The following is a 115,343-nucleotide window of genomic DNA, read 5'->3' on the forward strand; positions in this document are numbered from 1 at the left end:
GTCGCCACCGACGCCGGGGGTGTCGCCTGCGTTGGGGGCGTCGTCGGCGGTCAGGCTGAGGTACAGGTCGGCGAAGGTGCTCAGCTGCACGATGCGCTCGGCATCGGTGGTGCGCAGCGCCAACAGGTAGGTGAGCGGAGTGCTCAGCGCTTGCCGGCCGACGGTCGCGTCGGGTGCGGCGGGATCGGTGGGCTGCACCGACGTGCCCTGCTGTGCGCTGACGTCGAGCACGAGCACGTTGGTGAGTGCGAGCTCGGTACGAGGGACCGGTGCTCCGTCGGCCACCAGGCCGGCGTCACCGTTGCTGCCGCCGCCGAAGACTCCGTAGACGTTCACGGTGTCGCCGGGGGCGATGTACCCGGCGCCGCCGTTGGTGTAGTCGATGGTCACGGCGACACCGTCGAAACCGTCGGGGATGGTGATGTTGCTGAGCGAGCGGGTCGCGAGTTGGGCCGACGTGATCACGTCGCCCTTCGAGACCCCGACGGCGAAGATCTGGTTGTCGAGGCCGGCGGCCGAGGTGAGCGCTCCGACCGGCTGGCTGCCGGCGGCGACCGTGTCGGTCTCGAGCAGGCCCTGTTCGATGACGTCGGTGCCGAGCGTGCCGGCGGGGATGTCCTCGGTTGCCACCAGCACACTGACGTCGGCGACGCCTGCCTGCCGGTTGCTGCTGCTCCCACCGTCGTCGTCGTTGAGGACGAGATAGGCGATCGCGCCGCCGACGATGAAGAAGGCAATGCCGAACAGGATGATGAGATTCGATCGTTGGCGCACTGGGTTCCTCCGTTTGGCGGCCCGCTGGTTGAAAACCCCTCGCCGCCGGCGGCCGCGAGGGTTCACGGAGACCGGTTGCGTAGAGCAAGTTAGCGGCCGAGTGTCGCGGTTGTAGGCGGTCGCTTCTGATGTTGGGAAGGCTGCAACGATTGTCGGTCCTGTCCCTTTTGAGGAACATAGCCCGGAGGTGTCATTTTCGGCCTGACGTCTGGACTAGTCCGTCCCGGCCTGTCGTCATCGCCCTGCGTGGCCGGCTCGCCGGTAGGTTCGTCCCGTGCTCAGCCTGGGTCTCACTGGTGGAATCGGATCGGGGAAGTCGACGGTGTCGGCGATCCTCGAGGAGTTCGGTGCGTCGGTCGTCGACGCCGACCGGATCGTGCGAGCGCTCCAGGAGCCCGGCGAGCCGGTGTTCGAGGCGATGGTCGCCGAGTTCGGTCCGTCGATCGTGGCGGCCGACGGGACCCTCGATCGCCAGGCGGTCGCCGACATCGTCTTCGGCGACGACGACGCGCTGAAGCGACTCAACGCCATCGTGCATCCGGCCGTCGGCGCAGCCATCGCCGACCGGCTCGTCGCACTCGCCGAGACCGACGACGTGGTGATCCTCGACATCCCGCTCCTCGTCGAGAGTGGTCGGGACGACATGGCCGCAGTGATCGTCGTCGACGTCGACCCGGACCTGGCCGTGGCCCGACTGGTCGAACACCGTGGCTTCTCCGAGGAGGACGCCCGTTCGCGCATGGCACGACAGGCGAGTCGCGAGGACCGCCTGGCGAAGGCCGACGTCGTCATCGACAACTCGGGCACGCTCGACAGCCTCCGCCGGCAGGTCGAGGCGCTCTGGACCCGGATCGAGGCCGGCGAGTTCAGCGCTGAGGAGTGATCGGCGCCGATGAGCAGCCCGGTTCTGTCGGAGGTGTCACAGCGCCTCGGTAGCGTCATCGCATGACGGAATTCCGCATGGTCGCCGACTACTCGCCGGCCGGAGATCAGCCGCAGGCGATCGCGCAGCTGACCGAGGGGATCCGTGCCGGAGAACGCCAGCAGACGCTGCTGGGCATCACCGGGTCGGGCAAGAGCGCGACCATCGCATGGACGATCGAGCAGATCCAACGGCCCACGCTGGTCATCGCTCCCAACAAGTCGTTGGCGGCGCAGCTCGCCAGTGAGTTCCGGGAGTTCTTCCCCGACAACAAGGTCGAGTACTTCGTCAGCTACTACGACTACTACCAACCCGAGGCGTACGTCCCGTCGAGCGACACGTACATCGAGAAGGACTCGTCGGTGAACGACGACATCGATCGCCTCCGGCACGCGTCGACCTCGGCGCTCCTCACCAGGCGAGACGTGATCGTCGTCGCCTCGGTGTCGTGCATCTACGGCCTCGGCTCGCCCGAGGACTACCGGGCCAACCTGCTCTACCTGAAGGTGGGGGAGGAGTACGACCAGCGCAGCGTGCTCCGCAAGCTGGTCGACATGCAGTACGACCGCAATGACGCCAACCTCGTCCGCGGCAACTTCCGCGTCCGCGGCGACACGCTCGAACTGCACCCGGCCTACGACGAGGACCCGGTCCGCATCACCTTCTTCGGTGACGAGATCGAGGAGATCACGGTCGTCGACTCGCTCACCGGCGAGAAGGTGGCCGAGCACGAGGACCTCGCTGTCTACCCGGCAACCCACTACGTGGCCGGCGAGGACCGACTGTCGAAGGCCGTCGTGCGCATCGAGGCCGAACTCCAGGACCGTCTGGAGCAGTTCGAGAAGGAGGGCAAGCTCCTCGAGGCCCAGCGCCTCCGCATGCGGACCCAGTACGACCTCGAGATGATGCAGGAGGTCGGGTACTGCAACGGCATCGAGAACTACTCGGCACCGATCGACGGCCGAGCCCCGGGCGAGACGCCCAACACGCTCCTCGACTTCTTCCCCGACGACTACCTCGTCGTGATCGACGAGTCGCACGTCGCCGTACCTCAGCTGCACGGCCAGTACGAGGGCGACCGCAGCCGCAAGGAGATCCTGATCGACCACGGGTTCCGGCTGCCGTCGGCGGCCGACAACCGACCGCTCCGCTTCGAGGAGTTCACCGAGCGCGTCAACCAGGTCGTCTACGTGTCGGCCACGCCGTCGCCCTACGAGCGTCGGGAGAGCTCGCGCATCGTCGAACAGGTCGTACGACCGACCGGCCTCGTCGATCCCGAGGTCATCGTCAAGCCCACGAAGGGCCAGATCGACGACATCATGGAGCAGATCGCCCTCCGCATCGAGCAGGACGAGCGGGTCCTGATCACGACGCTCACCAAGAAGATGTCCGAGGACCTCTCCGAGTACCTGCTGGAGCAGGGGGTGCGGTGTCGCTACCTGCACTCCAACATCGACACGATCGAGCGCATCGAGATCCTGCGGGCGTTGCGCCTGGGCGAGTTCGACGTCCTCGTCGGCATCAACCTGTTGCGCGAGGGGCTCGACCTCCCGGAGGTGTCGCTTGTCGCCATCCTCGACGCCGACAAGGAGGGCTTCCTCCGGTCGGAGACGTCGTTGATCCAGACGATGGGCCGTGCCGCCCGCAACGTCAACGGCCAGGTGATCATGTACGCCGACAAGGTGACCGACTCGATGCAGCGGGCCATCTCCGAGGTCCAGCGCCGGCGGCAGCTCCAGCTCGAGTACAACGAGGAGCACGGCATCGACCCGCAGACGATCCGCAAGGGCGTCACCGACATCCTCACGTTCCTGCGTGGTGGCGACGGGACTGCTCCCGTCCCCGACAAGGACAAGCGCAAGCGGACCGCGGCCGAGCGTCAGAAGATCAAGGAGCTGACCGAGCTCCCGCAGGAGGACGTCGAGCGGTTGATCATCGCCCTCGAGGAAGAGATGCACGAGGCGGCCGAGGAGTTGCGCTTCGAGTATGCCGCCCGGTTGCGAGACGAGATCAAGGACCTGAAGCGCGGGTCGGTCGACGCTCGCTGAGTTCGTCCTCCCCGGATCGGCCCCGACCGATCAGTAGCTTCGACTCGTGCCGGAGGTGCGACGTCCCGTCGCGTTCGTGATCCTGGGCCTGCTGTGCGGGCAGTTCCTCGTGCTCGGTCTGATCCAGGCCAGCCGCGACTCGGTCGCCGTCGACGAGGCCGTCGACCTGACCGCAGGCCTCGTCGCGGTTGCGGATCACGATGTCCGCATGGCCCCGGAGCACGCGTTGTTCCACAAGGTGCTGCCCGGCCTTCTCCCGGTGCTCGTCGCCGACCCGATCATCCCCCGCACCGCGGCGTACGAGGACGGCGACTGGTTCGACTACACCGACGACCTGATCAGGGCCAACGACGAAGCCGGGCGCCTCGATGATGTCGTCTTCTGGTTCCGCGTGGTGCCGTTGCTCCTCGGCGCGGCAACGGGTCTGCTCGTCTATGCGCTGGGGCGCGATTCGTGAACCGGACGGGGGGACTGGTCGCCGCGGGGCTGTGGTTGACCACGCCGTACGTCTTGGGGATGGCGCACCTCGGATCGCTGGACATCAGTTTCACCTTCTGGGTGGTGGCACTCGTGCTCGCCGTCGACCGGTGGCGAGCGACGCCAGACGACGGCCGAGTGCTCGCCGTGGCCGGCGTACTCGGGGCGGCGCTGCTCACCCGTCACACGGCGGTGGTCCTCGTTCCGGTGGTGTTCGTGCTCGTCGTGGTGCTGCATCGAGGACGAGACCGGCGGGTCGCACAGGTGGCGATGGTGCTGCTCGTGCCGCTGATCGTGGTGTGGATCGGGTACCGAGCGGTCGATCCGATCCCGGTCGACGGGGCGCCTCGAGCGAGGTTCGATGCGCTGATCTCGACGGCGTCTGCGGACAGCCCGGTCGCGGCTGCGGCGCTCGCCGTCCCGTTGCCGGTCGAGTGGCGGGCCGGATTCGCCTACCTGATGGAGACGTCGGACCAACGTCCTGCCTATCTGCTGGGCGAGTCGTGGTCGGGGGGCCGATGGTGGTTCTTCCCGAGCTCCGCGATCGTCAAGGTCCCGCTCGTGGTCCTCGCGATCCTCGGCGGAGCAGCAGCGCTGGCGCGACGATCGCGGCGAGACGCTCTTCGTGTACTGGTCACCGTCGGACCGCTGGCAGGAATGCTCGCGATGTTCCTCGCCGTGCAGCCCCTGGACCTCGGCCTCCGGCTCGCGCTCCCGGTGTTGGCTCCGCTCGCCGTCGTCGCTGCCGGTCTCGTCCATCTCCCTCGTCGTGGCGCGCTCGTCGTCCTGGGCGTATTGACGTTCTGCCAGGCGGCCGCCGTCGTCGCCGCACACCCCGACTCGTTGGCGTGGACACCTCCACCGTTCACCGACGGATACCGGGCGGTGAGCGACGGAACGATCGACATCGGCCAAGCCAACCGCACGGTTCGGAGCCGTCACCGGACGACGCCGTTCGTCGCTGCATCCTTGTCGGGACCGCGGGGGCTCGACGTCCTCCCGGGTGTACCCCGCGTCGAGGCGGCGGGTGCGCTCGTCGGCGACGTGGTCGTGTCGGCGACGGAGCTCACGGTCACGCATCGCGACGAGCTCTCGTGGCTTCGGGCCTACTGCCCGGTCGAGGTGATCGACTCGGCGGTCCTGCGGTACCGGTTCACCGATCCCGTCGACCGCAGCCCCGGACCGGACACGCCGGCCTCACCCTGCAGCGGCGAGGTCAGCGTCCGGCGCTGAGCGGTCGGCTCCGTCGGTCGGCCAGTACCTGCGGACGGCGGCGACGGCAACGCCGACGAGCCCCAGATGCAGGACCCATCCCAGTGGGCCGAACGCCATCGTGAACAACGTGGGATTGAGACCGAACCGATCGATGTTGCGGAGGTGTCCGACGATCAGCGTCTCGCCGGTGAGCACCAGCGGGAGGGTCACGACCACCAGGCCCATCGACACCATCCCGAGCGATATCAACGCCGTCCGGATCCTGGGGGTGAGCGCCGGAAGCATGCTGGCGACGGGCACCACGAGGAAGGGCATGGACGGGATCATGTAGCGAGGCCCGGCGGTCTCTCCGCCCCAGGGGTTGACCCAACCGGACTGCAGGAGGAAGAAGCCGGTCACCACGAGCGCCGGAACGGCGATGTCGCTCCGACGATGACGGACGGCTTGGACCAGTCCGATGGCTCCGACGATCACGATCGGGGTGAACATGAAGCCCTTCTCGGCGAAGAAGATCCGCAACATGTGGGCGGGGTTCGGAATGCCGAAGGAGTCGCGGATGCCGATGTCCTTGGCGCTGTATCCCGTACCGATCCGGTCGTACACGCGGAGGCTGTGGGCGACGACGAGCCCGACCGCGAGCAGGTGCGGGGCGATGAAGACTGCGGCGCGACGCCATCCATGGTGTGCGAGGACATACCAGGCGAGGACTGCGGCGACGCCGGCCATCGGATACTCGCTTGTGACCGCGACTGCGGACAGGACCGCAGCTCCGACGAGCGCTGGCGCAGTCATGACGCCCGGCCGCGAGAGCAGGTGCCATGCACCGAACCCGAGCGCGCCGACGAACACGTGGGCATACAGCGCGCTCGACATGGGCAGCAGCAGGGTGCCGAACGCGAGCGCGATGGCGGCCGTGGCCGCCAATCTCGCAGATTCTGTGCGCGCAGCATTGCGTCGCATGAGGACGAGCAGGGCGGCACCGGGAACGACGCTGAACACCAGCGACAGGCTCCAGGCGCCCAGGTTGCCCTCGCGCCGGAAGTCGGTGGCGGGGTCGGCGCCGAGCTCCTCCGCGATCGCGAGGACCGGCACGGCGAGTATTGGCTGTCCGGGGGCCTTGTCCGAGTAGACGTGGCCGTTCAGCCGCACCAGGTCGGTGCTGAGAAGTGGCTCGTAGTCGTCGACCTCGAACCTGGACTGTTCGGTGAGGGCCGCAGTGAACGCATACCGGCTCGACTCGTGTGCGGTGAGCCACGGCACGATCGGGCCGATGGCGACGAGGAGCAAGCACACGAGTGCGAGATCCAGGCGACGGTCCATGGATGCGAAAGGTACAACGGTCGCACGCCCCAAGCAGTGCCCGGGAAGCGCGTTGCCTTGTCGCAGTTGCTTGGTCGCGCATGGAACCCGATGCATCGCCGGCCGCCTTCTCCTGGGCGTGCGAAGCCCCTTCAGCATCCGGGATTCCGGCCGATATCCGCGGCAGACTCACAGAGGTCGCCGAGGTGGGAGGAACAATGGATCCGCTGCAACGCCTGGTGCGCCGTCCGTTGTCGGCGTTCCTGATCCTCGTCGGCGTCTACGCGCTGTGCAGCCTCTTGGTCAATCCCGGTGGCTATCTCGGCGCCGACACGGGCGCCAAGGTGTACACGCTCGAGGTGATGGAGCGGGAGAACTCGTGGAATCCGGACATCGGCTACTGGGCAGAGGATCTCGACCCGTCCGGTGAGCTCCATCCCGTGTACCAGACGCGTCTGCGTGACGACGGCAGTTGGGTGGCTGTCACGACGCTACCGATGCTCGAGTTGGCGTATCCCCTCTATCGAGTCGGCGGCTACCCAGCAACGTTGGCGATTCCCATCGTCGCCGGTGCGATGGCCGCAGTCGCCGCACGCTCCGTTGCTCGACGGGTCCGACCGACCACTGACGGATGGGCAACGTTCTGGGTGGTCGGACTGGCATCGCCGGTGCTCGTGTACTCGCTGGACCTCTGGGAGCATGGTGCTGGGCTCGCTGCGATGACGGGGGCGGTCGCCATCCTGCTCGGGACGCTCGACGAGCGGCCCTGGTGGACGGCAGCGTTCGCCGGCGCGCTGTTGGGTCTCGCGGCGGTCATGCGAAACGAGGCGTTCGTCTACACGCTCGTCGTAGTGGGGGTCGTCTGTGTCGAACACCTCCGTGCCCGGCGGAAGCTCCTGACGCCGATTCTGGTCGGGTCCGCGGTAGTCGTCGGTTTCGCGGTTCCGTGGGCGGCCAACGTCGTCCTGGAGTCCGGATTCGAAGGCCCCTCGCGTGGCAGCCGTGCGACCGGTCGGGTGTCGACCGTGGCGTCGACGCAATTGGTCGACGAACTCGGGCAGCGGGCGCGCGAGGGCATGCAGACGCTCGTCGGCTTGGTGTCGGGTGATCCGACCACCTCGGTGCTGCTCGGTGGAGCTGTCGTCGCTGCCGTCGTGGCCGCATGGAGAGCCGAACGAAGGGCGGATCGGACCTTTGCCCTCGTCTGCGTCGGTGCTGCGGGCGCGGTCTATCTGGCCGATGCCCTCGGCGGTCTGGGATTCGTTCCCGGACTCCTGGTGGCGTTCCCGATCGCAGTTGCGGGACTACTGGCGGATGTTCGGAATCCTCGGGAGAACGTCGTCGTTGTGATGGCGGTTGTCGCGCTCCCGATCGTCTATCTGTTCCAGTACCTCGACGCGGCCGGTCCGCAATGGGGCGGGAGGTATTCGCTCACGTCCGGCATCCTGCTCGGGGTCATCGGCATGGGTGCGCTGGCGTCTCGACACCCACTGGTTCCGCGTGCCCTGGTCGGTCTCTCGCTCGCGATCACCATGCTCGGTTTCGCCTGGCTGATCCAACGCTCGCACGGCGTCGATGAATTCTTCGGCGATCTCGAAGAGGTCGCAGAACCAGTTCTCATCGCTCGGCAAGGCTTCATCCTGCGCGAGGGCGGCGCTGCCGGAGTCGGGAAACCCTGGTTGAGCACCGACAGTGAGGCAGAGTTCTCGTCGGCCGTGGACCTTGCTCGTGAGAGCGGGGCCGATCGCTTCTCGGTGCTCGAGTGGAAAGGGGCGGCGCCACCCGAATCGGCCATCCCCGCCGATGCCACCGAAGTCGATCGATGGGCGCTCGACTTCGTGGGCACGCCGATCGGCATCGTGACCTATGAGTTCGAACCATGACAGCTTCGACGTCGCAGCGGAGGCGGCTCCTTCTCCTCGCTGCGGGGTGTCTCGGCGTGGTCCTCGTCCAGTTGCTGGTGATCCTTGCCGGTGACAGCCGCGTCTTCTCGGGTTCCGACGCCGGCGGGCGGGCAGCGGCAATCGGCGCTGCCGTGGGATCCTCGGGTTGCGATCACGACCTTGGTTACTGGGCCGAGGAATGGGATCCTGCCGGTGAAGCACATCCGATGTTCAACACGGTCGCGGTGGGGGAACGGTTCGTGCAGCCGACGGCGATGCCGTACGTGTGTGCCGCAGCCACCCTCGAGCGTGGGTTTGGCAGGCCAGCATCGCTTGTCGTGTCCATAGTCGGAGTGTTGCTTGCGGCGACCGGTGCATGGATGCTTGAACGGGAATCGGGCTCGTCAGGGTTGCTCTCGTTCGTCACCGTGGGAGTCGTGGGCCCGGTCGCGTTCTACGGATCGGATACGTGGGAGCACGCTCCGGCGGTCGGTTGTGCACTTTTTGGGACGGCGTTGATCCTTTCCCGTTCAGGGCGGCTGTCCGGGGCAGTTGCCGGTGTCCTGTGGGGGTTGGCGGTCTCCATGCGAGTGGAGACCGCGATCGTGGGGCTTGGTCTCGCCGCGGGCGTGCTTCTCGTCGTGGAGATGCGAAAGAGCGTCCTCGCTGACAGATGGCGAGTCGCCATTGCCGGAGTGGCTGCCGTGCTCGTGCTCGCAGTCGACCGCACGGCTCAGCAGCGGATCATCGGCAGTGACTACCGCGGCGGCCGTGCTTCGACCCAAGCAGGCAACATCCTCGGTGAGGTCGGCGATCGGACCCGCGACGCGGTGGTCACGACATTCGGCCTGTTGCCGACGGACAGCGACCTTGAATCGATCCTGCTCGGAGTGGTGTTCGTGCTCGCTCTACTGGTCGTCGGAGCGGCAATCACCGGCTCCGAGATCGAGACGCGTCTGGTGCACGGGTTCGCTCTCATTGCGGCGCTCATCGCGTGCCTTCGAATTCTCGATCCGGGCTTTGTTCCCGGCATGCTGGCTGCATCGCCGATCGCCGCGGTGGGGGTCTTCTCGTTGCGTTGGCGCAGCGGGCCGCCGGTCGGGCGGGTGCTTGCCATCGGGGCTGTCAGTTCGCTGCCGATCGTGTGGGCGCTGCAGTGGACGGGAAATCTCGGTCCGCAGTGGGGAGGGCGGTACGTGTTACTGAGCGGAGCGCTCTTGGCCACCTGCGGTGCGACCCTCGTTCGCTCGGGTCCGTCACGCCTCGGCCATGTAGTCGTCGCCCTCACTGTCGCGATCGGATCGATGGGGCTTCTGTGGCACTCACAGCGGACGCAGCTCATCGGGGTCGTGCTGGATGATCTGCTGACGACGCCGTGCGAGGAGGTGCTCGTCTCGACGTCGCCGTTCCTTCTCCGCGAAGGGGGTGCAATCGAGGAGTTCTCCAGTGGGGTCAGGGCAGATGGATGCAGGTTGCTCAGTTCCACGGTCGACGACGTCGCGTTCGCGCTGGGTGTTGCGGCTGATTCCGGAGCTCGCCGATCGACGGTCCTCCTGCCTCGGAGAATCGACGACCCCGCTCGAGTCTTGGGAGCGGTCACCGTGCTGTCCCGCTCCGAGGTCGATCTCCACGGGCTCCGGTACTCGGCGGTCGTCGTCGCCTTGTAGAGAAAACGAACAGGTGTTCCCTTCCACGTGTGGTGGGCGCCGCTAGCCTCGTCCCGTGGACAAGCTGGTCGTCTCCGGAGCGCGCGAACACAACCTCAAGGGCGTCGACCTCGAGCTGCCGCGCGACAAGCTCATCGTCTTCACCGGACTGTCGGGGTCGGGCAAGAGCTCGCTCGCGTTCGACACGATCTACGCCGAGGGCCAGCGCCGCTACGTCGAGTCGTTGTCGGCCTATGCCCGGCAGTTCCTCGGTCAGATGGACAAGCCCGACGTCGACTTCATCGAAGGCCTGTCGCCGGCCATCTCCATCGACCAGAAGTCGGCGAGTCGCAACCCTCGTTCGACCGTCGGCACCATCACCGAGGTCTACGACTACCTCCGCCTGCTGTTCGCCCGCATCGGCGTTCCACACTGTCCGGACGACGGCACGCCGGTGGCTCGCCAGACGCCGCAACAGATCGTCGACCGGATCATGGAGCTCGAGACCGGGACGCGATTCCAGGTCCTCGCTCCGGTGGTCCACGGCCGCAAGGGCACCTACGACACCCTCCTCGACGACCTCTACGGCCAGGGTTTCGCCCGAGCGATCGTCGACGGTGAGCTGATCGAGCTCGGTGACCACAGCGAGCTCGAGCTCGAGCGCTACGAGATGCACACCATCCAGGTGGTGGTCGACCGTCTCGTCGCCAAGGACAACATGGCCCGGCGGCTCACCGACTCGCTCGAGACCGCGCTCGCCCTGGCCGACGGCGTGGCCGAGATCCAGATCGTCCCCAAGGGCCGCGACGCGGAGCCGGAGGACACGCTCACCTTCAGCCAGCACTTCGCCTGTCCGACCTGTGGGATGTCGTTCCAGGACCTGGCGCCCCGCAACTTCTCGTTCAACTCGCCCTACGGCGCCTGCACCGCGTGCGACGGCCTCGGGACTCGCTACGAGGTCGACCCGCAGTTGGTCGTGCCCGACCCCGACCTTTCACTCGAAGAGGGCGCGATCGCCCCGTGGTCCGGTGGTCGGTCCACCTACTTCTCACGACTCGTCGAGTCGGTGGCCGAACACCTCGACATCGAGCCCGGTACCCCGTGGTCGAAGCTGACCAAGAAGCAGACCAACGCCCTGCTCCACGGCAAGGGCGTCTCGAAGGTCACGGTCACCTACACGAACCGCTACGGGCGGACCCGTACCTACAACGCCAACTTCGAGGGCGCGATCCCGTACCTCACGCGTCGCCACGGTGAGGCCGAGTCCGACTCGCAGCGCGAGCAGATCGAGGGGTACATGCGCGAGGTCGCGTGTCCCACGTGTGCCGGCAAGCGCCTCAACCCGATCTCGCTCGCCGTCCTGGTCGACGGTCACGACATCTCCGAGATCTGCGACCTCTCGATCGGCGAGGCCGCCAAGACGCTCGCCGGGCTCGAGTTGTCCGAGCGGGATCGCATCATCGCCGAACAGGTCGTCAAGGAGATCAACGCCCGGATGGGCTTCCTCCTCGACGTGGGCCTCGACTACCTGACGCTGTCCCGGTCCGCCGGAACGCTCGCCGGGGGAGAGGCGCAACGCATCCGCCTGGCCTCGCAGGTCGGTTCAGGCCTCGTCGGTGTGCTCTACGTGCTCGACGAGCCGTCGATCGGCCTGCACCAGCGCGACAACCGTCGCCTCATCGACACCCTGATCCGCATGCGCGACCTGGGGAACACGGTCATCGTCGTCGAGCACGACGAGGAGACCATCGCCGAGGCCGACCACGTGGTCGACATCGGACCCGGAGCCGGCGAACACGGCGGAGCGGTCGTCCACTCCGGCACCTACAAGCAGTTGCTGAAGAACAAGGAATCGGTCACCGGCCAATACCTGTCCGGCCGGAAGTCGATCCCCATCCCCGAGAAGCGGCGGACGCCCGGCGACCAACGCATCCGCGTGGTGGGTGCACGCGAGCACAACCTCCAGGACGTGTCGGTCGAGTTCCCGCTCGAGATGTTCACGTGCGTCACCGGTGTGTCGGGATCGGGCAAGTCGACGCTGGTCAACGAGATCCTGCTGCGGTCGTTGATGCAGCACGTCTACAAGTCGAAGCTGCCGCCGGGCCTGCACAAGCGCGTCGAGGGGATGGAGAGCCTCGACAAGGTCATCGCCATCGACCAGTCGCCGATCGGTCGGACGCCACGGTCGAACCCCGCCACCTACACCGGTGTCTGGGACCACGTCCGCAAGTTGTTCGCCCAGACCAACGAAGCCAAGGTCCGGGGCTACCTGCCCGGTCGGTTCAGCTTCAACGTGAAGGGCGGGCGCTGCGAGGCCTGCGCCGGCGACGGCACGATCAAGATCGAGATGCACTTCCTGCCCGACGTCTACGTGCCGTGCGAGATCTGCAAGGGCAAGCGGTACAACCGCGACACGCTCGACATCACGTTCAAGGGCAAGAACGTGTCCGAGATCCTCGACATGCCGTGCGAAGAGGCGTTGGAGTTCTTCGCCAACCAGCCCAACATCGCCCGCCACATGCAGACCATCTGCGATGTGGGTCTCGGTTACGTGCGCCTGGGGCAGTCCGCACCCACCCTCTCCGGTGGCGAGGCGCAGCGGGTGAAGCTGGCATCCGAGTTGGCCAAGCGGTCGACCGGCCACACCATCTACATCCTCGACGAACCCACCACCGGGCTCCACTTCGAGGACATCCGCAAGCTGCTGACGGTCCTGTCCCGCTTGGTCGACCAGGGCAACACCGTGCTGGTCATCGAGCACAACCTCGACGTCATCAAGACCGCCGACTGGATCATCGACCTCGGACCCGAGGGCGGGTCGGGGGGTGGCACCATCGTCGCCGAAGGCCCGCCCGAGCACATCGCCACCGTGTCGCAGAGCCACACCGGTCACTTCTTGGCCCCCATCCTGGGCGTGGATCGCTCCTGAGTCCTCAAGTCTCCTTCCGGTGCTGCCGTAACATCTGGGTGTGAGACGTCTGGCGCGCCCTTTGATGTACGCCGGAGTCCTCGGCATCGTCTTCGGGTTGAGCCAATGGCACGGCGACAACGTGGGCGGGTATGAGTTCGTCGACACCTCACGCTTCGGCTGGGCGACGGCATACGTCGGGATCTTGTGCCTTGCCGCCTACGGCCTCGGTCTTCCCGAAGTCCCGCGCACGATGCGGAGTCGGCTACCGACGTCGTTGCTCGCATCGGTCTCCGGTGCGTTGGGCATCTCCGGTGTCCAACTCTTCGTTGGCGACGCGCTTCTCCCGCGGTTCGTGGTGTTTGGCTCCGCCATGCTGTTGGTGCCTTGGTACTACGCCATGTCCACGCTCGCCGGGGCCGGGCGCCGAAATCTTGAAGCTCGCGACCGCATCGCGATCGTGGGTCCTGCTGAACTCGAGGCCGAGTTGACCACCGAGCTGGCCGGTGGTCCGGAGCGGCCCGCCACGGTGGTCGCATCGCTCTCCGTCGGCGAAGCGGCTGCGGTGGACGAGCATGTTCGTCCGCTGGTCGAAGCCGTGGTCGCGAGCGGAGCGTCGGTCCTCGTCCTGAGCTCGGATGCGCAGTCCGACGAGCGTGTCGTCGCGCAGGCGGCATCGCTCCACGAGAGCGGGGTGCGCGTACGCACACAGTCGTTGTTCTACGAGGAGTACCTGGGGAAGCTGCCCGTAGCCGACCTCGGGCGGGTGTCCCTGTTCTTCGACATCGGCGAGGTCCATCGGGACCGGTTCGGTCGCGTCAAGCGACTGGTCGACCTGGTCGCGGGCCTGATCGGCAGCATCGCTCTCTTCATCGCCATCCCCGCTGTTGCCATCGGAAATCTGTTCGGGAACCGAGGACCGCTTTTCTATCGGCAGACTCGTACTGGGCGGGCGGGCGTGCCCTTCACCATCTTGAAGTTCCGCACCATGAGCGATGACGCGTCGGTCCCGACGGACTGGACGTCCGAGGACGATCCCCGGATCACCACGTTCGGGCGGCTGCTCCGCGTGTCGCACCTCGACGAACTGCCGCAGGTCTGGAACATCTTGCGCGGCGACTTGAGCTTGGTCGGGCCCAGACCCGAACAACCTCGTTACGTCGAGGAGTTGGTCGAGAAGCTCCCGTTCTACGACTTGCGGCACATCGTGCGTCCCGGCCTCACCGGCTGGGCACAGGTGAAGTACGGGTACGCGGGCGATGAGCGGGACGCGCTCGAGAAGCTCCAGTACGACTTCCACTACCTGCGCCGGCAGTCGGTGTCCTTCGATCTGCGCATCGTGGGGCGTACCGTTCGGTCTGTTCTCGGCAACGAAGGGAAGGGACGTTGACCGACGCACCACTCGTGACAGTGTTGATCCCGGCGAGGAACGAGGAAGCGGACATCGAGCGCTGCCTCCGGGCCGTGCTGGCGCAGGACCACCCCCACGACCGTATGGAGATCGTGCTGGTAGACGGTGGGTCGACCGATGGGACGGCGACGGTCGCTCGCTCGATCCTCGAGTCGGGTGACATCGCTTGGAAGATCGTGGACAATCCGGCGGGGACGACGCCGAGCAATCTCAATGCCGGGCTGGCCGTGGCGTCTGGCGAGTACCTGTGTCGTGTCGACGCTCGAAGCATCATTCCCGTGGAATACGTCCGGTTGTGCGCTGAGGTGCTTGAGACTCGGCCTGACGTTGTGGTGACCGGTGGAGCCCAGGTCGCCGAACCTCGGTCTGATGCGGTGATCGACGTCGGCATCGCACGCGCCTTGAACAATCGTTTCGCGATGGGTGGGTCGCGCTACCGGTCCGGAGCTTCATCTGGGCCGACTGACACGGTGTACCTCGGCGCGTTCCGAACGTCGCTGCCACGCTCGATCGGGGGCTGGAACCCGTATTTCTCGACGAATCAGGACTACGAGCTCAACCGTCGTCTCGGTCGTGAGGGGATCGTGTGGTTCGATGCGCGTCTCGCTGTCGCGTACATCCCTCGGAGCTCCATCGCAGGTCTGTGGCGTCAGTATCACCGGTTTGGTCGGTGGAAGGTTCGGTATTGGCGGCGGACCGGTGATCGCCCTCAGCGGCGGCAACAACTCCTCATCGCTGCACTCCCGGCCACGGCTGCGGTGATCGGCTGTGTTCTCCGGATGTCTCGTGAACGAGACCGGAAGGCGTGGAGCCTCGGCCTGGCTGCCATCGCTGGCGCTGCTGCCATCGAGCACCGCGGATCTACTGTGCCCGAGGGAGGGCTGGCACCTCGAGCCGTGTCCGTGTGGTCGATGGCTGTGGTGGCCGTTGCATGGGGGTCCGGTGTCTGGCGGGAAGGCCTTGCCGGGAGTCGGCCATGAAGGCAACCGTCCTGCACCTATCAAGCGCACACCCGCCGTTCGACACGCGCATCTTCCACAAGGAATGTCGAACACTCGCCGAGGCCGGCTACGACGTCTCTCTCGCTGTGCCGGGTGACGAGGCAGGGCTGCACGATGGCGTCAGGCTCATTCCGGTCAAGAAGGCTTCGAACCGACGGCAGCGTGTGATCACGACGCAGCGACACCTGTGGCGGATCGCCATGGCATCGGATGCGGACATCCTTCACTTCCACGACCCAGACCTTCTTCCGCTTGGGTTGGCGCTGAGTCTCCGCGGTCGAACCGTGGTGTACGACTCTCATGAGGATGTGATCAAGCAACTCGCGGATCGTGACTGGATCCCGCAGGTGTTGCGTCGACCGGCGCAGCGGGTTGTAGGAGGGATCGAGCGGATGGTCGTCCGTCATCTGGCGGCGATCATCTCGGCTGAGCCTGGGGCCGCGGGTCGCTTCCCGAAGAACAAGACGGTCGTTGTACAGAACTTCCCTCTGCGTCGCGAGTTCGATGGGCTTGAAGGCAAGCAATATCGCGATCGCCCGCCAGCGGTGTTCTACGTCGGAGACATCACCCGAACCCGGGGTGCGCTGCAGATGGTCGACGCGATCGGTTTGCTTCCGGAGGAGTTGGGGGCCCGGTTCGTGCTCGCTGGCCGGATCAACGAGCCCGGGCTTCGGGCAGAGTTGGAAGAATCGCCTGGTTGGGAGCGAACGGAGTTCATGGGATTCATCGGCCGCGATGAGCTTCGACGCCATCTCGCAAACGCTCGCGTGGGCATCGTCGTCATGCAGCCCACGGTCCAGTACCGAGACGCGACACAGCCCGTCAAGCTGTTCGAGTATCTCGCTGCCGGATTGCCGGTGGTGGCGTCTGATTTCGAGGCTTGGAGGCCTTTCGTGCTCGGTCCGGGTGCAGGCGTCCTCGTGGACCCGACATCGCCAGCGGCGATCGCCGAGGCACTCGAGTTCGTGCTTCGGCACGCGGACGCCGCAGAGGCCATGGGTGCGCGCGGTCGCACTGCGGTGCTCGGACAGTGGATGTGGGCATCCCAGGGTGCCGAACTAACGCGGCTCTACGATTGCTTGCTCGAGCGTGGCACGTCACGTTGCGCTGCACCGCCGACCCAGGAAGTCACCGGTTGATGAGTCCCGCCGAGAGTGTCACGGTCGCCGACTCGGCGACGATCGAGAGCGGCGCCCGAATCGGTGCGGCGTCGCGCGTGTGGGATCTCGCAACGGTGCGGAGTGGTGCGGTCGTTGGTTCGGAGTGTGTGCTCGGCCGTGGTGCCTTCATCGACGTGGGTGTGGTGATCGGCGACCGGTGCAAGATTCAGAATCACGCGCTGCTGTACGCGCCTGCGGAACTCGCTGACGGTGTCTTCGTGGGCCCCTCGGTGATTCTCACCAATGATCGGTTCCCGAGGGCCGTGAACTCCGATGGAACTGTGAAAGGCGCGAGCGACTGGAGCCCCGAGGGTGTCCGGGTGGGCACCGGTGCGTCGATCGGTGCTGCGGCAGTGGTGCTCGCCGGTGTGCGGATCGGACCTTGGTCGATGATCGCCTCGAACAGCACCGTGACCCGAGACGTTGCGGCCTTCGCTCTCGTCGCCGGATCACCCGCGACTCGGATCGGCTGGATTGGGCGGGCAGGTCAACGACTGCAGAGGACCGATGCTGGACTCTGGGAGTGTCCTGTCGACGGTTCCGAGTACCGCGAACTCGACGGTACGTTGGAGGAGCGCGAATGAGTACCGTGCGGATTGCCAAACCGATGATCGGTGACGAGGAGCGAGCTGCGGTCGATCGCGTGCTCTCCAGCGGTTCGATCTCGCAGGGACCTGAGGTAGCTGCGTTCGAAGACGAGTTCGCCTCGCTTGTCGACGGTCGCCGCTGCGTAGCCGTGAACTCGGGTACGTCCGCGCTGCACATCGCGCTGCTGACGCTCGGAATCGGGCCTGGAGACGAGGTCATCGTACCTTCGTTCACCTTCGCGGCGACGGCGAATGCGGTCTGTCTTGCTGGGGCTCGACCGGTCTTCGTTGACATCGACCCAGCCACGTTCTGCGTCAGTCCCGCAGCGGTCGAAGCGGCCATCGGTCCACGAACTGCTGCGATCATGCCGGTGCATCTCTATGGCCATCCGGCCGACATGCACCGGATCGGCCGTCTCGCCGTTCGACACGGGCTGGCGTTGATCGAAGATGCCGCACAGGCTCACGCCGCGGAGTTCGACGGTCGGCCGGTGGGTTCGTTTGGTCACGCCGCAGTGTTCAGCTTCTATCCGACGAAGAACATGACGACCGGTGAAGGCGGCATGGTGGTGTTCCCAGATGCAGGCAGCGAGCGTCGTGCGCGACTGCTTCGCAGCCAGGGAATGGAGCGGATGTACGAGAACGAAATCGTCGGCTTCAATCTCAGGATGACCGACATGGCCGCGGCGATCGGAAGGGTCCAGTTGGGTCGTCTCGCAGCATTCACGGAGCGACGTGAAACCAATGCGGCGAAGCTGACCGCCGCGCTCGCTGACAGCGCCGCCGTGACACCACCTGCCCGGGATGACAGAGCGCGACATGTCTTCCACCAATACACGGTCCGATGTCGCGATCGCGAGGAGGTGCTTCGGCGATGCCGTGAAGCAAACATCGAGGCCCGGGTGTACTACCCGACGCCGACGCACCAGCTCCCATCGTTCGCTACCGACGACGACCTCCCGGAGACGATTCGGGCGGCGGATGAAGTCGTGTCGCTTCCGGTCGGGCCGCATGTGGAGGCTCGAGATCTCGACAGGATCATCGGAGCCCTCACATGACGCCGGTACGGATGGGTGTGGTCGGCCTGGGCATGATGGGCCGCCACCATGTCCGCCTGGCTCGTTCGACCGAGGGCGTGGACTTGGTCGGGGTTCACGATCCGTTGGGCGATCCACATGGAGTCGCGAACGATGTTCCCAACCACGAGTCGCTCGAGGGACTGATCGCTGCCGGAATCGATGCCGCCGTGGTGGCCACGCCGACGGACGACCACCTTCCAATCGGTCGACAACTCGCCGCGGCAGGCGTGCACATGCTCATCGAGAAGCCGCTCGCCACGGATGTTCGATCAGGGGAGGAGCTCCTCGCCTCCATCGAGGCGGCGGGTGTGATCGCAGCGGTTGGGCACGTCGAGCGTTTCAATCCGGCGATTCGAGCGTTGAAACGCAGGCTGACTGACTTCGAACTCGGTGATCTGTACTCCATATCGACCTCGCGACAAGGGCCCTTCCCAGACCGGATCCGTGATGTGGGAGTCATCAAGGATCTCGGAACTCACGACATCGATCTCACCATGTGGATCGCCGGCGAGCGCTTTGCCTCGGTGTCGGCACAAGTCGCGCATCGGGCGGGTCGGCCTCACGAGGACCTCGTCGTCGCAATCGGTCGGCTCGAGAGCGGGTTGGTCACGAACCACGAGGTGAATTGGTTGACCCCGACGAAGGAGCGCCGCATCGTCGTGACCGGCTCGAAGGGCCGGTACGTGGCGGACACGGTGACCTCTGACCTGTTCTTCTTCGAGAACGGCTCGGTCGCGACCGAGTGGGAGGCGATCTCTCGTTTCCGCGGCGTCGTCGAAGGCGACATGATTCGCTATGCCATCCCGAAGCCAGAGCCCCTCATGGTCGAACATGAGGGATTTCGTGACGCCGTCGTCGGTGAAGGCGGCGACATCGTGACCGCGGCTGAAGGGCTCGACGTCCTCCGGGTTGCCGACGCCATGTCTCGATCCGCGGCCAATGGCACGGTGGAGGTGCCGCGATGAGTGCGGTGTGTGTCGTCGGCCTGGGCAAGATCGGGCTCCCGCTCGCTTGTTCGATCGCCGCTGCCGGGCATCGAGTCCGCGGCGCTGACACCTCGCAGACCGTCGTGGACCAGGTCAACAACGCCGAAGAGCCGTTTCCCGGCGAGAGCGGCCTCGCTGATGCGCTCCGCCACGTGGTGGATGCTGGCACCCTCGTCGCCACGGTCGACACCACCAACGCCGTGGCTGAGAGCGAGGTTGTCGTCGTCGTTGTGCCGCTGATCGTGAACGAGTCGGCCGAACCGGACTTTGGGATCATGGATGCGGCAACTCGAGATGTGGCTGCCGGGCTGAAGCCAGGGACACTGGTGTCCTACGAGACCACGCTCCCCGTTGGGACCACTCGAAATCGGCTCGCACGAGCGCTGGCGTCCGGGTCAGGACTGACCCTGGGAGCCGATCTCTTCGTCGTTCACTCACCCGAGCGGGTGTTCAGCGGCCGGATCTTTGCCGATCTTCGGAGCTATCCGAAACTGGTGGGTGGCATCGATGGGCAGAGTTCGGCGCGCGGCGTCTCGTTCTACGAGTCGTTCCTGGAGTTCGACACTCGCGATGACCTGGCCGAACCCAACGGCGTTTGGGATCTCGGGACGGCCGAGGCAGCCGAGTTGGCCAAGCTTGCAGAGACGACGTACCGGGATCTCAACATTGCATACGCCAATGAACTGGCGATCGCATCGGAGGGGATCGGCGTCGACGTCAACGCCGTGATCGACGCGTGCAATAGCCAGCCATACTCCCACATCCACCGCCCGGGAATCTCCGTCGGAGGACACTGCATCCCCGTGTACCCGCACTTCCTGTTGAACAGCACGACTGGCATGTCACTTCCATCAGCGGCTCGAGCAGTGAACGACTCGATGCCCTCGATTGCTGCCGACCGCCTTGCCGCGGAGCTCGGCGGGCTCGAGGGACTGATCGTCGTCGTACTCGGGCTCGCGTACCGTGGCGAAGTGAAGGAGCATGCGTTCTCCGGCACATTTGCGCTCGTCAGCGCGCTCGAGACGCTCGGTGCGAGCGTGGCCGTACACGATGTCCTCTATGAACCGCGGGAGATCGAGTCTCTCGGCTTCTCGGTCTACCGGCGCGGCGAAGCTGCAGACGCCGCCGTGTTGCACACCGACCATGCGGAGTATCTCGAGTGGGAAAGCGCTGACATCCCGGGTGGCAAGGTCGTATACGACGGACGGAATGTGCTCGACGCTGATCGGTGGCCAGCGGTCCTCTCGCTTGGCCGATCGTGAGCCCAGTGCCTGCTCCTGTCGACGATTCGACCCAGGATTCGCGATCGACCCGGGACTGGTTCGTCACGGATGTGGCCACGGTCGCGTCCGGCGCTGCGGTGGCTCAGGTTGTGCTGTTGGTGGCGACGCCGGTGCTGTCTCGCCTCTACGAACCCGAGGCGTTCGGAACGATGGCGTCCTTCACTGGACTGGTGGTCATCGTCGCCACGCTCGCAACCGGTCGATACGAGATCGCCATTCCTCTGGCGAAGTCCCGTGTCGACGCAGCGAACCTTCTGGTGCTGGCCGCGACGATCACGATCGTGTTCTCCGCACTGTCACTGGCAGTCGTCGCCTTGTTTCGCGGACAGATCTCGACGGTGCTCAACACGCCTGACCTCGCCGACTGGCTGTGGCTGGCGCCGTTGGCGTTGCTCGCGACGGCGTGGGCGGAGATCGGAAAGTATTGGGTCACTCGAGAGCGGGCCTTCGGGACGCTCTCATTGAGCAACGTCGGTCGATCGGTCGTCGCATTGATGGTCCAACTGGCGGTCGGCATCCGAGCGACCGCGATCGCAGGAGGGCTCATCACCGGACAAGTCGTCGGCGCCGTTCTGGCGCCTGCAGTCTTGCTCCGAGGAGTCGGCGCAGGCGGCCTCCAGTCCATCTGGGCCGCCGCATCTCGTGCCGAGATGCGGCGACTCGCGAACGAGTACGCCGAACTACCGAGGCGCTCGTTCTCGGTCTTCTTGAATCGGCTATCGACTGTTGCGTTGCCGTTGGTGCTCGCGGCGCAGATCGATCCGGTCAGCGCCGGACTAGTCATGCTCAGCCAGCGGATCGTCGTGCTTCCCGTACAAGTGTTCGGCCAAGCGATCTGGCAGGTTGCGCATGCTCGGCTCGGACCCCTGGACGAACGTGATCGCCGCCGCTTTCTCCGAGCCGTCAACCAGTACAGCTGCGCGTTGTACGGCCTCCCGATGGTGGCCGTCGGCATGTTCGCCTACCTCTCGTCGTCGTTGTTCGGCCCCGAGTGGGGTGATCTCGAGCTCATCATCCCGATGGTCGCATTCATGACCTACATCAATGCCGTATCGAACTCCGTGAGCTATTGGGCTGTCTCGGGCATGTATCGCGAGGAATCTCGAACGAACATCCTTCTCGTCGTCGTGCGGCTCGGCTCCGTCGCGGCTGCAGGAGCATTCTTCGGACTTGTGGGTGTGGTCGGCGCGTACTGTGCCGCCTCCTCACTCTTGTACCTCGGGGTCTATGTGTTCTGGGGTCGACACTTGCGGATGCTCCGTTTGTTCCTTGCGCACCTGATCGCCGTTCCGGTTGTCTGCCTCGCGATGCTCACACCCGTGCGAGTTCTCGCAGGCGATCATCTGGTCGCCGCCGGAGTCGGCGCAACACTCGTTGGTGCGGCCTACCTCGCTCTTATGACGCGATCGATGTCACGCGACGATGGTCTGCGAGCGGGAGGAGAGATCAATGCGGATTGGTGACGTGAAGTCCGAGTTCGTGCCCGGTATCTCCAACGTCGTACGAGACGACATGTGCATCGCTTGTGGTGCCTGTGTCGCTGCCTGTCCTTCACAGGCCGTGATTCCGTCGTTCGACGACCGGCGCGGTGCTCACGAAGTGAGGATCGTGGATTCTGCGGCATGCGCGAGTTGCCCTGCGCCGTGCGACGACGTCTGTCCGAGTCTCGAAGTGGACTTGGTCGATCTGCTGCAGTCGAGAGTCGCCGTCCGGCGGTCCGGGCCAGTTTCCTCGACGTGGCTTGCCGCCGTGCCCCGCCACCGAGACAACGGGGTCTCTAGCTCAGGCGGTGTACTTCGAGCGCTGATCCATCGGGCGATCGAACGAGGAAGCCCGGTCGTCTGCCTCACTAGGCAGGGAGATGACTACGGCCCGGAATTGATCGAAGATCTCGGCGACCTCGGTCGTGTCCCCGGGTCGATCTATCACTCTGTGTCCTTCGTACGGGCGATCGAGGTGTTGCGGTCCGCTGGTCGGCCGTGCGTGCTCGTGGCGACGCCTTGTCAATTGGAAGGAATCGCGAAGTTCGTCCGTTCGGTGGAGCCTGACCTCGACAGTCAGATCGCTCTGCGAGTCGGCCTCATCTGCGGATGGATGTACTCCCGCCATGCGCTTGAGGCTTTCGCGTATCACAAGCAGGTCGACGTCTCGGGTGGCATCGACGACGCGACATATCGAGGCGAGGGCGAGGCCGGCAATCTCGTCATCACGACCCAAGGTGAACGACACGAGTTCGACCGTCGGACGTTCGACGGACTGGGCGACCGGATCGACTACCAGTCGAGCTTTTCGCGATACGCCAACCGTCTTCGATGCCGAGTGTGCGAAGACCACGTGAATGTGCTCGCGGACGTCGCGGTTGGCGACGCGTGGCTTGAACGAAAGCGTGGCCAGAAGCTGAGCTTGGTCGTCGTGCGCTCTGCCCGAGGCGAGGCAGCGATCGCCGATCTGCGGGCTCACGAGGAGGTCGAGATGGAGGCAGCGGACGCGGGCGACTTGGTCGAGAGTCAGTCGACCAACTTGGTTGAGGGCATCGAAGCGCGCCTGTTCAATGAATACCTCGCGGGTCACGGCTCGACGACTCCGACTTTCCGGTTCGGTGACGGCGAGATCGAGAGCACTGGGCCGACGGCGATCCAGCGCGGCGCATTCCGCTTCGAACTGTTGATGCGAGGCACGTTGCGAGGTGGTCGCTATCGCCGTTTCCGTCGCCTCTATACGGCGCGGGACGTGAGCTCTCGGTTCGTGCGACGCATGCGCCGGCTGGCCGGACGAGAGAAGCCCCGATGAGGGTATTCGTCACAGGTCTGTGTCTCCAGGGAAACAAGGGAGGTCCTGCGCTCGCCGTGTCGCTTCGGGCGCAACTCGAGCGCGAGTTCGGGCACTGCGATCTGACGCTTTCCGTACCATCTCGCGACATAGAGCGTGAGAGAGCGTGGGCAGAGCACTACGGAGTCGAAGTGGTGCCCGACTTCGTGTTGGCGGACGTGGTTCCGCCCTACATGTTCCGGGACTTCTCGAGTCGTCGGGCTCGCGTTGGAACGTGGTTTCGAGCGCTCCGACGTGCTGATGTCCTGGTGGAGTTGTCTGCCATCAGCTACGTCGGACCGCCGGTGGGTTCGACGCGTTCGGCGATGACTCACCGGTTCAGGTACTTCGTGGCCTGTCGAATCGCCCGTCGGAGGTTTGTTGCATGGACGCAGAGTTACGGCCCGTTCACGACGTGGCCCGTCAGAGCCATGGCCAGACTCGATCTGTCCCGCCAGGACATCGTCTTCTGTCGCGGCGACGACTGTCGGGACGACGTCAGCAGTCTCCTGCCAAGGGCCAGAGCAGAGTCGTTTCCTGATGTTGCGACCACGATGGGCTTCGATGTTGGCCGAGGCGCCGAACTCCTGGAGGCGGTGGGCGTGCACCCCGGCGACGTCGTCGTCACCTTGTCGCCGAGTGCAGTGCTCTACGCCAAGTCCGATGGCGTTGGCGTCGCCAACCAGCATGTTCGGCAAATGAGGGAGATGGTCGACAAGCAGGTTGCAGCCGGGCGTCGGGTCGGGCTCGTCCCACACACGCTCCGACCCGATCGACCTGACCCCTTGGTGTGCGACGGCGCAGTCTGTGGGCTCATCCTCGCTGACACCGGTCCCGACGTCGTGTATCTCGACGCTGACCTCGCCGCTCCTGATCTCAAGTCGGTGATCGCCAACGCGACGGTCCATGTCGGAGGTCGCTATCACAGCATCATCGCTGCCCTTTCTTCGGGTGTGCCGTGCCTGTCGCTGTCCTGGCATCCGAAGTACCTCGACATCATGCGCATGTACGGCATGGAGGACTTCGTGATCGATGGTCTCGGCGCGACGACGCAGCGCGATGTACTCATCGAACGTCTGGTGAACGAGCGTCCGCAACTCTCCGAGCAACTCCTGGACCGACAGCCGGCGGTCGCGGCCGAAGTCGAACGGAACGCTGCGCTCTTCGCCGGGATGATCAGGCAATGAGGTCAGCCCGTGAACCCTGTCGAGTGTGCGGGTCGACGGCCACGACGCTCGTTGGGCGGCTGCAGCCTTATGTCGACTTTGCCTGCGATGTCCACGACTGTGAGACGTGTGGGTGTCGGGTGGCGCCGCACGACAGTACGGTGCACGAGCGCCTTCACTCCGCGACCAACTCCAGTTATGGGACACACCGTCAGATTGGCGACGCAGTGGTGGCGGCCTACCAACGCGAGGATGCAGGGGCGCTTGCTGACCTCCTCGAGGTGCGTCCTGCCCAGCGGTTCGTCATCGAAACCGTGACTTCGTCGGGACTTGCTCCTGAGCAAAGTCAGGTTCTCGACGTCGGTTGCTCGAGCGGATACCTCACGGCGTTCTTCCTCACCGCGGGCTACAACGCGATCGGCGTCGACGTGTCACCGACAGCGGTCTCGGCCGCGGCAGCTCGGTTCGGTCCACATTTTCACGCGCCCGATTCCTCGGAGGTGGAGGCGATGGAACCCTTCGACGCGATCTTCCACGTCGGAACAGTCGGTTGCGTCGACGACCCGGACTCGTTCATCCGTCGTCAGCTCGGGCAGTTGCGGCCGGGCGGCTTGCTTGCCTTCAACGCGCCGAATGCAGAGGCCGCGCGCGCTCGTGGTCTCGTTTGGGGGGTCTCCACGCCGCCTCCTGATCTCGTGACGCTCTTCACGCCATCGTTCTTCACGGATCGATTCGCAGACATCGCCGATGTTCGCGTTGTCATCGAGAAGGTGCGCCCCGGCGATGAGCTCATGCGTCGCCTCCGCCGTAAACGGATCGTTGATCCTGAGCCGACGTCCGCACTCCTGGGACAGTCGCAGCGTCAGCGGCCCCCGCTGGTGAGCCGCCCGGGACGCAGCATCGTTGATGCGGTTGCAGACCTCGGCGCGCGAGCTCGGCTTCTACGATCGCCTGCAGCCGAGTACGGGATTCACGTGACGATGCGTCGACGTGGCTGAGTTCCGTCTCCTCATCCCGGCGAGCCACGAGCCCGAGCGTCGGCATGCCGCGACGCTCGTGTTCGACGACGTACTCGGTGTCGACGTGAACGTCGTCACCTCGAGCGTGACAGTCCCGACCATCACTGACGGCGAGTTGTCACTCCAGGTAGCCGATGGATTCTTCGCGCATGACCGTCTCGACTCGATCGAGGCACGACGGAATGCCTCGAGACGGAGGCGGGTAGACGAACCGATGCGCACGAACGCTCAGGATCTGCCGTGGCTGTTCGATGACGATTCAGGCTCGCAAAATCTTGTGATCGACGAGCGCGGGGCACGGTTGACCGTAGATGTGTTCGGAGCTGTCTTCTTCCTGGCCACGATGTTTGAGGAGGTCGACGCCCCCGCAGTTGATCGGCATGGTCGGTTCCTCGCGATCAATTCGACCGCTGTTCGCGGGGAATTCCTCCGGCGACCAGTCGCGGAGGAACACGTTGACCTGTTGTGGATGGCGATGCGTTCGGTGTGGCCTCGGCTCGAGCGTCGTCGCCGGGCATTCGAGGCCGTGCTCACGTTCGACGTGGACAATCCGTACGCGTACCAGAACCGACGACTTCGGAGCGTTGCACGGTCCGTCGTCGGTCGAGGCGTGATTCGAGGTCGTCCGCGATCGGCTCTGGCCATGGCGCGCGGATGGGCGGACGTCCGGCGGCACGGCGTCGACCGGGACCCGTGGAACACCTTCGACGTCCTGATGACCGGGACTGAGAGTCTTGGGGTACAAGGCATGTTTCATCTGATTGCAGACCCGGACCCTGCGGGTCGGAATCCCGACGCGGTGTATCGGCTCGATGATCCTGCCGTCGTCTCGCTCATCGACAGCGTTCGCCGTCGAGGTCATCTCCTCGGTGTACACGGGAGCTACGAGTCACATCTGTCCGTGGACCGCCTGCGCCGAGAAGTGGAGACCGTTCGAGAGCTTGCGGCGGACTTCGGGCAACCATCTCGTCCACTCCACGGACGGCAGCACTACCTCCGATGGGACGCCGCGGCATCGCCAGCGACGCAGGCCGCAGCGGGGTTGGACGTCGACTCGACCGTTGGTTTCGCCGAGCGAGCGGGTTTCCGAGCTGGGATGTGTCGGCCATTCCATGCCTACGACCATCGGTCGCGACGCACGCTGCCGCTGATGGTCCGGCCGCTTATCGTCATGGACAGGACGCTTGTCGATGCTGGATACGAGAACCTTGCCAGGGAGTCGGCAGTGGATCTATTGGAGGAGTTGGCGGCGACTTGTCGCCGACATCAGGGCGAGTACGTGGTCCTGTGGCACAACGACTCGCTCCACGACGACCGGCTCGGTCCGCTGTGGAACGACTTGCTAGCCGTGATCGGTTCCGGCGCCTGAGTATCCAACAGATAACAGGTCAGTTGTAGTGCTGTCGCCGGGCGCTGTCGACGCTCGCGCTGTGGCGTCGACGTCGGATTCGTCCACGGATACGCTCGATGGTTGTTGGTCGCTCGCTCCTCCCGTCACCGCGAGACTCGAGTAGATCGAGCTCGTCATACTCCTTCGTTGACACCACGACATCGCCGAACCAGAAGTTGCCGTAGGCCTGCGTGCGTTGAAACGCGAGGTGGTCGTACCTCGCCCGGACCGCGTGGAGCGTCGAGTTACTTGGCGCGAAGATCACGATCGAGTTGTTCCGCGTCTGCTGATAGTCCGTCTCGCACCAGTCCCAAGGAACGAAGCAGCGCTCGTATCCAGGATTCCCCTCCCAGAAGGTCTGCACGTAGTCTCGTTCCTTTTGAATCGTAGGTAGTGCGTGTGGTGGTCCTCGTGCTCGGACGACGGATGCGGGTTGAGATTGAGCATGTATGTCAGAGCCTTCTTGCGGGCGTCCGGGTGTGGACTGATCTCGTACCCGTCCAGGTACTTCTGGACCCCGACGTCGACAGTCAGCTGCGAGCGATCGAGTTCGAACCTCGCTGTCAACGCATCGCACCAAGCGTCGCTGGTGAGTAGTTCGTAGAGCGCCTGAAGCGCCGGCGACTTCGGACTGGCCACGCGTAGGACGAGGCCCTCACCACTCGTGGTCGCGTGGTGATGCAACCGTAGACGGCCAGCCCGCCAGTCCAGGTAGCCCTGAACGTCTGTAGTCGCTCCGGGGAACGGCACAACCTTGTAGCCCTGAGCGAAGCACTGATCCAGTAGCTCCTTGTCGGTGTCGGCTGGATCGAGCGTGACCTCCGCGGCACTGGTTATGGCATCGAAGTCTTCTTGTGACAGGAAGTCGTTGATGGAGAGGTGGCGGAAGGGCTCCTGCTCGAAGTCTGCCCCCATCACCTTGTCGACCAAATCCTCGAACACCGCACTCTCCTGTCTCGTGCATACTCGGCGGAGCTGCGTTCGCGTGTCGCCGCCTCACTGATCGGAGCGAACCCTAATGGGCTGATCATCCGCCGATGCTGGGATGAGACGCCGCTGCAAGCCTTGATACAGGCCGACGAGAACAGCCGCCTCGACGCCCCAGTGATGCCTCGAACCCGCATCCGTTGCGCGAGCCCTCATCTGCGGCAAATGATCGCGGACCTGCTCGATCGCACGAGCGACCGACCGTGGATCGGTCGGATCGCAGATCGCGCCCGCTTGCTCTGAGCGCACGACCCTCTCGATGTCTGGAAGGTTGCTTGCGACTACAGGCATGCCGAGGCTCCAATACTCGAAGAGCTTGTTCGGTAGAGAGAACCTGTAGGACGCCGCCGTTCCGATGATGCAGCACGTCCCGATGTCTGCGCCGGCGAGCCAGCGCATGAACTCGCGATGTTCGAAAGGTCCCACGAAGTGAACGGGAGACCCCTTGACTCGGACTCGTTCCTCGAGTTCGCTCCGAAGGCCACCGTGTCCGACGACAACCAAGCTGCATGAGCCGACATCGTCCAACGCTTCGATTGTCGCTTCGATCCCCCTGTCACGTTGCACCGTCCCGCCATACACGAGAACGAGATGCTCGACCGGGATTCCTAGCGTCGAGCGTAAGTCAACGGGTTCCGAGTCCAGACGGACGGTGTCGGGCACGTTGCGAACAACAGTCGGGGTGGCGATTCCGTGAACACGACTGATCGTCCTCGCGACGCCATCGCTCACGGTCAGCACGACGTCCGCCGACTGGATGAGGCGACCCTCGCGTCGCTTGGCTTGCCACCGTGACCACCGCGTCGAGCGGGCGAGTCCGGTGTGCAGCTCGTGTGAGTCGTACACGATGGCCGACCCCTCTGCGCGTCCACATCGCACGGCGATCGCCAGCGTGTTGAGATCGTGCGCGTGAAAGACCTGTGCCTGAACAGATCGTCCGACTGCACCCATGCGGGCGTCTAGGACCCGATCACGAAGTGGACGCAGGAGTGGTAGCAGCACCTGCCCCACCGTGTTGAGGAGCCAACGGACGACAACCGCAGTCAATCGGATGGCTCGACCGCTCGGTACGGCGGTGTCGGTCCGCTCCGCGCCGGGGGTCGCCGTCGTGTCGAGTTCGATGCGTGCCTCATTCCTCGCCGCGTCGAAGTCGGGCTCCCGGTCCTCCTGCGCCGCAGCGTGCTGTTCGCGTTGGACCGCTGCGGAGACCAGCACCCGGTTCAAGGTCCACACGAGAGCGCCGGGCTTGGAGACCCGGATGACGCGGATGCCGTCGTCGCGCTCCTCCTGTCTCGGCGTGACTCCTGGTACGAACATCGCAACGACGGTGACGTCCCAGCCGGCGTCGACGAGCGCTCGTGCTTCGCGCTCGACGCGAGCGTCGTGCTCGAACGAGTTCTTGACGAACATGCAGGTGACAGGCTTCATCGCGCACGGCACTCTATGGAACCACCATGTCGGTTCAGGTGATGTCGAGCATGCGCTGGAGCGCCACCCGCGCCCACTCGGCCGTGTCCTCGTCGACGCTGATCTTGTTCTGCACCCGTCCAGCGACCAGTTCCTCGAGGATCCACGCCAGGTGGGGGAGGTCGATGCGGTTCATGGTGGAGCATGGGCAGATCAGCGGGTCGAGCGACACCACCGTCTTGTCCGGGTTCTCGGCTGCAAGACGGTTCACGAGGTGGATCTCGGTGCCGACGGCGATGGTCGAACCTGCAGGCGCGTTCTCGACCACCTTGACGATGTGACTGGTCGAGCCGACCTCGTCGGCGACCGAGATGGCTTCGTGCGGCGCCTCGGGGTGGATGACCACGATGCCGTCGGGATGCTCGGCCCGGAACGTCGCGACCTGCTCGGGCGAGAACCGCTGATGGATCGAGCAGTGACCCTTCCACAGGAGGAACGTCGATTCCTTGGCCTGGGCCTCGGTTAGTCCACCGAGATCGAAGCGTGGGTTCCACAACGCCATGTCGTCGAGCGAGTAGCCCATGGCGACGCCCGTGTTCCGGCCGAGATGCTGGTCAGGGAAGAACAGGACCTTGTCGCCTTGGGTGAACGCCCACTCGAGCACCGCCTTCGCATTGCTCGACGTGCACACGGCACCACCATGGCGGCCGACGAAGGCCTTGATGGCTGCTGACGAGTTCATGTAGGTGATCGGCACCAGGCGATCGATGTCGATCACCTCGGCGAGGGACTCCCACGCCTCCTCGACCTGATCGATGTTGGCCATGTCGGCCATCGAGCAGCCGGCGTTGAGATCCGGGAGGACGACCTGTTGGTGGTCGCCGGTGAGGATGTCGGCCGACTCGGCCATGAAGTGCACGCCGCAGAAGACGATGTACTCCGCCTCGGGCCGCTCCTGCGCCAGCACCGACAGCTTGTAGCTGTCGCCGCGCGCATCGGCGAAGGCGATGACCTCGTCACGCTGGTAGTGGTGGCCGAGGATGAAGAGTCGCTCGCCGAGCGTCTCCTTGGCCGAGGCGACGCGGGCCGCGAGGTCGTCGAGAGACGCGTCGGCATAACGGTCCGGCAGCGGCAGTTGGAGTCTGAGCATGGCTGGATTCCCCGATCAAGAGGAGTGGAGGATCCGATTGGCGGACAGTAGGGACAGCCCGGTCGCCTCTCCCACGGTGATGTTGTCCACGGATCCAGTGATGGTTGCCGGTGATTCCGGGCCGGCAATCGGATGATAGCTCCGACAGTCGTTCCAACAGGGGAGCCCTTCGGTGCATTCCGTCGAATGACCTGATGGGCGTGGGTACGATCCGTCTGTGAACCAGCCGTCGGTCCTCATGCTCGAGTTCAACGAACTCGCGCCGAGGCTGATGGATCGCTTCATCGCCGAGGGGCATCTCCCGAATTTCGCTCGGCTCCGGGACGAGTCGACGGTGACGATCACCGATCCCGAGGAGTCCCAGGAAGGGCTCGAGCCGTGGATCCAGTGGGTCACGGTTCACACCGGGGTGTCGCGAGCCGAACACGGCTTGGAGAAACTCGGCGAAGCGAGCCGGCTCAACCACCCGACGATCGGTCAGGCTGTCTCCGCAGCCGGTGGACATGTGTGGCTCTGCGGCTCGATGAACCTGCCGCGCAAGGCAGCGGGCGATGGGACGTTCCTGCCGGACCCCTGGAACCCGGACTCGACTCCTCGGCCAGAGAGCCTGGCAGCGTTCTCGAGCTTTGTTCGCTCCAACGTCCAGGAGCACAGCAACACGTCGGCGTCTCAGTCGCCCGTCGACCTCGCTCGGTTCGGGGCGCACCAACTCCGCCATGGACTGCGTCTTCGAACGGTCCGTCATGCCACTCGCCAGTTGCTGAACGAGCGTCGCGGTTTGCGGGGACGGTGGGCGCGGGCCTCCGTCCTCGATCGGCTGCAGTGGGATGTCTTCCGCTCGTATTGGAAGCGTGACCGTCCCGCCTTCGCAACGTTCTTCTCGAACAGCACCGCGCACTACCAGCACGTCTTCTGGCGCAACCTCGAACCCGAACGCTTCACCAACAAACCGACGGCCGAAGAGCAACGCAAGTTCGGTGACGCTGTCCTGTACGGGTATCAGCAGATGGACGAACTCGTTGGTGAAGCGATGTCGCTGGTCGATGAAGTCGGGGCGACGTTGATGCTGTGCACCGCGCTGTCGCAACAACCGTTCCTCCGGGCCGAGGAGTCGGGTGGGAAGTACATCTATCGTCCCCACGACTTCGATGGTGTCGTGACCGCCCTGGGAATCGTTGGCGTGTCGCAGGTCGCGCCCGTGATGGCCGAACAGTTCCACCTCTTCTTCGAAGACGCGAGTGCTGCTCTAGCGGGAGCCGAGGTGCTGCAGGAAGCGACTGTCGAGGGCGCGTCGGCATTCTCTGTGCGAGTCGTCGACAACGATGTCTTCGCCGGCTGCGCGATCCACGAAGCGATCGAGACAGGTGCGACGTTGCGCACGGCCGAAGGCCGCGACATCCCGTTCGACTCGCTCTTCTATCGGTCGGAGGCCGCCAAGAGTGGCTTCCATCACCCCGACGGCATCTGGTGGACCCGCACCGGATCTCACGAGGAGCTCGCTGCGCCGGTGTCGCTCCGCCGGATCGCTCCCACGGTCCTCGAACTGCTGGCTGTCCAGATCCCCGAGACGATGACGGCTCCGCCGCTGCGGGAGGCACTCAGGAGCAGGTGACGACCAACGGCTCGGGCAGTTCCTCCGCCAAAGTCAGTCCCGCGCTGTCCACCCGCCATCGAATGGTCACGAGTTCGACAGTGGGAGCCGACCCGTCGCAGACGGGCGAGCGCTCGACGAGCGCCACCAGCGCTTCTCGCCCCTGCTCCGTCGATGCTGCTCGGAGCAGAAGCCGATGGCGTTCGAGGGAACTGAGGCCAACGAGGACTCGATCCTCCGCCGCGTCACCGTCGACGCGCAGCGCTGCGGTGATCTTCGTAGCCGAGGATCGATAGCCGAAATCAGGGTAGGAGGCGACGGGCCATCCGTTGATCTCGCGTCCAAACCCTGCCGCGAGCACGCCGAACACGAGGAGTCCTGTGAGCGTGATGGCCACCAACGCCGGGCGGTGCTGGTCCGGCGGTGACGGTCGTCGGCGTTGCGCACCTCGGCCGGTCTCGATGCGGCCGAGGTGACTGTCCCAGTCGATGAACGCCACATAGAAGATCGTGAAGCCGGTGAACCAGATGCCCATCGTCATGCCGGTACTGCAGTGGAAGAGGAGTCCAGCGATCACGGCGAGCGGCCGCGTTCGTCGGTTGAAGACGAGGAACACGAATCCGAGTTCGAAGGCCACGGTGAACGCCGCGCCAGCAGTGAGGAGTGGATCACTCGACGCTATGTCGATCATCGGGGTGAAGCCCGAGCCGCGAGCGAGGCGCTCGTCCCACAGAATCCCGCGCAGGTTCTCCGCGGTCACCCAGTCGAGCCCGATCGAGCCGAGCTTCCAGAATCCAGCGAAGAAGTACGCGAGGCCGAGAACCAACCACGACGCTCGGAGCGGGAATCCGTAGCGGATGGATGCGGCGGGTCGACGGCCCCATGCGTCGATCGACAAAGCATCGCCACATGGCGCCAGCGACAGGATGAGCGCGATCCAGAGGATGTGGTGGTCATGGTCGACCTTCCCGAAGATCTGCGGCACGCCGAGGTGATAAGCGCCGAAGATGAGAACGCCGACCATCGCCCAGCGGGTCCGATACCCGAGGGCTCCGGCGATGCAGCAGAGCGCGAGCAGCGCGGCAACGATCCGGAGTGTCAGTTGTTCTCGGGGGAGAACGACGAGAGCGGAGCCGAGGATCCTCGGAGCGATCGTGGGAAGGTCCTCGACGGAGTCGCGCCCGCTGATCGCGTCGAGCGCAGCCGACCCGAACAGCACCACGCAGAGCGTGATTCGCAGAACCGCCAGGTTGACGGCGCTGCCGGGGCGCCACAGGAGCCTGGCGAGGAGATCCACTGCGGACGATTCTGTCGGACGATGTGGATTCGACCCGCCATCGTCCGCGGTTGGCGTCCTGATCGGTCACGCCCCGCCCGTAGCCTGACGACGTGGTCCAACGTCCCCCCGCCGGCACCATCCCCGACGCGCCCGGTTCGTACCAGTTCAAGGACGTCCATGGACGGGTGATCTACGTCGGCAAGGCCAAGAGCCTGCGCCAGCGGTTGAGCAACTACTTCCAGAATCCGCGCAACATGCACCCGCGCACGGCCCAGATGGTGGCGACGGCCGAGTCGGTCGAGTGGATCCAGGTCCGCAACGACGTCGAAGCGTTGATGCTCGAGTACAACCTGATCAAGCGCCACCAGCCGCGCTTCAACGTCCGGTTGCGCGACGACAAGAGCTACCCGTTCCTCGCCGTCACGGTGGACGACGAGTGGCCTCGACCGATGGTCATGCGGGGGCGCAAGAAGAAGGGCGTCCAGTACTTCGGCCCCTACGCCAACGCGTATGCGATCCGCGAGACGCTCGACCTGTTGCTGCGCACGTTCCCGCTCCGGACGTGTTCGAACAACAAGTTCGAGAGCCACGAGAAGCTCGGCCGCCCGTGTCTGCTGTTCCACATCGAGAAGTGCTCGGGCCCATGCGTCGGTGAGGTCTCGGCCGACGACTACCAGACGATGACGAAGGAGCTGCTCGACTTCCTCGACGGGGAGACCGACGCGGTCGTCGAGCGCATGGAGGCCGACATGGCCTCGGCGTCGGCCGACCTCGAGTTCGAGAAGGCCGCCCGCGTCCGCGACCAGTTGGCGAGTGTGCGCAAGGCCATCGCCAAACAGCAGATGGTCGGCGACCGGTCCGAGGACCTCGACGTGATCGGTCTCGCAGAGGACGACCTCGAAGCCGCCGTGCAGGTGTTCTTCGTCCGCAAGGGGCGGGTGGTGGGCCGCAAGGGATTCATCGTCGACAAGGTCGAGGAGCTCACTCCGGGTCAGCTGCTCGAGCACGTGCTCGAGGGTCTCTACGACGATCCGCCGCTCGGGGTGCCGAAGCAGGTCCTCGTCCCGACGATGCCCGACGACCCAGCGCTCTACGAGGACTACCTGACCGAGTTGCGGGGGAGTCGGGTCGAGATCAAGGTCCCACAGAGGGGTGAGAAGGTCCGCCTCCAGGAGACCGTGGTGCACAACGCCAAGGAAGCGTTCGCCCGTCATCGGCTCAAGCGGGCCAGCGACCACAACAGTCGGGCGCGTGCCCTCAACGAACTGCAGGAACACCTGGGGCTTCCCGAGGCTCCGCTGCGCATCGAGTGCTACGACATGTCGCACCTCCAGGGCACCGACTACGTCGGCTCGATGGTGGTGACCGAGGACGGTCTCCCCAAGAAGTCCGAGTACCGGCGCTTCAAGATCAAGGAGGTCGAGGGCAACGACGACTTCGCCGCGATGGAAGAGGTGCTCCGACGCCGGCTGACCGCGTACCTGATCGAGCGCGAGAAGCCCGTGGGGGAGCGACCCGGCAAGTTCGCCTACCCACCCCAACTCCTCCTCGTCGACGGTGGGAAGGGTCAGCTGACCAGTGCGATCAAGGTGCTGGACGACCTCGGACTGCGCGAGGAGATCCCCGTTGCCTCGTTGGCGAAGCAGTTCGAGGAGGTCTTCGTTCCCGGCCGGGCCGACGCCATCCGCATCCCGCGTCAATCCGAGGCGCTGTATCTGCTCCAGCGGATCCGGGACGAGTCGCACCGATTCGCCATCACCTATCACCGTCAACTCCGCGACAAGCGCATGACCAAGTCGTCGCTCGACGACGTCCCGGGCCTCGGCCCCACGCGTCGGAAGCGGCTGGTGAAGGAACTCGGATCGGTCAAGAAGGTGAAGGCCGCGACGATCGAAGAACTCAAGGCATTGTCGTGGCTTCCCGATGCAGTAGCCGATGACCTGTGGGACCACCTGCACCGACCGCGCCGCTGAGTGCTGCCGGTCCGCGCCCGTGGTGTTCGGGCGCGGGACACTGCAGTGATGGGGAGCGACCCGCGGAACGAATCCCGGCCAGCACGTCGGTCGGTGTCGATCGGGCTCGTCTTCGCTGCGATCGTGCTCGCATCGTTCGGGCTCTGGAAGGCTGACGTTCGGGCGGACACGGGCCTCCCGCTCGGAGCGCACGACTTCATCCAGCACTCCGCTGCCTTCGACGTCGCCATGGACGGCGAGAACCCGTACGACGAACCGACGTTGCGCGCGGCCGAGAACCGGCTCTTCCCGCGCTACAACGGCGAAGCCCAGCGCTTCTGGTACCCGCCGTGGATCCTGGTCTTCCTCGCGCCGGTCATCGCATTGCCGTTCGAGGTGGCGAGCGCAGCATGGATCGTCCTCACGTTCGCCGGAGCGGTCGGCGTCGTCCTCGTGTCGTGGCGACTCGTCCGTCCCGACGGCGGGGCCCCTCCACCGTTGGTGATCGGTCTCGCACTGGTGTTCGTACCGCTCATCGAGTGTCTGCTGCTCGGGCAGATGGGCGTGATGTTGGCGCTGTTCATGATCGGCGGCCTCCTGGCCCTTCGTGAGGGGCGCGATGGGGTTGCAGGTGTGCTCCTGGCGCTGACGATGATGCGCCCGCAGATGGTCGTCCTGCCGCTGATCGTCGTCGGTGTACACGTGATCTCGACCGGTCGGTGGCAGGTCGTCCGATCGAGTCTCGCCACGGTGGGAGCGGTGCTCGTCTCGTCCGCGATCGCGTTTCCGTCGGTGTGGGCGAACTGGGATCCGTTCGGAGGGTCGCCAACGCACTTCCGAACCCCGACGATCGCGACCTGGGTCCGCCTCGCGCTCGAATCCGATGCATCGGCACCGACCTGGCCATTGGTCGTCGTGCCAGCGCTGGCGGTCGTCGCCCTCGTCCCATGGGCGTACCGCCGGCGCAACGCGATCTCGTGGCAGGCGATGCCCTTGGTGCTCGGAATCTCGGTCGTCGTGTCGCCCTACGCCTGGGTCTACGACTCGATGTTGCTGATGCCGATCCACGTCGCGTTGGTGGCCGGGATGCTCGGTGGATCGGTCGAGCGTCTGCTCGCCGTCGGCGCGATCGGGTTGCAGTTGGCGGCCCTCGTGGTCCGCTCGTTCCCTTCATCCGCGCACGAACACCAGATCATCGTCCCGCTCGGTCTTCTCCTGTTGTACGCCGCCACCACCCGGATCCGGCCCGCCGAGGTGGACCGCCACGCCCCACGAGGTGTCGTCGATGTCGCCCACTGAAGTCCACACCGACCGCCCTCGATCGACGCCCTGGATGCGCATCATCCGGTTCGCCCTGGTCGGCACGGTGTTGATGACGCTCGGCGTCTTCGTCGACTTGGAGGACAAGGGCGGTCACGTGGTCGGCCTCATCCAACCGGGAGACGATGGCCCGTCGGCTGCAGTGTTCGCCGAGGACTTCCCTGACCTCGAGTTGCCGGACGGCCTCGGCCACGATGGACAGCAGTTCTACGTGATCGCCCGGTCGCCGATGCATCTCGACGAGATCAGCGACGACCTCGACCGTCCGCAATACCGGCTGCAACGACCGGTGTATCCCGTGCTGTCGTGGATGCTCCATCCGTCGGGCGGCGGCGAGGGACTGGTCATCGCCATGGCCGTGGTCGGCATCGTCGCCATCTTCCTCGCCGGGCTCGGCGCAGGGGCGTTGTCGACACGCCTCGGCGGCGGGACGTGGCCTGCGCTGCTGGTCCCACTCCTTCCCGGGACCTATGCCGCGATGCGACTGAGCCTGGCCGACACGTTGGCGCTCGCCTTCGTGCTGATCGCGCTTGCGGCGATCGAGCGCAATCGAGCCGACATCGGAGTCGTCGCCGCGGTCCTCGGCGTTTTCACCAAGGAGTCGCTGCTCGTCGTGCTCGTCGGGCACGCGCTGTTCCGGCGGACCAGAGCCTCGATCGTCACCGCGGTGACGGCGTCCCTGAGCACAGCGGCGTGGTGGGTTGCCCTACGCGTCCTGGTCGATGCCGACTCCGAGCAGGTCATCGAGTTCACGTGGCCCTTCGGCGGCGTGATCCCCAAGGTCGACGAGTGGGTCGGCGGGACCGACTGGATCGCGGGTGTCACCGTCGTCGGCGCGTTCCTGCTCGCCGCGTCTGCGCTCTGGGTGCGGGGACGACGTCACCCGCTGTTCGGGGCGCTCGCCGCCGTCACGGCCTTCTCCGTCTTCCTCGGACCGAGCGTCCTCGGACTCGACTTCAACGGACCCCGCACGATCGGCCCGATGTTGGTGCTCGCCATCTTGACGTGGGGCACCCCGACGCCGGTCGAGACGCCCGACGATGCGGCCATGGCCGACGTCGCCGCGGTCTGAACGTACGGTCTGGGCAATGGCCGACGACGATCTCTGGGAGACCCACGCCGACTGGTGGCAGGACGGATTCACCGACGGGGTCGACCCCGAGTACGAGGAGCAGATCCTGCCGCTCGCGGCCGAGCACCTCGCGGGGGCGCGTCGGGTCGTCGACATCGGGACGGGCGAGGGGCAGGTCGCTCGGCTGGCCGCCGGCCAGGGCGCCACCGTCGTCGGTCTGGACCCGACCTGGAACCAGGTCGAGGTCGCCAAGGCGCGTGGGGGAGGACCGGCCTATCTGCGCAGCGGCGCTGCGGAACTGCCGTTCCCGGCCGAGTCGTTCGACGTGGCCGTGGCCTGCCTCGTGTTCGAGCACATCACCGAGGTCGACGCCGCCATCGCCGAGGTCGCCCGGGTCCTCGAACCCGGTGGTCGGTTCCTGTTCTTCCTCAATCACCCGCTGCTCCAGACGCCGGACGCCGGTTGGATCGACGACCAGATGGTCGATCCTCCCGAGCAGTACTGGCGCATCGGCGCCTACCTGCGTGAGGCGGCGAGCGTCGAGGAGGTCGAGAAGGACGTCTTCATCCCCTTCATCCACCGTCCGCTCAGCCGGTACGTCAACGCACTCACGTCGAACGGCCTGTTCCTCACTCGGATGGAGGAGCCGGCTCCGCCTCCGGGGTTCCTCGCCCGAGCTCCCGAGTACGCCGACGTCGCCGAGATCCCACGATTGCTTTTCCTCCGGACCGAGAAGCGATGAGCGAGTCCGGATTCCTCCGAGAAGGCGCTGGCCGCCGCGCCGCGGTCGCCGTGCTGTTCGCCATGGGTCTGGCCATCGCGCTCATGGTCGTCACCGCCGACGGGCCGGATGCGGTCTCCGGCGGACTCGGTGGCGACTATCCATCGTTCTACGCCGCCGGCGACATCGTCGGTGGCGAGGTCGGCATCGACCCCGAGCGCTTCTACGACCCGCAGACCCAGTTCGATGCCCAGGAGCCGGTCCTCCCCTCCGACTCGGAGGGCAACCTGTTCTTCGCCTACCCAGCGTTCTTCGTCGCCCCCTATGCCGCGCTCTCCTCGCTCGGGTTCGTGTCGTCGTATCTCGTCCACACGGTGCTCATGATCGGCGCGGTGCTCCTCGCCTTCGGCCTCTTGCGTCCGTGCAGCGCCACCATTCGCGATCACGGCCTCGAGACCCTTGCCGTGGCGCTGAGCTTCTACCCGCTGTTCCGCGGCGTCACCGGTGGACAGAACACCGCGTTGAGCCTCCTCGCATTCGCCGTGATCTGGCGCTCCCTCCACGACGGCCGCGAGGTGCCGGCCGGCATCGCGGCCGCACTGTTGCTGTTCAAGCCGCCGCTCGCCCTCCCGGTCATCGGGCTGTTCCTCCTGAGTCGTCGGTTTCTCGCGCTGGCCAGCGTGATCTTCACCGCCATTGGTCTCTACGCCGTCGGGGCGGTGCTCACCGGACCGTCGTGGCCGTCGGCGTGGGCGGACGCCATCCGGTTCCTCGACGACGTGGACACCCCGTTCAACGTGCAGAACTTCGTGTCGTTGCCGGGTTCGGCCGAGGCGATCTTCGGGATCGACTCGACGGCAGCAACCGTCGTCGGCTTCGGCTTGGCTGCGGCTGTCGCCCTTGCCTTGTCGGCCATGTGGTTGCGCAACGGGCACGACGTCGACGTCCTCGTTGCGGCAGCGGTGGCCGGCTCGCTGCTCATCTCGCCTCACGCCCTCTACTACGACGCCGGCATCCTCGTGCTCGTGGGTCTGATGGTTGCCGACCGGCGGCCCGAATGGCGACGGTGGCTCGTCGTCGGCTGGGCGGCTGGTCTGACGCACCTCGCTGCGTCGTCGCTCGGCGTCGATCCGTTGGTCACGGTCGTCATCGCGGCATTCGCATTCGCCGCGATGGCCGATGGTCGCCCTCTGCTCGCCCGGGCGGCCCATCAGTAGCCTGCGCCCATGAGCGACGGTTCCCATGAGTGACTACGTGGTGATCGCCGGACTGTCCGGTGCCGGTCGGTCGCAGGCGGCCAACGACTTCGAAGACCTCGGCTGGTTCGTCATCGACAACCTGCCGCCCGCGCTCATGTCCAAGGTCTCGGAGCTCGCCGACGCCAAGGGCTCGGTCATCGAACGTGTCGCGCTGGTGGCGGGCACGGGCCACTACGACTCCGAGCTGCTCGAGGCCATCGCCGACCTGCGCCGGACTGTGCCCCGCGTCCGCATCCTCTTCCTCGACTGCGCAACCCCGGAACTGGTCCGCCGCTACGAACAGACCCGCCGACGCCATCCGTTGAGCACGGGCGACACGCTCGAGGACGCCATCGAGGCCGAGCGTTCGCTCCTCGAACCGGTGCGCGCCGACGCCGACGTCGTCGTCGACACCACCGAACTCAACGTCCACCAACTGCGCGACCGAGTCCGTGCAGCGTTCGGGCAACCCGACACCGACGTCGGGATGCAGACGGCCGTCCGGTCGTTCGGCTTCAAGCACGGACTCCCGCTCGACGCCGACCTCGTGTTCGACGTCCGCTTCCTCCCGAACCCGCACTGGGTCGACGAACTCCGCCCCTTGACCGGGCTCGACGCGGCGGTTCGTGACCACGTCCTCGAGTCCGCGGACGCCGGCGCCTTCCTCGACCACCTCACCGGTCTGTTCGAGCTGCTGCTGCCGGCGTACCGACGCGAGGGCAAGGCGTACCTGAGCATCGCCATCGGTTGCACGGGCGGCCGTCATCGGTCCGTCGCCATCTCCGAGGAGCTGGGACGTCGGATCGACGCGCTCGGGACCCCCGTGTCGGTCTCACACCGGGACATCGAGCGATGACGTCGACTGGCGGCCCGCGCGTGGTGGCCATCGGTGGCGGACACGGACTGGCGATGTCGCTTCGAGCGATCGAGGCCTACGCCGGGCACCTGACCGCGGTCGTGGCCACGGGCGACGACGGCGGATCGAGCGGTCGGTTGCGTGCGGACCTCGACATGCCTGCGCCGGGAGACCTCCGGCGCTGCCTGTCGGCCCTCGCCGCCGACGAGACCGTCGCCCACGGGTTCGAGCACCGGTTCTCGGCCGGGCCGCTGGAAGGCCATGCGGTCGGCAACCTCGTGCTCGCCGGACTCGTCGACGCCGGCCACGATCTGGGGAGCGCCGCCGACGTCGTGAGCGGGTGGCTCGGCATCGACCCGAACCGGGTTCGCATCCTCCCTGCCACCGACGTCGCCGTCGACCTCGTCGCCGACACCGATCGGGGCACGGTCCGGGGTCAGGTCCAGATCGAGGAATCCACCGGCGTTCGCTCGGTCGGGTTCGATCCTCCGGCGCCGCCCGTGCCCGACGAGGTGCTCGCCGCCATCGGCCGCGCCGACCAGATCGTCCTCGGCCCGGGTTCGTTCTTCACCAGCGTGATGGGGGTGGCGGCCGTGCCCGACATCGCCAAGGCGATCGACGCTGCTGATGCCGTCGTGACCCTCGTCGCGAACCTCGACGCCGACCCGGGCGTCCTGGTCGATCGTCTCCGAGCGCATGGCATCGACCCCGACGTCGTGGTCGTCCAGACGGGGATGTCGTGCGCCGCCCCCGCCGGCGTGCAGATCGTCGAGGCCGACATCGTCCGCCCCCACGGCCTCGCACACGATCCCGCGCTGCTCTCCACCGTCCTCGCAACCCCGTTCTCGACGTCGTAGCCGTCGGCCCCCGACGCTCCTGACGTTGAGTTCGGGGTCGGGTGGGGTGTCAGGCCGCCCCACCGAGGAGCGCGATCCGGGCATCGATCACGGCCTGCAGTTCACGGATCGTCTCGTCCGGCGCTCCGACGATGTGCTCGTGGAGGAAGCGGACGACGAGCCATCCCTGCGCCGCCGCCATCACGTCCCGTTCCCGGTCGCGACGCATGTCGGCCAGGCGTTGGTGCCAACGACGCCCGTCGACCTCGACGATGAGTCGCCAGTCGGGCCACGCTGCGTCGACGAGGCCGACCGCGCCGTCGGACCGGGGGAGCGGGTACTGCCGGACCGGCGCAGGGAGTCCGGCACGTCGCACGAGGCCGAAGAACGTTCCTTCGAGCATCGACTGTGCCGGCACCGTGCCGGGACCGCGCTCGTCGAGGAGCGTCGTGAGGATCCGGACCCCCGGCTTGCCGCGTCGAGCGACGGAACGGAGGCAGTCGCCGATGGCAGCGATCGATGTCTGACGGTCAGCGACCGCGCTGTCGATCACGAGTGCCATCCGGCCGAGACGCCAGACAGCCGCCAGGTCGACGATCGTCCGAGGAACGGTCGTCACGGGCATCCCATCGACCCTGCCGACGTGGTCCGGCCTCACGTCGTTGATCTGGTGCGCCGTGACGTCCGTCAGGCGACGGAACCCGCTGTGGTGGACGATCACGATCGTCGGCCCGTCGGCGCTCACCGTGGCCAGACCGTGCACCCGGGCCGCGGACTCGAACGCGAGGACGCCGTCTGGTCCGGCTGCGAGGAGCGCGATCCACCGTCGTTGGATCGACGTCTCGGGAGCCCCTCGCACGACGTAGACCCCGGAGAGCGTGGCGAGGAGACGCCCCGACCGCAGTGCTCGGTCGATCGCCGAGCCGGTGACGCCGTGGGCGAGGAGCTGGCGTCGTGCGATCGCCCCACCCTGGTCGGCCGCCAAGTCTTCCCACCGCTCGCGCTCCATCGGACCGACAATGCATGAAATGCATGGAAAAGGTCAAGGAAACCTCGAACTCGACGCAATATTCGTCGGCCCCCGACGACGAGAACGTCGAGTTCGGGGTTGGGGTGGGGTCGTGACGGGGCGCTGTTTGTGGGCAGGGGGGTCCGCGTGGTCGGATTGCTCACACTCTGTCGAGACACTGACCTCCCGAGGTGGGAACCATGACCGTACGCGTGGGCATCAACGGCTTCGGCCGGATCGGCCGCAACTTCTTCCGAGCAGCGAAGGCGCAGGGCGCCGACATCGACTTCGTCGCTGTCAACGACCTGGGCTCGCTCGAGACCATGGCCCATCTGCTCCAGTACGACTCGGTCATGGGCCGCCTCGACGCGAAGGTCGGCGTGGCCGACGACGGCATCACGGTCGACGGCGACACGCTCAAGGTCCTCGCCGAGCGCAACCCCGGCGACCTCCCGTGGGGCGACCTCGGCGTCGACGTCGTCATCGAGTCGACGGGCATCTTCAACTCGAAGGACAAGGCCAGCGCCCACCTCGACGGTGGCGCTCCGCTCGTCATCGTCTCGGCCCCCGCCGGCGGCGCCGACAAGACCTTCGTGATCGGCGTGAACGAGGACACCTTCGACGCCACGACCGACAAGGTCGTCTCGAACGCCTCGTGCACCACCAACTGCTTCGTGCCCATGGTGAAGGTCCTCGACGACACGTTCGGTGTCGAGAAGGGCTTCATGACCACGATCCACGCCTACACCGGCGACCAGGCCCTCGTCGACGGCCCGCACAGCGACCTCCGCCGTGCCCGTGCCGCCGCCATCAACATCATCCCGACCTCGACCGGCGCCGCCCGGGCCACGAGCCTCGTGATGCAGTCGATGGACGGACGCCTCGACGGCACCGCCCTCCGTGTCCCGGTCCCCACCGGTTCGGTCACCGACTTCACGGCACAGCTCAAGACCGACGCCACGGCCGAGGCCATCAACGAGGCGTTCGCCAAGGCCGCCGCCGAGGGCCCGCTCAGCAAGGTCCTCGACTACAGCGAGGCGCCGCTCGTGAGCACCGACATCGTCGGCTCGCCCGCCAGCTGCACCTTCGACTCCGGCCTCACCATGGCCAACGGCAACCTGGCCAAGATCAGCGGCTGGTACGACAACGAGTGGGGCTACTCGAACCGCCTCGTCGACCTCGTCGGCATCGTCTGCGGTTGAGCTGAACCAACCAGCGATGACATCCGTACCTCAGCTGGAGGACCTGCTTCCCCTCGACGGGAAGCGGGTGCTCCTGCGCGCCGACTTCAACGTCCCTCTCCGCGAGCTCCCGGACGGGACCCGCGAGATCGTCGACGACCTCCGTATCCGTGCCGCCCTCCCCACGATCACGTGGCTGCAGGAGCACGGTGCGACGGTCACGGCGTGCAGCCACCTCGGCCGACCCAAGGGCGAGCCGAACCCGAAGTACGACATGACGCCGGTGCGCGAGAAGCTCGCCGAGCTGGCGCCCGGGGTCACGCTGCTCGAGAACCTCCGGTTCGACCCGGGCGAGACGGGCAACGACCCGGCGTTCGTGGCGAAGCTGATCGAGGGGCAGGACGCCTTCGTCAACGACGCGTTCGGCGCCAGCCACCGCAGCCACGCCAGCATCGTCGGCCCGCCTCAGCACCTGCCGTCGGCCGCTGGTCGACTGCTGGCGAAGGAGATCGAGGTCCTCGGGGGCATGCGGGAGAACGCCCGCCACCCGTTCCTCGCGATCCTCGGAGGATCGAAGGTCAGCGACAAGATCGGCGTCATCGAGGCGCTGCTCCCCATCGTCGACCACCTGATCGTCGGCGGCGGGATGTGCTTCACCTTCCTCGCTGCCCAGGGGCATCACATCGGCGACTCGCTCTTCGAGGAGGAGATGGTCGAGACCTGCACCCGCCTGCTCGCGAGTGACGGCGACAAGATCCACCTCCCGGTCGACGTCACGGCCATGGGTCCCGGCGGAAAGATCGGCGACCCCGAGGCCGGGGGAGAGGTGCGCCAACTGCACACCACCATCCCCAACGGCTGGATGGGTCTCGACATCGGGCCTGGCACCAGCGCCGAGTTCACCGACCTGATCCACGACGCCAAGACGATCTTCTGGAACGGCCCGATGGGCGTGTTCGAGGATCCTCGCTTCGCCGCCGGCACCCGCACCGTCGCCGAGGCCGTGGCCGAGGCCAAGGCGTTCACGGTCGTGGGTGGCGGCGACAGCGCCGCTGCAGTGGCAGAGTTCGGCCTGGCACGCGACATCGACCACATCTCCACCGGTGGTGGCGCGTCGCTCGAACTACTCGAACAAGGGGACCTTCCCGGTCTCGTAGCCCTTCGGGGGGAGTGACCAGCGATGGCCAAGAAGCCGAGCCGCAAGCCGATCATCAGCGGCAACTGGAAAATGCACAACAACCACTTCGAGGCGATCCAACTCGTCCAGAAGCTGGGGTACGAGATCACGGCCGACGACGCGGAACACGTCGAGGTCACGGTGCACCCGCCGTTCACCGATCTCCGGTCGATCCAGACGGTGATCGATGCCGACCGCATCCCGATCGGGCTCGGCGCCCAGCACTGTCACTTCGAGGAGAAGGGCGCGTTCACGGGCGAGGTGTCTCCGTCGATGCTCGCCAAGCTCGACGTCGAGTACGTCATCGTCGGGCACAGTGAACGGCGGGAGATCTTCGGTGAGACCGACGACGACGTCAACGCCAAGGTCCACGCCATCCTCAAGGCCGGCATGACGCCGATCATGTGTTGCGGCGAGACGCTCGACGAGCGCGAGGCCGGCGACGCCGAGTCCAAGGTCGAGGGCCAGATCCGCGCCGGCTTGACCAAGGTCAAGCCCGAGCAGGTCGGAGCGATGGTCATCGCCTACGAACCCATCTGGGCGATTGGGACCGGTCGCACCGCGACCGCCGACGATGCCCAGGCCATGTGCGCCCACGTCCGATCGGTCGTGGCCGAGGTCGCGGGCGCCGACGCAGCCGCGTCCGTGCGCATCCAGTACGGCGGATCCGTCAAGCCGGGCAACGCTCCCGAGCTCATGGCGCAGCCCGACATCGACGGTGCACTCGTCGGCGGAGCGAGCCTCGAGGCCGAGTCGTTCGCTCGAATTGCGAATTTCCGGCTCGCAGACCCCGCCAACTGACATCTGTCCGATCGGCCGTTTCGTCCACTTCAGGGGCGGAACGCACACAGTCTTGCTGTGACAACCGTGTTACGGCATTGCGAATCGCACAGCAAAGCCTTGGTGAAGCAGGTCACTCTTGGTACCGTCACGCACCGTTCACGGAAATGACGGCGAGAATCCCGTAGCGTGAACCACGGCCGGCTGGGGGCATCCGCTCACCACCGGTTCCCTGTTCCCAATTCAGGAGGAAGCCCTGTGTCCACCAACTCCCGATGGCTGCGCGTACTCGCGTTGCTGCTGGGTCTGACGATGTTTGCCGCAGCTTGCGGCGACGACGATGATTCCAGTTCCCCCAGCGACGACCCCGGATCCGAAGAGGACGGCGGCGAGACCGTCGGCGGCGGCGAGTTGGTCAACTTCGGCACCTTCGTCGGCGGCCCGCCCGAACACATCGACCCGGCGCTCAGCGTCACGCTCAACGCCTACCAGGTCATCACCTCGCTCTACGACGGTCTCATGGACCTCGACTTCAGCAGCGGCTCGCCCGAGGTCAAGCCGCACCTGGCCGAGTCCGTCGAGCCCAACGACGACGGCTCCGAGTGGACCTTCACCATCAAGGATGGGCAGGCGTTCGCCAACGGCGAAGCGATCGTGCCCTCGACCTTCAAGCGTTCCTGGGAGCGCGCCGCTGCGCTCGCCGGCGACTACAGCTACCTGATCGGCGCCTTCCTCGAGGGTGGCCAGGCCGCTCTCGACGGTGAGACCACCGACATCAGTGGTGTCGTGGCCGACGACGATGCGATGACCCTCACGGTCACGCTGACCGAGCCGTACGCCAACTTCGACGCCGTCACGACGTTCCAGCTGTTCTTCCCGCTTCCCGAGGAAGCTGGCAGTGGCGAGGCACCGAACGCGGAGTACGAGAACGGCGTCATGATCGGCAATGGCCCCTACGCCATGGAAGCTGCCCGGACCGACCAGGAGATCATCCTCGTCAAGTCCGACAGCTGGCTCGGCGACGTCAACGGTGAGACCTGGGACGACCGTCTCGACCGGATCATCTTCGGTGTCCAGGACGACCCCGACACCTCGTACAACGCCCTCGAGGCCGGCGAGGCCCAGGTGGCGAGCATCCCGTCGGGTCGCTTCGCTGATGCCGAAGAGAACTACGGCACCACCACCGACGTGGGTCAGCTCGGCTCGTACCACTTCGTGTTCAACAACACGGACGGTGCGCTGCTCGGCGGCGACGAGAACATCAAGCTCCGCCAGGCCATCTCGTCGGCATTCGACCGTGACGAGATCAACACGGCGGTCTACAACGACACCCGCATCGTCTCGACGGGCGTGGTCATGGAGGGCATCCCCGGCTTCGAGGAAGGCCTCTGTGAGGTCTGTGTCTACGACCCCGAGCAGGCCGAGACGCTCTTCGCCGAGTGGCAGGCCGAGGGCGGTTCGCTCGACGGACCGATCCCGATCCAGTTCAACTCGGGCTCGGGCCACGAGGACGTCGTCCAGATCATGGTCGACAACCTCAAGGCCGTCGGCATCGAGGCCGAAGCCGTCCCGCAGGACGCGGAGACCTACTTCTCCGGCCTCGCCGAGAACCTGTGCGAGGCCATGTGCCGCGCCGGCTGGTTCGCCGACTACCCGACGTACGACAACTTCATGTACGACCTGTTCCACAGCGACACGCTGAACGGCAACAACTTCGGCTACTCGAACGAGGAGTTCGACTCGCTCGTCAGCGAGGCGAAGACCACCGTCGACACCGACGCTGCTGGTGAACTGTTCCGCCAGGCCGAGGACATCCTGCTCAACCAGGATCCCGGCGTGGTCCCGCTGAACTGGTACGCCGGCACCTACGTCTACGACGACGATGTCGTGGACAACTTCATCCAGACCAACCAGGGTCTGATCCTCTGGGAGCAGGTCGCCCTCAAGGGGTGATCCGCTGACCCAATCCGGGTGATCGTCCGGGGCGCTTCGGCGCCCCGGGCAACCCGAAACTCTGGCGGCGGTGGGCCCAATGCCCGCCGCCGCTGCATTTCCCGCCGACCCTGTGTCGGCATCCCGCCCCCGAGTCCGTGTGAGCGATCATCCATGGCGAGCTACATCATCCGCCGGCTACTGCTGCTCATCCCGACGGTGTTCTTCGCCATCTCGTTCCTCTTCCTGCTGTTCTTCGTGCTGCCGGGCGATCCGGCCACGCTGATCGCTGGCGGCGGTGACCGGGCGGTGAACCCGATCCGTCTCGAACAGGTCAACGAGGAGTACGGGCTCGATGACCCGCTCCCGGAGCAGTTCGTCAACTACTGGCAGCGCACGCTGCAGTGGGATCTGGGCGACTCGTACTCGAACGGGGCGAAGCGTCAACGAGATCCTCGGCGAGAAGGCGGTCAACAGCATCCGTCTCGGGTTCTGGGCGATCCTCATCGAGATCTTCGTCGGCATCAGCGTGGGTCTGATCTCGGCGATCCGCCGATACAGCCTCATCGACAAACTCACGACCGTGGGTACTGCGGCGGTGAGTGCGATCCCGGTCTTCGTGCTCGGGTTCCTCTTCCAGTACATGTTCGCCGTCTACCCCAACAAACACGACTGGCCGGAATGGGCGCGATTGCGCACCTCGCTGATCGGTCCACCGGGTTCCGGCGACGGCGACTGGTTCCTCTTCTTCCTCCCGGCCGGCGAGCAGTGGCGCTATCTCCTGCTCCCTGCCGTCACCCTGGCCTGCGTCTCGACCGCGCTCGCCGCCCGCATGACCCGTGGCTCGATGCTCGAAGTCCTGCGTGCCGACTACATGCGCACGGCCAAGGCGAAGGGTCTCCGTGAGCGCGACATCATCGCTCGACACGGGCTTCGCAATGCGATGCTTCCCGTCGTCACGTTGATCGGGCTCGACCTCGGCACCGTGGTGGGTGCGGCCGTGCTGACCGAGACCGTGTTCTCCTGGCCGGGTCTGGGCTCCACGATCGCCGACTCGGTCATCTCCCGCGACCTGCCCGTCCTGTTGGGGCTGACGTTGGTCGTGGTCCTGGCGTATTCGTTGATCAACCTGATCGTCGATGTCTCGTATGCGTGGTTCGATCCGCGCATCCGACTCGGCGCGGATGCCGAATCATGACCCACATCCCCTCCGGAGCAGATCCGACCGACCCGAACGCTGCCGGCCACGAGGCCGGTGGAGGACATGGAGGCCTCGGCGACGTGCCCGAACTGCAGGCGGCCCGGCCGCTGCGCGTCGACGTCTGGCGCCGGTTCAAGGAGAACAAGCTCGCCCTGGTCGGTCTCGGCTTCATCATCTTCATCCTCCTCGTGGCGATCTTCGCCGACTTCATCGCCCCCTACGGTTTCGCAGAGCGGGCGGGGAGTGACTCCGGTTCGTTCCGTCAGGGACCGAGCTCGGACTTCTGGTTCGGCACCGATGCGATCGGGCGCGACGTGTTCTCCCGCCTGGTCTACGGCGCTCGGGTGTCGCTGCGCATCGGCATCTCGGCCACGACGATCGCACTCGTCATCGGGTTGATCTTCGGGTCGATCGCCGGCTTCTTCGGCGGGATCGTCGAGACGCTGATCATGCGGGTCACCGACGTCTTCCTGGCGATTCCCTACATCGTCCTCGCCGTCGCCGTCGCCGCAGTGTTCGGCCGCAGCGAGAACGCCATCATCCTCGTCCTCGGCTTCACCGGTTGGCTCGGCGTCGCCCGCATCGTCCGATCGAGCTTCCTGCAGCTCAAGCAGCTCGAGTACGTCGAGGCCGCGACCGCGTTGGGCTTCAGTCGGCCGCGGATCATGTTCCGGCACATCCTCCCGAACGCGCTGCAGCCGATCATCGTGTACGGCACGATCGCCATCGGCTCCACGATCCTCGCCGAAGCCGCGCTGTCGTTCCTCGGTGTCGGCCCGCAGGCTCCGACCCCCGCGTGGGGCCTGATGGTGGCCGACGGCAAGGGCGACCTCGCCAGCGCATCGCATCTGGTGTTCTTCCCTGGTGCCGCCATCGGCCTCACCGTGCTGTCCTTCGTGCTGGTCGGCGACGGCCTGCGCGACGCTCTCGACCCGAGACTCAAGTAGATGGGCTTCAAGTAGATGGAGACCTCCTCGATGGCGTCCCCGACGTCCGCACGCGACGACGGTCAAGCACTGCTGTCGGTGCGCGACCTGCACGCGCACTTCGAGACCGGCGACGGCATCGTCCGTGCCGTCGACGGTGTGTCGTTCGACATCAACCGCGGCGACGTGTTCTCGATCGTCGGCGAATCCGGTTCCGGCAAGTCGGTGACGGCCATGTCGATCCTCGGTCTGATCCCGACCCTGAAGGTCGACTCTGGCGAGATCCTGTGGAAGGGCGAGAACCTGCTCGAGTTCTCCGACGTGGAGATGGGCGCGATCCGTGGCGGCGAGATCGCGATGATCTTCCAGGATCCGCTCACCGCGCTCAACCCGGTCCACACCGTCGGCCGTCAGGTCGGCGAGATGGCCCGGATCCACGAGGGGCTGTCGAAGAAGGACGCGATGAAGCGGGCCATCGAGATGCTCGACCTCGTCGGCATCCCCGAGCCCAAGAAGCGCGCCGATGCGTACCCGCACGAGTTCTCGGGCGGCATGCGCCAGCGAGCGATGATCGCCATGGCGATCACCTGCAACCCGGACCTCCTCATCGCTGACGAGCCGACGACGGCCCTCGACGTGACTGTCCAGGCCCAGGTGCTCGAGGCACTCATCGCCATCAAGGACGAGATCGACTCGGCGATCATGCTGATCACCCACGATCTCGGCGTCGTGGCCGGTCTGTCCGACAGCGTGATGGTCATGTACGCCGGTCGGCAGGCAGAGATGGGGACGACGGACGAGATCTTCTACGAGACCCGGCACCCCTACACGCTCGGCCTCATGGGCTCGATCCCGCGGCTCGAGAGCGAACACGACGACCCGCTGATCCCGATCCCCGGCTCGCCTCCCTCGCTGATCAACCGACCCACCGGGTGCGCGTTCCATCCCCGCTGCGCGTTCGCCGAGGTCCCGGGTCGTTGCGACACCGAGACCCCGGAACTCCGGAGCGTGTCGACGACGCATCACACGGCGGCGTGTCACTTCGCCGAGACGCTCGCCGATGTGAGCCTCGACGATCTGCGAGCAAAGGTCGAAGCGGTCGACATCCCTGAAGATCCCGACTTCTTGGAGGTCGAGTCGTGAGCGATCCCCTCCTCGTCGCCACCGATCTGGTGAAGCGCTTCCCGATCCGTGGGGGCCTCCTGGGCCGAGCCGTGGACTCCTTCGCGGCCGTCGACGGTGTGTCGCTGTCGGTGGATCGTGGCAAGACGCTCGGCCTCGTCGGGGAGTCGGGCTGTGGCAAGTCCACGACGGGCCGCATGCTGCTCAATCTCCTGACCCCGACCTCGGGCTCGGTCCGCTTCGACGGCCGAGAGATCAACACGCTGAGCCGCAAGGAATTGATCGACGTGCGGAAACGGATCCAGATCGTGTTCCAGGACCCGTTCGCGTCGCTCAACCCGCGCCTGACTGTCGGCGCATGTATTGCGGAGCCGATGCGGGTCCACACCGATCTGTCGAAGGACGAGATCCTGCAGCGCATCCAGGATCTGCTGAAGCAGGTGGGCCTCTCGCCCGAACACGCCAACCGCTACCCGCACGAGTTCTCCGGCGGCCAGCGCCAGCGTGTCGGCATCGCCCGAGCCCTCGCGCTCGAGCCCGAGGTCCTGGTGCTCGACGAGCCCGTCTCGGCGCTCGACGTGTCGATCCAGGCCGGCGTCGTGAACCTGCTCGAAGACATCCAGGAGCGCATGGGCCTGGCGTACGTCTTCATCGCCCACGACCTGTCGGTCGTCAAGCACATCTCCGACGACGTGGCCGTCATGTATCTCGGCAAGATCGTCGAGTACGGCGATCGCGACACGATCTACAACGCGCCGACGCACCCGTACACGCAGGCCTTGCTGTCGGCCGTACCGCTCGCCGACCCGCGTCGGGAACGGGCCCGCAACCGGATCGTGGTCCAGGGCGACGTGCCCTCGCCGATCGATCCACCATCGGGTTGCCGGTTCCGCACGCGCTGCTGGAAGGCGACGGACAAGTGCGCCGAAGAGGAGCCAGCGCTCGTCGACCGGGGCTACGGTCACCCGTCCGCATGTCACTACGCCGAGGTCCAGGCCGTCATCTGACGATGACCGTTCGCCCGCCCGCCCGGTGGCGGCGGATCATCGCGCTGGGGCTCGCTGTCACACTCGTCGCCGGCGGCTGCACGGACGACGGAACCGACGCGGCGACGGCGACCTCGACGACCATCCCGCGACCGAACACGGTCATGCGTCTCGGCGTCGAGGACTGGCCGACGTGTGTGAATCCGCTGACCTGCGCCGACGACGCGCTCCACGATCTGGTGCTCCAGCACGTCCTGCCCGTGGCGTTCGAGCTCGATTCGTCCGACGACTACCAGCCGTCGGCGATGCTGGCGGCGACGCCCACGGTCGTGGACATCGAGGGCGGCGTCGAGATCCGCTACGAGATCGCGCCGGAGGCTCGCTGGGCCGACGGCCGCCCGATCACCAGCAGCGACTTCCTGGGGACGTGGCAGGCGATCATGGCCACCCCCGATGCCGACCGGCTCCGCTACGACCACGTCGTCGCCGTCGATGACCGCGATCCGTCCGTGGCCGTGGTGACCCTCGACGCTCCGCTGGTCGACTGGCAGGAACTCTTCGGTGGTTCCTCCGGTTACGTCCTCCAGGCCGATGCGTTCGGTGCCAGCGCCGACCTGACCGGGCAGTTCCTCGACGAGCTCCCGTTCGCCGCCGGGCCCTATCTGCTCTCGAGTTGGAGTGAGGCCGGAGCGGTGTTGTCTGCCACTGCTCCGTGGGAAGGCCGCGACGAAGCGCGCATCGACCAGGTTCGCATCGACCGGGTCGAGATCGCGTCGCTCGACGACGCCATGACGTTCGACATGCTGATTCCATCCGCTGACTCCGACGCGGAGGCTCCCGAGGGCTTCGATGTCCGGACGACGGCTTCGACCACCGTGCTGGGGGTCTGGTTCGACCAGCGCGAGCCAGCACTCCAACCGGTGGAGCATCGGCGTGCGATCGAACTCCTGCTCGACCGTGCTGCGCTCACGGAAGCAGCGGGTCTCGGTGAGGTCGTCTCCTGCGCCGGGTGGGTGCCCGAGGTCGGGCCCTGGTGCGATGCGGCGTCGATCGAACCGGCGGCGGTCGACGCAGCGGCGGCCTCGGCGCAACTGGCCGCACAAGGATGGGTCAAGGGTGGGTACGGGCTCCTGTTCCGGGACGATGTCTTGTTGTCGGTGCCCGTGACGACCGACGTCAGCGTCCCCGGCTCGTCGGTCGTCGCCGAGTTGATCCGCGAGGCCTTGCTGGCCGGAGGGATCGAAGCGACGGTCTCCGACGTGCGCACGTCCGAATGGCGTGGGTCTCGATCGTCGGGAGCGTCGACCGGTCTCGGCGTGTACGCGCTCGATCTCGGGGTCTCGCCTCGGGTCGACGACCTCTACGGGTGTCCCGACGGCGTCGACTCGAGCGTGCTGGGGTCATGTCCGTCCGAGATCACGGGCCCGGCGCGTGACCTCGCCACGATGGGGATCGATGACGCACTGGCGGCGGTCGACTTCCTGGGAGCGGCGGCCGACCTCGTCGTCTCGTGGCTGCCTCTGGGCGTCGTGCCCGAGCGGTCCTTCGTCCGTCAGGGTCGCGTGGCGGTCGCTGATGCCAGCAATGCCGCCGGCGGGCCCTTGGCCGGACTCGACCGCTTCGAGGCCGATGCATGATGTCCGCCGAATGGCGCGGCATGGGCTGGGATCACTGGTTGCTCACTGGTAGCGTTGCCGTGTTCTGTCTCCGAGCACTGTCGGACCGATGCTGAAGATCGTCGTCACCACAATCCACGTCTCCGAAGCGCTCGCGCTGATCGGACTCGTGCTGCTCCATTCCGGGAAGGGTGGCGGCCTGTCGGACATGTTCGGCGGTGGCGTCGGTGCCGCAGCCGGCGGCTCGACCGTCATGGAGAAGAACCTCGACCGCATCACGATCGTGGTGGCCGTGGCGTTCGTGTTCACCACCATCGGACTGGCACTGATCCTCGACTCCGCGTGATCCGGCGGCGGTCCCCCCGGGGTCCGCTCGTCGTGTGTGTGCTGGGGCTCACACTCGCACTCGCGTGCTCGAACAACGGAGTCTCGCTCGATCGAGCGGACGTCGACCCCACGTCGTCGTCGGCGTCGTCGTCCCCGCCGAAATCGACCTCGGGCCCCGCCTCGACCGCGCGTGACGCCGTCGAGGACGACGCCGGCGACCCCATCACCCTCCGGCTCGGTCTGCACGGCATCGAGTCGTTCGACCCCGTGGCCGCGTCGCCTGCGTCGGTGCCGGATCTCGTCCTCGCCGACCTGCTCTTCGACACGTTGACGGTCATCGACGACGCGGGTGTCACCCAACCAGGACTGGCGACGTACTCGGCCAACGCCGACCTCGACGTGTGGCGCTTCGACCTCGACCCCGATGGGGCCTTCGCCGACGGGAGTCCGATCACGGCCGATGACGTCGTCTTCTCGCTCGAGCGTGTCCTGGCCGGGGGAGGAGCGTCGTTGGCTGCCGTGCGGCTCGACCGCGTCGCCTCGGTCACGGCGATGGATCCGACGACGGTCGAGATCGCGCTGACCGAGCCCTCGGCCGTGTTGCCCGAACTGCTGGCGTCGCCGCTCTACGCGGTCACCTCGCGGGCGGCGATCGAGCGCGCCGCTGTCGGCGGAGCTCCGAACCCCACAGCGTCCGGGTCGTACGCGGCCGACTTCGACGGCGCTCACCGGCTGACGCTCTCTCGCCGAAGCGGGCGCGGACCGGCGACCATCGTCGTCGATCTGTTCCCAGACGAGAACGCGGCGTTCGACGCGTTCCTCGACGGCGATCTCGACTGGACGACGGCACCGCCCGACCGGTTGGGCGAGGCGTCGGACCTCGTGGGGTCGAGCGGGCTCGTGCCGTTCCAGGGCGGGTTGATGCTCGCCGTCGATGCCGGAGTGACCCCACTGGACGATCCCGGACTGCGGCGTGCCGTGGCGTTGGCGATCGACCGGCAGACGGTCGTCGACGAGGTGTTCGGACCGACCGCCCAGCCCGCCCGTGGAGTGATTCCCGCCGGGGTGCCCGGTGGTGGGGGAGACGACTGCCGTGGCGTGTGCGGTCCCGCTCGGGACGAAGCCTCGGCGCTGGTCGATGCAGCATTCCCCGACGGCCAGACCCAGCCGATCCGACTCCTCGTCGACGACAGCCCGTCGCTCCAGGACGTCGGCACCGAACTCGCCCGGCAACTCGAGCGTGTCGGACTCGACGTCGAGGCGGTGTCGTTGCCGGTCGAGACCTATGAGGACCTCATCGCCGCCGGCCAGCAGCAGCTCTTCGTGTTCGGCTGGCTGGGCGTCGCCCGGTCGCCGGCGAGCCACCTCCCGACGCTGTTCGACTCGGCGTCGCCCGACAACGTCGCCGGGTTCACCGACCCCGGGATCGACACCTTCCTCCGGTCGGCGAGCACCGAGCCCATCGCCTCGGTGCGTGCGGCCGCCTGGCGCGACATCGAACTCGCCGTGCTCGACCGGGTTCCGGTCGTCCCCCTGGTCCAGTTCCGAACCACCGGCGTGCTCGATCCGCGGGTGTCCGGGTTCGTCGTCCGGGCCGACGGCAGCATCGATCTCTCGGGTGTCACCGTCGCCGACTGACCTCGTGACTGCTCCGTCGGACGCGATGCGGGCGGACGGTCGCCAGTTGCTATTGTTTCCCGTCCGCCCGGAGGAATCCGGGAGGCCACGTCGGAGTGGCGGAATTGGCAGACGCGCTAGCTTGAGGGGCTAGTGCCCGAAAGGGCGTGGAGGTTCAAGTCCTCTCTCCGACACCACTCGAGAACCCCGGGCCTCGGCCCGGGGTTCTTTGCGTCTCGGGCGAGTTCGGGACGGCTGATGTGGCCCGCCGGCGTCGCCGAGGACTCCTGCGACACCAGGCGCGCCTGGAGCGCGCTTCATGTCACAGGAACGCCGATCTGGCCTCCTACGATGCGCGGCGTGGATGTCAGGTGGAGTGCGAGTCAACCGGGCCAGTACATCGAGATCGAGTGGCGTGACGGCGTGCTCTACCTCGAGAACGGCCCGGACGAGTGGCCACGCCGAGGACACGAAGGTGTCGGCGGGACGTTCACGATCGAGGAGATCCGCCGCCGTGGACCGGAGCTGTTCGAGGCGTACCCGGGCCTCCACGACGATCTCATGGCCGACCTCGCCCCTCGCTTGCGGGTCATCGATTCGACGAAGGCCGTGCTGTGCACGATCGGACCGGAGCTGCGCCCGCACGCGGTGCCGTGTTGTTTCGTGATCGAGGGGAAGAAGCTCTACACGCCGATCGACCGCATCAAGCCCAAGCGCACCACCTCGCTCCAGCGGCTCGACAACATCGCGGCGCATCCGGCGGCGACGGTGCTGATCGACGAGTACCACGACGACTGGGACCGGCTGTGGTGGGCGCGCATCGACGGATCGGCGCAACTCCTCGACGAGCCCGGTTGGGAGCCCGAGCGGGCGACGGAACTCCTCCGAGCGAAGTACCCGCAGTACGTCGACGCGGACCTCCAGATCATCCGGATCGAGATCGACCGATGGGTGTCCTGGCCGGACGACGTCTCCGGCTGACGCGAGGCTGCCTCGCGATCGGAGTCGGTGGCGGAGTTCCAGGATCCAGCGCACGGTCGGAACGAAATCGCTACGGTCGGGCGAGCGATGATGGATCCTTCTCCGAGCCAGACCCTGCCCGACACTGAGGCGCGATGACGTCCGCGCTCGTGACGATGCGCGGTGTCAACAAGTGGTACGGCGACATGCACGCCCTCAAGGACATCGATCTCGAGGTCGAGGAGCGTGAGGTCGTGGTGGTGATCGGACCATCCGGATCGGGCAAGTCCACCCTGATCAGGACGATCAACCGTCTGGAGACCATTCAGGAAGGCGAGATCCGTGTCGACGGCGAGCTGCTCCCCGAAGAGGGCAAGGAGCTGGCTCGGTTGCGTGCCGAGGTCGGCATGGTCTTCCAGTCGTTCAACCTCTTCGCGCACAAGACGATCCTCGAGAACGTCACCCTCGGCCCGATGAAGGTGCGCAAGAAGTCGAAGGACGAGGCACGCGCGCTTGCCGAGAAGCATCTCGAGCGGGTGGGTGTGGGGCACCAGGCCAACAAGTACCCGGCGGAGTTGTCGGGCGGCCAGCAGCAGCGGGTCGCGATCGCCCGTGCGCTGGCGATGGAACCCAAGCTGATGCTGTTCGACGAGCCGACGTCAGCGCTCGATCCGGAGATGATCAACGAAGTCCTGCAGGTCATGCTCGACCTCGCCAAGGCCGGCACGACGATGGTGGTGGTCACGCACGAGATGGGTTTCGCCCGCTCGGCCGCCGACCGAGTCGTTTTCATGGAGGACGGCGCGATCATCGAGGAGAACGACCCCGAGTCGTTCTACAACAACGCCAAGACCGACCGAGCGTGTGACTTCCTGTCGAAGATCATCACGCACTGACCCCCCAAGGCATCCACCGAACTCACCTCACATCACCACGAACCAACCCTGGAGCATCCATGAAGCGCATGATCCGTATCCCACTACTGCTGCTGGCGTTCGCCATGTTCGTCGCTGCCTGCGGCGACGATGACGACACCGCATCCGATGACGGCACGGGAGGAGAAACGCCATCCGGCGAGACGCTCAAGGTCGGCACCAAGTACGACCAGCCCTTGTTCGGCGTCAACACGCCTGACGGAGTCGTCGGCTTCGACGCCGACATCGCACGGTTCATCGCCGACGAACTCGGCATGGAGGTCGCGTTCCAGGAGGCCGTCTCGGCCAACCGTGAGACCTTCCTCGAGAACGGCACCGTCGACATGGTGGTCGCGACCTACACCATCAACGACGAGCGCAAGGAGCAGGTGGACTTCGCCGGTCCGTACTACGTGGCCGGCCAGGACATCATGGTCGAGGCGGGGAACCCGAAGGGCATCACCGGCATCGACGATCTCAACTCCGCCGACATCAAGACATGCACGGTCGAGGGTTCCACTTCGCTCGCGAACCTCAACGAAATGGCACCTGATGCCGATGTCACCACCTTCGACACGTACTCCAAGTGTGCTGACGCCATGGGACAGGGCCGAGTCGACGCCGTCACCACCGACAACGTGATCCTCCTCGGCCTCGCCGATGAGTCCGACGGTGCCTACGAACTCGTCGAGAATCCGTTCACCGACGAGCCCTACGGCATCGGTGTCGCCAAGGGTTCGGAGCTGCGCTGCCAGATCAACGAGATCCTGCAGGCGGCCTACGACGACGGCACCTGGGCCCAGATCTACGAGGACACTGTCGGCGCCGTTGCATCGGTCACCCCCGATCCTCCCGCGATCGACAACGAAGGCTGCTGATCACCACAGCAATCGTTCGGCACGACACGGAAAGGAGACGGCGTGAGCTGGTCTGAGTTCTTCGACGAGTACCAGGACCCGCTCCGAGAAGCCACGTGGGTGACGGTCAAGCTGGCGTTCACCAGCTTCGCCCTCGCCCTCCTCGTGGGCGTCATCGTCGTCTCCTTCCGTGTCAGCCCGATCCCCCCATTGGTGCGGGTGGCGGGGTGGTTCGTCGCTGCGTTCCGCAACACACCGCTGCTCGTGGTGCTCTTCATCGCCCTGTTCGGGCTCGGCGACCTGGGGTTGGTGTTCGACTTCTACCCGACGGCCGTCGTCGCGCTGGGCCTCTACACCGGCGCGTACATGGCTGAAGCGCTGCGGTCCGGCATCAACGCCGTTCCTCGTGGCCAAGCCGAAGCCGGTCGTTCCATCGGGCTCGGATTCGTGCAGCTCATGCGGTTCGTCGTGATCCCCCAAGCCGTCCGGACCGTCATCGGCCCCATCGGCAACCTCTTCGTCGCCAACTTCAAGAACACGGCGGTGGCGTCCACCATCTCCGTCTTCGAGCTGACCGCACAGTCCCAGCGCATGTTCAACGATGCGTCCGCCGGCGTGTGGCGCGTCCTGTTCGTCATCGCGGGGCTGTACCTGTTGTTCCTGTTCCCTGCCGGCTTCGTGTTCCGCCGGCTCGAAGCGCGCTACGCGATCCGGCGATGACGACCAACGTCCTCATCGAGGAGCTCGGGCCGCGAGGTCGTCGGCGTGTCCGCATCGGCACCGGCGTCGCCACCGTCGTCGCCGTCCTCGTCGTCTTCTGGATGTACCTCAGACTCGAGGACAACGGTCAGTTGGAGGCGGTCCGCTGGACCGACCTGTTCGCAGAGAGCACGTTCCGCTTCCTGGGCGAGGGCCTGGTGGCGACGATTCGCGCTGCGATCACCGCTGGCGTGGTCGCCACCGCCGTGGGGTTCGGGCTCGCCCTCCTGCACCTGTCGAAGTCGAGGCCGGCTCGCATGTTCGCGGTCGGATGGGTCGAGTTGTTCCGGGCGCTCCCGCTGCTTCTCATGATCTTCGGCGTGTTCTTCATCGACACCTCGATCGCTCGCGGTCGCGGTGGCGATGCGCTCCTCGGCACCTTCTGGTCCGTCGTCGTGGCGCTGGTGCTCTACAACTCGGCCGTCCTCTCCGAGATCTTCCGCGTGGGAGTGCGGTCGCTCGACAGCGGCCAGTCGGAGGCCGCTCAGGCCGTGGGCATGACGTACTGGCAGATGATGTTCGTCGTCGTGCTCCCGCAGGCGGTCCGCCGGATGGTGCCGGCCATCGTGGCCCAGATGGCGACGCTCACGAAGGACGTGTCGCTGGGGTTCGTGATCGGCTACGAGGAGTTCGTGCGACGGGGTGCGGGCACGCCCAACTTCGGCGACACCGAGGTCACGAACTTCCAGGCGTACGTCTCGATCGGCGTCGTCTACTTCATCCTGGTGTGGGCGATGGCACGTCTCGCACGTTGGCTCGACGAACGGCAGAGCACGGCGCCGAAGGTGGCAGCGACGGGCACCCCCGACGAGGACCTCGAGGTCGGGGCCGGCGACACTCTCGGAGCCGGGCCCGCCTGACCCAGGTGGGCGAGCCACCACGAGATCGCGGCGCCGGCGTCCTACGTTGGTTGCGTGCTGTATGAGCGACTTGTCGGAATCCCGTGGTACGAGGCGATCGGGCTGCGGGAGCCGCGAGCCCGTATGAAGGAGGCGCTCGTCGCCATCCGGGGCGCGGAGGACGTCCCGCCGTCGAAGTTCGGCTTGTCGAGTCTTCGCATGCTCGACCCACGGATGAGCCTGCCGTTGTGGGCAGGCCGCTTCCGCAAGGGCCTGGAGCACAAGGCCGTCATCACGAACCTGTTCAATCACACGCCGACGCCGGTCGAGGACGGTTGGTCGGTGGAGAAGTCGCAGGTGCAGGACTTCCGGAACCGAGGACTCACCTACAACAGCCACAACGGCACCGACTTCTCCGTTCCCGTCGGCACCGCGCTGGTCAGCCCTGCCCCGGGCCGGGTCGCACGGGTCTACGACGAGTACAACCGTGGCGGCCTCAAGATCGTGGTCGACCACGGCGACGGCCTCATGACGTGCTGCGCGCACACGGGACGGGCCGAGGTGGAGGTCGGTCAGACCCTCGAGCGGGGCGAGCTGATGGGCCGTACCGGGTACAGCGGATTGGACTCGCTGGTCACCTTTCCCTGGGGCGTCCCACACGTGCACTTCAACGTCTGGTTCGACGGCCACGCGGTCGACCCGTTCCCCACGGCGCAGAACGCCAGCCTCTGGCTCGGTGGCGACCACCCTCGCAGTCCTGCCCCGGACGACGACGCCAGCCTGGAGCCATCGCACTTCGACATGGACGCAGTCGACGCGGCCATCGCGGCCTGTCGGACGCCGAGCGTCCGCGAGACCCTCAGCGCCATGGCCCCTCAGGAGCGGGCCCTGACGCTGATCTGTGAATGGAACTACTACCCGACCCGCTTCCCCGAGCATCCTCCGATCCACGCGACGCCGGTCGAACGTCGACCCCGGCTCACCCTGCCGTTCCGGTCGGGGGACATCGACGGCATCGTCTTCGCCGACGAGCTCTGAGGTCACCCGCAGACCGGGTCGGAGAGTTCAGCGGGGAGCGGGGTCCCGCCACATACCCCATGCCGAGGGGCCGTTCGGGAGAGCGATCTCCTCGGTGACCACGAAGCCATGGCGGCGGTAGAAGGGGATGTTCGACTCCTTCGACGATTCGAGGTAGGCGCCCACACCCTCGTCGTCGCAACGATCGAGCACCGGAGCGAGGAGTGCCGAGCCGATGCCCTTGCCCTGGTGGGTCGGATCGGTGCCCAACACGGCCAGATACCAGTGCGGTTCCTCCGGGTGGTGCGCTTCGATGACCGACAGCGTCTTGAGCGCCCGCGGGACCCGGGGCCCGAAGGCGCGGGCGGTCGGCACCGCGTGGCGGACGATCTCGCGCAGGGGCATCCGCCACTGTCCGGGCGCAGCCCAGAGCGCACCGCCCTCGAGCCCAGGGGTGACGTGCACTTCGCCACGCACCTGGAGCACGGTGAGATCGACGGTGAAGAAGCGCGCGATGCGCTCGACGTGATCGCGCTCGGGAACGAGATGCTCCATGATCGGATCGTCGTGGAACGAGCGGGCGAGTGCGGCTGCCATCGAGGCGACCTCGCCCGACGCGAGGAGGCGAGTGTCGATGTTCGATGGGCCCATGAGGCGAGGGTATCCCTGGGCCCGAGGGGGAGTCGGCCACTCGATCGGCAACGTCGCCGAGTTGTCATTCAAGACGCGGCGCGGTCCGGCCGATACAGGGTGCAATGGCCTCTCCGACGACCCCGCTACGACGGACACTGCGTCTGCTGGTCCTGACCGCGCTGGCCGCGAGCTTCCTCGTCGCCGCCGGTTCGACCGACGCGTCCGCGGCCCCCGGTCAGTCGCAGGAGGAGATGGAACACGAGTTCCTCCAGCTCCTGAACCTGAAGCGAGTCGATCTCGGCCTCCCGCCGATGGTCCGCGACTCGTCGCTCCGGTCCTCGGCACGGTCATGGTCGGCGCGGATGGCGAAGGACCAGCGCCTGTACCACGATCCGGATCTCCGGGGGGCATGTCAGCGAGCGTCGTCGTCGTGGCAGTCGTGCGCGGAGAACATCGGCTACCGGACGTTCAGCGAGGGCGACGTCCTCGCCATGCACAACGCGCTCGTCGCCTCGTCTGGTCACTACCGCAACATCAAGGGTGAATCGAACCGCGTCGGCATCGGTGTGGTGGTCTCCGGCGGGAGACTGTGGGTCACGTTCAAGTTCATGCTCGGGCCGGCGATCGACGGAGAGACGGGTCTGCACCCGCTCGACACGCCGGGGACGCTTCCCCTCGCAGGGGACTTCAACGGCGATCATCGCGGCGAAGTGATCCTCTACGGGCCTGGCGGCAGTCCCGACGGGCGTCTCACGATGGATGCGACGACCGCATCGAATGGCCGCACCGTCATGCGCGACGCCACGATCAGCGGCATCTACCGTCCGCTGGTCGGCGAGTTCACCGGCGACGGCCTCGACGACATCGTCTGGTATGCGCCGGGTGCGGCCAAGGACTACCTGTGGGCCGGCCGCTCCGACGGCGGCTTCGACTCATCACCGCGAACGATCAACGGGACGACCTACGACCCGCTCGTGGGCGACTTCGACGGGAACGGTGTCGACGACATCGTCTGGTATGCGCCCGGCAAGGCCAAGGACTACATCTGGTCCTTCCGTGCCGGCGGCAGCTACACCTCCCGGCCGACGCAGATCAACGGTCGCTACAAGACGATCGTCTCGGACTTCGACGGCAACCGGGTCGACGATGTCCTCTGGTATGCGCCGGGAACCACCGCCGACTTCCGGTGGTCGTTCGAGCGAGGTGGCACGCACCGGTCGACACGCGCGACGGCCAATGGCGTCTACGAACCGTTCGCCGGCGACTTCAACGGCGACGGCTACGACGACATCGTCTGGTACGCCCCCGGCGGAGCGAGGGACTTCCTGTGGTGGGGTCGCGAATCCGGCTACGGGGACGCGTCGATCAACATCTCCGGTTCGTACATCCCCTCGGTCGCCGACTTCGACGGTGACGGTGCGGAAGACGTGCTGTGGGTCGCCCCGCAACGAATCGGCGGGGAGTCGTACTGGTTCTTCGACGGCACGTCCCCTCGGTCGGTCCCGCTCCAACTCGCCTCCTGACCGACGTTTCGAGGGTGATGTGCGTCGATCGGGCGCTTTGCCCACCAGCACCGTCGTCGATGGCCGTCGGTGCGTCGACGAGCGGATTACCTTCGCCCCGCACGACGGTTGACAGGTGACGAGGAGCGCAGGGTGGGTGACCGAGAATCGGTGTTGGTCGTCGATGACGACGCGGACATGTTGCTCCTGTGCCGTATGCAGCTCGCCGGTCACGGTTACGACGTCGTCACGGCGTCGAGCGGCGCCGAGGCTCTGGTCGCCGTGGAGAAGTACCTGCCCGACGTCGTGGTGATGGACTACACGCTCCCGGATCTGGATGGTCCGGATGTCGTGATGGCGATCCGTCGCGACCTCGGCAGCGACGTGCCGGTCGTGATGCTCACCGCACGCACCAGCATCGAGGACCAGGAGGCGGGGTGGAGCGTGGGCCTCGCCGACTACGTGATGAAGCCGTTCGAGGAGCGACGGCTGCTCGAAGCCGTCGAGGCCGCCCTGGTCCCCGGGCACGCCGAGGATGCCGAACGTCGCCGGCTCGATGCGCTCGACAGGCTCCGCGCCGGTGCCGTTGCCGAGTGGCAACAGATGGCGGCGGTGATCGAGCACTCCGAGGACGCGATCCTCACCAAGTCGCTCGACGGGACCATCACCAGTTGGAACCCGTCGGCCGAACGCCTCTACGGCTACAGCGAGGCCGAGGCGCTCGGCCGCAACATCTCGATGCTCGCCACCGACGACACGGGAGACGAGATCACCGACATCCTCGCCCGCATCGGCAGGGGCGAGACCGTTCGCCACTACGAGACGGTGCGTCAACGACGAGACGGCACCGAGGTCCACGTGTCGCTGTCGGTGTCGCCGGTCGTCGGAGCGACGGGAACCGTCATCGGGGCTGCGGTGATCGGGCGCGACGTGAGCGAACGTCGGCGTGACGATCAGCAGTTCCGCGCCGTGGTCGAGGCTGCACCCGATGCCATGGTGATCGTCGACGCCGCCGGCCTGATCGAACTGGTCAACGCCCAGACCGAGAATCTCTTCGGGTACGAACGGTCGGAGCTGATCGGGCAGCCGGTCGAGGTCCTGGTCCCACACCGGTTCCGCCCACGACATCCGGGTCACCGCGGTGACTATGCGAAGAACCCCCGGTTCCGTCCGATGGGCGACGGGCTCGAGCTGCGCGGTCTCCGCAAGGACGGCAGCGAGTTCCCGATCGAGATCTCGCTGAGTCCGATCGAGACCGAGCAGGGCGCCAGCGTGTCGGCGGCGATCCGTGACGTGACCGAGCGCAAGCAGGCCGAGACCATGTTCCGGGGCCTGCTCGAGGCCGCCCCGGACGCCATCGTCGGGGTCGACTCCGGTGGTCGGATCCGGCTCGCCAACGCCCAGGCCGAGGTGCTCACCGGGTACTCGCGTGACGAGCTCCTCGGACAGCCGGTCGAGATCCTCGTGCCGCTCGACCTGCGCGAGGCCCACCCCTCACATCGCGACCAGTACTTCCGTGAGCCCAAGACCCGACCCATGGGCGCGGGACTCGACCTCGTCGCCCGACGGAAGGACGGCCGGGAGGTCCCGGTCGAGATCTCGCTGTCGTCGATCGAGACGGCGGACGGTCGGCTGGTGTCGGCGGCGATCCGCGACGTGACCGAGCGAGCCGAGGCCGAGGCCATGTTCCGTGGCCTTGTCGAGTCGGCACCCGACGCCATGGTCATCGTCGATGCCGTGGGGACGATCCAGTTGGTCAACGCCCAGACCGAGAACCTCTTCGGCTACGACCGCGACGAGCTCGTCGGTGAACCGGTCGAGGTCCTGGTGCCGCAGCGGTTCCGCGGACGGCATCCCCAACACCGGCTCGGCTACGTCCGTGAACCGAAGGCTCGACCCATGGGGGTGGGCCTCGATCTCCTCGGACTCCGCAAGGACGGAACCGAGTTCCCGGTCGAGATCTCGCTGAGCCCGCTGCAGACCAGCCGGGGGACTGTCGTGTCGGCCTCCATCCGTGACGTCACCGAGCGCGCCCAGGCCGAGGCCGCCAGGTCGGCGGCGCTCGAGCGCGAGCGTGAGGCGAGCCAACGACTGCGCGAGGTCGACGGTCTCCGCAACGACTTCCTGTCGACGGTCTCCCACGAACTGCGGACGCCGCTGACGGCGATCAAGGGATTCGCCGGTCTGCTCTCGGACCGGAGCGACACGATGTCCGCCGAGGACCGAGCCCACCTCCTCGAACGAGTGTCGGTCTCGGCTGATCGGCTCGACTACCTGATCAACGACCTCCTCGACTTCTCGCGACTCGAGCGGGGGCTCCTGCAGGTCGACCCGAGACCACATGACGCGCGTCAGCTCGTGGGTGAGGCCATCGACCGGATCCAGCTGGCGACCGAACGTCACCACGTGGTCAACGACGTCCCGGACGGCCTGCTCCTCCTCGCTGACGACACCGCGTGCTCTCGGGTGCTCGAGAACCTCCTCTCGAACGCTGCCAAGTTCTCGGACCCGGGATCGACCATCACCATCAGCGCCGAGTCGTCGGAGACCTCGGTCTCGGTCTCGGTTGCCGACGAGGGCGATGGCATCGCCGAACCCGACCTCGACCGGATCTTCGAGCGCTTCTACCGGGTCGGCGGAACCGACAACCGCAAGCCCGGTACCGGCATCGGGCTGGCGATCGTCCGCCAGTTCGCCGAGGCGCAGGGAGGCTCGGTGACCGTCCGATCGACGCCCGGTGAGGGGTCGGCTTTCACTCTGACACTGCAACGAGCGTGAAACGGGGTACCCTGTGGGTTCTTGAGCCGGTAAGAGACTGGCTCGCCATTGAGAAGAGATTGTTTTGGCTACAGGTACCGTGAAGTTCTTCAACGCTGAGAAGGGCTTCGGATTCATTTCTCGCGAAGACGGCGACGACGTGTTCGTCCACTTCTCCAACATCGCCGGTGACGGCTACAAGTCCCTCGACGAGGGTCAGAACGTGGAATTCGACGTCGGCCCCGGCCGCAAGGGTGACGAAGCGCAGAACGTTCGCGTCGTCTGATCCCAAAGGATCGTCGTTCGAGCCGCTGGCCCTCCGGGTCGGCGGCTCGTTCGCTTTTTCGGGCCGGTCTTCTCGGGACCGGTCCTCTCGGGCCGGTCAGAGGCGTGTCGCGCTCCACGTCCCCGGCTCGACCAGTCGTCCCAGGTTGACGTGGCATCGGACGACCTCGCCCGCGGCGACGTCGTCGTCGAGGCGGAACATCCGGTTGCCCCAACTGGTGACCGGCGCCAGAGGTGACGTCGTGAGGATCGTCTCGTCGTCGAACAGCGCCTCGAACCAGACGCAGAAGCCGTCGACGATGCAGTCGGTCGAGGCCGTCCGTTCGACGACGTGATCGAGGGGGAGTGACTCGACCGACTCGAGCGTGTGCAGATCGAAGTCGAGGATCGGTTCGGGCGTCCCGACCGTCGCGGCGACCGACCCGGGCCGCGCCCACAGTTGCTCGGTGCGCCCGAAGTCGAAGCGACCGGCGACCGGTGACCGCTCCGTCGCTCGGAGATCGATGTCGTCGGGGAGGTCGATGTTCCAGAACCGCCGCACGCGCATCGACTCGTGGAACGAGACGGGCTCGACGTAGAGGCGGAAGTGGGCGGGGAGCAGGCGCCCTCCGGGGCGCAGGACCCGATCGCGGAGATCGAGCAGGTTCTGGAGCATGTTCTCGTTGAACAGTTCGTCGCCCATCTGCTCGTGGAGGACCACGTCGACCGGCTCCGGTGGGGTGAACTCACGGCTGTTCGCCTGGACGAACTCGATGTTGGTGATGCCGTTGTGGTCCGCGATCTCGCGGGCGACCTCGATGAAGTCCGAGTGCTCGACGGCGTAGACCTTCGACGCACCCGCACGACTGGCCATGAACGCCAGCAGCCCGGTCCCGGTCCCGAGGTCGACGACGACGTCGCCGGGTCGGACGTGGCGATGGATGCCGTCGTGGTAGGCGCGCACCCGCTCGGTGTCGCTCAACATCTCCTCGTGTTCGGACAGGCCGGAGAAGTTGGTCTCGTTCTGGAGGTCGTACACGACACCCATGAGCCAGTCGTTCGACGCGACGCGGTTGGCCCCGAAGCCGATCACCGATCGTGCGATCCGTTCGGCGGCATTCGACCATCGTGGGTTCACGGCGAGGAGGGTAATGCCGGCCGGGTACGTTGCTCGGATGACCGACGACGAACGACGAGCACTCGTGGAACGGTTCTGGGCGACCCTGGCACGGCGCGACTGGGACGGGCTCGCCGCGTTCCTCGACGACCGCAGCGAGTACTGGGATGTCCCGATCGGCCGGGAGAACGGCGCGACGGGCCCTGCCAACATCGTGAAGCGGCTCCAGCTCGGGTTGGCACCGCTCGCGGACTACACGAATCAGCCCGAGTACACGATCGTCGAGGGTGAGCACGTCGTCTCGGTCCACTCGGAGTCGTGGACATGGGACGACGACCATCGCTACACGCTCGAGTTCGCCACCCATCAGCGCGTCGTCGACGGCGTCATCGTCGAGTGGCGGGACTACAGCGACATGAGCGGTCTGATGGCCGCAGCGCCGGCGTGGTGGCACGATCACCTCGCCGCCGACGACCTCAGCTGGCGTACCCCGGCCTGAGTCGTCGTCCGACGAGGTCACGTCGACCTGTGGCACGTGGCGTGCCTGTTACGGTCGCTCTCATGCGGGCTGCTGTCCTCGGTCCTCTCCGAATCGAACGAGACGGCGCCGAGATCCCGCTGCATGCGCCCAAGGAACGGGCGATCGTCTCGATCCTCGCGATCCGAGCGCCCGAGTTCGTCGGACCCGACGTCCTGATCGATGCCGCCTGGGGCGCAGGAGCCCCCATCGACGCGCCGGCGCTGTTCTACACGGCGGTCGATCGGCTCCGGGCCCAACTGGGCGCCGATGCGATCGAGGAGGTCGACGGCCGGTACCGCCTAGCCATCGACGCAGCGCAGGTCGACGTCAACCAGTTCACTGCTGCGGTGTCGGTCGACGCATCTGCGACGCCGGCGCGGCGAGAGTGGCTCGAGGCCGCCCTGGCGCTCTGGCGTGGCCCGGCCCTCCAGGACCTCGCCCCGTCGTCCGGCGCGCGGGTGGAGATCCGAGCGCTCGAGGATCTCCGTCATCGGGTCGAGGAGGACCTGGTCGCGTCGATGCTGGCCGCCGAACAGTGGGCCGATGCCATCAGCCGGAGCGAACAGTTGGTCGAGGCGCAGCCGATGCGCGGTCGCCGGTGGGCGCTCCTCGTCGTCGGACTGGTGCATGCCCAGCGGGTGGAGGAAGGCAGGCACGCCTACCAACGGGCACACGAGATGCTCGATCCGGCCGGGATCCGCGGACTCGACGTCGCTCTCCTCGACTCTTCGGTCATCGACGCGCTCGGCGTCCCGACGCCGACGCGGGGCGAACGTCCGCGCTCCGGACTCCGGACCTTCGTCTTCACCGACATCGAGGGCTCGACCAACCTGTGGCAGCGGCATCCCGACGCGATGACCACGGCGCTGGAGACGCACGACCGGTTGCTCCGTGAGATCTGCGCCCGGCATTCGGGCGAGTGCTTCACCCATCTCGGCGACGGTCTGGGAATGGCGTTCGTCGATCCACGGAACGCTCTGTCGGCATCGAACGAGATCCAGAGCGCCGTCGCCGTTGCACCATGGCCTCCGGCGACGCCACTCAAGGTCCGGATCGGCATCCACTTCGGGTTTGCCGACTTCCGCGACGGCAACTACCTCGGGACACCGGTGAACGTGTGCGCCCGCATCAATTCCCTCGCGCATGGTGGGCAGACGCTGGTCTCCGCAGCGACCGTGGACCTGGCGGCCCCGGTCGAGACGATCCCGCTCGGTGCGTATCCGCTGCGTGGAGTCGACGAGCCGGTCGAGGTCCATCAGCTGGGCGAGGGCGATTTCGGTCCCTTGCGAGGCACCGACCCGACGCGGACCAACCTTCCGCCTGCGGGCACCACGATGGTCGGGCGAGACGAGGAGGTGCGCGAGATCCGCGCCATGTTGACGACCTCTCCAGTCGTGACGATCACCGGACCCGGCGGGTCGGGCAAGACCCGCCTGGCCGTCGAGGTCGCCCACGAAGAGCTCCTCAACCGCACCGCGGGCGCCTACTTCGTCGACCTGAGCGGCGTCAGCGACGATCTCGACGTCGGGGCGGCAGTCGCCGGTGCACTCCGGCTGACGGTCGGCGCCGACGGGCCGACCGCAGCGGTGCTCGAGCACCTGGGGGACCAGGACACCCTCGTGGTGATCGACAACTGCGAGCACGTCGTCGAAGGCGTCGCCGAGTTCGCCGAAGCCGTTGCATCGATCGCCGGCGGAGCTCGACTCCTCGCAACGAGCCAGGGGGCGCTCGACATCGACACCGAGCGAGTGCACGTGCTCGGTCCACTCGCCGCCGACGGGGTCGACAGCCCGGCGGTGCAATTGCTGGTCGACCGTGTGCGGCGGACCGATCCGTCGTTCGTTCTCGACGAGATCACGGGTCCGAAGGCTGTCGAGATCTGCCGGCGCCTCGATGGTCTCCCGCTCGCGCTCGAGTTGGCAGCCAGCCGTCTGGGGGTCCTGTCACTCGACGATCTCGGGCGTCATCTCGAGGATCGCTTCAGCGTTCTGCGCAGTGGCGGCCGACGGCGATCGCGGACGATGGAAGCAACCGTCGCGTGGAGCTATGGGCTCCTCGAACCGGACGACCAACGGTGCTTCCGGCTGCTCGGCGTGTTCGCGGGTTCGTTCGATGTCGAGGCGGCGGCGGCGGTCATCGGCTCGAGTGAACTGGAGACCATCGACCGGCTCGAAGATCTCGTCGCGAGCTCACTCCTCACCGTCGAGCGGGCTGGCGCCCGGCACCGCTTCCGCCTCCTCGAGACCCTTCGCGCCTATGCGCGGCTGCGGCTCGTCGATCAGGACGAGCTGACAGCAGCGCGCGACGCGCACCTCGAGCATCACCTGGCGACGTTCGTGCCGTCCGACGGCACGGTGCTGATCCCGTCGCGTTCGGTGGCGCAGGCCCGCCATGTCCACAGCGACCTGGTCGCGGCCTACTCCCACGCGACGGCATCCGATCGATGGGAGGACGCCGCTCGCTTGTCCTTCCTGTTGACGAGCGTGTCGGCGATGGCAGGCACGGGAGTCCCGACGGGTCTCGAGGTCGTGCGTGAACGATTCGGACCCGACCACGAGATCGGCGGGATGCTCCTCGTCGCGCGGTTGCTGCACGCGGTCGCGATCGACGACTGGGGCAGGGCGATCCGGATCGCCCAGGACGCAACGATCAGTCCGTTCCCCGCGGTGGCCGGTACCGGGTGCTGGTTGCTCGCCTTCACCAACGCCATGATCGACAGCCCGATCGTCGAGCGGATGCTGTCCGACGCCGCAGGGCATCTGGCCGCGATCGAGCCGGACTCCCACAACGCCAGGAGTGTGGCCGCGGGCATCACGTACACCCGAGCGGCGCCGGCGGCGATGCGAGGCGACCTCGAGACGGCCAGGGCCTCGTGTCGTGAGTGGTACCGGGCCGGCCCGTACGCCGAACTGGTCGCGACCGAGCCGCACCTGCTCGCAGAACTCGCCGTGGTGGAGATCATCGACGGCAATCCCGCGCTCGCCGTCGACCTGCTCGATCGCGACGACGTGGACGAGTTCCTGCAGGCGTCTGCGGTGGTGGTCAAGGTCGCAGCGCTGGCCCTCGACGGCAACGCAGCGGCAGCGAAGGCACTGGCCGTGCCGTTCGCCCGCGAAGCGCTGCTCGGTCGCATCGCTCGGCTGTCGAACGACGCCGCAGTCGGACTCGCTGCGGTGTTGCTCGCCACCGGCGAGATCGATGACGCCCGAGCGCTGCTCCTTGCAGCCCGGGGTGCACGTGCACCCCACATCGGTCTGTTGGCGGCGCACCTGGCCGACCTGGCCGGGTGCCGGGCGGAGGTCGAGGCGATGCAGAGCGACTCGGTCTATACGCGTGCCGACGCTCGCCCCGACGTCGAGGCGGCGCTGGGGCTCCCGACCTTCGCGTGACGGACTGACCGTCGGCTCAGCGCCTCAGCGGCGCGGCCAGGCCCGCGGCTCGCGTGACGCAGCAACGAGCGGCCAGGCGATGGCGTGCGTCCCGTCGGAGTACGCGGTCACGGGCTCGGACAACGGGTGGACGCCCGCGGCGTCGAGCACCTCGTTGCTCCGGACCTCCACGTCGGCCGATCGCAGGACCCAGGGCACGTGGGAGATGTCGCCGCGGTCGAGCCGTCCGCGCCATCCGTGGGTGTACATGCAGTAGCGCTCGCCCAAGAACTCGTCGAGGGCCGTGCGGTCGCCGAGCGGCGCGGACGTCGGTGCAAACGTCGCGTCGAAGGTCGCGGAAACGGGGCCGTGGCGGCGACTCGTCGCACGGAACGCGCCACCTTCGACCCCGAAGTGCATGTCGGCATCCGCATACGGGAGCCGGAAGACGCGCTTGGCCACTCGTACGCTGAACCAGCTCATGGCGTCGATGCTCAGGAACCACACGCCCGGCCGGCCGCGGTTGGTGACGTAGGTACGCAGGTTCAGTTCAGGGAAGTGGGTGGTCCCGGGAATCGGCGGAAGGTCACGCAGGTGCACTGCCTCCAGCTGGAGGGGGATGAGCGTCACCCACGCCGAGCCGTCGAACTCGTCCACCGTCAGGTCGGGATGCACCAGGTCGGCGATCTCGGCGGCATCGACGCGGTAGTGCAGGTACAGCAGGTGTTCCCAGCGCTGGTTCATCACCCACGGCAGCTGGATCATGCGCGGCCACCGAAGAGCCGGCCCAGCCGTCGCTGCAGGGGAGAGGGGAAGTCACTCACGCTGATGGCCGCCACCTCGGGGTCGCGCAGGCCATGGCCCCAGGGGTAGGACGCCACGCCCGACCGGGAGAGTCGGCGCAGTTCCGGCAGGTCGAGCGACGTGGCCGTGAGGTCGTACAGCTGGTCGAGGCGCGAGCCGATCAGGACGTGGTCGACGAACCAGATGAACGGGTCGCCGAGGTGCGTCCAGGCGGGCGTCCTCCGTCGCAGGTCGGACCGCAACGGGTAGTGCTGCGGAGAGAGGTCGGGTACGTGCATCGCGATGCTCACGCCCGAGGCGGATGGTCGGAAGAACCATCGAGCCACCCGCGACAGATGGCCGAGCGCCCAGTCGTGGTCCTCGACGATCGCCTGGGCGTAGAGCACCCGGGTCAGCGTCAGGCTCATGAGCTTCTGCTCGTGTGGTTCCTCGTCGGTCGCCGATGCGACGTGGTGGAGATAGCCGAGGGCGATGCTCGTGTTGTGCGCCCGATACCACGAGGTGGCGTGGGGATCGGCGAGGAAGCGCTGCCAGGCCCGGACGCCACGTGTCGATCCGGGCTCGGTGTCGCCGGCGTCGAACATCAGACGAGCCTCGATGGCGTCGCGCAGGAGCTCGGCGTTCACCGCTCGCCACCAGGCGCTGCCCGGTTTCACCGCGTCGCCGACGGGGTCGAGCACGCCTCGGTGGATCTCCCACTTCAAGAAGGCGAGCTCCGATGCCCCATAGCTGTGCCAGCCCTCGCCGGGGTGACACACGTAGAAGCTCTCGGCGAGTCGATAGCGAGCGGTCGGATCGTCCGCCACTGCGGCGACCTGGGCGTCGGCCTCGGCAGCGAACCGTCCGGTCCGGGCGCTCGGGGCAACCACTGCCTTTGTCTCGCTCACGACCGTCCAGTGCTCGGCGCCGGGTCTTCTGGGGCGAGTGTAGTGTCGGTCACTCGGGACACGGGGAGAGGCACAACATGCGAGTCGCAGTACTTGGCGGGGGTGTCGCCGGGTTGTCGGCGGCGATGGAGCTCCTCGAGCGGGGGATCGCGGTCGACGTCTACGAGGCGCTCGACATCCCCGGCGGCAAGGCCCGCAGCATGGTGATCGAACGGCCCTCGCAGGCCGGACTGCCGAGCGAACACGGGTTCCGCTTCTTCCCCGGCTTCTATCGCCACGTGATCGACACCATGAAGCGGATCCCCACGGTCGGTGGGAAGTCGGTCGCCGACAACCTCGTCGCCGCCGACTACGGGATGTTCGCCCGTGCCGGCCAGGACCCGATCGTGGTCCCCGCGATCAGCCCGCGGAGTCTCCACGACGTGATCGACACGCTGCACAACCTGCGCGGCATCACGAAGGACCTGTCGACCGCCGACATCGAGTTCTTCGCCGGGAAGCTCTGGCAGATCATGACCAGCTGCGGCGACCGCCGACTCGAGGAGTACGAGGACCAGAGCTGGGCCGACTTCATCGAGGCGGAGGATCGTTCGAGCGGCTACCAGGAGTGGTTCGCCGGTGCCATGACGCGGACGCTCATCGCGGCGTCGGGGAACAAGGCGAGCGCCCGCACCGTGGGCGACATCACGATCCAGATCCTGCTGTCGAGTTGGAAGCCCGGGGGACAGTCCGACCGCCTCCTCGACGGCCCGACCAACGAGGTCTGGATTGATCCGTGGATGGACTATCTGCGACTGCGGGGCGTGCGGTTCTTCCCTGGCCACCGCGTCCAGGAGATCCTCCTCGGTGACTCGGAGATCGAGGGGATCCGCGTCGAGAACGACACCGGCGACCGCACGATCACGGCCGATCACTACATCCTGGCGATGCCGGTCGAGGCCGTGGCCGCACTCGTGACCGACGAGTTGGCCGACGCCGTGCCGTCCCTGGCGACGACGCGGGAGCTCACCGATCGGGTCGCGTGGATGAGCGGCATGCAGATCTACCTCCGCAAGGACACCGAGATCGTGCGTGGCCACAGCATCTACGTCGGCTCGGCCTGGGGGCTGACCTCGATCAGCCAGCAGCAGTTCTGGCCGCACCACCGGCTCAGCGCCGACTCCGGCGGTCGGGTCAACGGCGTGCTCTCGGTCGACATCTCGGACTGGGACTCGCCCGGTTCGAACGGCAAGACGGCTCGCGAGTGCACGCTCGAGGAGATCCGCACGGAGGTGCTCGGCCAGCTCCGCGCCTGTGTCGGACACCTCCCCGGCGTCGACCTGAGCGATGCGAACGTCGACTCCTTCTTCATCGATCCCGACATCGTGTTCTTCGGCGCCGACGGCACGGCTGAGGCGAACCACGAACCGCTGTTCGTGAACGAGCGTGGGACCTGGTGGCTCCGGCCGCACGCACACACCGAGTTGCCCAACCTGTACCTCGCTTCGGACTACGTCCGCACGAACACCGATCTGGCCACGATGGAGGGAGCGAACGAGGCGGCACGTCGAGCAGTCAACGCGATCCTCGGTCGGGAAGGCATGAAGGCCCGACGCTGCCACGTGTGGAGCCTGCACGAGCCGTGGGCTCTCACGCCGCTGCGGTGGATGGACCAGCGTCGGTTCGCCAGGGGAGAGCCCTGGTCGTCCGAGATCCCCGACGTCTTCGGCCGTCTCGCCCACGTCATCCATCGAGGTCCGCGACGGTGACCGCCTGGGTCGAGCGCCTCCTCGACGACCCCGCGCTCGCGAAGTGGGCTCCCGATCGTCCGTGGTCGGCAGCGCAGCGTGAGCAGCACGTGCTCTTCCTCCACTACCCGGTGCCGGTCGAGCAACTCCGCTCCGCCGTGCCCGACTCGCTCGAGATCCAGGTCGTCGACGGGACCGCCTGGATCTCGGTCATCGCCCTCGAGGTCGCCGACGTCACCGCCCGTCGGTTCCCGGTGCCGCCGTGGCTTCGTCGCTTCGGGGAGGTCGACCTGCTGGTCCCGGTGGTCCACGAGGGTCGCCGTGGCGTGTTCTTCCTCGCGATCGAGGGAGCGCAGCGGATCGCCAGCATGATCACCCGGTGGACGATCGGCCTGCCGTATCTCTACGCCGGGACACGGACCCGGCAGATGCGGGACGGATGGCAGGTGACCAGCGGTCCTCGCTGGTGTGCCGATGCCCCGGCGGCGTCGTTCGATGCGACGTACCGCCCGCTCGGGCCGGTGGAACACAACCCCGACTCGCCGGCGTCATGGCTGGCCGACCAGTACTCGATGTACGTCGTCGATCGCCGGGGTCGCCTGTGCCGCGGCGACGAGATCCACGGGATGTGGCCGCTCCGCGCGGCCGAGGTCGACCTGCGCATGAACACGCTTCCGGCTGCTGCTGGTCTGACCGTTCCGGACCGGCCTGCGCTTGTGCATTACTCCGAAGGGCGCGACATCGTCACCTGGACGCCGACGCCGGTCTGACCGGCGTCACGCCTTCTTGACGAACTCGGCCTTCACCAGCAGCGAGCGGCCGTTCACCTTGGCGTCGATCTCATGGTCGCCGGCAACGAGCCGGATCGACTTGATCTTCGTGCCGATCTTGACGCCGCCGGTCTTGCCGTCGACCTTGAGGTCCTTGACCACCGTGACGGTGTCGCCCGTGGCCAACACGTTGCCGTTGGCGTCGAGGATCTCGCCCAGTTCGTCGGACGGTTCGGGCGTCCACTCGTGTCCGCAGGTGGCGCACTCGAAGCCGTCGGGGGCCTCGAGGAGGTCAGGCATGGTGCAGATGGGGCAGGTCTCGGTCGTGCTCACCCGCCCTGTGTAGCCGCGGCACCGGGGCCCAGTACGATTCTCCGACCGTTGCTGCGGCGGCGACCGACGACCACCACCGGACAGCGAGAAGCTGGGAACACGTGCCTGAACCGATCAAGAGCGGGCGTCGCTACATGCCGGGTCTGGACGGTCTGCGGGCGGTCGCGGTGCTCGCGGTCATCGTGTACCACCTCGGAATCGACGCGGTTCCCGGCGGCCTCCTCGGCGTCAGTGTCTTCTTCACGCTGTCCGGCTATCTGATCACCGACCTCCTGCTGACGCAGTTCGGGTCCGGGACGTTCACCCTCCGGTCGTTCTGGGTCGCCCGCTTCCGGCGACTCATGCCGGCGTTGTTCGTGCTCCTGGTCGTGGTGTCGGCCTGGGTGACCGTGGTCGGTCCACACCAGAGTTCCCAGTTCCGCACGGCTGCGGGGACGGCGGCCTTCTACGTGAACAACTGGTGGCTGGTGTTCCGCGAGGTCTCGTACTTCGCGCAGTTCGATGCCCCGGGTCCGCTCAACCACCTGTGGTCGTTGTCGGTCGAGGAGCAGTTCTACATCGTCTGGCCCCTGCTCCTGTTGGGTGCCGCAGGGATCGTGAACGAACGTCGACCGGGCCTCCTGCGCCCGCGGCTCGGTCTGGGGATCCTCGCGTTGGCTGCGGTGTCGGGTGTGCTGATGGTCGCGTTGTACGAGCCGGGCGCCGACCCCTCGCGCGTCTACTACGGCACCGACACCCGTGCGGCCGAACTGCTCGTCGGGGCGGCGCTCGCCACCGTGTGGCCGAGCCAGAAGCTCCGCGCTGCGGTCACCGAAGGCGCCCGATCGACGATCGACGCCGTCGGCGGTGCCGGGTTGCTGGTCATCGGCGCCATGTTCCTCCTGGCCGAGGAGTTCTCCCCGTTCCTGTACCGAGGTGGCTTCGTCGTCCTCGCCGTCGCCGTCGCTGCGACCGTCGCGTCGTTGGCCCATCCGGCGTCACGACTTGCACCGATCGTCGGCTGCGCACCAATGCGATGGGTCGGCACACGCTCGTACGGCATCTACCTGTGGCACTTCCCGATCATCGTCCTGACCACACCGTCCGGCGCGGCCGGCCCTGGTCTCGTGCGCGGCACCTTGCAGGTCGCAGCGACGCTCGGCGTCGCTGCGCTGTCGTGGCGCTTCGTCGAGGATCCGATCCGTCACGGTGCACTGGGACGTCTGTGGGAGCAGTGGAAGCGAGGCGAGCTCCGGCGCATGGCGGGATCATCGACCCGCCGCTCGGTGGCGTTCGGTGGGCTGCTCGCGATCCTCCTCCCGGCGCTCGCCGGCTTCGCCGGCGTGAACGTGGTCGACGGCGCGCCCGGGAACGAGGACCTCGCCGTCAGTGAGACGGTCACGGCCGAGCCCTCGGAGGACGCCGCCGAAGCGGCGCCGACCACCGCCGGAGCCGATCCCGACGCGCTGGGTCCGTGCACCTCGGTGGTCCACGTGGGCGGTTCGACGTCGCTCGGTCTGGTGTCGTCGGTCTACATCCCCGACGAGGACCAGCAGATCTCGGCCCAGTACGCACGCATCGGGGCCACGACGCAGCACTACGAGATCGCCGGAGGACGGGCGATCATCGAGTCGTACCGCGAGAACCCGGCAGCGCTCGACTCGGCGCAGAAGTGGCGCGACGCGGGCTACCGGGGGTGTTGGGTGTTCGCCCTCGGCACGATGGACGCGGCCAACGTCGGCATCGGTGCGCCCACGTCCTTGGCCGACCGCATCGACATGATGATGGAGATCGCCGACGGCGACCCGGTGCTCTGGGTCAACGTGAAGACCATCGCGACGACCGGGTCGTGGCGCTCCGAGGTCATGCCGCCGTGGAACGACGCGCTGATGGCGGCGTGCCCGAAGTATCCGAACATGCGGGTCTACGACTGGGCATCGGGGGTCCAGGACGACTGGTTCGACACCGACGGCATCCATCAGAACCCGGTTGGATACGTCGCCCGCGCCGAGCGGATCGCCGACGCGCTCGGCGCCGCGTACCCCGCTGGAGTCGTCACCGACGAATGCTTGATCGAGTTCTAGGTGTGAAGCGCCGGATGAGCGTCTAGCCTGTTCCGCAGAGTCGGCACAGGATCGGCTCATCACTGAAGAGAGATTGTTTTGGCAACAGGTACTGTGAAGTTCTTCAACGCAGAGAAGGGCTTCGGCTTCATCTCCCGCGAGGACGGCGACGACGTTTTCGTCCACTTCTCCAACATCGTCGGTGACGGCTACAAGTCGCTCGACGAAGGGCAGAGTGTCGAGTTCGACATCGGCCCTGGACGCAAGGGCGACGAAGCCCAGAACGTCCGCGCACTCTGATCCTCTGAGATCTCGAGAGCGAGCCGTCGGCATCCGTGCCGGCGGCTCGTTCCTTTTTCTCTGTTCCCTCGCAGGTGACCGCACCCACGGAAGACGACGGCGACTTCGATCCCGAGCGGCTCGCGGTGTGCGAGTACTGGCGTTGTGGCGACCTCTTCGAGCGTCGAACCGCCAACCAGATCTTCTGTCGAAAGGCCTGCCGCAGCCGGCAGCGAAAGTGGGAACGAGCCCAGGTCCGCAAGGAACGACGAGCCGCCGCGGTCGAGCGGCGCCGCAGGAGGTGAACAGTCGATGAGCAACAACGACGAGGACGACCTGCGCGCCCGCCTGCTCGAGACGACGGCGTTCCTCCAGCAGATCGCCCGATCGAAGGACGTGCTCTCGGATCTGAGCCCGGAGGAACGCGTGGCGCTGCTCAACGCGGCCGGTGACGTGTTCTGCGCCGACCCCGAGGAACGACGACTCCGCGTCAAGGCCAAGCGGAACAAGCGTCGGGCCGAGAAGCTCGCCCGTGACGAGGCGATCCTCGACTCGACCGGGATCCGCACCCTCCGGTCGAAGCCGGTGTTCACGACGCCCAACACGTTCCCGCCGGAGGACTTCGTCCAGGACGATGTCCAGGACGACGTCGAGTCGCCGGCGTTCCGCGAGACCAGCGATCCACAGCACTGCTACATCTGCAAGACGAAGTACCAGTCCGTGCACCACTTCTACGACCAGCTCTGCCCCGACTGCGGCGACGTCAACTTCGCCAAGCGTTCCGAGTTGGCAGACCTGTCGGGCATGGTCGCCCTGCTCACGGGCGGCCGGGTCAAGATCGGCTATCAGGCCGGGATCAAACTCCTGCGCTGTGGTGCCGACCTCATCGTGGTCACGCGGTTCCCCCGCGATGCCGCCGCTCGCTACGCGGCGGAACCGGACTTCGCCGAGTGGGGCGACCGTCTCGAGGTGTTCGGCCTCGACCTGCGACACACGCCGAGTGTCGAGGCGTTCTGCCAGCACGTCCTCGAGACCCGTGACCGCCTCGACTTCATCGTGAACAACGCCTGCCAGACCGTGCGGCGACCGCCGGACTTCTACCGCCACATGCTCGAGGGGGAGACGGCTGCGCTCGACGAACTGACACCCGAGGTGTTGGCGCTCGTGGGCGCGTACGAAGGGCTGCGTGGCTACCACCTGCTCCCGGGGGAGGAGCCGGCAGCGCTCCCGGCGCTCTCCGACGGCGGCGACCTCGCCGGGTTGACCCACGCGGCCGAGATGTCACAGACGCCGCTCCTGCCCGACGAACTCGAGGCCCAGGGCGATCTCTTCCCCCAGGGCCGCCTCGATCAAGACCTCCAGCAGGTCGATCTCCGCGACCGGAACTCCTGGCGACTGTTGCTGCACGAGGTCTCGTCGGTGGAGTTGCTCGAGACGCAGTTGGTCAACGCCATCGCTCCGTTCGTGCTCAACGCTCGCCTCAAGCCGCTGATGGAGCGCACCCCGGGCACGGGCAAGCACGTCGTCAACGTGTCAGCGGTCGAGGGGCAGTTCTATCGCCGGTTCAAGACGACGAAACACCCGCACACCAACATGGCGAAAGCGGCGCTGAACATGATGACGAGGACGTCGGCGACCGACTTCCACGCCTCGGGCATCCACATGAACAGCGTCGACACCGGGTGGGTCAGCGACGAGGATCCGATCGAGATCGCCGAGCAGAAGCAGGCCGAGCACCGGTTCCATCCGCCGCTCGACATCGTCGACGGCGCGGCCCGGATCGTCGACCCCATCATCGCCGGGCACAACACCGGCACCCATGTGTGGGGTCAGTTCCTCAAGGACTACGTGTCGACCGACTGGTGACACGGATGTGAGTGAGTGAGTGCTCACTCAGGTACGATCCGCGCCATGCCGAAGACTCTCCCGACGTCGACGCGGGCGTCGGCGCTACCGCCGGACGAACGTCGCGCCGCCATCATCGTGGCGACCAAGCCGCTGCTGTTCGAGCACGGCGAGATGGTCACCACCCGTCAGATCGCCACGGCCGCAGGGATCGCCGAGGGGACCATCTTCCGGGTGTTCGCCGACAAGGACGAGTTGCTGGCGGCGACGCTCGACGCAGTGCTCGACCTGACGGACTTCGAGGCCGGTGTCCGCTCCGTGGACCCCGAGCTCGCGTTCGAGGAGCGTCTCGTGATCGTCACCACCATGGTGCGTCAGCGGATCGTCGACGTGTGGCAGGTCGTGTCCAACCTCGGGCCCCGGCTCAAGGAACGGGCGAGCCGGCCGTTGGAGGACAGCGACGCGGTCGCCGAGGTCTTCGCGTCGTCGTCGGATCGGCTGACGGTTCCACCGCTCAAGGCAGCCCGTCTGCTCCACGCGCTGACGCTCGCAGCCACACACCCCATGATCGCTCCGGAGCCGATGGAACCGGAGGAGATCGTGGCGGTCCTCCTGCGTGGGATCGAGGTCGAACGATGAGCCTCCGCCGTCTCCTTCGTTCCCATCTGGGCCCCTACGGGAAGCTGCTGGCGCTCGTCGTCGTGCTCCAGGGCATCCAGACCGGCGCAGCGCTGATGCTGCCCGGGCTCAACGCCGACATCATCGACCAGGGCGTGATCGTCGGCGACAACGACTTCATCCGCCGTACGGGCGTGATCATGTTGGGCTTCACGCTCGTCCAGATCGTGTTCGCCGTCGCGGCGACGTGGTTCGGTGCCAAGGCAGCGATGAGCTTCGGGCGCGACGTCCGCGCCAGCCTGTTCAACCGCGTGCTCGACTACTCCGCTGAAGAGGTCGGGCACTTCGGTGCACCCTCGCTCATCACCCGCATCACGAACGATGTGCAGCAGGTGCAGATCATGGTGGTCACGGCCTGCACGATGATGGTCGCTGCGCCGCTGACGATGGTGATCGGCGTGATCCTCGCCGTGCGGGAGGACGCTGGCCTGTCGGTCGTGCTGTTGGTCAGCATGCCTGCGGCGGTGCTGATTCTCGGCAACGTCGTCCGCAAGATGGTGCCGGCGTTCCAGATGATGCAGGAGCGAGTCGATCGAGTGAACCAGGTTCTCCGCGAGCAGATCACCGGCATCCGGGTCGTGCGGGCCTTCGTCCGCGAGCCCGAGGAGCAAGCCCGCTTCGACGAGGCCAACGACGACCTCACCGCCACCGCACTGCGGACCGGACGACTGATGGCGGCGATGTTCCCGACCGTGATGTTCATCATCAACGCCTCGAGCATCCTCGTCCTCTGGGTCGGAGCCGATCGCATCGGCGCCGGCGACATGCAGCTGGGCGCGCTGATCGCCTATCTGAGCTATCTCATCCAGATCCTCATGGCGGTGGTCATGGCGACGTTCATGGTGTCGATGATCCCGCGAGCCGCCGTCGCCGCCGAGCGCATCCAGGAGGTGCTCGAGACCGAGACGAGCATCGGCCCGGCCCCCGATCCGGTCACCGCGGTCGAGTCCCACGGCTCGCTCGAGTTCCGCGACGTCGGCTTCCACTACCCGGGAGCCGATCACCCGGTCTTGTGCGAGGTCTCGTTCGAGGTGCGCGCCGGGGAGACCACGGCGATCATCGGAAGCACGGGGGCCGGAAAGACGACCCTCGTCAACTTGATCCCTCGCCTCTTCGACGCCACCGATGGTGTGGTGCTGGTCGACGGCGTCGACGTCCGCCAACTCGATCTCGATCTGTTGTGGAGCAAGGTCGGGTACGTGCCGCAGAAGCCCTACCTCTTCAGCGGCACCGTGGCGTCGAACCTGCGCTACGGCCGCCCCGACGCCACCGAGGACGAACTCTGGGAGGCGCTTCGCGTGGCCCAGGCCGAGGACTTCGTGCGGGCCATGCCCGAAGGGCTCGACAGCACCATCGAACAGGGGGGTGCCAACGTCTCCGGTGGTCAGCGTCAGCGGCTGTCGATCGCCCGAGCTCTGATCGTGCGGCCGGAGATCTACGTGTTCGACGACTCGTTCTCGGCCCTCGACCTCGCGACCGACGCTCGACTCCGTGCGGCGCTCGCGCCGCAGGTCGCCGAGGCCGCAGTCGTGATCGTCGCCCAGCGGGTGTCGACCATCGCCGGTGCCGATCAGATCCTCGTGCTCGAGGACGGTGAGGTGGTCGGCCGTGGACGGCACGACGCCCTCCTCGAGTCGTGTCCGACGTACGCCGAGATCGTGGCGTCGCAGATCGGTGAGGAGGCGGCGGCATGAGCGAGACCAACGGATCCGAGAACAAGAACGGTCACGTCACGACGGATGAGGATCGGGAGATCCTCGACGCCGGCGGCACCGCGGTCGAGCGTCGTCGCCAGGGTGGATTCGGTCCCGGGGGTGCGGTCGGGATGCCGGTCGAGAAGTCGGCCGACTTCGGCAGTGCGCTTCGACGTCTCTGGAAGCTGCTCTCGACCGAGCGGGTCCGGCTGGTGGCCGTGCTGGCGTTGACCTTCGTGAGTGTTGCGCTCGTGGTCGTCGGGCCGAAGCTCCTGGGGCAGGCGACCGACGTCATCTTCCGGGGCGTCATCGGGGGAGGAGGCATCGACTACGGCGATCTCCACCGCAAACTGCTGCTTGTCGCCGCGCTCTACCTGGCGTCGTGGGGTCTGTCGTACATGCAGGCCTACATCCTCGCCGGCGTGGTGCAGCGTTCGATGTACACGTTGCGCGATTCGGTCGAGCGGAAGCTGAACCGACTCCCGCTGCGGTATGTCGACGCGCAGCCTCGTGGCGACCTGTTGAGCCGGGTCACCAACGACATCGACAACCTGTCGCAGAGCCTCCAGCAGACCATCAGCCAGATCCTGGTGTCGACGCTCACGTTGATCGGCGTGGTCGTGATGATGCTGACCATCTCGCCGTGGCTCACGTTGGTCGCGCTGGTGACGGTGCCGCTGTCGATCGTCGCCATGAAGAAGATCGGGGGTCGCGCCCGGCCCAAGTACATGGCGCAGTGGGGGCACACCGGTGCACTGAACTCGCAGGTCGAGGAGGCATTCACCGGGCATGCGATCGTGAAGAGCTTCGGTCGCCGTCGTGAGGTGGCCGCCGAGTTCGAGAAGACGAACGAGAAGCTCTACGAAGCCAGCTTCGGCGCGCAGTTCATGGTGAGTCTGATCCAGCCGGCGATGATCTTCCTGGGCAACGTCCAGTACGCGTTGATCGCCGTCGTCGGCGGTCTCCGGATCTCGAGCGGAGCGATCACCGTCGGCGACATGCAGGCGTTCATCCAGTACGCCCGGCAGTTCTCCCAGCCACTGACACACCTGGCGTCGATGGCCACGGTCTTCCAGTCGGGCATCGCCTCGCTCGAGCGCGTCCTCGAGTTCCTCGACGCCGACGAGCAGACCGTCGAGCAGGCCGACACGGTCGACCCGCCGGCGGTCCGCGGGCGCATCGTCTTCGACGACGTCCACTTCTCGTACAACCCCGACACGACCCTCATCGAGGGACTGACGGTCACCGCCGAGCCGGGCCAGACGGTGGCCATCGTCGGTCCGACCGGCGCGGGGAAGACGACGCTCGTGAACCTGATCATGCGGTTCTACGACCTCGACGGCGGCTCGATCAGTCTCGACGGTCGTGACATCTCCTCGTTCCCGCGACGTGAGCTGCGGTCCAAGGTGGGGATGGTCCTCCAGGACACCTGGCTCTTCGGGGGGACGATCCGCGAGAACATCGCCTACGGGAATCCCACCGCGACCGAGGCCCAGATCCACGAGGCGGCCGAGGTCACCTACGTCGACCGCTTCGTCCACAACCTGCCCGACGGGTACGACACGGTCATGAACGACGAGGGCGACAACATCAGCTCGGGCGAGAAGCAGCTGATCACCATCGCCCGTGCGTTCCTCGCCGATCCGTCGATCCTCATCCTCGACGAGGCCACGAGCTCGGTCGACACCCGTACCGAGGTCCTCATCCAGGAGGCGATGAACGCCCTTCGCGCCAATCGCACGAGCTTCGTGATCGCCCACCGGTTGTCCACCATCCGCGGGGCCGACGTGATCCTGGTCATGGAGGACGGACGCATCGTCGAGCAGGGCAACCACGACGACCTCCTCGCCCACGAGGGCCCGTACTCGCGGCTCTACAACGCCCAGTTCGCCGGCGCCGCCGTCGAGATCACGTGACGTCCCCACCCCCTCGCCACCGCCTCGCCACGCCCCCAACCACCTCGCTTCTGGTGAACAGTCGACACCATGGGGTGTCGTGGTCGTTCACCAGAACGAACGGCCTGAGATTCTGGTGAACAGTCGGCACCATGGGGTGTCGTGGTCGTTCACCAGAACGGTGGGAATGGGGGAGCGGTGGGGGTCAGCGGAAGGTGAGGCCTTCGAAGTCGCCGGAGTTGCGCCAGCGGTCGATGTACTGGAAGTACGCGACCGGTCCCTCGGGGTAGCCGGCCATGTTCAGGGTCGCCGCGGTTCCGGCGGGCTGGCCCTCGTTGTTGTAGTAGCCGGGGGTGCAGTCGGGGTTGCCGCCGAACATCCGGGGGTTGGCGAGGAGATGATCGATCCAGGCGTCCTCGGCGTCGGCGGTCACCTCGACCTCGTCGGCTCCCTGGGCCTCGGCGTGACGCACGATCGCGGCGATGGTCTTGCCCGCCTCGAGCAGGTTGTGCGGCACGTTGGAGATGAGGTTGGCGCCCTGGCTCGGGCTGACCACGAACAGGTTCGGGAACCCGGCGACATGGATGCCGTGCATCGATCGCATGCCGTCGGCCCAGTAGCCGCCGATCGTCCGTCCGTCGCGTCCCGTGACGTCGTAGCCCGAGCGGCGCACGTACGACGTGCCGACCTCGAACCCCGACGCGTAGATCAGACAGTCGAGTTCGTACTCGGTGTCGCCGACGACGACGCCGCGCTCGGTGATCCGGTCGACGCCCTTGCCGTCGGTGTCGACGAGGTGCACGTTGGGGTTGTTGTATGCGTCGAGGTACGCGTCGTGGAAGCACGGGCGCTTGCAGAGCTGGCGGTACCAGGGCTTGAGGGCCTCGGCGGTGTCGGGGTCGGCAACGATCTCGTCGACACGCGCCCGGATCTCCTCCATCTTCTCGTCGTCGCTCTCGTTGAACGCTCGGAGCATGGTCTCGGCCGTGAACTCCTCGGCACCCAACTCGAGGACCTTGTCGCGGATGCGCTTGGCGATGTCGGTCCACCCGTCCATCACCAGGTCTTCCTCGGCGAACCCGCCCGTCTGGAGCGTGGTGAAGTTCATCAACCACTTCTCCTGCCATCCGGGTTCGAAGACCTCGTTCTCGAACCAGTCCGGATCGGTCGGTCGGTTGTTGCGGATGTCGATCGACGACGGCGTGCGCTGAAAGACGTGGAGCGATCCGCATGCTCGGGCGAGGTGCGGGATGCACTGCACCGACGTGGCGCCGGTGCCGATGATGCCGACGCGCTTGTCGGCCAGGCTCGTCATCGGGGCGCCGGCGGGGTCGCCGCCCGTGTACCCATAGTCCCAGCGGCTGGTGTGGAAGCTGTGTCCGGCGTACGTCTCGATACCGGGGATACCGGGGAGCTTGGGGCGGTGGAGCGGTCCCGTGCCCATGCACACGTACTTGGCCCGCATCCGGTCGCCGCGGTTGGTCTCGATGATCCAGCGGGACGAGTCGTCGTCCCAGCGGACGTCGGTCACCTCGGTCGAGAAGACGGCGTTGTCGTAGAGGTCGAAGTGCTTGCCGATGCGTTGGCAGTGCTCGAGGATCTCGGGAGCGTGTGCGTACTTCTCGGTCGGCATGTGCCCGGTCTCCTCGAGGAGGGGCATGTAGACGAACGAGGTCGTGTCGCACTGGGCGCCGGGATAGCGGTTCCAGTACCAGGTGCCCCCGAAGTCGCCGCCCTTCTCGATGATGCGGACGTCGTCGACTCCGGCCTCCTTGAGGCGAGCACCGGTCACGAGGCCGGCGAATCCTCCGCCGATGAACGCAACCGTGACCTCGTCGGTGAGCGGTTCCCGGGGCGTGACCGGGACGTAGGGATCGTCGAGATAGTGGGCGAAGGCGCCGACCGGTTCGACGTACTGCTCGTTGCCGTCTTCGCGCAGGCGCTTGTCTCGCTCCGCGCGGTAGCGCGCGTGGATCGCGTCGCGGTCCAGGCGCGCGTCACCCGTTCCAGGATCCCCCGTGATCGTCATGCGGACGACGAAACCACAGACTTGACCCGCGGGTCAAGATTCCTCCAGCGTGCCGTGCGTCACCCCTGCGGGTCAGACCTTTGCCGGCTCGTCGGCAGGAACGGGGTTCGTGAACTGCATGGCTTCGTCGCGGATGTCGCTGCGCTTGAGCGCCCGGTAGTCCGCGAGATAGCTCTGCTTGACCTGCCACGGGAACCGCGATCCCTGCTTCGGGAACTTGTCCATGGAGCGGGTGACGTAGCCCGACGACAGGCCGAGCAGCGGCGCCGCCGTCACCGAGGCATCGTGGTTCTCGGGGGTGCACTGGCGCAGTCCCGTCGAGTGCATGTGGTCGAGGAGGCGGGTCACGTACTGGCAGGTGAGATCGCACTTCAGGGTCCACGATGCGTTCGTGTACCCGATGGCGATCGCCAGGTTGGGAACGTCCTCGAGCATCATCCCCTTGTAGGTGAGCTTGTTCGGCAGGTCGAGCGGTTCGCCGTCGACGCTCGCCTCGATGCCACCGAGGAACAGCAACTCGAGCCCGGTCGCCGTGACCACCACGTCGGCGGGGAGTTCGGCGCCGGACTGCAGGCGGATGCCGTCGGCGGTGAAGGTCTCGATCTGGTCGGTGACGACCGATGCGTCACCGCGCTTGATGGCCTTGAAGAGATCACCGTCGGGCACGAGGCACAGACGCTGGTCCCAGGGGTCGTACTTGGGCTTGAAGTGGACGTCGACCTCGTAGCCCTTGGGGAGCTGCGCCTTGACCAGCGCTCGGATCGCCTTGCGGGCGACGCTGGGGTGGCGCTGGCTCAGTCGGTACGAGCCCTGCGTCATCAGTGCGTTGAGCCACTTCACGACGGGTCCGGAGAATCGCTTCGGCAGCACCTTGCGGAGCGCGTTCACGAGAGGGTTCTTCGCCGGCAGCGCCATGATGTAGGTGGGAGAGCGCTGGAGCATCGTGACGTGTTCTGCCTCGTCGGACATCGACGGGATCAGGGTCACGGCCGTTGCACCGCTGCCGATCACGACGACTCGCTTGTCGGCGTAGTCGAGGTCGTCGGGCCACTGCTGTGGGTGGACGACGGTGCCGCCGAAGTCGGACAGGCCGGGGAAGTCGGGCTGGTACCCCTGGTCGTAGCGGTAGTAGCCCGAGCACGAGAAGAGGAAGCCACAGGTGAGGTGGACCTCCTCGGTCGTGCCGGTGTCGACGTCGGTCCGTTCTGCGGTGATGTTCCAGCGAGCGTCGGGCGTCGACCAGTCGGCGCGGGTGATCCGGTGGTTGAAGCGGATGTGGCGATCGATCCCCTCCACCGCGGCGGTCTCGCGGATGTAGTCGAGGATGGCGGCGCCGTCGGCGATCGACTCGTCCCGATCCCAAGGACGGAACGAGTAGCCGAGGGTGTACATGTCCGAGTCGGACCGCACGCCGGGATAGCGGAAGAGATCCCACGTACCGCCGATGGCGTCTCGGGCCTCGAAGATCGCGTACGACGCCCACGGGCAGTCGGCCTGGAGGTAGTGACCTGCGCCGATGCCGGACAAGCCGGCGCCGACGATCAACACGTCGAGATGCTCGACGTCGGAAGCGTTGACGGACATGGTGTGACTCCTCAGCAGTGGTGGCTTTGCGCCCAGCGATGTGCCGGGAATTACCCTACGTGGCGTAGATCATCGAGGTGAAGTCCACCGCGAACCGTTGCTGTCCACGGATGGACGGTACGGAGATGGCAGGATCTCGAAAGTGCCCGAGATTCCAGCAGACCCCGGGGCGCCGCGCCGCCGAGATCGGAGCGCCGACGGCGAGCCGTGGGACGACGGTGTGTGGGTCGACGTCGATGCCGCCGGACACTGGCATCCGACGTTCGAGCAGCGGTCCCGGTCGATGGTGGTGTTCGCGGTGCTCGTCGGCGTGCTGCTCCTCGCCGCGGCGTTCGCGTCCATCGACGACGGTGATGGTGACGACGACGTCGCTGCGCGGGCGAGTACGACCACTGCGACCTCGGTGGCGACCACCACCACGACGACCGAGCCGCCCAGCGAGTCGTCGGTCGGTGGCGAGGCGCCGCCACCGGGATGCGAGGACGACGCACGGGGTGCCGCCGCCATGCGAGACCGTTCGGACTCGACGGTCCTGGTGCTCAACGGTTCGCCAAAGACCGGGCACGCCGGGGCCAACACCGACGCGCTCGAGGACCTGGGCTACGCCACGATGGAGCCGGCGAACGCAACCATCCGCCCGGTCACGACCGTCGAGTACGCCACTGGCTACTGCGCCGAGGCCGTGCGGCTGGTGTCCGATCTCGGGGTCGACGGAGCGGTCCACCAGCCGATCCCCGACGACAGCGACGTCTTCCTCGGCCGTGCCGTCTTGCTCCTGACGCTCGGTCGCGACTCGCTCTGACATCGGCCGGTCAGCCCGTCCGCCGAGGCGGGCGCGTCTCCCGGGGGACCTCGAGGGCGGCGAGCATCTGGAACGCTCGGCCGGCGAGAGCATCGACGGCTTCGGTCGGCACCTCGTGGGCCGATCGGTCGTTCGCCCATCCGACGAGCAGGTCGGCGAGTTCGTCGAGCACCGCAGCGACTCGCAGCAGGTCGACCACGCCGGGGCCGCCGTCGTCGTCGGCGGCGATCTCGCGCACCGGAGACGAGTCCAGGCTCCGTCGGAACGGGTGCAGTGCGGCGTCGGTTCGCCGGATGAGTTCGAGCACCGCGCTGGCGGCGACGGGGGCACGCTGCGCGTACCGGACCAAGGCGGAGCGCAGCGACCAGTCACCGACGCGGGCACGCTCGGCGTAGTCGGCAAGACACGCTCCCTCGGCGGTGTCGAGGGACAGGATGTCGTCAGCGTCCATCGGCGAGCATCTGCAACAGATCGGACTGAGCACCGGCTTCGGGTCCGCCCATCGGCCGACACGAGGCGACGGTGTGGATCGCCCGGTCGAGGTCGACGCCACGCCGGATGAGCACGGCTGCCGCGATCGTGCCCGCGCGACCGATGCCAGCCCCGCAGTGCACGAGCACCTTGTGACCGAGGTCGAGGCGTCGCAGGATCTCGTCGACGAGGTGTTCGGTCTCCTCGAGAGTGGGGGCGTGGAGGTCGGGGATCGGATGCCAGATGGCGTGATCGCCGGCGTTCGCCAGCCACTCGATGTAGGTCGGGTAGCGCTCGACGAGCTCGTGCTGCTGGCTGAGGCACACCACGGTGTCGACGCCGAGGCTGTCGATCGTCGCCACGGGATCCGGTCCGATGAGGTGCTTGCCGCAGAGCCACATCGTCCCCGAGGTCGAAGGAACGGGCACCCGGTCGATCCCGCCGTCGACGGATCGTCCCGTGCGCCACGCCGAGGGGGTGACGGGTGGGTCTTCGGTCGACTCGTTCATCGCGATCCACCGTATCGCCGCGCCAGAGGTGCTAGATGTGGAGGTACCCCCCATCTGGCCGTCTCGCCAAGTGCGAGTTCGGTGCAGCGTTGTCGATCGGGAATCGGTCGGACGCGGTACAGGTCATCTCGGGCGGGCGATCCACAACCGAGACCCGGAGTACAGACCATGTCTGCCCCTGCACTGTCCAAACGGCGCATCCCGTTGTTGCGCCTGGTCGCGCTCTTCGCCGCGTTCGGCCTCCTCGTCGCGGCCTGCGGCGACGACGATTCGAACGCCGACGGAGACGGGAGCTCTCCGTCCGGAGCGGCGACCGCCGATGGCCTGCTGGGCGAGCTCCAGTCGGCAGGGACCATCAAGGTCGGGATCGCCAACGAGGTCCCCTACGGCTTCGAGGACGAGGACGGCAACGTGACGGGCGAAGCGCCCGAGGTCGCTCGAGCGGTCTTCGCGGAACTCGGCGTGGAGGACATCGAGGCCACCGTCGTCGACTTCGGTTCGCTGATCTCCGGACTCCAGGCCGGGCAGTTCGACATGATCGCAGCCGGGATGTACATCAACGCCGACCGGGCCGAGCAGATCCTGTTCTCCGACCCGGACTACTGCGTCGGCGAGGCGTTCGCCGTCCCCGAAGGGAATCCGGAAGGGCTGACCGACTTCGAGTCCGTCGTCGACAACGGCTCGGTGAAGATCGCGATCCTCGAGGGTGCGGTCGAGATCGGTTATGCCGACGCTGCCGGCGTCCCCGACAGCCAGGTCGAGGTGTTCGCCGACGTCAACGCGCAGTACGACGCGCTCGAAGCGGGCCGTGTCGACGCCGTCACCGGCACGTACCTCACCGTCAAGCAGCAGACCGACGTCCTCGACGGCTTCGAGACCACCGAGTCGTTCGTACCCCTCGACGAGAACGGCGACGAGGTACTCGGCTGCGGTGGCTTCGGCTTCCGCATGGAGGACCAGGACCTCCGCGATGCGTTCAACGACAAGCTGAACGAGTTGCAGGAGGGTGACCGACTCGTCGAGATCATCACCGGGTTCGGGTTCGCCGAGGAAGACGTCCTCCTCGCCCAGGACCTCACGGTCGAGGACCTGACCAGCTGATCCGGTGGACGCGCTCCTCCTGAGCTCGAAGCAGTACGACCGCGTCCTCGAGGGCGTGACGATCACCGTGCAGTTGCTCGGTTCGTCGTTCGCCCTCGGGGTCGCGTTGTCGCTGGTCTTCGGCGTCGCGCGCCTGTCGACTCGTCGATCGGTGCGCGGCGCTGCGCTCGTCTACGTCGAGTTCGCCCGCGGCATCTCCACCATCGTGTTGCTCTTCGTGATGGCGTACGCCATCCCGATCCTCCTCGGGCTGGACCAGAGCAACGTGTTCTGGCTCGCCACGCTGGCGCTCGGCGTGAACATGGGCGGCTACGGGGCGGAGATCATCCGAGGAGCGATCCTCTCGGTGCCCCGCGGCCAGACCGAGGCGTCGATCGCCCTCAACCTGACGAAAACGCAGCGGCTGCGGTTCGTCGTCCTGCCACAGGCCCTGCGGGTGATCCTCCCGCCGATGGGCAACCTGACGATCGAGATCCTGAAGGGAACTGCGCTCGTGTCGCTGGTCGGCATGTCGGACCTGACCTTCGAGATCGACAAGCTCAACACGAATCGAGTCCTCGCCAGCGAGCCGGTCGACACGTCGATCCTCTACCTGAACGCGCTGATCTTCTACTTCGTGCTCGCGCAGGCCATCAACCTCGCGTTCCGCCTCGCCGAGCGGTGGGTCGAGCGCAAGTACGAGGGCGACAGCGACATGCCGACGCCCGACGAACCCGCAGCGATCGGAGCGGCCAAGTGACGGCCACGACGACCGCATCCGAACCCGCGATGCGCACCCATCACACGCCCTGGTACCGCAAGCCGGGCATCGTCGGACCGCTCCTCCTCGCGTTCGCTGCGGCTGCAGCACTGACCCAGAAGGGGTCCCAGCGCTACCGCTTCCGGACCGATGTCTCTCCCGACGGGGCGACCAACTGGGACTGGGAGTACGCATGGTCCCTGCTGCCGGATCTCCTCAACGCACTCAGCGTCACGGCGATGGCGACCGTGCTCGGATTCACGATGGCCCTGGTCCTCGGGCTGTTCCTCGCGCTCGGACGGCGATCGAGCCTCCGTGTCGTGCGGTGGCCAGTGACGCTCTTCATCGAGTTCGTGCGGTCGACGCCACTGCTCGTCCAGTTGTTCTTCCTCTACTACGCGCTCCCGGACTTCGACATCGTCGTCAGCCCCAACCAGGCGCTGATCTTCGGTCTCGGCGTCCACTACGCCACGTACTGCTCCGAGGCGTACCGCGCCGGCATCAACAGTGTGCCTGCCGGTCAGTGGGAGGCGGCGACGGCACTCAACCTCGGGCCGGCCACCACCTGGACGAGGGTGATCCTGCCCCAGGCCGTCCCCAACGTGTTGCCGGCGCTGGGCAACTACCTCATCGCCGGCTTCAAGGACGCCCCGCTCGGCTTCGCGATCCAGGTCACCGGCCTGATGGCGTTCGCCACCTCGGTCCAGGGCGACTTCCGGCCGGTCGAGGCCTACCTGATGATCGGCGCCGGCTTCCTCGCCGTCAGCCTCCCGGCCGCATGGCTGGTCCGACGACTCGAAAGGCGCATCAACTATGAGCGTGTCTGACACGACGCAACCCGCCCGATCCGAGACCGGAGCGGCGGCGGTGAGGATGCGCAAGGTCACCAAGGCGTTCGGTGACAACGTCGTCCTGCGGGACCTCGACCTCGACGTCGCTCCCGGTGAGCGTGTGGTGATCATCGGCCCGTCCGGTTCGGGCAAGACGACGATCCTGCGCGTGATCATGACGCTCGAGCGGATCGACGCCGGAACCATCGAGATCGGCGACCAGCACCTCTATCACGAGGCAGACGGCACGACGCCGGCCTCGGAACGTCGCATCCGCGAGGTCCGGTCGGACGTGGGCATGGTCTTCCAGCACTTCAACCTGTTCCCGCACATGACCGCACTGGAGAACATCACCCTGGCGCCGATCCGTGTCCAGGGCCGCAAGCGTGCCGAGGCCGACGACCTCGCGATGGAGTTGCTCGACAAGGTCGGGTTGGCCCACGCCGCCGGTCAGACGCCGGGCGAACTGTCCGGCGGGCAGAAGCAGCGAGTGGCGATCGCGCGGTCGCTCGCGACCCAGCCAGCGGTGATGCTCTTCGACGAGGTCACGTCGGCGCTCGACCCCGAACTGGTCGGCGAGGTGCTCGAGGTCCTGCGTTCGATCGCGGCGGAGGGCAACACGACGATGATGCTCGTGACCCACGAGATGGGCTTCGCCCGAGAGGTCGCCGACCGAGTCGTCATGTTCGACGACGGGCAGATCCTCGAGTCCGGTCCGCCGTCGCAGATCCTCGACGACCCTCGCGAGGAGCGGACGCGCGGGTTCCTCGGCGCGGTCTTCGATCACTGACGACGTATCGTCGCCACGATGAGTGGCACCGAGATCGCCATCGTGCTCGGCGCCTCGCTGCTCGGCGCGTTCGTCAAGTCGGTCACTGGGATGGGCTATCCCCTGATCGCAGTCCCACTGATCGCGCTGGTGCTCGGCGTGGAGGATGCGGTCGTCATCGTCGCAGCGCCGAACGTGACCGCCAATGCGCTGCTCTGTTTCGGAGCGAGGCACGCCCGTGACGAGGCTCGTGATCTGGTGCCGCTCGTGGGCTTCGGCATGGCCGGCGCAGTCGTGGGCACCTTCGCGCTCGTCTCCGTCCCCGAGGACCCGCTCCTCCTCGCCCTCGTCGTCACGATCATGGCGTTCGTCGTGAACTTCGTGCGCGCTCCGGAGGTCGCGATCGACCCGGTCACTGCGTCGCGGTGGTCGCCCGGTGTCGGCGTCCTGGTCGGGCTCATGCAGGGTGCGGTCGGCGTGTCCGGTCCGGTGGTGGCGACCTGGCTGCACGGATACCGCCTCCCGAAGCAGACGTACGTCTTCTCGGTCACCCTGATCTTCGGTCTCTCCGGCCTCGTCCAGTTGGTGCTCCTCGCGTCGGGCGGCGCCTACGACGCAGATCGGTTGCTGGTGTCCGCGCTGGCGTTCGTCCCCGTCCTCGCGATGATCCCGGTCGGGACGCGCCTCCGTGCCCGTCTCGGGGGAGTGGCCTTCGAGCGTGCAGTCCTCGTGGTCCTCGTGGGCTCCGCGGTGGCGCTCCTGTTCCGGGTCTTCGGCTGACGCCGGATCGGGCCGGGAGACCGGGATCGACGGCTGGGTGGAGTCGGTGTCCTAGGGTTCGTCGACCGTCTCCGGCGGAGGCGGCACCATTCACTACAGGCAAGGATCGAACTGTGTACAAGAACAAGATCGTGGGCGTAGTCATGGCGGGCGGGCTGTTGTTCGCCGCATGCGGAGACGACGGAGGCGGGAGCAGCAGCGCCAGCTCGAACGAGTACTCCGACGCGATCGCCGAGGCGATCCAGAGCGAAGGCGACGTGCCCTTCTCGGACGACGAGGTCGACTGCCTCGCTCGCGAGCTGGTCGACGCCGTCGGTGGCCCGTCGACCTTCGAGGACGCCGGCGTGTCTGCCGAAGACCTCGCAGGAACTGCAGATCTCTCCGAGTCGGGTCTCGACATCGGCGAGGACGAGGCCAAAGCCGTCGCCGCCAGCTTCGGCAAGTGCGACATCAACCTGACCGATGCGTTCCTGCAGGACCTGGGTGACGACGTGCCCGACGAGGTCCGCTCGTGCATCGAGGACAACCTCGACGAGGACACCTTCGCCGATCTGTTCGCCGATGCGCTCGTCACCGGTGGCGAGGGCGACGACCTCCCGCCCGAGCTGCTCGAGGACCTCACGGCCTGCATCAGCTGACCTCGGTTCACGACTGAACGCGACCGAGCCCGCCCCACCGGGGCGGGCTCTTTCGCGTCCGCACCGTGCGCGATCGACCCGTCTCGCGACGCGAGACTGTCGCCATGGCGTGGAGAAGGATCTGGTTCGTCTCGACGATCGCGGTGGCGGTCGTCGCCGGCTGCGGCGGTGGGGGTGGCGGAGGGAATCCCGGCGATGCGGCCGACGAGACGTCGACGACCGAGGCATCAGCGGCGGAGGAACTTCCGGACGAGTGCCCGGGCGCGGTGCCGTTCGACATCGAGATCCGCCTCGACGGGGACGGGGCACGCGAGACGATGACCGTGGTCGACTCGATCGCGCTGCGACGAATGGAGGGTCGGGCCTGGACCGTCTACCTGGCCGACTTCGACATGCCAGACGACACGTCGTGGTCATTCGCGGTGCCCGAAGTGCCCGCGGGCAGCATCCTCGTGGCCACCGGCCTCGATTCCTTCAACGCTCCGGATGCGGATGCGCTCCCGATCCTCGAGACGGGTGCGACCGGTGGTCTGTTCTCGGAGGTCGGCGAGGGTGCCACGGCCACGTTCTTCAGCATCACTGCGGATCGGGCAGGGTCGACGTCCGTCTCCCAGACCGGGACGACCGAACTCCTGCATCTCGATGACGACGTGATCTGCCTCGCGACGGAGATCACCGGCGAGTCGGGCCTGGAGCTCGTCGGGACCTACACCGCCGCGGAGATCGTCGACATCTGACGCCGGTCAGGCGATCTCGAGCACTCCGTAGGTGCTGCACAGCCCGGACGCGACCACGGCGAGGAATGCGCCGACGATCAGCCAAGCGACCGCCCGTCGCCAACCTCGCAACGGCGGGGTCCCTGCCATCGGACGCGGCATGTACCAGTCGGGCAGCAGCTGGGCTCGTTCGTCCGCGGAGACGTGCTCGTCGAACGGGATCGCGTCGTGTGGGATCGGTGCATCCGGGTCTCCCAGCGCCGCGAGGCGCTCGAGCTCAGCGATGTCGATCACGTTGCCGAGCCTACGACCGCCCGCTCCGGCCGTGGCCGCGGGCGGGTTGGCGCAACGACGCCACGGTCTGGGATGCTGGCGCCACCAGACCAGCGCTGGTGGTCATCGGCCCGGGGGAATGGGGCCGAGACCACGGCCCATCGCAAGGAGTACCCGTGTCGACCAAGACACAGATCCCTCTCGTCGACTATCTGCGGCTCGGGGACCGTCCACATCTCGTGGCCACCCAGTGCACCTCGTGTGGCGCCCGGTTCTTCGACCGTCGCAACGCGTGCGCCTCGTGCTTCGGCACGGAGTTCACCGAAGCGGAGGTCGCGACCGAGGGCGTCCTGAAGTCGTTCACCATCGTCACGTTCGCGGCCCCCGGGGTACCGGTGCCGTTCGTCGCCGGCGTCATCGACTGTGACGGCACCAGCGTGCGCGGCAACGTCGTCAACACCGAGCCCGACGACGAACACGTGAAGTTGGGCATGAAGGTCCGCCTCACGACGACGTCGCTCGGTACCGACGACGACGGTGTCGAAGCCGTGGGCTTCGGATTCGAACCTGTAGAAGGAGCAAACGCATGAGCGAAGACGTCTTCATCCTCGGCATCAACATGACGAAGTTCGGCAAGCACCCGGACCTCGACATCCAGGACCTCGGAGCGCAGGCCGCCATGGCCGCACTGGCCGACGGCGGCGTGACCATGGCCGACATGGGGATCTTGGCCTACGGCAACCTCATCGGTCAGTCGTTCGGTCAGCAGCTGCAGAAGCAGATCGGCCAGACCGGCATCCCCGTCTACAACGTCCAGAACGCCTGCGCGACCGGTGCCACGGCACTGCGGACGGCGATCATGGCGATCAAGGCCGGCGAGTGCGACATGGGTCTTGCCGTCGGTGTCGAGAAGCTGGCCGGCGCCGGTCTTCTCGGCGGCGGTGGCGGTGGCGGCAAGAAGAAGGACGGGCACCACTGGGAGCCCTCCGGTCGTTTCGGCGCCGTTGCCGGCACCGACGGGCGCATCGGTACCCAGCAGATGCCGGGCACGTTCGCCCAGGTCGGCATGGAGTACCTGTACGAGAACGACTACGAAGGCACGCCCTTCGAGCTCTTCGCCAAGATCAGCGTGAAGAACCACCAGCACTCGACGCTGAACCCGCTGGCGGCGTACACCAAGGCCATGACCCTCGAAGAGGTCATGGGCGACATGATGATCGCCTACCCCAACACCCGGCCGATGTGCTCGGCCAACTGCGACGGTGCCGCCGCCGCTGTGGTCGTCTCTGCGGCGAAGCTCAAGACGCTGTCGCAGGAGCAGCAGCGTCGGGCGGTCAAGGTGTCGGCGTCGATCCTGACGTCCGATCCGTGGCAGGAGGCGTGTCAGGTCCTGCCCGACGTCAACACCCTCACCCGCGTCGCCGCCCGCCAGGCCTACGAGCAGGCCGGTGTGTCGCCCGAGGACCTCGACCTCGTCGAGCTCCACGACTGCTTCGCGACGGCCGAGCTCGTCCACTACGACAACCTCGAGCTGTGTGAGCCCGGCGGCGCTGTCGACTTCTTCGAGTCCGGTGCCACCTGGCGCGACGGATCGACCCCGGTCAACGTGTCCGGCGGTCTGGAGTCGAAGGGTCACCCCATCTCGGCCACCGGCATCGCCAACATCTGGGAGGTCTGCCATCACCTGCGCGGCGAGGCCGGCGACCGCCAGATCGAGGGAGCGAAGGTCGGACTGGCCCACGTCATCGGGCTCGGCTCGGCCTGCGGCGTCCACATCCTCGAGAAGAGCGCCTGAGCCCTTCGAGCTCATGACCGATGCTCCGCATTCGTCTGTCGTGAGCCCGTCGTGACTTCGTCGACCCGCATCGACCGCTGGTTGTGGGCGGTGCGGGTCTTCAAGACGCGTTCGTTGGCGTCCAAGGGCTGCAACGGAGGGCACGTCGAGGTCAACGGTCGCTCGGTGAAGCCCGCCCACAAGGTGGTGGTCGGCGACCGCGTCGAGGCACGGGTGGGTGATCGCGTTCGCATCCTCGAGGTCGCGCAGATCATCGACAAGCGCGTCGGTGCGTCGGTGGCAGCCGAGTGCTTCGTCGATCACAGCCCGCCGCCGCCCGAGTACATCCGGGAGACGCCCCAAGCCGTGCGTGACGCCGGTGCGGGTCGTCCGACGAAGCGGGATCGGCGCCAACTCGACCGGTATCTCGGTCGGAAGCGCTGAGGGGTGTCTACGATGCCTGTCATGAGCGCATTCCATGAGATCGAGATGACCTCGATCACGGGAGAGCAGGTGTCCTTCGAGAAGTTCAAGGACACGGTCTGCCTCGTGGTCAACGTCGCCAGTGAGTGAGGGCTGACGCCCCAGTACGCAGGTCTGCGTGCGCTTCATGAAGATCACGAGGGCTTCACGGTCCTCGGCTTCCCCTGCAACCAGTTCGGTCAGCAGGAACCCGGCACCGACGAGGAGATCCTCGAGTTCGCGACGTCGAAGTACGACGTGACGTTCCCGATGTTCTCCAAGATCGAGGTCAACGGCGACAACGCGTGTGCGCTGTACCAGTTGCTCCGGGCCGAACAGCCCGGCGACGGCGAGTCCTCCGACATCACCTGGAACTTCGAGAAGTTCCTCGTCGACCGGTCCGGTGCCGTCGTGGCCCGGTTCCCGCCGATGACGACACCGGAAGAGATCGCCGCGGTGCTTCCGCAGTACCTCTGATCCGGGTACACTCACGGACAGCCGATCACCTCGGCGCCCGAACACGTCCGCGTGACCGGGAGCTCGGGGTGACCCGTTCCGACCGGCTGCCGACCACCCGGAACGACCGCCGCTGAGGCGTGGGCTCCGATCCCTCCCAGGATCGGCACAACGGCGCTGTGCGGTGGGTCGGTCCCGACGATGGTCGTCGGTGCTCCGGCTTCGCCGAACCCGTGAACGGAGAACACGATCACCTCCTCGACCCTTCCTGCGGCCCATCTACCGGCTGACTTCGAAGACATCGTCCAAGCGCACCTCGACGGTCGCGCCACCGACGAACAACACGCGCTGCTGCAGCGGTTCCAGGACGACTGGGTCCGCGTGCTCTACCGCTTCCTCGATCGCGCCGACCGGGTGATCGACGACACGAAGCGATCGGTCCGCACGCCGGAACGATTCGTCATCATCGAGGACTTCGACCGCGAGGCGTATCGCATCGACGAGGTGCTGACCGAACTCCTGGGGCCACCCGCCGAGGACGAGGTACGCGGTCCGGGAGCGCGACCCGCGCCACAGAACCAGCCCTCGCCGGCCGAGGTCGGGACGACCGAGTTGCAGTTGTCGTGGGAACCCGGCGTGCTGATCGCCTGGGCCGGCGGGCGAGACGCCCCGTCGGCATCGGTGAGCGAGGTTCGCGAACGCCTCCAGGCAGCGGGCGGCGGGTCGATCCCGTGGGAAGACCACCGCCCCATCCGACTGGTGGACGGGACCAAGGCCGACAGCGTGGTCGCTCCGCTCGGTTCGACGCTCGGGTGGCTCGTCGCCCAGCGCGCGTCGGCCGACACCGAGGGGCTCGGCGCGACGGTCCCGTGGATGGGCCTCACGACCGCCTTGGCGGTACGCCTCACCGCGCAGGGCCGGATGGTTCCGCGCCTCCGCAAGGTGCGCAAGCGCGACGACGGCGGACGCGACATCTCGACGTTCGAGGTCCGCTGGGAACCCGCGCTCATCGATCCGGAGACCATCGGCGACCTCGCCGCGGTCCGACCGGGCGCCGCGGCCACCGCGGGGAACCGCCAGGACGGCAGAGCCTTCACCCAGTCGCTGCTCGCCGACCTCGTCGGGACGATCTGCCGTATGGCCGCAGAGCGCCTCGAGGTGCCGGCGGCGCCGCCGGACCCGCGCTCGCGTAGCGACGTGGCCGAGGCCGTGCTGGCGAAGCTCGACGGCTCGCCGTTCGACGCGCCGACCCGTGCGGGTGCCGAGTTGGTCCGCCGTCTCGACCAGTGGTCGTCCCCGGTCACGGGCACCGCCAAGTTCGCCCTCACGGTCGCACTCGATCCGCCCGACGAGGGCAATGCCTGGCACTGCAAAGTGCTCGGCCCCGGCGTCGACGACGTCCTCGAACCTGTCGAGGTCGCGATGGTCAATGCCTCGAACACCCGTGCCCGCGAGATGAAGGAGCAGCTCGCTCGTGTCGAGCGGCTGTTCCCCGAGCTCAGCCGTCCCGGCGGCCGTCGTCGAGGCGAGGTCATCCTCAGCCAGGACGAGGCATGGCAGCTCATGAGCACGACTGGTGAGGTGCTCACCGCCGCAGGATTCGACGTGCGGGTTCCGCTCCTGTCGAAGAAGAAGCCGGCGCCCGCACTACGTCTCACGGCCGACGAGGCCCAGGAGTCGGTCGTCGGAGCGCAGCAGCTCGCCAATGTGAGCTGGTCGGTGGTCTTCGGCGACGTGGAACTCACCGCCGAGCAGATCCAGCGACTGGCCCGCGAGGCTCGCCCGCTCATCAAGTCGGGCGACAAGTGGATCGAGCTCGACAAGGCCGATCTGCGAGAGGCCGCTGCGGCATTGGCAGAACGGTCCGATCAGACGCAGCTGACCGGCGCCGACATGCTGCGCCAGGCGCTCGGTCTCGAGGGGTCTCCGCTGTCCGGGGGCATCTCGCTCGCCGGCTCCGGCTGGGCCGCCGACCTCCTCCGCAGCGCGTCACGGATCTCGGAAGACGACGTGAAGACGCCGGCCGGGTTCGCCGGCGACCTCCGCAGCTATCAGGCCGAGGCCGTCGCGTGGCTCCGCTTCCTGGACGACGCCGGACTCGGCGGATGTCTGGCCCTCGACATGGGTCTCGGCAAGACGCCGACGATCCTCGCCCACGTCACCGAGACCACGACGCACGGCCCCACGCTGGTGGTCGCACCGCCCGCCGTGGTGGGCAACTGGGCGGCGGAGGCTCGTCGCTTCACCGGCGCCCTGCGCGTCGTCGTGCACCACGGCCAGAACCGTGCGAGCGCCTCAGGCATCCCGACCATGGCCAGCCGGGCCGATCTGGTGATCACGACCTACGGCACGGCCGTCCGCGACGTCGATGCGTTGTCGAAGGTGGAGTGGGGCAAGGTGGTCCTCGACGAGGCCCAGGCGATCAAGAACCCCAACGCCGAGGTGTCGCAACAGTTGCGACGGATCGAGGCGCGTAGCCGGATCGCCCTGACCGGAACGCCGATCGAGAACGGACTCGGCGATCTGTGGTCGATCATCGACTACTGCAACCCCGGCCTCGTCGGCGCACGATCGCACTTCGTCGCTCAGCTGTCCCCGAGCGGGACGGGCAAGGACGGCGCCGAGAGCGCGCTGCGGGCGCTCAACGGCATCCTCGTGTTCCGCCGTACCAAGGCCGAGCCGGCCATCGCTGCCGAACTGCCGGATCGGATCGACGAGCTCGACCACTGTGCGATGACCGCCGAACAGATCGGTCTGTACCAGGCGGTCCTCGACCGTCTGGTCATCGAGACGGCCGACCAGGAGGGCACGCCGAAGAAGAAGGGCGCAGTGCTCGCCGCGATCACCGCCCTCAAGCAGATCTGCAACCACCCCGAGGCCTACCTCAAGGACGACGGGCCCCTCGACGGCCGCTCGGGCAAGCTCGCACGCCTCAACGAGATCGTCGAGTCGGTGTTCGAGTCGGGCGAGCGGCTGCTCATCTTCACCCACTTCGCCAGTTGGGGTGAGAAGCTCGCGACGTACCTGACCGAGCGCAACGGGATCCCGATCCACTGCTACCACGGTGGCCTCGCGCGCGGCGCCCGCGACACGCTCGTGTCCGACTTCCAGGCGGGCTCGGGTGCAGGCGCGATGGTCCTGTCACTCAAGGCTGGTGGTACCGGGCTGAACCTGACATCCGCCAACCACGTCGTGCTCTACGACCGTTGGTGGAACCCCGCCGTCGAGGACCAGGCGCGAGACCGGGTCTGGCGGATCGGACAGAAGAACACGGTGATCGCTCACCGCCTCGTCTGCCCGGGCACCGTCGACGAACGGGTCGAGGAAGTGGTCGCCGGCAAGCGGCAGATCGCCGATCTCGTCCTGCCCAAGTCGAGCTCGATCGGTGATCTCGACGCCGACCAACTGCAGGTGGCGCTGGGGATCGACCCCGCGCTGCTGCTCACCGACGACGGAGACGACGAATGACTCCTCCCAACGGCCCCGCTGCCAGCGGCAAGGGGCAGAACGACAACGGTGGCGGTGGCGGCAAGAACTCGGGCCGCCGACGCAACCGCAAGCGGCGCAACAAGGGCAAGGCGGTCGACGAGTACTGGGGCGACCGCTCGAAGCTGCCGGAGCCCACGAGCGACATCCGCATCACCGACGATCCGGCGGCAGTGGTGCGCTCGCTCGGGCGACCGCCGTTGCCCGGTCAGGACCACGTGAGCGAGGCGTTCTTCACCGCCGTCTACGGCCGTGCGGTCGGACTCGCGAGCGCGCTTGCCGCGGCGGGCGAGCTGATCGAGCCCGAAGAACTCCTCGACGACGCCTGACCTGGTGACTCGTCGCCGCGACGCGTGATGCTGGACTGATCTGTGCCCGAGGCCGCCGAGGTCACCGTGGCCGCGAACCAACTCGATGCGGTCGCGTCAGGTCGGGTGCTGCGGTCGCTGACCATCACGCATCCCCGGACGACGCGCGCTCAACCGGTCGCGTCGTTCGACCGGTTCATCGGGGAGCGGGTCGATCGAGTCCTCCGGCACGGGAAGTGGATCGTGGCGTCGTTCGTCGACGTCCGAGAGACGTTGGGTGTGCACCTGCGGATGAGCGGCCAACTCCTGATCCAGAGCAGGGACGCCGCGCCGTCGGATCGACACGTGCACGCGGTGTTCGACTTCGGTCTCGACGACGTCGTCTGGTTCCGCGATCCCCGCACCTTCGGCGAGATCCGGATGTTGCCGTCGGGTGCGCCCGTCGCGCCCGACCTCTTCGACGAGCGGGTGACGGGTTCCGTGCTGGCATCGCATGCGCGTCGTCGTCGGGTCGGCATCAAGGCCGTCCTGCTCGACCAGGGGGGAGCCGTGTCGGGCATCGGCAGCTACCTGGCCGACGAATCCCTCCATCATGCGGGCCTGTCGCCGCTGGCGCCCGCCGGCGAGGTCGCGGTGACTGCGTGGGACCGGGTCCTCGAGGCGGCTCGGTCGGTGACCGAGGCATCGGTTGCCGTCGGCGGCGTGACGTTGCCCGACGAAGGCTGGGTCGATCTCCGTGGTCAACGCGGGGAGTTCGCCTCCCAGCTCCGCGTCCACGGGCGGGCCGCCTGCGCGACCTGTGGTTCCCCGACGAAGCGGGCCACGGTCGGGGGGCGGAGTGCTCGATGGTGTCCCCGCTGTCAGCCCGCCCGCCGCAGACGCTGACCTACCCGTCGTGTTCGGCGAGGCGATCGAGGTCGACGACCTTGCCGCGGTCGATGCTGATCCAGTCGCGGGCCTCGAGGTAGGGCTTGAACGTCTTGGCGATGAACCGCCCGTCGGCCTCGGTCTTGGGCCGTTGGAGTTCGTAGAGGTTGGGGAACTCGGTCCACGCAGTGACCGCATGCCAGAGGCGCAGCACGGCGTCGCCCTCTGTCGGCGGATCGAGGATCACGGGGCCGAAGAAGCACTGGCCATCGGGGAAGAAGAGCGTCGGGACGCCATAGCCCCCGGCGTCGACCACGCGCTGGTGCTCGGCCTTGATCTCGTCGTGCGTGCGCGGATCCCGGATCGCCTCGTCGACGATGGCCGGATCGAGTCCGAGCTCCTCGAGCAGGTGCCGAGCGACGTCCGGATCGTGGGGTCGGTGTCCGTCCTCGTGCAGCGCCCGGCCGGCCCGCTCGTACCAGGCGTCGAGGTGAGCCATGTCGATGCGACGGAGGATCGCCCCGACCCGCATCATCGACCAACCGTAGGACCACTCCCGTTCCCAGGGGTGCTTCTTGCCCTCCTGGCGGTTGATCTCCTCGAGCGAGAAGAACTTCCAGTTGATCGTCAGGTCGGTCTGTTCGCGCACCGCCCGGATCCACTTGGACGTCTGGTACGCGAACGGACACATCACGTCGAAGTGGAAGTCCACCTCGTTCGGCTCGACGAACTCACGCACCACGACACCATCGTTCTCGTAGACAGATCCGGGCACCCATGTCGTGATCTGTCTACAAGAACGGTCAGGGGGTTGTCAGGGTGGCGATGGCGTCGGCCTGGGCGAGGGTGCGGCGGGCCTCGTCGACGTGGAGGTTCTCGATCATGCGACCGTTGACGGTGACGACGCCTCGGCCCTCGCGCTCGGCTTCCTCGAACGCCGCGATGATCTCCTTCGCGGCGCCGACGGCTTCGGGGGACGGGGCGAAGACCTGGTTGCACGGATCGAGCTGGCTTGGGTGGATCAGGGTCTTGCCGTCGAAGCCCATCTGGCGTCCCTGGCGGCATTCGTCGAGGAAGCCGGCGTCGTCCTTGATGTCGTTGTAGACGCCGTCGAGGATGACCTTCCCCGTGGCCCGGGCAGCCAGCAGACACAGCCCGAGACCGGTGAGGAGCGGCTGTCGGCCAGGCACGTGCTCGGCTCGGAGTTCCTTGGCGAGGTCGTTCGTGCCCATCACGAGGACGGTGAGCCGGTCGGAGCTTCCGGCGATGGCCTCGGCGTGGAGCATCGCGATCGGGGTCTCGACCATGGCCCAGATCTTGGTGTGGGTAGGGGCGCCGGCGGCATCGAGCGCGGACTCGACGGAGCGGACGTCGTCCACGGAGTTGATCTTGGGGACGACGATGGCGTCGGGCCCGGCGGCCGCGATCGCCGCGACGTCGTCGGCATGCCAATCGGTGTCGAGACCGTTGGCGCGGATGGCGATCTCGCGGTTGCCGTACTCGCCGGACGAAGCCGCGGCGCACACACGGTCACGTGCTTCGGCCTTGGCGTTGGGCGCGACGGCATCCTCGAGGTCGAGGATCAGCGCGTCGGCCGCGAGGCCCTTGGCCTTCTCGAGCGCGCGCTCGTTGGCGCCAGGCATGTAGAGGACCGATCGGCGAGGCCGCAAAGAGGGATCTGTCGTCACTTGTTCAGGACCTTCCGGAGAAACCAACGAGATTTTGGGTCACAGGCCGTAGGCGGCTTTGAGGTCGGCGTCGCGTTCGGCGAGCTGCTTGGCGAGGTCGAGCACGACGAGGCACTGCTTGACCGAGGCGTCGTCCTCCATCTTGCCGTCGAGCATGACGGCACCGGTGCCGTCGCCCATGGCCTCGACCACGGCCTTGGCGTGTTCGACGTCCTCGACCGGGGGAGAGAACACCTTCTTGGCGATGTCGATCTGCACGGGGTGCAGCGACCATGCGCCGACGCAGCCGAGCAGGTAGGCGTTTCGGAACTGGTCCTCGCAGCCGACGGTGTCGCGGATGTCGCCGAACGGGCCGTAGTAGGCGTAGATCCCGTTGGCGGCGCAGGCATCGACCATGCGGGCGACCGTGTAGTGCCACAGGTCCTGCTGAGCGGTGACCCGACCGGCTTCGAGATCGTCGCCCGTGGGGTCGGAACGGACCAGGTAGCCCGGATGCCCGCCACCGACCCGCGTCGTCTTCATGCGCCGGTTGGCGGCCAGGTCGGCGGGGCCGAGGGAGAGGCCTTGCATCCGGGGGGAGGCCGCGCAGATCTCCTCGACGTTCGCCACGCCTCGGGCGGTCTCGAGGATTGCGTGCACCTGGAGCGGTTCGGTCAGACCGGCCTTGGCCTCGAGTTGGGCGAGGAGGCGGTCGACGTAGTGGATGTCCTCGGGACCTTCGACCTTCGGGATCATGACGACGTCGAGCTTGTCGCCGATGGCAGGGACGATCTCGAGCAGGTCGTCGAGGCCCCACGGTGAGTCGAGGCTGTTGACGCGGGTCCAGAACTGGCAGTCACCGAAGTCGACGGTCTGGCCGACCTCGATCAGACCAGCCCGTGCCGCTTCCTTGTCGGAGGCCGGCACGGCGTCTTCGAGATTCCCGAGGAGCACGTCGCACGTCTCGACCATCCCTGGCACCTTGGAGCGCATCTTCTCGTTGGCCGGCGGGAAGAAGTGGATGTTCCGTGATGGACGGAACGGGATCTCACGGAGCGGGGCAGGAGCGCCGATCGCGAGTGGAGCGAAGAAGTCTTTGGCGCTGCGCACCGGTATCTCCTCGGGGGCGTGGTCGGACAGATCCATCCCGAAGGTACTGCTGGTGTGGGATCCGCCGGAAAAGCCCGGCGGCGGCCGATCAGGTCAACATGTCGTCGAAGGTGTCGCGGAGATACTGCACCGCGCCCTCGACCGTGAGCCCGCGTGTGCCTCGGAGCAGTTCGATGGTCTCGAGTTGCGTGAGGATGTCGAGGGTCACGCCGACGACCTGCGCGGTGTCGTCCGCCATCTGGCCGAGTTCGGGCGCGAACATGGCCGCGGTCTGGCGGGACAGCTGCTCGCGACAGCGGTCCATGGCCTCGGCGATCCGGGGATCGAGGCGCTCACGGGCGGTCGCGGCGATGTGCACCGTCCGGACCGACTCGAACAGACGGACGCGCGCAGCACAGAACCGCTCGATCCTGTCGAGCAGGGGTCCCTGTCCGAGCCCGGACAGGAGGAAGAGCGGCCGAGCGATGTCGTACTGGCGGTCGATCGCTGCGGCGATCAGGTCGTCGACGTCGTCGAAGTAGCGATAGACCGATCGCAGCGACACGCCGGATCGATGGGCGATCTCATGCACGCCGGGGGAGAGCTTGCCCTCTTCGAAGAGTTCGAGGACCGCCTCGAGGACGCTGTTCCTGTTGCGATCTCGACGTGCCGTCCGGCCGTCGACCGGGATGGATTCATGGACGAACGGTGCGCGTTCGTCTTGCGAACTGGTCTGCATGTGGATGTCCTTTGCCGGACCCGCCAGGGACCTGAGCCTGTGCACGTGGTCCAGTCGGACCAGGTGCGTTTGATGCAGGGTAGCGCCGGGATCAGAGCGAGATGTCGATGTCGCGCTCGTCGGGGTACATGTCGCGCATGACCTGTCCGACGATCCGAACGGCATCGGCGCGCGGCATCGACTCGAGCATGGCTTCGGAATCCCGGTTCGACGAACCGGCGACGAGCGTCGGCTGACCGGACCCGAGCGCGTCGAGCGCTTCGGCCACCACGTCGTCCGGCACCATCAGGGTCGCCGTCCCGAGCCCCGACTGGGGCAGCGACGACAGCCATCCAGGGGTCCGCGTCGAGCCGGGGAGTACGCCGAGCACGTCGATACCGTCGTCGGCCAGCTCGTCCCACAGCGACTCGGCGAGGATCGCCAGGTACGCCTTCGACGCTGCGTAGGTGGCGACCAGGGGTGCTCCACGTCGTGAGGACAGCGACGACATCAGGATCACGCCGGAGCGGTCGCGCTCGGTCAACCTCGGGAGGAGTCGGTGCAGCAACGCCACCGGGGTCGCCAGGTTCACCTGGAGCTGGGCCTCGATCGAGGCCAGCGGCTGTTCTCGGAAGAAGCCGACGTGCGAGGCCGCGGCGTTGGCCACGAGGAGCCCGACGTCGAGGTCGGCGACGGCATCGACCAGGGTGCTGGCCGCGTCGGGCAGCCCGAGATCGACGTCGAGGCGCCGGCACGCCACCGAGGACCGCAGTCCACCAGCCAACGCCTCGAGCGCGTCGGCGTCGCGATCGACGAGCACCAGGTCGAGTCCCCGTCGGGCCAGCTGACGCGCGTAGGACTCGCCCAATCCGGCGCCGGCCCCGAGCACCAGCGCCCACGGGCCGTACCTGTCAGCGAAGTCGTGTCCGGTCATCCGCTCACCATATGCACGGACGATCAGGTGCCGTCGATGACGGCAAGCGCTCTCTCGAACAACCCGACCGTCGTCGCATGCAGCAGGTCGCCGATCTCCTTCGGGGCCTTGCCGGCGAACGCACGAGCGTGTGTGCCCTCGAGGATGATCCCGAGCCGGTACGCGGCCAGCACGTGGTACCAGTCGACGTGGTCGACGCTCCGTCCGCTCGCTGCTGCGTAGTGGGCGACGAGTTCGTCCTTGTCCGGCAGGTCGGCGATGCCGCCGCCGACGCCACCGGGGCCGTTGCCGTCCTCGCCCCCCGGCCAGGTGGAGAGCAGGTGACCGAGATCGAGCAGCGGATCGCCGATGGTGCACAACTCCCAGTCGACGACCGCCGCGAGTTCGGGGCCGTCGTTCCGGACCAGGACGTTGGCGAAGTGGAGGTCGCCGTGGATGATGCCGGGTGTCCACGAGTCCGGACGGTGGTCGTCGAGCCACGCGGCGACCCGATCGACGCCGGGGATGTCGGGACCGGGATAGCCGTCGAGGTCGCCGTAGCCGACCAGTTGGCTGCGCCAGCGGTCGACCTGGCGTTCGAGCCAGCCGTCCGGACGCCCGAAGTCGCCCAGTCCGACGGCCTCGTGGTCGACCCGTGACAGCGCAGCAGCGGCATCGGCCATGGAGAGCCCCATGGCGTGGCGCATCGCCGGATCGGATCGATGTGGCTCCGGGAGCCCCGCCGCCGGGTTGAAACCCTCGATCGGCTCCATCAGGTAGAACGCCGCGCCGAGCACGTCGGTGTCCGGTTCGGCGGCGATGAGGCCGGGGTGGGGGACGTCGGTGCCGGCGAGGGCCGCGAGCACCCGAGCCTCGCGTCGCATCGTCTCGTCGGAGTTGCGCCGCTTGTGGAGCGGTGGATGGCGAAGGACGTACGAACGCCCCGACCGGTCGAAGCGGAGCAGGATGTTCTGGGTGCCACCGGTCAACACGGTGACGTCCTGGAGATGCCCCGTGCCGAGGTCTCTCTCGTCCATCCAGGCCTCGAGCCGGTCGAGGTCGATGGGCACGTCGGGCGTCGCGGGGCGTTCCACGCCCGGAGTCTCGCACTTGAACCGCGGGTCAGTCGCGAGGTCGTCCGGGGGCTAGCGTCGCCCGGACCGATCCGATCTTGCAGGGGGACATCCGATGACGACAGTGAACGGGACCGTGGCCGAGGGCTTCGAAGGAGTCCGCCAGGCGTTCGAGGAGAACTTCGCCACCCATGGCGACGTCGGTGCCGGCGTCGCGGTGTTCGTCGACGGCGAATGCGTCGTCGACCTCACGGGCGGGCTCGCCGATCCCGTTGCACAGACGCCGTACGACGCAGACGCACTGCAGTTGGTGTTCTCGTCGACGAAGGGGATCGCTGCCATCTGCGCCCATCTCCTGGCGCAGCGGGGCCAGCTCGACTTCGAAGCGAAGGTCGCCGACATCTGGCCCGAGTTCGCGGTCAACGGCAAGGCCGACGCGACCCTCGCCGACGTGATGAGCCACCGGGTCGGTCTGCCGGTCGTGGACGAGCGGCTGTCACTCGATCAGGTCCTCGCCATCGATCCCATCGTCGAGGCGCTCGCAGCGCAGGCGCCGTTGTGGGAGCCCGGTACGGCGCACGGTTATCACGCGCTGACCTACGGATGGTTGGTCGGCGAGATCGTCAAGCGCGTGGACGGTCGCCCGATCGGGCAGTTCGTGGCCGAGGAGTTGTCTGGTCCGCTCGGCCTCGATCTCTGGATCGGCCTCCCCGACGCGCAGCACGACCGGGTCGCCCCGCTCATCGCCATGGACCCGGGCGATGCATCCTTCGACCTGACGGACCCGGAGATCGCGCCGCTGCTGGGTGACCTCGCGGCAGCGTTCCTCGATCCCGAGTCGGTCACCAACCGTGCCCTCCACCTGAACGGGGCGTTCAGTCTGGGTGGAGCGGACGGCCTCGCCTGGAATCGCCCCGAGGTCTGGCGTTCGCAGATCCCGGCAGCGAACGGAATCACCAACGCCCGCTCGTTGGCGAAGTTGTACGCCTCGTGTGTGAGCGAGGTCGACGGTGTGCGCCTCCTCGACGACGAGACCGTGAAGCGGGCGACCGAGGAGCGGAGTGACGGACGCGACCGCACGCTCGTCGTGCCGACACGCTTCGGACTCGGGTTCTTCATCCCCTCGACGTTCTCGCCGCTCATGGGGCCGGCCAGCTTCGGACATGCCGGTGCCGGGGGCTCGTTGGGTCTCGCCGACGCCGATCGCAAGGTCGGCTTCGCCTACGTCATGAACAAGATGAGCGCCAACCTGTCGGACGATCCGCGGACCGGCGGTCTCATCGCTGCCGTCGAGGCCGCTCTTGACTGAGGATCCGTACGCCGACCTCCGCGACGGCGTCCGTCGGGTCTGTTCACGCTTCGACGACGAGTACTGGCGCGAGCGCGACTCGGCCCACGAGTTCCCGTGGGCCTTCTACGAGGCCTTGGCCGAGGGTGGGTGGGTCGGGATCTGCATCCCCGAGGAGTTCGGCGGTGGCGGCTGCGGCATCACCGAGGCGTCGATCCTGGTGGAGGAGGTCGCGGCGTCGGGCGCAGCGATGAACGGCTGCTCGGCGATCCACCTGTCGATCTTCGGCATGAACCCGGTCGTGAAGCACGGCACCGATGCCCAGAAGCAGCGCTACCTGCCACGCATCGCCGACGGCAGCCTGCATGTGAGCTTCGGGGTGACCGAACCCGACGCCGGAACGGACACCAGTCGGATCTCGACGCGGGCGACCAAGGTCGACGGTGGCTACCTGGTCCGGGGTCGCAAGGTCTGGATGACCAAGGCTTCGATCTCCGAGAAGGTCCTGCTCCTGGTCCGCACGACGCCGCGCGACGAGGCAGCGAAGCCCACGCACGGGATGACGTTGTTGCTCGCCGACCTGAAGGACCCGGCGGTCGACATCAACCCGATCGACAAGCTCGGCCGGAACGCGGTGGTGTCGTGCGAGGTGGGCTTCGACGGCCTGTTCGTACCCGACGAGGACCGACTCGGTGAGGAAGGAGAGGGCTTCAAGCTCCTGCTGGACGGCCTGAACCCCGAGCGCATCCTGCTTGCGGGCGAAGCACTCGGGATCGGTCGGGTCGCGTTGTCCCGCGCGATCGGCTACGCCAACGAGCGCGTCGTGTTCGATCGGCCGATCGGGCAGAACCAGGGCTTGGCGTTTCCCCTCGCTGACGCGCACATGCGTCTCCGCGCCGCAGAGTTGGCCGTCCGTGACGCCAGCGCCCGCTACGACGCCGGCCTCCCGTGCGGCGAGGCCGCGAACACCGCGAAGTACCTGGCGGCCGAAGCCGGCTACCTCGCCGCCGACCGTGCTCTGCAGACGCACGGAGGAATGGGATACGCCTCGGAGTACGACGTCGAGCGGTACTGGCGCGAAGCTCGGCTCATGCGCATCGCTCCCGTGAGCCAGGAGATGGTCCTCAACTACGTGTCCGAGCACGTGCTCGGACTGCCACGGAGCTACTGAGTCAACCGACCGGTGGACGGCAGATCTGGCACCGGCCCAGGGTGCCGTCGAAGGTCACGTCGTGCACCGCACGCCCGGCCACGAGTCGACAGTCGCGCCGATGGGCCATCGAGCCCTTGGCGGTGGCGACGAGATCCACCGTGACAGCGACGTCCGCTCGGGCCGACGCACCGGAACGGACGTCGCGGAGCGACTGCTCGATCCGCTCGAGGGCCAGGGCGGTTCGCTCCGCCGAGGCCTCGGCTGCGTCGGCACGGGCACGGGTCTCGTCCAGCAGGTCCGTGAGCCAGCGGGCGAAGTACAGGAAGCCACCAGCGAACATCAGCCCGAGCCCGAGCAGGCCGCCCGAGATCAGGTAGGGGATCTGAAGGAAGACCCGTGTGGTGTTGGCAGCTCCGTACCAGCCGAGGAGGATCAGGATCGCTCCCGTGGGCAGGAGCACCGGTCCGGCGAGGCGGAGCAGGCGATCGGCATCGGGCCGCGACGCTCGCGTCGCGAGTCCACGTACCGCGTCGTGGAGTCGGTCTCCGGCACCGGGACCGGCGCCGGCGGCGGTCAGGTCGTCGGCCGTCGCGATGCTCATGGTTCTTCTCCGTCGATGAGGCAGGCGGCGGCCGTGGGTTCGGTCACCGCTTCGTGGAAACGTCGGAGTCCCCGCCCGGCGACGAGCGCGCCGAGGAGGACGATGATCGGCATGACGAACCCGACACCCGAGAACCGATCGACGATGAGTTGGGTGTCGAGCACGGGCGCAGGAGCCAGCACGTCGGCGACGTCGGCGATGGTGGCCGAGGGCGTGGGCGCGAAGTCGGTCGGGGAGAAGTCGACGGCACCCGTGTCGAACGGGGCGGGGTCTGGAGCGACCGGAGTTCCGAACGGCGTGGCGGTGGCGGGCGGGAGGGGAGTGGCGGTGAACGGGAGCCCCGACGTGGCCTGCGCATAGGCATTCGAACCGCCGATGGCGAGCACACCGTCGCCGCCCTGGCCTGCCTCGGGGTCCCCGAGGACGAGGTTCACGACGAGAGCGCCCGATCGGTACTCCTGGATGGTGCCGCCATCAGTGGACCGTGGCTTGCTCAGGTACACCTCGATCTCGAACGCTTCGGCGAAGTTCGACAGCACATCGTCGATGACCGTCTGAGCGATGGCGTCGGCGGGGTTCTCGGTGGTGCCGTCGCCGGCGTGGATCCCGTTCTCGTCGACGCGAGCCGGTTGCCCGGCGACAGCGAGCCCCGAGACCGCGGTGCTGCCCTCGTTGCTCCCGGTCGTGCCGTCGGTTCGTGCGATCGACGTCGTGCGGACCGAATCGATGGTGATCACGCCGCCGATGTCGATGTCGGTCACGGTGGCCGACGCCGTCACCACGAGGACACCGTCGACGAGTTCGGACCGACTGACGCTCCGGACCTCGCCGAAGGTGAGGAACTCGGACCCCTCGCCGGTGAACCCGCCCGACGTGGCCACGGCTTCGGCCAACGGGCCGTCGACCCGGGCCGCCATCCCCGGTCCGCTCGCCTCGGGTGGGCCGGCCGTGCTGGCCTCGGCGCGGACGGGGTAGTTGAGCACGCCGGCCTCCTCGGGTGCACCGAAGACCTGGGCGAGACTTCCCGCGTTCCCGACCAATTCGCCGGGCCACTCGGAGCTCGCGAGTGCGAGCCCGTTGGCACCGGTGTCGAGCGACGAGTAGGTGTGCGCGGTCTTCGACTGCGCCTGGGGGTACCCGGCTTGGGTCGGATCGCCGCCGGTCTGTGTGACCGCGTCGCTGTCGCCGAGGCCGAGGTAGCCGATGAGTTCTTCCTGCTGTGCCGACGACGGTCCGACGAACGGCCCGATGACGAGCACGAGACCTACTGCGGTGGTGATCGCCGCGCGGGTGCGAGGTCCGATCCTCATGCCGCCGACCCACCCAGGTATGCCTCGTCGAGGTCGTCGGCGAGGTCGCCGGGCTCTCCCACGACCGCCAGCCGGCCATGCAGCATGATCCCGGCGTAGTCGGCGACGGGCAGCGCCATACGGGCGAACTGCTCGACGAGGAGGATCGTGATGCCTTCGCGAGCGAGGTCGGCGACCGCCTCGTAGAGCCCCTCGACGATGACCGGCGCCAGTCCCATCGACAGTTCGTCGAGCAGCAGGAGCGATGGATCGACCGTCAGCGCTCGCGCCATCGCCAGCATCTGTTGCTCTCCGCCCGAGAGGGTGCCGGCGACCTGCGACCGGCGCTCGCCCAGCCGAGGGAACCGAGCGAACGCTCGCTCGCGGATCTCGGCGGCCGACCGACCGCTCGCCGTGTACGTGGCCAGGAGCAGGTTCTCGTCGATGGACAGGTTGGGGAAGATCCCGCGTCCCTCGGGAACGCTGCACACCCCGGCGCGAGCGAGCCGGGCGGTCGAGGCGCCGTTCACGTGGACGCCGCCGATGTGCACGCATCCAGCGGTGGGGGCGAGTCGCCCGTTGATGACGTTGAGGGTCGTGGTCTTGCCGCCGCCGTTCGGACCGAGGAGGGCGAAGACCGAGCCGCGTGGGACGACGAGATCGACTCCGCGCAACACCTCGATGCGGCCGTAGGCCGCGCGCATCCCGCGCAGCTCGAGCGCAGGCGCCACGTCGTCATCGACCATCGATCGACCCATCGTCCCCAGTTCCGTCCCCTGCCGATGCCGTCATCCGCTGATGGCGGCATCGATCGTGTCGTACAGTACCCAACGCACCGGCGACGCGCTCGGTGGTGTCCGGGTCGGCACGTTGGGGGAACATGAGGGATCGCAGGCGTTTGATCGCCGCGTTGATGGTGCTCGTCACCGTCGCTGCGGCATGTGGTGGTCGGTTGACCGAGGAGGAGATCCGCGCCGAACTCGCGGCCGACGGGACCGGTGCCGAGGGCGGTGGCCCGATCAGGACGGGGTCTGGTGGACAGCAGTCAGGGTCGTCGGACGACGACCTGGATCTCGGCCAGTCGCCCGGCGACGAGTCGACGTCGGACTCCGGCAACGGACCGTCGACCGGCGGGGGCGAAGGGCCTTCGGGAGCGGGGGAGCAGCCCTCGGCACCGGAGGTCGAAGCGCCGCAGGGCGGCAACGGCGGCGCCACCGACGTGGGTGTGACCGCGACCGAGATCACGCTGGGCAACGTGTCGACGCTGTCCGGGCCCGTCCCTGGCCTGTTCCGCGGTGCCCTCGTGGGCACGCAGGCGGCCTACGCCTACCAGAACAGCCAAGGCGGTCTGTTCGGCCGGACCTTCAAGGTCGTGTCGGGCGACGACAACTTCGATGCCGGGCAGAACCGCTCGCGTCACAAGGAACTCAAGGACAAGGTCTTCGCGTTCTCCGGTTCGTTCTCGCTGAGCGACGTGGCGAGCGTCCCGGAGATCCAGGGATCCGGCGTCCTCGACGTCGGACGCGCGCTGGCCAAGGCGCGCCAGGACGTTCCCACCCACATCTCGCCGTTCCCGTTCGACGTCGGTTGGCCGACGACGGGCTGTGACTATCTCAAGGCCAGGTTCGGTGCCGACAAGATCAAGCGGATGGCGATCTTCTGGGGCAACGCCGACGCGGCGCGAGCGAACGCGGCGTGGCAACAGCAGGCATGCGAATCCGTCGGTTTCGAGTTCGTGTACGGCCGTGAGTTCCAGGCGACCGAGACCAACTTCACGACCGATGCCATCCAGATGCAGGGCAAGGACGTCGAGGGATACCTGATCGTGTTCGACGTCACCGGCATCGCTCGGTTCATGAAGTCGATGAAGCAGCAGGGTTTCGTCCCGCCCATGCGTTACCCGTCGCCGGCCGCGTACGACTCGGGGTTGTTCAAGGCTGCCGGCGGCGCCGACCCCCTGAACGGAGCGATCATCGGCATGGGCAACGCCCTGTACCTGGGCCAGGACGCGGCGAAGGTCCCCGAGGTGTCGCTCTTCCTCGACTGGATGGCCAAGGTCGACCCGTCGCAGAAGGTGGACATCTTCGCCTTCTACGGTTGGTTGTCCGGCCGGTTGATGATCGAGGCCATGAAGGAGGTCGGGCCGAACGTGACACGTGAGGCGGTCCTGCAGCAGATGCAGTCCATGCATGCGTGGGACAACTTCGGCATGACCGAGTCGCTCGACATCGGGGCGAAGAAGCCCGGGGTGTGCGAGACCTATCTCGAGATCGTCAAGGGCGAGTTCACCCGGGTCCAGCCGTCGAACGGCTTCCAGTGCGAGGGACGATTCGTCGCCTACAAGGGCAACGGCACGCCGCGGGTCTGATCGGTCACGTCGGTCATGTCGGCCGGTTCGCCGGGTGCCGCGGGTTCGGCGGGAGCCTCGATCGAACGGAGACGCTCGAGTCGGCCGAGGATGACGCCGGCGAAGCCGTTCGGTTGACGGCTCACGACGATGGCGCCGATGCCGATGAAGAGTCCCTCGAGCTGGATCGAACTGTCGAAGACCTCCTTCTGGATGACCGGCAGGACGGCGAAGACGACACCGCCGATGAACGCGCCGGTGACGGTCGTGAGTCCGCCGATGGTGGCCAGCAGGAACACGAAGAGGCTGCGGATCGCGTTGAAGTCGATCGCCCCGGCCGATCCTCGGGTGATGCCGAAGAGGCCGCCGGCCATCCCCGCCATGGCGGCCGACGTGGCGAAGACCCGGATCTTCGTGCGGAGGATGCTCATCCCCAGCGTTGCCGCGGCAGCGGGGCTGTCGGACATCGCGCTCAGGCGTCGGCCGAACGCGCTCCGCCGTGTCGCCAGGACGAACAGCGCGAAGGCTGTGAAGCCCGTCGCGGCCACGAGGAACTTGGCACGGTCGCCGCTGAAGTCGAGCGGTCCGAGCTTCACCGACTCGAAGAAGCTGTTGCCGCCGCTCGGATAGGCGTTGGGATGACTGAAGACGATCTCGTCGGCGAACAGCGCCACCGAGAAGGTGACCAGCGCGAGGTAGAGATCCTGTAGTCGGAGCGCCGGGAGCGCGACGATGGCGCCGACGACCGCGGTGACCGCCCCGGCCACGACGAGGCCGATCAGCTGCCCGTCGGGGAACAGCTTTC

Annotated in this window: 103 protein-coding genes, 1 tRNA gene and 1 pseudogene (2 of these 105 cut by a window edge); 78 read left to right on the forward strand and 27 right to left on the reverse strand. The window is 67.1% G+C overall.

The genetic code is table 11. The features are described from left to right. Nucleotides 1-774, reverse strand: the 5' portion of a protein-coding gene (cpaB, locus tag AB8619_RS07030) for a Flp pilus assembly protein CpaB (RefSeq protein ID WP_436795751.1). Its footprint begins 48 nt before the window's first position; the window shows 774 of its 822 coding nt (coding positions 1-774); the start codon lies at nucleotides 772-774; the stop codon falls past the left edge of the window. A 274-nt stretch (nucleotides 775-1,048) separates the two neighbouring features. Here cpaB and coaE point away from each other — a divergent pair, with 274 nt between their 5' ends. The 4 genes from coaE (at nucleotide 1,049) to AB8619_RS07050 (ending at nucleotide 5,454) form a co-directional block, all read left to right on the forward strand. Beyond that, on the forward strand, nucleotides 1,049-1,657 hold the full coding sequence (gene coaE / locus AB8619_RS07035; protein WP_436795752.1) for a dephospho-CoA kinase: 609 nt from the start codon (nucleotides 1,049-1,051) through the stop codon (nucleotides 1,655-1,657). A gap of 62 nt (nucleotides 1,658-1,719) precedes the next feature. Continuing rightward, the gene (uvrB, locus tag AB8619_RS07040; protein ID WP_436795753.1) at nucleotides 1,720-3,744 is read left to right on the forward strand and encodes an excinuclease ABC subunit UvrB; all 2,025 of its coding nucleotides are present in this window, start codon (nucleotides 1,720-1,722) and stop codon (nucleotides 3,742-3,744) included. A 46-nt stretch (nucleotides 3,745-3,790) separates the two neighbouring features. Continuing rightward, nucleotides 3,791-4,201, forward strand: a complete 411-nt coding sequence (locus AB8619_RS07045) for a hypothetical protein (RefSeq protein WP_436795754.1) — start codon at nucleotides 3,791-3,793, stop codon at nucleotides 4,199-4,201. Next, nucleotides 4,198-5,454, forward strand: a complete 1,257-nt coding sequence (locus AB8619_RS07050) for a hypothetical protein (protein WP_436795755.1) — start codon at nucleotides 4,198-4,200, stop codon at nucleotides 5,452-5,454. Before AB8619_RS07045 ends, AB8619_RS07050 begins: the two co-directional genes overlap by 4 nt. Here the strand turns inward: AB8619_RS07050 and AB8619_RS07055 are convergent. Further along, complete coding sequence (locus AB8619_RS07055; protein WP_436795756.1) at nucleotides 5,419-6,756, reverse strand: hypothetical protein; 1,338 nt, start codon at nucleotides 6,754-6,756, stop codon at nucleotides 5,419-5,421. The genes AB8619_RS07050 and AB8619_RS07055 overlap by 36 nt on opposite strands. Before the next feature lie 197 nt (nucleotides 6,757-6,953). Here AB8619_RS07055 and AB8619_RS07060 point away from each other — a divergent pair, with 197 nt between their 5' ends. The 15 genes from AB8619_RS07060 (at nucleotide 6,954) to AB8619_RS07130 (ending at nucleotide 27,041) form a co-directional block, all read left to right on the forward strand. Next, nucleotides 6,954-8,618 (forward strand): hypothetical protein, encoded by a 1,665-nt coding sequence (locus AB8619_RS07060; RefSeq protein ID WP_436795757.1) that lies wholly within the window; start codon nucleotides 6,954-6,956, stop codon nucleotides 8,616-8,618. A gap of 56 nt (nucleotides 8,619-8,674) precedes the next feature. Then, nucleotides 8,675-10,285 carry a hypothetical protein gene (locus AB8619_RS07065; protein WP_436795758.1) on the forward strand — a complete coding sequence of 537 codons (1,611 nt, stop codon included), beginning with the start codon at nucleotides 8,675-8,677 and terminating at the stop codon, nucleotides 10,283-10,285. A gap of 55 nt (nucleotides 10,286-10,340) precedes the next feature. Beyond that, nucleotides 10,341-13,193, forward strand: a complete 2,853-nt coding sequence (uvrA, locus tag AB8619_RS07070) for an excinuclease ABC subunit UvrA (RefSeq protein ID WP_436795759.1) — start codon at nucleotides 10,341-10,343, stop codon at nucleotides 13,191-13,193. Between the two features lie 40 nt (nucleotides 13,194-13,233). Continuing rightward, a complete protein-coding gene (locus AB8619_RS07075) occupies nucleotides 13,234-14,562 on the forward strand; it encodes a sugar transferase (protein WP_436795760.1) in 1,329 nt (442 codons plus the stop codon). Further along, nucleotides 14,559-15,563 carry a glycosyltransferase family 2 protein gene (locus AB8619_RS07080; RefSeq protein ID WP_436795761.1) on the forward strand — a complete coding sequence of 335 codons (1,005 nt, stop codon included), beginning with the start codon at nucleotides 14,559-14,561 and terminating at the stop codon, nucleotides 15,561-15,563. Before AB8619_RS07075 ends, AB8619_RS07080 begins: the two co-directional genes overlap by 4 nt. Further along, nucleotides 15,560-16,723, forward strand: a complete 1,164-nt coding sequence (locus AB8619_RS07085) for a glycosyltransferase family 4 protein (RefSeq protein ID WP_436795762.1) — start codon at nucleotides 15,560-15,562, stop codon at nucleotides 16,721-16,723. The genes AB8619_RS07080 and AB8619_RS07085 overlap by 4 nt, the downstream gene beginning before the upstream one ends. Continuing rightward, nucleotides 16,687-17,328 carry an acyltransferase gene (locus tag AB8619_RS07090; protein WP_436795763.1) on the forward strand — a complete coding sequence of 214 codons (642 nt, stop codon included), beginning with the start codon at nucleotides 16,687-16,689 and terminating at the stop codon, nucleotides 17,326-17,328. Before AB8619_RS07085 ends, AB8619_RS07090 begins: the two co-directional genes overlap by 37 nt. After that, the gene (locus tag AB8619_RS07095) at nucleotides 17,325-18,389 is read left to right on the forward strand and encodes a DegT/DnrJ/EryC1/StrS family aminotransferase (protein WP_436795764.1); all 1,065 of its coding nucleotides are present in this window, start codon (nucleotides 17,325-17,327) and stop codon (nucleotides 18,387-18,389) included. Before AB8619_RS07090 ends, AB8619_RS07095 begins: the two co-directional genes overlap by 4 nt. Further along, a complete protein-coding gene (locus tag AB8619_RS07100; RefSeq protein ID WP_436795765.1) occupies nucleotides 18,386-19,375 on the forward strand; it encodes a Gfo/Idh/MocA family oxidoreductase in 990 nt (329 codons plus the stop codon). The genes AB8619_RS07095 and AB8619_RS07100 overlap by 4 nt, the downstream gene beginning before the upstream one ends. Beyond that, nucleotides 19,372-20,658, forward strand: coding sequence for a nucleotide sugar dehydrogenase (locus AB8619_RS07105; protein WP_436795766.1), 1,287 nt, complete (start codon nucleotides 19,372-19,374; stop codon nucleotides 20,656-20,658). The genes AB8619_RS07100 and AB8619_RS07105 overlap by 4 nt, the downstream gene beginning before the upstream one ends. A 131-nt stretch (nucleotides 20,659-20,789) precedes the next feature. Further along, complete coding sequence (locus AB8619_RS07110; protein WP_436796356.1) at nucleotides 20,790-22,142, forward strand: lipopolysaccharide biosynthesis protein; 1,353 nt, start codon at nucleotides 20,790-20,792, stop codon at nucleotides 22,140-22,142. Nucleotide 22,143: 1 nt separating this feature from the next. Continuing rightward, nucleotides 22,144-23,469: a Coenzyme F420 hydrogenase/dehydrogenase, beta subunit C-terminal domain gene (locus AB8619_RS07115; protein ID WP_436795767.1), complete on the forward strand. Its 1,326-nt coding sequence runs from the start codon at nucleotides 22,144-22,146 to the stop codon at nucleotides 23,467-23,469. Then, the gene (locus AB8619_RS07120; protein WP_436795768.1) at nucleotides 23,466-24,674 is read left to right on the forward strand and encodes a polysaccharide pyruvyl transferase family protein; all 1,209 of its coding nucleotides are present in this window, start codon (nucleotides 23,466-23,468) and stop codon (nucleotides 24,672-24,674) included. Before AB8619_RS07115 ends, AB8619_RS07120 begins: the two co-directional genes overlap by 4 nt. 119 nt (nucleotides 24,675-24,793) lie before the next feature. Next, nucleotides 24,794-25,651, forward strand: coding sequence for a class I SAM-dependent methyltransferase (locus tag AB8619_RS07125; RefSeq protein ID WP_436795769.1), 858 nt, complete (start codon nucleotides 24,794-24,796; stop codon nucleotides 25,649-25,651). After that, nucleotides 25,644-27,041: a polysaccharide deacetylase family protein gene (locus AB8619_RS07130; RefSeq protein ID WP_436795770.1), complete on the forward strand. Its 1,398-nt coding sequence runs from the start codon at nucleotides 25,644-25,646 to the stop codon at nucleotides 27,039-27,041. Before AB8619_RS07125 ends, AB8619_RS07130 begins: the two co-directional genes overlap by 8 nt. A gap of 282 nt (nucleotides 27,042-27,323) precedes the next feature. Here the strand turns inward: AB8619_RS07130 and AB8619_RS07135 are convergent, their stop codons facing one another. From AB8619_RS07135 to nadA, 3 genes are read right to left on the reverse strand one after another with little or no spacing between them, the layout of a single operon-like run. Further along, nucleotides 27,324-28,004: a hypothetical protein gene (locus AB8619_RS07135; protein WP_436795771.1), complete on the reverse strand. Its 681-nt coding sequence runs from the start codon at nucleotides 28,002-28,004 to the stop codon at nucleotides 27,324-27,326. Between the two features lie 54 nt (nucleotides 28,005-28,058). Continuing rightward, a complete protein-coding gene (locus tag AB8619_RS07140; protein ID WP_436795772.1) occupies nucleotides 28,059-29,477 on the reverse strand; it encodes a glycosyltransferase in 1,419 nt (472 codons plus the stop codon). A 34-nt stretch (nucleotides 29,478-29,511) separates the two neighbouring features. After that, a complete protein-coding gene (gene nadA, locus AB8619_RS07145) occupies nucleotides 29,512-30,606 on the reverse strand; it encodes a quinolinate synthase NadA (protein ID WP_436795773.1) in 1,095 nt (364 codons plus the stop codon). 217 nt (nucleotides 30,607-30,823) lie between these two features. Between nadA and AB8619_RS07150 the strand changes: the two genes are divergently transcribed. Further along, entirely contained in the window at nucleotides 30,824-32,218 is a 1,395-nt protein-coding gene (locus AB8619_RS07150; RefSeq protein ID WP_436795774.1) for a hypothetical protein, read from the forward strand. Here the strand turns inward: AB8619_RS07150 and AB8619_RS07155 are convergent. Next, a complete protein-coding gene (locus tag AB8619_RS07155) occupies nucleotides 32,205-33,494 on the reverse strand; it encodes an HTTM domain-containing protein (protein WP_436795775.1) in 1,290 nt (429 codons plus the stop codon). The two genes, AB8619_RS07150 and AB8619_RS07155, sit on opposite strands and share 14 nt — an antisense overlap. A gap of 92 nt (nucleotides 33,495-33,586) precedes the next feature. Between AB8619_RS07155 and uvrC the strand changes: the two genes are divergently transcribed. From uvrC to AB8619_RS07190, 7 genes are read left to right on the forward strand one after another with little or no spacing between them, the layout of a single operon-like run. Beyond that, nucleotides 33,587-35,449: an excinuclease ABC subunit UvrC gene (gene uvrC / locus AB8619_RS07160; RefSeq protein ID WP_436795776.1), complete on the forward strand. Its 1,863-nt coding sequence runs from the start codon at nucleotides 33,587-33,589 to the stop codon at nucleotides 35,447-35,449. Nucleotides 35,450-35,497: 48 nt separating this feature from the next. Further along, a complete protein-coding gene (locus AB8619_RS07165) occupies nucleotides 35,498-36,727 on the forward strand; it encodes a glycosyltransferase family 87 protein (RefSeq protein WP_436795777.1) in 1,230 nt (409 codons plus the stop codon). Continuing rightward, a complete protein-coding gene (locus AB8619_RS07170; RefSeq protein ID WP_436795778.1) occupies nucleotides 36,714-37,820 on the forward strand; it encodes a hypothetical protein in 1,107 nt (368 codons plus the stop codon). The genes AB8619_RS07165 and AB8619_RS07170 overlap by 14 nt, the downstream gene beginning before the upstream one ends. A 16-nt stretch (nucleotides 37,821-37,836) precedes the next feature. Further along, nucleotides 37,837-38,562, forward strand: coding sequence for a class I SAM-dependent methyltransferase (locus tag AB8619_RS07175; RefSeq protein WP_436795779.1), 726 nt, complete (start codon nucleotides 37,837-37,839; stop codon nucleotides 38,560-38,562). After that, on the forward strand, nucleotides 38,559-39,758 hold the full coding sequence (locus AB8619_RS07180) for a glycosyltransferase family 87 protein (RefSeq protein ID WP_436795780.1): 1,200 nt from the start codon (nucleotides 38,559-38,561) through the stop codon (nucleotides 39,756-39,758). Before AB8619_RS07175 ends, AB8619_RS07180 begins: the two co-directional genes overlap by 4 nt. A 25-nt stretch (nucleotides 39,759-39,783) precedes the next feature. Continuing rightward, entirely contained in the window at nucleotides 39,784-40,635 is an 852-nt protein-coding gene (gene rapZ, locus AB8619_RS07185; RefSeq protein ID WP_436795781.1) for an RNase adapter RapZ, read from the forward strand. After that, entirely contained in the window at nucleotides 40,632-41,492 is an 861-nt protein-coding gene (locus tag AB8619_RS07190; protein WP_436795782.1) for a gluconeogenesis factor YvcK family protein, read from the forward strand. Before rapZ ends, AB8619_RS07190 begins: the two co-directional genes overlap by 4 nt. Before the next feature lie 49 nt (nucleotides 41,493-41,541). Here the strand turns inward: AB8619_RS07190 and AB8619_RS07195 are convergent, their stop codons facing one another. Continuing rightward, on the reverse strand, nucleotides 41,542-42,480 hold the full coding sequence (locus tag AB8619_RS07195) for a DUF559 domain-containing protein (protein ID WP_436795783.1): 939 nt from the start codon (nucleotides 42,478-42,480) through the stop codon (nucleotides 41,542-41,544). A gap of 200 nt (nucleotides 42,481-42,680) precedes the next feature. Between AB8619_RS07195 and gap the strand changes: the two genes are divergently transcribed. From gap to AB8619_RS07290, 19 genes and pseudogenes are all read left to right on the forward strand, one after another. Further along, the gene (gene gap, locus AB8619_RS07200; protein ID WP_436795784.1) at nucleotides 42,681-43,682 is read left to right on the forward strand and encodes a type I glyceraldehyde-3-phosphate dehydrogenase; all 1,002 of its coding nucleotides are present in this window, start codon (nucleotides 42,681-42,683) and stop codon (nucleotides 43,680-43,682) included. 16 nt (nucleotides 43,683-43,698) lie between these two features. Continuing rightward, on the forward strand, nucleotides 43,699-44,835 hold the full coding sequence (locus tag AB8619_RS07205; RefSeq protein ID WP_436795785.1) for a phosphoglycerate kinase: 1,137 nt from the start codon (nucleotides 43,699-43,701) through the stop codon (nucleotides 44,833-44,835). Nucleotides 44,836-44,841: 6 nt separating this feature from the next. Beyond that, nucleotides 44,842-45,639: a triose-phosphate isomerase gene (gene tpiA / locus AB8619_RS07210; RefSeq protein ID WP_436795786.1), complete on the forward strand. Its 798-nt coding sequence runs from the start codon at nucleotides 44,842-44,844 to the stop codon at nucleotides 45,637-45,639. A 237-nt stretch (nucleotides 45,640-45,876) separates the two neighbouring features. Continuing rightward, nucleotides 45,877-47,571, forward strand: coding sequence for a peptide ABC transporter substrate-binding protein (locus AB8619_RS07215; protein ID WP_436795787.1), 1,695 nt, complete (start codon nucleotides 45,877-45,879; stop codon nucleotides 47,569-47,571). 153 nt (nucleotides 47,572-47,724) lie between these two features. Then, a pseudogene (locus AB8619_RS07220) lies at nucleotides 47,725-47,886 on the forward strand (ABC transporter permease); the annotation flags it as partial. A 19-nt stretch (nucleotides 47,887-47,905) separates the two neighbouring features. Beyond that, the gene (locus AB8619_RS07225) at nucleotides 47,906-48,748 is read left to right on the forward strand and encodes an ABC transporter permease (protein WP_436795788.1); all 843 of its coding nucleotides are present in this window, start codon (nucleotides 47,906-47,908) and stop codon (nucleotides 48,746-48,748) included. Then, a complete protein-coding gene (locus AB8619_RS07230) occupies nucleotides 48,745-49,698 on the forward strand; it encodes an ABC transporter permease (RefSeq protein ID WP_436795789.1) in 954 nt (317 codons plus the stop codon). Before AB8619_RS07225 ends, AB8619_RS07230 begins: the two co-directional genes overlap by 4 nt. 15 nt (nucleotides 49,699-49,713) lie before the next feature. Continuing rightward, nucleotides 49,714-50,820, forward strand: a complete 1,107-nt coding sequence (locus AB8619_RS07235; protein WP_436795790.1) for an ABC transporter ATP-binding protein — start codon at nucleotides 49,714-49,716, stop codon at nucleotides 50,818-50,820. Further along, a complete protein-coding gene (locus AB8619_RS07240; RefSeq protein WP_436795791.1) occupies nucleotides 50,817-51,806 on the forward strand; it encodes an ABC transporter ATP-binding protein in 990 nt (329 codons plus the stop codon). The genes AB8619_RS07235 and AB8619_RS07240 overlap by 4 nt, the downstream gene beginning before the upstream one ends. A 2-nt stretch (nucleotides 51,807-51,808) precedes the next feature. Next, nucleotides 51,809-53,422, forward strand: coding sequence for an ABC transporter substrate-binding protein (locus AB8619_RS07245; RefSeq protein WP_436795792.1), 1,614 nt, complete (start codon nucleotides 51,809-51,811; stop codon nucleotides 53,420-53,422). Between the two features lie 88 nt (nucleotides 53,423-53,510). Next, nucleotides 53,511-53,747, forward strand: coding sequence for a preprotein translocase subunit SecG (secG, locus tag AB8619_RS07250; RefSeq protein WP_436795793.1), 237 nt, complete (start codon nucleotides 53,511-53,513; stop codon nucleotides 53,745-53,747). Between the two features lie 38 nt (nucleotides 53,748-53,785). Beyond that, complete coding sequence (locus AB8619_RS07255; RefSeq protein ID WP_436795794.1) at nucleotides 53,786-55,366, forward strand: ABC transporter substrate-binding protein; 1,581 nt, start codon at nucleotides 53,786-53,788, stop codon at nucleotides 55,364-55,366. Nucleotides 55,367-55,455: 89 nt separating this feature from the next. Beyond that, nucleotides 55,456-55,542 (forward strand) — tRNA-Leu (locus tag AB8619_RS07260). Nucleotides 55,543-55,705: 163 nt separating this feature from the next. Beyond that, nucleotides 55,706-56,326 carry a TIGR03668 family PPOX class F420-dependent oxidoreductase gene (locus tag AB8619_RS07265; protein WP_436795795.1) on the forward strand — a complete coding sequence of 207 codons (621 nt, stop codon included), beginning with the start codon at nucleotides 55,706-55,708 and terminating at the stop codon, nucleotides 56,324-56,326. A gap of 134 nt (nucleotides 56,327-56,460) precedes the next feature. Next, the gene (locus tag AB8619_RS07270) at nucleotides 56,461-57,201 is read left to right on the forward strand and encodes an amino acid ABC transporter ATP-binding protein (RefSeq protein ID WP_436795796.1); all 741 of its coding nucleotides are present in this window, start codon (nucleotides 56,461-56,463) and stop codon (nucleotides 57,199-57,201) included. A 59-nt stretch (nucleotides 57,202-57,260) separates the two neighbouring features. Further along, nucleotides 57,261-58,097 (forward strand): glutamate ABC transporter substrate-binding protein, encoded by an 837-nt coding sequence (locus AB8619_RS07275; protein WP_436795797.1) that lies wholly within the window; start codon nucleotides 57,261-57,263, stop codon nucleotides 58,095-58,097. Between the two features lie 42 nt (nucleotides 58,098-58,139). Continuing rightward, nucleotides 58,140-58,796 carry an amino acid ABC transporter permease gene (locus AB8619_RS07280; protein WP_436795798.1) on the forward strand — a complete coding sequence of 219 codons (657 nt, stop codon included), beginning with the start codon at nucleotides 58,140-58,142 and terminating at the stop codon, nucleotides 58,794-58,796. After that, entirely contained in the window at nucleotides 58,793-59,695 is a 903-nt protein-coding gene (locus tag AB8619_RS07285; RefSeq protein WP_436795799.1) for an amino acid ABC transporter permease, read from the forward strand. Before AB8619_RS07280 ends, AB8619_RS07285 begins: the two co-directional genes overlap by 4 nt. Nucleotides 59,696-59,749: 54 nt before the next feature. After that, a complete protein-coding gene (locus AB8619_RS07290) occupies nucleotides 59,750-60,712 on the forward strand; it encodes a M23 family metallopeptidase (protein ID WP_436795800.1) in 963 nt (320 codons plus the stop codon). A 27-nt stretch (nucleotides 60,713-60,739) separates the two neighbouring features. On the opposite strand, the gene AB8619_RS07295 is transcribed toward AB8619_RS07290, so the two are convergent. After that, the gene (locus tag AB8619_RS07295) at nucleotides 60,740-61,342 is read right to left on the reverse strand and encodes a GNAT family N-acetyltransferase (RefSeq protein WP_436795801.1); all 603 of its coding nucleotides are present in this window, start codon (nucleotides 61,340-61,342) and stop codon (nucleotides 60,740-60,742) included. Between the two features lie 104 nt (nucleotides 61,343-61,446). On the opposite strand from AB8619_RS07295, the gene AB8619_RS07300 reads away from it, so the two are divergent. The 3 genes from AB8619_RS07300 to AB8619_RS07310 all read left to right on the forward strand — a co-directional run bounded on the left by AB8619_RS07300 (nucleotide 61,447) and on the right by AB8619_RS07310 (nucleotide 65,869). Further along, the gene (locus AB8619_RS07300) at nucleotides 61,447-62,847 is read left to right on the forward strand and encodes an FG-GAP-like repeat-containing protein (protein ID WP_436795802.1); all 1,401 of its coding nucleotides are present in this window, start codon (nucleotides 61,447-61,449) and stop codon (nucleotides 62,845-62,847) included. 132 nt (nucleotides 62,848-62,979) lie between these two features. Beyond that, a complete protein-coding gene (locus AB8619_RS07305) occupies nucleotides 62,980-65,604 on the forward strand; it encodes a hybrid sensor histidine kinase/response regulator (protein ID WP_436795803.1) in 2,625 nt (874 codons plus the stop codon). Between the two features lie 64 nt (nucleotides 65,605-65,668). Further along, nucleotides 65,669-65,869, forward strand: a complete 201-nt coding sequence (locus AB8619_RS07310; protein ID WP_436795804.1) for a cold-shock protein — start codon at nucleotides 65,669-65,671, stop codon at nucleotides 65,867-65,869. A gap of 96 nt (nucleotides 65,870-65,965) precedes the next feature. Here the strand turns inward: AB8619_RS07310 and AB8619_RS07315 are convergent, their stop codons facing one another. After that, on the reverse strand, nucleotides 65,966-66,985 hold the full coding sequence (locus AB8619_RS07315; protein ID WP_436795805.1) for a methyltransferase domain-containing protein: 1,020 nt from the start codon (nucleotides 66,983-66,985) through the stop codon (nucleotides 65,966-65,968). Nucleotides 66,986-67,022: 37 nt separating this feature from the next. Between AB8619_RS07315 and AB8619_RS07320 the strand changes: the two genes are divergently transcribed. Beyond that, nucleotides 67,023-67,463 carry a nuclear transport factor 2 family protein gene (locus AB8619_RS07320; protein ID WP_436795806.1) on the forward strand — a complete coding sequence of 147 codons (441 nt, stop codon included), beginning with the start codon at nucleotides 67,023-67,025 and terminating at the stop codon, nucleotides 67,461-67,463. Between the two features lie 62 nt (nucleotides 67,464-67,525). After that, nucleotides 67,526-70,873 carry a BTAD domain-containing putative transcriptional regulator gene (locus AB8619_RS07325; protein WP_436795807.1) on the forward strand — a complete coding sequence of 1,116 codons (3,348 nt, stop codon included), beginning with the start codon at nucleotides 67,526-67,528 and terminating at the stop codon, nucleotides 70,871-70,873. A gap of 24 nt (nucleotides 70,874-70,897) precedes the next feature. Here the strand turns inward: AB8619_RS07325 and AB8619_RS07330 are convergent, their stop codons facing one another. Next, nucleotides 70,898-71,617 carry a YqjF family protein gene (locus AB8619_RS07330; RefSeq protein WP_436795808.1) on the reverse strand — a complete coding sequence of 240 codons (720 nt, stop codon included), beginning with the start codon at nucleotides 71,615-71,617 and terminating at the stop codon, nucleotides 70,898-70,900. Then, on the reverse strand, nucleotides 71,614-72,543 hold the full coding sequence (locus AB8619_RS07335; protein ID WP_436795809.1) for a hypothetical protein: 930 nt from the start codon (nucleotides 72,541-72,543) through the stop codon (nucleotides 71,614-71,616). Before AB8619_RS07335 ends, AB8619_RS07330 begins: the two co-directional genes overlap by 4 nt. A gap of 77 nt (nucleotides 72,544-72,620) precedes the next feature. Between AB8619_RS07335 and AB8619_RS07340 the strand changes: the two genes are divergently transcribed. After that, nucleotides 72,621-74,291, forward strand: coding sequence for a hydroxysqualene dehydroxylase (locus tag AB8619_RS07340; protein ID WP_436795810.1), 1,671 nt, complete (start codon nucleotides 72,621-72,623; stop codon nucleotides 74,289-74,291). Further along, on the forward strand, nucleotides 74,288-75,040 hold the full coding sequence (locus AB8619_RS07345; RefSeq protein WP_436795811.1) for a YqjF family protein: 753 nt from the start codon (nucleotides 74,288-74,290) through the stop codon (nucleotides 75,038-75,040). The genes AB8619_RS07340 and AB8619_RS07345 overlap by 4 nt, the downstream gene beginning before the upstream one ends. A gap of 6 nt (nucleotides 75,041-75,046) precedes the next feature. On the opposite strand, the gene AB8619_RS07350 is transcribed toward AB8619_RS07345, so the two are convergent. Then, complete coding sequence (locus AB8619_RS07350; protein ID WP_436795812.1) at nucleotides 75,047-75,373, reverse strand: zinc ribbon domain-containing protein YjdM; 327 nt, start codon at nucleotides 75,371-75,373, stop codon at nucleotides 75,047-75,049. Nucleotides 75,374-75,474: 101 nt separating this feature from the next. Between AB8619_RS07350 and AB8619_RS07355 the strand changes: the two genes are divergently transcribed. The 7 genes from AB8619_RS07355 (at nucleotide 75,475) to AB8619_RS07385 (ending at nucleotide 83,827) form a co-directional block, all read left to right on the forward strand. Beyond that, a complete protein-coding gene (locus tag AB8619_RS07355; protein ID WP_436795813.1) occupies nucleotides 75,475-77,436 on the forward strand; it encodes an acyltransferase family protein in 1,962 nt (653 codons plus the stop codon). A gap of 78 nt (nucleotides 77,437-77,514) precedes the next feature. Then, nucleotides 77,515-77,715, forward strand: a complete 201-nt coding sequence (locus tag AB8619_RS07360; RefSeq protein WP_436795814.1) for a cold-shock protein — start codon at nucleotides 77,515-77,517, stop codon at nucleotides 77,713-77,715. 74 nt (nucleotides 77,716-77,789) lie between these two features. Further along, a complete protein-coding gene (locus AB8619_RS07365) occupies nucleotides 77,790-77,999 on the forward strand; it encodes a hypothetical protein (RefSeq protein ID WP_436795815.1) in 210 nt (69 codons plus the stop codon). A gap of 7 nt (nucleotides 78,000-78,006) precedes the next feature. Further along, the gene (locus tag AB8619_RS07370) at nucleotides 78,007-79,560 is read left to right on the forward strand and encodes an SDR family NAD(P)-dependent oxidoreductase (protein WP_436795816.1); all 1,554 of its coding nucleotides are present in this window, start codon (nucleotides 78,007-78,009) and stop codon (nucleotides 79,558-79,560) included. A gap of 45 nt (nucleotides 79,561-79,605) precedes the next feature. Next, on the forward strand, nucleotides 79,606-80,178 hold the full coding sequence (locus AB8619_RS07375; protein WP_436795817.1) for a TetR/AcrR family transcriptional regulator: 573 nt from the start codon (nucleotides 79,606-79,608) through the stop codon (nucleotides 80,176-80,178). Next, a complete protein-coding gene (locus AB8619_RS07380) occupies nucleotides 80,175-81,911 on the forward strand; it encodes an ABC transporter ATP-binding protein (RefSeq protein WP_436795818.1) in 1,737 nt (578 codons plus the stop codon). Before AB8619_RS07375 ends, AB8619_RS07380 begins: the two co-directional genes overlap by 4 nt. Further along, nucleotides 81,908-83,827, forward strand: coding sequence for an ABC transporter ATP-binding protein (locus tag AB8619_RS07385; RefSeq protein ID WP_436795819.1), 1,920 nt, complete (start codon nucleotides 81,908-81,910; stop codon nucleotides 83,825-83,827). The genes AB8619_RS07380 and AB8619_RS07385 overlap by 4 nt, the downstream gene beginning before the upstream one ends. Before the next feature lie 184 nt (nucleotides 83,828-84,011). Here AB8619_RS07385 and AB8619_RS07390 read toward each other — a convergent pair whose 3' ends face one another. Beyond that, nucleotides 84,012-85,835, reverse strand: coding sequence for a flavin-containing monooxygenase (locus AB8619_RS07390; protein WP_436795820.1), 1,824 nt, complete (start codon nucleotides 85,833-85,835; stop codon nucleotides 84,012-84,014). Nucleotides 85,836-85,907: 72 nt separating this feature from the next. Next, on the reverse strand, nucleotides 85,908-87,419 hold the full coding sequence (locus AB8619_RS07395; protein WP_436795821.1) for a flavin-containing monooxygenase: 1,512 nt from the start codon (nucleotides 87,417-87,419) through the stop codon (nucleotides 85,908-85,910). A 142-nt stretch (nucleotides 87,420-87,561) separates the two neighbouring features. Between AB8619_RS07395 and AB8619_RS07400 the strand changes: the two genes are divergently transcribed. Continuing rightward, entirely contained in the window at nucleotides 87,562-88,221 is a 660-nt protein-coding gene (locus AB8619_RS07400; protein ID WP_436795822.1) for a LytR C-terminal domain-containing protein, read from the forward strand. A gap of 10 nt (nucleotides 88,222-88,231) precedes the next feature. Here AB8619_RS07400 and AB8619_RS07405 read toward each other — a convergent pair whose 3' ends face one another. Together AB8619_RS07405 and AB8619_RS07410 are read right to left on the reverse strand one after the other, a co-directional pair. After that, entirely contained in the window at nucleotides 88,232-88,672 is a 441-nt protein-coding gene (locus AB8619_RS07405) for a hypothetical protein (protein ID WP_436795823.1), read from the reverse strand. Further along, the gene (locus tag AB8619_RS07410) at nucleotides 88,662-89,201 is read right to left on the reverse strand and encodes a protein-tyrosine phosphatase family protein (RefSeq protein ID WP_436795824.1); all 540 of its coding nucleotides are present in this window, start codon (nucleotides 89,199-89,201) and stop codon (nucleotides 88,662-88,664) included. The genes AB8619_RS07405 and AB8619_RS07410 overlap by 11 nt, the downstream gene beginning before the upstream one ends. A gap of 168 nt (nucleotides 89,202-89,369) precedes the next feature. On the opposite strand from AB8619_RS07410, the gene ehuB reads away from it, so the two are divergent. From ehuB to AB8619_RS07445, 7 genes are all read left to right on the forward strand, one after another. After that, nucleotides 89,370-90,302, forward strand: a complete 933-nt coding sequence (ehuB, locus tag AB8619_RS07415; protein WP_436795825.1) for an ectoine/hydroxyectoine ABC transporter substrate-binding protein EhuB — start codon at nucleotides 89,370-89,372, stop codon at nucleotides 90,300-90,302. Nucleotides 90,303-90,306: 4 nt separating this feature from the next. After that, nucleotides 90,307-91,041, forward strand: coding sequence for an amino acid ABC transporter permease (locus tag AB8619_RS07420; protein WP_436795826.1), 735 nt, complete (start codon nucleotides 90,307-90,309; stop codon nucleotides 91,039-91,041). After that, the gene (gene ehuD / locus AB8619_RS07425) at nucleotides 91,038-91,868 is read left to right on the forward strand and encodes an ectoine/hydroxyectoine ABC transporter permease subunit EhuD (protein ID WP_436795827.1); all 831 of its coding nucleotides are present in this window, start codon (nucleotides 91,038-91,040) and stop codon (nucleotides 91,866-91,868) included. Before AB8619_RS07420 ends, ehuD begins: the two co-directional genes overlap by 4 nt. Further along, the gene (ehuA, locus tag AB8619_RS07430; RefSeq protein WP_436795828.1) at nucleotides 91,855-92,661 is read left to right on the forward strand and encodes an ectoine/hydroxyectoine ABC transporter ATP-binding protein EhuA; all 807 of its coding nucleotides are present in this window, start codon (nucleotides 91,855-91,857) and stop codon (nucleotides 92,659-92,661) included. The genes ehuD and ehuA overlap by 14 nt, the downstream gene beginning before the upstream one ends. Nucleotides 92,662-92,679: 18 nt before the next feature. Next, a complete protein-coding gene (locus AB8619_RS07435; protein WP_436795829.1) occupies nucleotides 92,680-93,420 on the forward strand; it encodes a sulfite exporter TauE/SafE family protein in 741 nt (246 codons plus the stop codon). 113 nt (nucleotides 93,421-93,533) lie between these two features. Continuing rightward, nucleotides 93,534-94,058, forward strand: a complete 525-nt coding sequence (locus AB8619_RS07440; protein ID WP_436795830.1) for a hypothetical protein — start codon at nucleotides 93,534-93,536, stop codon at nucleotides 94,056-94,058. Nucleotides 94,059-94,162: 104 nt separating this feature from the next. Continuing rightward, the gene (locus tag AB8619_RS07445; protein ID WP_436795831.1) at nucleotides 94,163-94,795 is read left to right on the forward strand and encodes a hypothetical protein; all 633 of its coding nucleotides are present in this window, start codon (nucleotides 94,163-94,165) and stop codon (nucleotides 94,793-94,795) included. Nucleotides 94,796-94,801: 6 nt separating this feature from the next. On the opposite strand, the gene AB8619_RS07450 is transcribed toward AB8619_RS07445, so the two are convergent. Continuing rightward, on the reverse strand, nucleotides 94,802-95,068 hold the full coding sequence (locus tag AB8619_RS07450) for a hypothetical protein (RefSeq protein ID WP_436795832.1): 267 nt from the start codon (nucleotides 95,066-95,068) through the stop codon (nucleotides 94,802-94,804). 155 nt (nucleotides 95,069-95,223) lie between these two features. Between AB8619_RS07450 and AB8619_RS07455 the strand changes: the two genes are divergently transcribed. The 7 genes from AB8619_RS07455 (at nucleotide 95,224) to AB8619_RS07485 (ending at nucleotide 102,418) form a co-directional block, all read left to right on the forward strand. Beyond that, the gene (locus AB8619_RS07455; protein ID WP_436795833.1) at nucleotides 95,224-95,637 is read left to right on the forward strand and encodes a Zn-ribbon domain-containing OB-fold protein; all 414 of its coding nucleotides are present in this window, start codon (nucleotides 95,224-95,226) and stop codon (nucleotides 95,635-95,637) included. Beyond that, nucleotides 95,634-96,842, forward strand: a complete 1,209-nt coding sequence (locus AB8619_RS07460; RefSeq protein ID WP_436795834.1) for a thiolase family protein — start codon at nucleotides 95,634-95,636, stop codon at nucleotides 96,840-96,842. Before AB8619_RS07455 ends, AB8619_RS07460 begins: the two co-directional genes overlap by 4 nt. A gap of 51 nt (nucleotides 96,843-96,893) precedes the next feature. Next, nucleotides 96,894-97,265, forward strand: a complete 372-nt coding sequence (locus AB8619_RS07465; RefSeq protein WP_436795835.1) for an RNA-binding S4 domain-containing protein — start codon at nucleotides 96,894-96,896, stop codon at nucleotides 97,263-97,265. A gap of 105 nt (nucleotides 97,266-97,370) precedes the next feature. Further along, complete coding sequence (locus tag AB8619_RS07470) at nucleotides 97,371-97,760, forward strand: glutathione peroxidase (RefSeq protein ID WP_436796357.1); 390 nt, start codon at nucleotides 97,371-97,373, stop codon at nucleotides 97,758-97,760. Nucleotides 97,761-98,120: 360 nt separating this feature from the next. Continuing rightward, nucleotides 98,121-101,207 (forward strand): DEAD/DEAH box helicase, encoded by a 3,087-nt coding sequence (locus AB8619_RS07475; RefSeq protein ID WP_436795836.1) that lies wholly within the window; start codon nucleotides 98,121-98,123, stop codon nucleotides 101,205-101,207. Continuing rightward, entirely contained in the window at nucleotides 101,204-101,554 is a 351-nt protein-coding gene (locus tag AB8619_RS07480) for a hypothetical protein (protein WP_436795837.1), read from the forward strand. The genes AB8619_RS07475 and AB8619_RS07480 overlap by 4 nt, the downstream gene beginning before the upstream one ends. Nucleotides 101,555-101,596: 42 nt before the next feature. Further along, nucleotides 101,597-102,418, forward strand: a complete 822-nt coding sequence (locus AB8619_RS07485; RefSeq protein WP_436795838.1) for an Fpg/Nei family DNA glycosylase — start codon at nucleotides 101,597-101,599, stop codon at nucleotides 102,416-102,418. 1 nt (nucleotide 102,419) lies between these two features. Here the strand turns inward: AB8619_RS07485 and AB8619_RS07490 are convergent, their stop codons facing one another. The 6 genes from AB8619_RS07490 to AB8619_RS07515 all read right to left on the reverse strand — a co-directional run bounded on the left by AB8619_RS07490 (nucleotide 102,420) and on the right by AB8619_RS07515 (nucleotide 107,824). Next, the gene (locus AB8619_RS07490) at nucleotides 102,420-103,142 is read right to left on the reverse strand and encodes a mycothiol-dependent nitroreductase Rv2466c family protein (RefSeq protein ID WP_436795839.1); all 723 of its coding nucleotides are present in this window, start codon (nucleotides 103,140-103,142) and stop codon (nucleotides 102,420-102,422) included. A 61-nt stretch (nucleotides 103,143-103,203) separates the two neighbouring features. Then, entirely contained in the window at nucleotides 103,204-104,070 is an 867-nt protein-coding gene (locus tag AB8619_RS07495; RefSeq protein WP_436796358.1) for an HpcH/HpaI aldolase/citrate lyase family protein, read from the reverse strand. 57 nt (nucleotides 104,071-104,127) lie between these two features. Beyond that, a complete protein-coding gene (locus tag AB8619_RS07500; RefSeq protein ID WP_436795840.1) occupies nucleotides 104,128-105,177 on the reverse strand; it encodes an HpcH/HpaI aldolase/citrate lyase family protein in 1,050 nt (349 codons plus the stop codon). Nucleotides 105,178-105,265: 88 nt separating this feature from the next. Then, the gene (locus AB8619_RS07505; RefSeq protein WP_436795841.1) at nucleotides 105,266-105,895 is read right to left on the reverse strand and encodes a TetR/AcrR family transcriptional regulator; all 630 of its coding nucleotides are present in this window, start codon (nucleotides 105,893-105,895) and stop codon (nucleotides 105,266-105,268) included. A 91-nt stretch (nucleotides 105,896-105,986) separates the two neighbouring features. Then, nucleotides 105,987-106,808 (reverse strand): SDR family NAD(P)-dependent oxidoreductase, encoded by an 822-nt coding sequence (locus AB8619_RS07510; protein ID WP_436795842.1) that lies wholly within the window; start codon nucleotides 106,806-106,808, stop codon nucleotides 105,987-105,989. Nucleotides 106,809-106,831: 23 nt separating this feature from the next. Beyond that, on the reverse strand, nucleotides 106,832-107,824 hold the full coding sequence (locus tag AB8619_RS07515) for a phosphotransferase family protein (protein ID WP_436796359.1): 993 nt from the start codon (nucleotides 107,822-107,824) through the stop codon (nucleotides 106,832-106,834). A 151-nt stretch (nucleotides 107,825-107,975) separates the two neighbouring features. On the opposite strand from AB8619_RS07515, the gene AB8619_RS07520 reads away from it, so the two are divergent. Beyond that, on the forward strand, nucleotides 107,976-109,169 hold the full coding sequence (locus tag AB8619_RS07520) for a serine hydrolase domain-containing protein (protein ID WP_436795843.1): 1,194 nt from the start codon (nucleotides 107,976-107,978) through the stop codon (nucleotides 109,167-109,169). Then, a complete protein-coding gene (locus AB8619_RS07525) occupies nucleotides 109,162-110,319 on the forward strand; it encodes an acyl-CoA dehydrogenase family protein (protein ID WP_436795844.1) in 1,158 nt (385 codons plus the stop codon). Before AB8619_RS07520 ends, AB8619_RS07525 begins: the two co-directional genes overlap by 8 nt. A 1-nt stretch (nucleotide 110,320) precedes the next feature. Here the strand turns inward: AB8619_RS07525 and AB8619_RS07530 are convergent, their stop codons facing one another. The 3 genes from AB8619_RS07530 to AB8619_RS07540 are packed head-to-tail and all read right to left on the reverse strand — an operon-like array spanning nucleotide 110,321 to nucleotide 112,937. Next, on the reverse strand, nucleotides 110,321-110,902 hold the full coding sequence (locus AB8619_RS07530; protein WP_436795845.1) for a hypothetical protein: 582 nt from the start codon (nucleotides 110,900-110,902) through the stop codon (nucleotides 110,321-110,323). Continuing rightward, a complete protein-coding gene (locus AB8619_RS07535) occupies nucleotides 110,899-112,212 on the reverse strand; it encodes a hypothetical protein (protein WP_436795846.1) in 1,314 nt (437 codons plus the stop codon). Before AB8619_RS07535 ends, AB8619_RS07530 begins: the two co-directional genes overlap by 4 nt. Further along, the gene (locus AB8619_RS07540; protein ID WP_436795847.1) at nucleotides 112,209-112,937 is read right to left on the reverse strand and encodes an ABC transporter ATP-binding protein; all 729 of its coding nucleotides are present in this window, start codon (nucleotides 112,935-112,937) and stop codon (nucleotides 112,209-112,211) included. The genes AB8619_RS07535 and AB8619_RS07540 overlap by 4 nt, the downstream gene beginning before the upstream one ends. Before the next feature lie 134 nt (nucleotides 112,938-113,071). Here AB8619_RS07540 and AB8619_RS07545 point away from each other — a divergent pair, with 134 nt between their 5' ends. After that, on the forward strand, nucleotides 113,072-114,559 hold the full coding sequence (locus AB8619_RS07545; protein ID WP_436795848.1) for an ABC transporter substrate-binding protein: 1,488 nt from the start codon (nucleotides 113,072-113,074) through the stop codon (nucleotides 114,557-114,559). On the opposite strand, the gene AB8619_RS07550 is transcribed toward AB8619_RS07545, so the two are convergent. Next, nucleotides 114,529-115,343 carry the final stretch of an ABC transporter permease gene (locus AB8619_RS07550; RefSeq protein ID WP_436795849.1) on the reverse strand. The gene runs 1,150 nt beyond the window's last position, so only the last 815 of its 1,965 coding nucleotides appear in the window; the start codon falls outside the window, past its right edge; it ends in the stop codon at nucleotides 114,529-114,531. The genes AB8619_RS07545 and AB8619_RS07550 overlap by 31 nt on opposite strands.

Source organism: Actinospongiicola halichondriae, from assembly GCF_049103745.1.
Classification (GTDB): domain Bacteria; phylum Actinomycetota; class Acidimicrobiia; order Acidimicrobiales; family Salinilacustritrichaceae; genus Salinilacustrithrix; species Salinilacustrithrix halichondriae.

Excerpts from the sequence above, each read along its gene's own strand:
- AB8619_RS07390 (WP_436795820.1), bottom strand. The coding sequence starts at position 85,835 with ATGACGATCACGGGGGATCCTGGAACGGGTGACGCGCGCCTGGACCGC.
- AB8619_RS07235 (WP_436795790.1), top strand. The coding sequence starts at position 49,714 with ATGGAGACCTCCTCGATGGCGTCCCCGACGTCCGCACGCGACGACGGT.
- AB8619_RS07520 (WP_436795843.1), top strand. The coding sequence starts at position 107,976 with ATGACGACAGTGAACGGGACCGTGGCCGAGGGCTTCGAAGGAGTCCGC.
- AB8619_RS07300 (WP_436795802.1), top strand. The coding sequence starts at position 61,447 with ATGGCCTCTCCGACGACCCCGCTACGACGGACACTGCGTCTGCTGGTC.
- AB8619_RS07375 (WP_436795817.1), top strand. The coding sequence starts at position 79,606 with ATGCCGAAGACTCTCCCGACGTCGACGCGGGCGTCGGCGCTACCGCCG.
- AB8619_RS07395 (WP_436795821.1), bottom strand. The coding sequence starts at position 87,419 with ATGTCCGTCAACGCTTCCGACGTCGAGCATCTCGACGTGTTGATCGTC.
- AB8619_RS07435 (WP_436795829.1), top strand. The coding sequence starts at position 92,680 with ATGAGTGGCACCGAGATCGCCATCGTGCTCGGCGCCTCGCTGCTCGGC.
- tpiA (WP_436795786.1), top strand. The coding sequence starts at position 44,842 with ATGGCCAAGAAGCCGAGCCGCAAGCCGATCATCAGCGGCAACTGGAAA.
- AB8619_RS07380 (WP_436795818.1), top strand. The coding sequence starts at position 80,175 with ATGAGCCTCCGCCGTCTCCTTCGTTCCCATCTGGGCCCCTACGGGAAG.
- AB8619_RS07225 (WP_436795788.1), top strand. The coding sequence starts at position 47,906 with ATGACCCGCTCCCGGAGCAGTTCGTCAACTACTGGCAGCGCACGCTGC.
- AB8619_RS07510 (WP_436795842.1), bottom strand. The coding sequence starts at position 106,808 with ATGACCGGACACGACTTCGCTGACAGGTACGGCCCGTGGGCGCTGGTG.
- AB8619_RS07275 (WP_436795797.1), top strand. The coding sequence starts at position 57,261 with ATGAAGCGCATGATCCGTATCCCACTACTGCTGCTGGCGTTCGCCATG.
- ehuA (WP_436795828.1), top strand. The coding sequence starts at position 91,855 with ATGAGCGTGTCTGACACGACGCAACCCGCCCGATCCGAGACCGGAGCG.
- AB8619_RS07460 (WP_436795834.1), top strand. The coding sequence starts at position 95,634 with ATGAGCGAAGACGTCTTCATCCTCGGCATCAACATGACGAAGTTCGGC.
- rapZ (WP_436795781.1), top strand. The coding sequence starts at position 39,784 with ATGAGTGACTACGTGGTGATCGCCGGACTGTCCGGTGCCGGTCGGTCG.
- AB8619_RS07180 (WP_436795780.1), top strand. The coding sequence starts at position 38,559 with ATGAGCGAGTCCGGATTCCTCCGAGAAGGCGCTGGCCGCCGCGCCGCG.
- AB8619_RS07170 (WP_436795778.1), top strand. The coding sequence starts at position 36,714 with ATGTCGCCCACTGAAGTCCACACCGACCGCCCTCGATCGACGCCCTGG.
- AB8619_RS07205 (WP_436795785.1), top strand. The coding sequence starts at position 43,699 with ATGACATCCGTACCTCAGCTGGAGGACCTGCTTCCCCTCGACGGGAAG.
- nadA (WP_436795773.1), bottom strand. The coding sequence starts at position 30,606 with ATGCTCAGACTCCAACTGCCGCTGCCGGACCGTTATGCCGACGCGTCT.
- AB8619_RS07515 (WP_436796359.1), bottom strand. The coding sequence starts at position 107,824 with ATGGACGAGAGAGACCTCGGCACGGGGCATCTCCAGGACGTCACCGTG.
- AB8619_RS07120 (WP_436795768.1), top strand. The coding sequence starts at position 23,466 with ATGAGGGTATTCGTCACAGGTCTGTGTCTCCAGGGAAACAAGGGAGGT.
- uvrB (WP_436795753.1), top strand. The coding sequence starts at position 1,720 with ATGACGGAATTCCGCATGGTCGCCGACTACTCGCCGGCCGGAGATCAG.
- AB8619_RS07385 (WP_436795819.1), top strand. The coding sequence starts at position 81,908 with ATGAGCGAGACCAACGGATCCGAGAACAAGAACGGTCACGTCACGACG.
- AB8619_RS07195 (WP_436795783.1), bottom strand. The coding sequence starts at position 42,480 with ATGGAGCGCGAGCGGTGGGAAGACTTGGCGGCCGACCAGGGTGGGGCG.
- AB8619_RS07330 (WP_436795808.1), bottom strand. The coding sequence starts at position 71,617 with ATGATCCAGCTGCCGTGGGTGATGAACCAGCGCTGGGAACACCTGCTG.
- AB8619_RS07535 (WP_436795846.1), bottom strand. The coding sequence starts at position 112,212 with ATGAGGATCGGACCTCGCACCCGCGCGGCGATCACCACCGCAGTAGGT.
- AB8619_RS07140 (WP_436795772.1), bottom strand. The coding sequence starts at position 29,477 with ATGAAGCCTGTCACCTGCATGTTCGTCAAGAACTCGTTCGAGCACGAC.
- AB8619_RS07285 (WP_436795799.1), top strand. The coding sequence starts at position 58,793 with ATGACGACCAACGTCCTCATCGAGGAGCTCGGGCCGCGAGGTCGTCGG.
- AB8619_RS07545 (WP_436795848.1), top strand. The coding sequence starts at position 113,072 with ATGAGGGATCGCAGGCGTTTGATCGCCGCGTTGATGGTGCTCGTCACC.
- AB8619_RS07270 (WP_436795796.1), top strand. The coding sequence starts at position 56,461 with ATGACGTCCGCGCTCGTGACGATGCGCGGTGTCAACAAGTGGTACGGC.
- AB8619_RS07505 (WP_436795841.1), bottom strand. The coding sequence starts at position 105,895 with ATGCAGACCAGTTCGCAAGACGAACGCGCACCGTTCGTCCATGAATCC.
- AB8619_RS07540 (WP_436795847.1), bottom strand. The coding sequence starts at position 112,937 with ATGGTCGATGACGACGTGGCGCCTGCGCTCGAGCTGCGCGGGATGCGC.
- AB8619_RS07055 (WP_436795756.1), bottom strand. The coding sequence starts at position 6,756 with ATGGACCGTCGCCTGGATCTCGCACTCGTGTGCTTGCTCCTCGTCGCC.
- AB8619_RS07165 (WP_436795777.1), top strand. The coding sequence starts at position 35,498 with ATGGGGAGCGACCCGCGGAACGAATCCCGGCCAGCACGTCGGTCGGTG.
- AB8619_RS07105 (WP_436795766.1), top strand. The coding sequence starts at position 19,372 with ATGAGTGCGGTGTGTGTCGTCGGCCTGGGCAAGATCGGGCTCCCGCTC.
- AB8619_RS07340 (WP_436795810.1), top strand. The coding sequence starts at position 72,621 with ATGCGAGTCGCAGTACTTGGCGGGGGTGTCGCCGGGTTGTCGGCGGCG.
- AB8619_RS07060 (WP_436795757.1), top strand. The coding sequence starts at position 6,954 with ATGGATCCGCTGCAACGCCTGGTGCGCCGTCCGTTGTCGGCGTTCCTG.
- AB8619_RS07320 (WP_436795806.1), top strand. The coding sequence starts at position 67,023 with ATGACCGACGACGAACGACGAGCACTCGTGGAACGGTTCTGGGCGACC.
- AB8619_RS07230 (WP_436795789.1), top strand. The coding sequence starts at position 48,745 with ATGACCCACATCCCCTCCGGAGCAGATCCGACCGACCCGAACGCTGCC.
- gap (WP_436795784.1), top strand. The coding sequence starts at position 42,681 with ATGACCGTACGCGTGGGCATCAACGGCTTCGGCCGGATCGGCCGCAAC.
- AB8619_RS07190 (WP_436795782.1), top strand. The coding sequence starts at position 40,632 with ATGACGTCGACTGGCGGCCCGCGCGTGGTGGCCATCGGTGGCGGACAC.
- AB8619_RS07370 (WP_436795816.1), top strand. The coding sequence starts at position 78,007 with ATGAGCAACAACGACGAGGACGACCTGCGCGCCCGCCTGCTCGAGACG.
- AB8619_RS07095 (WP_436795764.1), top strand. The coding sequence starts at position 17,325 with ATGAGTACCGTGCGGATTGCCAAACCGATGATCGGTGACGAGGAGCGA.
- secG (WP_436795793.1), top strand. The coding sequence starts at position 53,511 with ATGCTGAAGATCGTCGTCACCACAATCCACGTCTCCGAAGCGCTCGCG.
- AB8619_RS07245 (WP_436795792.1), top strand. The coding sequence starts at position 51,809 with ATGACCGTTCGCCCGCCCGCCCGGTGGCGGCGGATCATCGCGCTGGGG.
- AB8619_RS07295 (WP_436795801.1), bottom strand. The coding sequence starts at position 61,342 with ATGGGCCCATCGAACATCGACACTCGCCTCCTCGCGTCGGGCGAGGTC.
- AB8619_RS07100 (WP_436795765.1), top strand. The coding sequence starts at position 18,386 with ATGACGCCGGTACGGATGGGTGTGGTCGGCCTGGGCATGATGGGCCGC.
- AB8619_RS07175 (WP_436795779.1), top strand. The coding sequence starts at position 37,837 with ATGGCCGACGACGATCTCTGGGAGACCCACGCCGACTGGTGGCAGGAC.
- ehuB (WP_436795825.1), top strand. The coding sequence starts at position 89,370 with ATGTCTGCCCCTGCACTGTCCAAACGGCGCATCCCGTTGTTGCGCCTG.
- AB8619_RS07530 (WP_436795845.1), bottom strand. The coding sequence starts at position 110,902 with ATGAGCATCGCGACGGCCGACGACCTGACCGCCGCCGGCGCCGGTCCC.
- AB8619_RS07480 (WP_436795837.1), top strand. The coding sequence starts at position 101,204 with ATGACTCCTCCCAACGGCCCCGCTGCCAGCGGCAAGGGGCAGAACGAC.
- AB8619_RS07325 (WP_436795807.1), top strand. The coding sequence starts at position 67,526 with ATGCGGGCTGCTGTCCTCGGTCCTCTCCGAATCGAACGAGACGGCGCC.
- AB8619_RS07445 (WP_436795831.1), top strand. The coding sequence starts at position 94,163 with ATGGCGTGGAGAAGGATCTGGTTCGTCTCGACGATCGCGGTGGCGGTC.
- AB8619_RS07405 (WP_436795823.1), bottom strand. The coding sequence starts at position 88,672 with ATGGACGCTGACGACATCCTGTCCCTCGACACCGCCGAGGGAGCGTGT.
- AB8619_RS07085 (WP_436795762.1), top strand. The coding sequence starts at position 15,560 with ATGAAGGCAACCGTCCTGCACCTATCAAGCGCACACCCGCCGTTCGAC.
- AB8619_RS07410 (WP_436795824.1), bottom strand. The coding sequence starts at position 89,201 with ATGAACGAGTCGACCGAAGACCCACCCGTCACCCCCTCGGCGTGGCGC.